The sequence below is a fragment of the Psychrobacillus soli genome (assembly GCF_006861775.1).
In the GTDB taxonomy this organism is placed as follows: Bacteria; Bacillota; Bacilli; order Bacillales_A; family Planococcaceae; genus Psychrobacillus; species Psychrobacillus soli.
The window spans coordinates 57,672-140,146 of sequence record NZ_VDGG01000003.1 but is presented as its reverse complement, the minus strand read 5'-3'; the positions used below and the strand labels follow the sequence as shown (position 1 = coordinate 140,146).

The window sequence follows — 82,475 nt, the reverse complement described above, 5'->3', positions numbered from 1 at the left end:
AAGTAAGCCATTTCCGTTGATTTTCGCTGTAGGCGACGACTCCTGCCGGATGAGTGGGCAAATGAGACATCCCTACGACGCCTAAGCGGCGGGGATGGCTCATCGCTCACCCGGCGGAAAGCGTTCGACTGCAGCGGAAATCATAGCGGTCACTAGTTGACGCATTACCACGCAGTATCTCTATACATATACAGTGTAGTATTTCGTTGTGGAAGTATGCTGTAAATGGTTAAGAGCAATTAATCAGTTATTGAAATTAACCATCTCTAAAATTACGAGTTTACTAGGAGTAAGATGGCGATGGACAAGAGATTCCATTCCAATAAATGGTTTAACGAGACTAGCTTTATCTAGTAAATGCTCCACTTTATTGGAGATAGCATTTTGTGCATGTCTTTATTTTTTCTTTATAAAAGGTCAGTACAAAGGAGATTTCCATTGTACTGACCTTTAGTTTTCTATAACACTCAATCAAAAATCTCAGTTAGTCTTTCTTCCAATTCTTCTTTTAAAGACTCATACCCAGGCTTGTTCAGTAGGGCAAAAATATTATTTTTATATGACTCTACTCCTGGTTGATCGAATGGATTCACTCCAGATAAATAAGCACTCATTGCGCATGCTTTTTCGAAGAAATATAATAAATAACCTAGGTGATATTCATCTAGCTTATCAATCTCTACTTGGATAACAGGGACTCCTCCATCGTAATGCGCTAAGATCGAACTGTTTTTCGCGATTGTATTAATATCATGAAATGTTTTATCTTCTAAGAAGTTTAATTGATCAAAATTATTCTCCATCAATTGAATGGTACAATCCTCTTGTTGATTGCGAACATGTAAAATCGTTTCAAAGATTTGACGTTTTCCTGCTTGAATATACTGACCAATTGAATGTAAATCGGTTGTATATGTAACAGAAACAGGGAAAATCCCTTTTTCATCTTTCCCTTCACTTTCACCAAATAATTGTTTCCACCACTCAAATACATTACGTAAAGAAGGTTCAAATGAAGCCATTATTTCGATAATATATCCTTTTTTCTCAAGTAAATATCTCGATAACGCATATTCATAAGCTTCGTTTTCTTTGTAATTGGAAAACATTAAATCATTTGTTGCTTGCTTAGCACCATCTAATAACGCTTGAATATCAATACCACCTGCCGCTAAAGGAAATAACCCAACTGGCGTTAATACTGAAAAACGTCCACCTACTTCGGCTGGAACTTCAAAGCTTCTGTATCCCTCTTCCTGGGCAAGCTTTCTTAACAAGCCATTCTTAGGATCAGTCGTTAAAATAATTCGATTTTTTATCTCATCTCCGTAGCGTTTTTCCATATAAGACTTAATAACTCGAAATGAAATTGCAGGTTCAAGCGTTGTTCCAGATTTCGAGATGACATTTACATACACTTCGCGGTCTTCTACATATTGAAGTAATTGATTAATATAGGCTCCACTCATATTCTGCCCTGCATAAATTACTTCTGTTTCACCTGATTTTTTCGAGAAATAAGGTGTTAATGCGTCTTGAACTGCTTTAGCACCTAAATAGGAACCACCAATTCCAATGACAATTAATACAGCTGACTTCGTTCGTATTTCATTTGCAACCGACAGCATTTGCTCTATCTCTTTTTGATCTTGTTTAATAGCAAGGTCTACCCAACCTAATGCATCACAGTCTTTACTTGTGGGCGAGTGCATTTCTTGATGTATCATACTAATTATATTTGTATATTTATTTTTTTCTTCTTCATTTATAAACTTTGATAATAAGGAAAAGTTTAGTGAGAAGGCTTGTTTTGTAACAGTCAATTAGATTTCCTCCTGCAAGCTTCGTATTCATATATCCTCCTATATTAGCATATTTCAGTGAGCTTTTCCTCTTAAAGGGATAGGAAGGTACTTTGGAGGTTTAACAGGTAAAACTTTCTACACACTAGTATTACCTTTTCTTTATATTTACTCATGCATTTGTGATAACAGACCAGAAGCAACCAGTTTCCTTGAGAAAGCAACCAAATCTAAAAAAGACACTAAACGTGATACTCTTGTCTAGTGTCTTTTCTTTTTAAAGTTTTTGTATAAATGCTTCTAGCCTATTTAACCCTTCCACAAGTACCGACATGGAATACGCGTAAGAAATTCGTATATATCCTTCTCCATAAGGTGTAAATGTACTTCCTGGTACAACTGCAACTCCACCTTCGTGTAATAACTTTGTCGCAAAGTCGAAAGAATTCATACTAAAACCTTTTATAGAAGGAAAAATATAAAATGCACCATTTGGTTTTTCTACGGACAATCCCATTTCAACTAAACGGTTGTATACGTAGTCACGTCGTTTCACATACTCAATATTCATTTCTTTTGGCGTATCTTTTGCATTGGTTAACGCTTCGATCGCTGCATATTGAGCAGGCAAGGAAGCGCATATGGAGTTATACGAATGCATCAACATGACTTGTTTCAAGATAACCGCTGGACCCATGACGAAACCTATTCGCCACCCAGTCATTGAATGAGATTTAGAAACACCATGAATATAAAAAAGCTTCTCTCGCAGTTCCTTATAGGAAGCTAACGAAATATGATCACCTGCAAACGTATTTTCACTGTAGATTTCATCCGTCATTATATATACATCTTTATCCTTCAGCATTTGGACTAGCTCATCCATTGTTTCTTTCTCAATAACTACACCTGTTGGGTTCGAAGGATTATTAAATAAAATTGCTTTTGTTTTTTCCGTAATCAACTTTTCTAGTTCCTTCGCGGATGGCTGAAGTCCGGTTTTCGTCGTATCTAAATAAACAACTTTTGCACCACATAATTCTATTACAGGTACATAGCCAGAATAGATTGGCGCCGGTAAAATAACTTCATCCCCTTCTTCTAGTATCGTTCGGAAAATCGAGTCAATTGCTTCACTAGCACCGTTTGTTATAACAATCTCATTTTGTGGATCATATGAAAACCCATATTTAGTAGAGAAGAAATTGTTCACTGCTTCTCTAAGCTCTAATAATCCAGCATTATGAGAATATCCTGTTAAATTTTGTTCAATTGCACGGATTCCTGCCTCTTTTACGGAAATAGGTGTCGGAAAGTCAGGCTGACCGATTGTTAAATTGATAGCATCCGGAAAGTTTACTAACTGATTAGCAAACTGACGGATACCTGGTACTTCAAGCGCTTTGGCACGCGGATTAATGCTTAGAGACATAACTTGTTATCCTTCTTTCTTAATTACTTAAAAAATCCTGGAAGCCATAAAGTCAAGCTTGGCACAAATGTAATAACGATTAAACAAATAATCATCGAAAATAAGAACGGTATAATAGCCATTACAATTTTTTCGAATTTTACATTCCCAACACTTGAGGCTACAAATAAGTTTACACCAAGAGGCGGTGTGATAAATCCAATCGCCAAGTTCGCTACTAAAATAACTCCAAAATGAATTGGGTCAATTCCAACTGCTACAACAATCGGCAATAAAATAGGTGTTAATATAACAAGAGCAGAAATCGTATCGATGAACATACCTACTATTAATAGTATAATATTAATAGCTATTAATATGACAATTGGATTCGTAGATAATTCTGTTAAAAACAAAGAAATATCATCTGGAACTCTTTCTAACGTCATGAAATAGGCAAACGAAACAGAAAGTCCAATAATAATCATCGTTGTAGCATTAATGACAACTGCTTCTCGGAAACACTCAAAAACTGTTTTCCAAGTTAGCTCCTTGTATACATATAGACCTACGATTAATGAATATACTACTGCAACTACAGCAGCCTCTGTAGGCGAGAAAACTCCTCCGTAAATACCACCTAAAATAATGACTGGAATTAGAAGAGCCCATTTTGCATCATATGTAGCTTTCAATACATCCTTGAATGAAAAAGTAGTGTTTGTTTCTGATTTATATCCACGCTTTTTCGCAATAAAATATGCAGTAAGCATCAGTCCTATCCCTATTAATATGCCTGGAAGGATACCTGCCAAGAACATACTTCCTACTGAAACACTTCCAATAACCCCATAAAGTACAAAAGGAATACTTGGCGGAATAATAACACCAATGGATCCTGCGGATGCAGATACCGCAGCAGCGAATCCTCCGTCATACTTCTTATTTTTCATCTCTGGAATCATAAATCCACCAATAGCCGCTACTGTTGCCGGTCCAGAACCAGAAATTGCCGCGAAAAACATCGAAGCAACTACTGTAACTAACGAAAGACCTCCAACTATCCATCCTACCATTGCCGCAGCCAAATCTAGTAATCGCTTCGATACGCCACCTTTACTCATTAACACCCCTGCTAGCATGAAAAAAGGTATGGCTAATAATGGAAAGGAATCCAAAGACGTAAATGCTTTTTGCGCAATAATACCTAACGGTAAAGTAGATCCAAAATAGATTGCAACAAGTGCAGAAACTCCGAGTGAGATAGCAATTGGAACACCAATTAGTAAACAAATGAACAACGTACCAAATAATAATGCTACCGTCATGCAATCATCTCCTCATCAGCAGGTTTTTCATAATTACCTTTCCATACTTCTATTAGCTGAACAATTAGTCGAATTGCCATCCCAGCTCCACCAAGTGGAATTGCCAAAAATGGAATCCAAATTGGAATTTGCATAGCTGGAGCTAGCTGTCCATGTTCCAAACTACTTAAAACGAGCTGTGTTCCAAATACTGCAAGAAATAATGCCATGATGAACCAAACGATAATGGATAGCGTTTCTAATATTTGACGGAACACACCGTGGAAGCGTGTTATAAACGCTTCCACTCGTATATGCTGTCTTAATTTCACTGCATAACTTGCCCCAATCCATACTTGAAAAATATGAATATACCTCGCCAACTCTTCCGTCCAACTAGGAGCAGAATCAAAAACTTTTCTTCCGACTACTTGACCAAAAATTAGTGCTACCATAACCGCAAGTGACAAAACGAGTAGTATTTCTTCAAACTTTGAAAATTTCTTTAACACACTACTTCCCCCATCCTTATTTCACTTGCTTATTGTTGATTTGCTTCTTTCGCCATATTCACTAAATCTTCCCCAATTTCTGGCACATATTTATCGTAAACTGTTTTAGTTGCTTCTCTAAATTCATTGCGCTGTTCATCTGTCAATTCGTTTATTTTCATACCGTTTTCTTCTAGATTTTTCAAGAATTCAACATCTTGTTCTTGCGCAATTTTTCGTTGTTCTGTGCGGTATTCTTCAGATGCTTTTACAACTAGTTCTTGTAAATCTGCTGGTAAGCTATTATAGAAATCATTATTCATTAGCAAAATAGTTGCCGCATATACGTGGCTAGTCATAGTTAAATAATCTTGAACTTCATAAAACTTGTTCGTATAGTAAAGCGAAATTGGAGATTCCATCGCATCGTATGTTTTTTGTTGAAGGGCTGTATATAGTTCACCGAATGCGAATGGAGATGCATTTGCACCAAACGCTTTAAACGTATCTGTGTGTACTGGATTTTCAAGTGTACGGTATTTCAATCCTTTTAAGTCTGCTGTTCCTTGAATTGGTCCGTTGTTGTTAGACATATGACGGAAACCATTTTCTGCAAACACTAGACCTTTCAAATCGTTATTCTCAAGCTCCGCTAATAGTTGTTGTCCAAGTTCTCCATCTAGTGCACGGTAAGCTGCTTCATTGTTATCAAATAGAAACGGCAAGTCGAATACCATAAATTTCTTGTTGAAAGAAGCTAATGGTGCAACAGCTGGAATCGTCATTTCTACGTTTCCAAGTTGAACTGCTTCAATTGCTTCTCGGTCAGACGGATATAGCTGTCCATTAGGATATAGTTCTACTTTTAAGCGACCATTTGATTCTTTTTCAAGTGTTTCTTTATATGTCTTTGCAGCTAAGTGAGACGATTGTTCCTCTGAAACTAAATAAGCAATACGAATTGTATATGCTTCTTGCTCTTCCCCTTTTGCACTAGATGTATTATCTGTTGGTCTTCCACATGCTGTAAGCGCTAACATTGTTACTAGTAATAATATCACTAATTTCTTCATTTCTTTTCCTCCCCAGGATAGTAATTTAAAAATCTTGTTTCGACGTTTTCTAGATGTATGATCATCAGTTGTTTGGCTAACTCCTTTTCCCGCTTTTGGAGCGCTTGGACAATTTTCACATGTTCCACATAAGCGTCTTTTGCACTTACAGGTAGTGTGTTGGATAGAAATAAAAAGGCCCTATTAACCCCGGTATTCATTTGGCTGATCAGCTCGGCTAATTTCACATTGTCTCCGATATTTGCAAGGTGCAAATGAAATGCACGATCGAAATCCATAAATGAATTGTAATCATTGGCCTCTATTGCTTCTAATTGTCCTTCCAAATTTTTATTTAATGCATACAGTACTTGCTCAGAAAGTTGATCTGCATTTTTCTCGATATTATGGATTTCTAATAGCTTCCTGATTTCCATATAATGCAAAGCATTGTCTTTCGTAAATGTTGCAACTGTAGCTGGTTTCGCTTTATGCATTTGAACAAGTCCCTCAGCTGCAAGTCGTTTTAAAGCTTCGCGAATGGGGGTCCTACTTATACCTAAATCGGAAGCCAACTTTTCTTCTGGTAACTCCTCTTGTTGTGCGAGTTTACCCGCAATGATTGCATCTTTAATATTGTTAAAAGCTTGATCTGCAAGCGATTCTTTTTGCATAATTTTTTTCAAATTGAATCACTCCCTTCTGTATACTGTATACAGGAATAATATAGTATGCTATTGTATTTGTAAATATAAAATTTCGAATCTTTGAAAAGAAAGGTGATTTGTAATGGAAATATTGGAAATGTTAACTCAACAATTTGGGCAACATAAAGTCAGTCAAAGTGAATCAGAGCTTTATCGACATAGCAGAGATGAATCCTCCCACCCTTATGTGGAACCAGATTTCGTCGTTTTCCCTGAAAATGTAGAAGATGTAGTAAAAGTCTTACAACTTGCCAATGAAAGCGGGATTGCGGTTACTCCATTTGGTGCCGGCTCTGGTTTAGAAGGTCAAGCAATTCCAGTTAATAAAGGGATTTCATTAAACTTCGATCGTATGAATAAAGTAATCGAATTTTCACCGGAAGATTTAATGATCACCGTTGGACCTGGAATGACTCGCCTTCAATTAAATGAATATGTGAATAAACATGGGTTATACTTTCCAATTGACCCAGGTGCAGATGCATCCATTGGTGGAATGGTCGCAACAAATGCGAGCGGGACAACAGCAGTGAGATATGGCTCGATGCGCGATCAGGTGCTCGATTTGGAAGTTGTACTTGCAAACGGTACCGTAATACATACAGGTTCAAAAGCGAAAAAATCCTCTTCCGGCTATCATTTGAATGGGATATTCACAGGATCAGAAGGAACACTTGGAGTCATAACGAAAATTACCGTGAAATTGCACGGCATTCCAGAGAAAGTTTTAGCTGCTAGATGTACATTTCAAACTCCTGGTGAATGTGCTGAAGCTGCGCAAGCTGTATTATCAAGCGGTATTCAAGTAATGCGCATGGAACTTGTGGATGCGGAAAGTATTCAACAAGTGAACGAATACGGGGATTATTCATTCCCAGAAGAGCACTCTCTATTTTTTGAGTTCGCTGGTGCACCGAATATTGTAGAGGAAGAAGCTACAGTTGTAGAAGAGTTAATGAAAGAGTTAGGCTGCAATAACTGGGAGCGCGCTAATTCCTCGAAAGAAAGAGCGGATTTATGGAAAGCAAGGCACGAAATGGCTTATGCCTATAAACATATAAAAGGTAAAGTATCAACAGGCTCTGATTCATGCGTTCCTATTTCAAAACTAGCTGAAATGGTTGTTTTCGGACGTGAATTATTAGAAGAAAGCGGGCTTATTGGTGGTGTTTTCGGTCACGTAGGCGATGGTAATTTCCATACACTCGTCATGTATGATCCGAATGATCCAGTAGAAGTAGAAAAAGCGGAACATACGAATGAACAAATTGCGCTAAAAGCTATTGAGCTAGGCGGCACATGTACAGGAGAACACGGTGTTGGTTTAGGTAAGATGAAATACCAAGTTGCTGAGCATGGAGAAGCTGTCGAATTAATGAAATCTGTGAAATCTTTGTTTGATCCGAAGGGGATATTGAATCCTGGGAAACTGTTTTATTGAGGATTTGGATTTTGCGCAACGTTTCTGCTACCCGCAATGTTCTAGGGCATTCGCGCAACGTTTGGAACGTTACTCGCAACATTTAGGAGCATACGCACAACGTTCGGACCCATTTGCGCAACGTTTCTGCTACTCGCAACGTTCGAGGGCTTTCGCGCAACGTTTGGAACGTTACTCGCAACATTTAGGAGCATACGCACATCTTTTGTACCCATTTGCGCAACGTTAAAGGCTGTCCAACATTTTTTGTTGAACAGCCTTTTTATTTTACTTTGTTATTGTTTTAATTCGTTGCTTTCGTGGCTAAATTGCCATTCGATTCCGAATTTGTCTTTCAGCGCTCCGTAGGATTTGCTCCAAAATGTTTCTTGCAACTCCATAGTTACTGTTCCGCCTTCTTTAAGTGCTTCAAAAGCTGCATGAATTTCTTCTTCATTTTTGCTAACGAACGCTAGGCTAATATTATTCCCTAAGATAAAAGGAGATCCTGGGAATGTATCAGAAAACATCACATTACTCCCGTTAATGTTTAGTCGAGTGTGCATAACTAAGCTTTTCGCTTCTTCTGGCAAAGTATAATTTGGATCTTGCGGTGCCTCACCGAAAGTCATAATTTGTGGTTTTTCCGTTTTAAAAACTTCTGCGTAAAACTCCGCAGCCTCACGACAATTCCCATTAAAATTAAGATAAATATCTACAGCCATTTGACACACTCCTCTTATTATCGAATTATTCATTCAATGATGAATGACAATATTATTGTACCATTCGATTATAAAAAATTATATTCATAACAGAAATATTAACCTGATCTTTATAATACTTGTGAATTTTTAATTTTAATAGCTATTTCTTGACCACCATTAGATAGCAATGCTTTTTGCAAGAACTTTTCAATTACATGTGAATCTAAAAATCTGAGTTGATTTCTTTTAATGCTCCTCCTTACCTGCCAATTGGCCGCCGTACTTCTTAGTCAAAGACTACCCATTCCCTCATACCAATAACGCCTTTAAGAATACTCTTTATTTAATTGGGCTGAAATGATGTTCTTTTGAATTTCCGATGTTCCTTCGTAAATACGAGTAATTCTTGCATCGCGATAAAATCGTTCGATTGGATAATCGGAAATATAGCCAATGCCACCATGAATTTGCAATGCTTTATCGGCGACACGATTATATACTTCCGAGCCAAAAAGCTTTAACATTGCTGCTTCTTTAATAACTTTTTGTCCTTCATCAACCATCCATGCTACGCGATATGTAAATGATCTAAGCGCTTCGATTTCAACAGCAATCTCCGCTAACATATGTGCGACCGCCTGATGTTCGATAATTGGGACTTGAAATTGGACACGTTCTTTTGCATACAAAACGGATAAGTCTAATAACTTCTGACAGGAACCTAGATTTCTTGCCGCAAGACCCGCACGTCCATTCGTTAAGATTTTCAAAGCGTTCACATATCCCTGTCCTTCGCTACTTAGTACGTTTTCAACTGGTACTTCACAATTATCCATTATAATTTCTGCCGAATGAGAACCATGTAAGCCCATTTTCCTCTCAACTGCACCAACATAAAAGCCTGGAAAATCCTTTTCAACAATAAAAGAAGTAATACCCTTCGCACCTTTTGAAGGGTCAGTTACTGCCATTACGGTAAAAATGTCCGCTTCCGTTGCGTTAGTTATATAATGCTTCGTTCCATTCAAAATATATTGATCGCCTTTTTTAACAGCCGTAGTTTTCAAATTCGTCGCGTTTGACCCCGCATCTGGCTCAGTTAAAGCAAATGCGCCAATCTTATTGCCTGAGGCCATGTCTGGTAAATATCTTTGCTTTTGTTCTTCATTTCCCATTTCTACAATACCGACTGTTCCAATCCCAGTATGAGCACCGATCAATGTAGTAAAGCCATTATGTGTGGCACCAATTTCCTCATATAATGCACATTTTCCTACCATTCCAATGCCAAGACCACCATACTCTTCAGGTATACTTAATCCAAATAAGCCCATTTCTTTAGACATCTCTACAATATGTTCGGGAATTTTGTTTTCTTCTTCAATTTGCATAACGACTTTTTCTACTTCATTTTGAACAAAATCACGAACATGCCGTTTTAGCACGATCAAATCCTCATCCAATTCAAAATTCATTCATTAGCACCCCTTTAATGAAAAATGTGTATAGACTAGCAATTTTCAATGCTTAAATTGAGGTTTCCGTTTTTCAAAAAAAGCATTAACACCTTCTTTGAAATCATCAGATTCAAAACACATCCCTTGCGCAAAACCTTCTAATTCAAAAGTTTCATTAATTTCGGCTAAAATACTTCTATTTATTAGTTTTTTTGTTAACCCCATTGCAGTTGCTGGTCCTTCTGCCCATGAAGAGGCGATAGAATGTGCTTCGTTTAAAAGTAAATCATCTGGAACAATACGGTTTATGATCCCCATTTTATGTGCTTCAACAGAGGATAACTTTTCACCAGAAAACATTAGCTCTAATGCTCGATGTCGTCCTATCAATCTTGGTAGAAAATAAATAGATCCAAGATCGGGTATCAATCCTACTTTTACAAAACTTTGAATGAACAAGGTCGAATGAGTTGCCAAAATATAGTCACAAGCCAAAGCTAGACTAACACCTGCTCCAGCAGCTATCCCATTTACTGCGGCAATAACTGGTTTTTCTAAGTTTAGTATAGAATGAATCATTTCATGTCCTGCTTGCAATCTTCTTCTGCCTGAAACTGCACCAACCGTTTTTAATGCACTTAGATCTCCGCCAGCAGAAAAAGCCTTCCCTTCACCTGTTAGAATAATAACTTTCACTTCATCATTATCTCTTACACTAGTGAAAAAATTTGTTAACTCATTTCTCATCTCTAATCCGAGCGCATTTCTAACTTCTGGTCGTATTAATGTAACAGTGCAAATACTTTTATCCATTTTCACATCAATATTTTCATAGCTAGAATATAATATGGTTACTCCCTCCTTCCCATTTGGATCTTCTTATTAATTTCTATTTTTCTCTAGCTCACTTTTAATAAGTTGTCTTTTCAAAAGCTTCCCTCCATTGTTTCTAGGCAACTCATCTATTACTTCAAACTCTTTAGGGATTTTGTAAGGCGTTAGCTTTGAATAGCAGTATCCTTTTATTTCATTTATATCAATCGTTACCCCTTTTTTAGACACGAGAAATGCTTTCAACAAATCATCTAATCCACTCTGCGGAATACTTACTACTGCAACTTCTTGAATATCTGGATGTTCGTATAAGACACTCTCTATTTCTCTTGGAAAAATGTTAAAACCTCCAATTATAATCATGTCTTTTTTTCTTCCTACGAAATAGAAATACCCTTCTTCATCCATCATTGCTAAATCTCCCGTGTACAGCCAGCCATTCTGCAAAGTTATTCTCGTTTTCTCCTCGTCATTCCAGTAACCTTTCATAATTTGCGGGCCTTTTATGAGTAACTCACCGACACAATTCGGTCCCAGTTCCATATCATTCTCGTCAATAATCATACAATCTGTCCCTGGTAACGGAATACCAAAGCTACCTATTTTCCTTTTAGCAAATGGCGGATTTCGATGAGTTATGGGGGATGCCTCCGATAAACCAAAACCTTCAGCAATCTTCGTTCCTGTCAATTCTTCAAAACGCAAAATTACTTCAATAGGGAGTGGAGACGAACCACTAGAGCAATGATTTAAGCACTTTAAATTGTATTTTTCTATACCTGAATAATTGATGAATGCATTATACATTTCGGCTACACCTGGAAAATAGGTCGGTCGATACTTCTCAATAGCATCTAAGATAGGCTGAACTTGAAACTTTGGAAATAATAGAATAGTAGCTCCGAGGTAAATACCCAAATTCATCGTACTCGTCATTGCATATATATGGCAAAGCTGAGTAGCTGACAGAATAATTTCTTCTCCAGGTGTCATCTTCTCTCTGTACATTTCAGCACTTTGAACTACATTGGAAGTAAGATTATAATGGGTGAGCATAACTCCTTTTATTTCTCCAATTGTTCCTCCTGTATATTGAATGACAGCGACGTCTTCATGTGGATTAATATCTTCGGGCTTACTTATTTCCTTTCCATTTTCAATAAGGTACTGCAGTGAAGTATATTCAACAAGGTCTTCTTCAATAGAAAAGCATTGTTTAAACGAATATACTTCTTTTATAGCTTCAATCGTTGGCCAAGAACTCTTGTCAAACACTATAAATTGCACCTGTGAATGGACTACAATCTTCATCATTTCCCGGAATGTATGCATTGGATTTAATTGGACAACAATAACACCTAGTGCTTGTGCAGCATAATAACTTACAATATAAAGTGGGTGGTTGTGCATCATCAGTCCGATTCGATCGCCTTTTTTTAAACCTATTTCTTTCCATGCTCCAGCTAGCTTATCAACCTTCTTCTTTAACGTTTTGTAATCGATCGACTCGCCTTCAAAAATTATTGCAGTATGGTCGGAGAATCGATTAACAGCATTTTTAAAAGGCGTATAGATAGAGCTTTCTGGCAGAAGTATTGATGATGCTCTCTCCCCATACCATCGCACCCACGGTCTTATTAAAGATGTTCCCATCAATTTCATCTCCATTTTCCATTCATTATTTCGTCTTCGGATCTAGTGCATCACGCAAACCATCTCCAAACATATTAAACCCTACTACAGTCAGCATAATAGCAAATCCTGGGAACAACAAAGTCCATGGAGCTACCGTAAGAAACTGTCTAGAATCAGATAACATCTTCCCCCATTCCGGCTCACCTGGTTGTGCTCCTAACCCGAGAAATCCTAAAGCAGCAGCTTCTAAAATAGCGGTTGCTATTCCTAATGTTCCTTGGACAATAATAGGAGTCATACAATTTGGGAGAATATGTTGAAACAAAATACGGCTATTAGACATTCCAATCGATTTCGAGGACATGATATACTCTTCTTCTTTCACACTAAGCACACGTGACCTTATTAATCGTCCATACGTTGGAACGTTTATTATCGCTATGGCTATTAAAGCATTAAAAAGACTTGGTCCTAGTACCGCTACTATTGCGATTGCCAATAAGATACTTGGAAAAGCTAGCATTATATCAAACATGCGTGAAATAATCGTATCTACCCACTTACCATAAAATCCAGCTATCAACCCCAAATAACATCCAACTATTATGGAACCAATTACAGAGAAAAAACCAATCCAAAGAGAAATTCTAGCACCATATAAAATTCGACTAAATATATCTCTTCCTTGGTCGTCTGTTCCAAACCAATGCTCTGAATTTGGAGAAATTAGTATTTTGTCTGTATTAAACCCATCATACGGATGGGATGTAAGAAATTGAGCGAATACGCCTAGCAATATAAAGAACAAAACAATCGTTAACCCAATCATCGCAGAACGTTGTTTCTTTAATCTCTTCCAAGCATCGATCCATAGTGATTTTTTCGGCGCCACTACCTTTACTGGTTCCGCTACTATTTGTAATGAATTCTTCATCTTCCCTCCTCCTTACTTATAATTAATACGGGGGTCTAAACGCGCGTAAAGTAGGTCAACAACTAAATTGACACATACAAAAATGGTAGAAATAATTAGTATTCCTGATTGTATAACTGGATAATCTCTATAACCAATAGCATCATAGATGTATCGACCAATGCCGGGCCAACCAAAAATAGTTTCAGTCAAAACTGCACCACCGAGTAAAAGGCCCACTTGTAAACCGATTACAGTTAGTACAGGAGCGAATGCATTTTTTAATGCATGTTTATAAAGTACCCATATCTCTGACAATCCTTTAGCCCGTGCAGTTCGAACGTATTCAGATTCTAATACTTCTAACATACTCGATCTCGTTATTCTTGCAATAATAGCCATAGGTATAGTTCCTAGTGCTAAACCCGGTAAAATCAAATGCTTAAAAGCATCCCATAATCCTGCCCAATTTCCTTGAATAATTGTGTCAACCATATATAAACCAGTAATTGCTTCTATCGGCTCCCTTGCGTTAAAACGTCCGATTGATGGTAACCAACTCAATTTTTCCGAGAAAATCCATTGTTCCATCAAACCTAACCAAAAAACAGGCATCGAAACACCAACTAACGCAATGAACATAGCTATATTGTCAAACCAAGATGCCCTTTTCCAAGCAGCTAATATCCCCGCATTAACACCTATAACTGTAGCAATAATCATGCTCGCAAACATCAATTCGATGGTGGCTGCTAAGTATGGAGTAATTTCTTCCTGAATAGGCTTTTTAGTTCTTAATGAGTTTCCCAAATCCCCAGTTACTATGCTTTTTACATATGCAAAGTACTGTGAAATAAGCGGCTTGTCTAAACCCATCTCAGTCCTAAGTTCTTTCACTGCTTCCGGGGTTGCGTGATCTCCCAAGATAACGGTTGCTGGATCTCCTGGAATTGCATGTATGATTGAAAAAACAACAATAGACATGCCTATTAATACTGGAACTAATTGCAGTATTCGGCGTGCAAAATAAGATTTCATATACTATCTACGCCTCCTTATCTTAGTTAGCTATTTATAAAGATGACATGCAACATAATGTCCATCTCCCATATCTCGCATTTGTGGACGTACCAATTCACACTCAGGCATTTTAGCAAAACACCTTGTATGAAATTTACAGCCACTAGGTGGACTAACTGGGCTTGGCATATCCCCTTCAAGAACAATTCTTTCTCTCCGGTTTGTAGATTTAATGCTCGGCGCAGCAGACAACAAAGCTTGAGTGTATGGGTGCAACGGTTTGTCATATAATCCAATTTTAGTACCTAACTCGACAATTTCACCTAAATACATAACAGCAATTCTGTCACTAATATGTTTCACAACACTCAAATCATGAGATATAAATAAATATGTTAAGCCAAAACTCTGCTGTAATTTCCGCAATAAATTTAAAATTTGTGACTGTATAGATACGTCTAAAGCAGATACAGCCTCATCCGCAATGATAAGTTTAGGATTGAGAGCTAGCGCTCGTGCGATACCGACTCGTTGGCGCTGTCCCCCCGAAAATTCATGTGGGTATCGATTTGCATGATATGCATTTAATCCGACTACATCCAAAAGTTCATATACTCTATCTAACCGATCTTTAGGACTTAAATCACTATTAATAAGGAGAGGTTCTTCTATCAATTTACCAACAGTTTTCCTAGGATTCAGAGAAGCATATGGATCCTGAAAGATTAACTGCATATTTCGATAAACATCTCTCATTTCCCTAGTAGATATTTTCGTAATATCTTTCCCTTCAAAAATAACTTCTCCAGCCGTGGGTTCTATTAATCGCAAGAGTGATTTACCAGTAGTTGATTTACCACATCCTGATTCTCCAACCAATCCTAATGTTTCATTCTCATGAATCACAAAGCTTATACCATCAACAGCCTTTACAAATCTTTTTTCTTTGTTGAAAAGGATATTATTTTTCATTGGGAAATGTATTTTTAAATCCTTCACTTCTATTAAAGGTTTAGACATTTTTTCGCTTCCCTTCCAAAAAACAACGAGATTTTCGTCCCATTCCTATATCAATTAATTCAGGTTCTTCCTGTTTACAACGCTCCATGACAAATTTACATCTAGGCGCAAATTTACATCCCGTTGGCATCTGAGATGGAATTGGAACATTCCCTTGTATAGTTTCTAACCATTCAACAGATTCATCAAGAGAAGGAAGCGATTCTATCAAACCAGAAGTATATGGATGAGAAGGAGATTCGAAAATTGATCGAACATCCCCTTCTTCCACAATTCTCCCAGCATACATGACGATTACACGCTCACAAATTTCAGAAACAACTCCAAGATCATGTGTAATGATTATAATAGAAGTATTACTTGTCTTTTTCAGTTGCTGTATTAAGTCTAGAATTTGCGCTTGAATAGTCACATCAAGCGCAGTTGTTGGTTCATCAGCAATTAATAACTTTGGATTACAAGCAAGAGCCATCGCGATCATTACCCGTTGTCTCATTCCACCTGATAGTCTGTGAGGATATTCATGAACGATTTCTTGAGCACGAGGAATTCCAACTTGTTGTAGTAATTCCACACTTCTTTTTTCAGCTTGTTTACGATTTAACTTCAAATGCAAACGAACAGCTTCTCCAATCTGGTTGCCAATCGTATAGCTTGGATTTAAACTGGTCATTGGTTCTTGGAAAATCATAGCAATATCGTTACCGCGAATTTTTCTAACCTCTTTTTCTTTCAATTTAGACATTTCGATATCTTGAAACTTGACACTGCCTTCCACGATTTTTCCAACTCGAGATGGTAGTAATCGCATAATAGATAATGCTGTTACACTTTTCCCTGATCCAGATTCACCTACAATACCTACTGTTTCACCTTCATTTACTTGGAAGGAGACACCATCAACCGAACGCACTATGCCAGAGTCAGTAAAGAAATGGGTTTGAAGATTATCAACGGTCAGTATTGGCTTCATCTCACCCCTCCTATCAATCATTTTATCGTTCACATTATTTACTCTTCGAAGTATATTTCAGCTAGGCTTTCATATCCAATCGCATGGGGGATATATCCTTTCACATAATTTCTCGCTGCCATTGGACTTTCTACGTAAGCGATCGGGATAGTCGGTGCTTCATTATGAGCAATCTCCTGAACTTCCTTATAAAGAGCTGTTCGTACATCCCTATCTATAGAATTTTTTGCTTCGATTAACAGTTCATCAATTCTTGTATTAGAGAATTTTGACAAATTGGATGATGATTTTGAATATAGCATCGTATTTAAGAAGTTGTCAGGATCCCCATTTTCACTAATTCTACCGATAACTGCAATTGAGTAGTCACCCTCCATTAATTTCGGAAGGTAAGTAGCCCATTCATAAGTAACGATTTTCACCTTAACATTTATCTTTTCTAAATCAGATTTCATTGCTTCAGCTACCTTCTCTGGCTGCGGAAAATATAACCTCGGAGTAGTCATTACATAAAATTCCGTTTCGAAACCATTCGGATAGCCTGCTTCTACTAATAATTGCTTAGCTTTTTCCAAATCAAACTCATAATCTTTTACCTCATCGTTATAACCCCAAACTGCAGGTGGTGTCATATTTTTTGCTGGTGAGGCAACTGGACCAAAAAATGCATCTATTAGTCCCTGTTTATTCACAGCATGGTTAAGAGCTTGTCGAACTTTCACATTATCAAAGGGTGGTCTTGTTGTATTAATGGTGATATAACCTACATTTGCAGCTGGCCGTTTCAAAATTTGTAAATTCATATCCTTTTCAATTGCAGGGAGATCTGATTGGTTTATACCTTCCATTAAGTCAATTTCTCCATTTTTTAGAGCTGTCAATCTCGCTGAATTATCTGGAATGATTTTGAAAATTATTTTATCCATTTTTGGAAGATCTGTGATCCAGTAATTTTCATTTTTTAATAGAGTAAGAGAATCATTTTGTATCCACGAGTCAAATACAAAAGGTCCAGTTCCAACAGGATGCTCCTGAATTTTATCGTTAAATGTTTTAAGCGCATCAGGACTAATGATTCCAAAAGGAGTAATCCCGAGATTCGGTAAAAACGTTGCATCTGATTTGACTAATTTAAACTCAACCGTATGTGCATCTACTGCTTTAACTTCCTCTATTACACCTTTGAACGTTCTACTAAATATTGAAAAATCTCCTTGATGTTGAGGGTGATTTTCATCCATCATTCTTTCGAAATTATAAACAACTGCATCAGCATTAAATTCTGTACCGTCATGGAACTTTACATTTTCTTGAAGTTTAAAAGTCCAAATTAAACCATCATCGCTTGTCGTCCACTCTTTTGCTAATTTAGGTGTAACTTCAGTACTTTCTTTCTCATAATCAATTAATGTTTCATAAATATTTTTTGAAATTCTTGAGGATTCTGCTTCGACGATATTATGTGCATCTAACGTTACAGTGTCAGTACCTCTTCCGTAAATTAAAGTACTATTTTTACTGCTTTCTGTAGTATTCACTGTTTTATTTCCACTGTCTGACTCCTTATCACTACAGCCTGCAACCAAAAATATGCATAGGATTGATAGTGTACGGAATATTTTGAAATTTACCTTCATAATTTTCCCCCTTAATTACAATTTAGATTGTTTTTTGCAATAAATTATTAAGGTTGGGTCTTTTATCTTTCCAAGGCTGTGCTTCTTCTAATTGTGCTGCTAGTTGAAATAATGTAGTTTCATCAGCAAATCGTCCGGCAAATTGCATCCCAATTGGTAAACCTTTAACGCTCCATCCCAATGGCAAGCTAATTGCCGGCTGCCCCGTTGTGTTAAAAAGGTTCGTAAATGGAGCATAGGCCATCATTTTTTCAGTCCATTGCTCTGCATTTAGGCTAGAATCGTTGGCATCTAGCTTTCCAATTGGCCAAGGTAATTGAGCAATGGATGGAGTTAGTATCACATCATGTTCAATGTAAAATTCCCCCACGGTTCTAGAAACCAAATTATTTATCTCAAAAGCTTCCATTAATTCAACTGCTTTTAATTGTTGCCCATATTGATACAAAGCCCAATTGGAAGCTTCTAAATTCACTGCGGAAGGTGTTCGCTTTAGTGATTCTGCCAATCTGTCAATACTTCGGGTAATGTTTGCTGCCCAAATGCGTAATGTCGCGAGCAGTTGTTGCTCAGCATTAATCTTAGGAGAAGCTTCAACAAGTTCATGCCCCAAATCTTCACATAGTTGAATCGTTTTATAAAGCGCAGTAGTACATTCTTTGTCGACTGGTGCATTGTTTAAAGGGCTACTCATCCAAGCAATTCGAAGTTTTCTTGGTTTATTACCTAATTCACTGACATATGGTCGTTTTGGAGATTCCGTCCAATGACTTGCTCCAATATCTGGACCACCAATCGAGTCAAGCAATGCGGCGGAATCTCGTACGCTTTTTGTAATCGCAAATTCATTACTCAAGCCGTTTAATATTTCACTTCGATTCGGCCCATGAGGGATACGGCCGCGTGTCGGTTTCAAGCCAACAAGTCCGTTGACAGCTGCTGGTTGACGGATTGAACCTGCACCATCATTTGCGTGAGCAATTGGCACAATTCCGACTGCCACTGCTGCTGCAGCTCCCCCACTAGATCCGCCAGCACTTAAATTTGTATCCCAAGGATTACGAGTTGGCCCATGAAAAACTGATTCAGTTGTAAAGTTAAAGGCAAATTCCGGCGTAGCAGAAGTCCCAACAGTCACCAAACCAGCCTTTCGAAAACGCTTCATAAGATTTGTATCAGAATTAATTGTAACTCCTTGGCCAAAGCTACTTCCTAGATTGACTGTAACTCCTGCAGCTTGAGCACTTGATTCTTTGATAAGAAAAGGAATTCCTTTAAACGGTCCATCCGGAAGACCCTTTTGAATTTCTTCATCTGCCATCTCAGAGAGAACTTCAACTACCGCATTGATTGCTGGATTTATTTTTTTTATTCCTTCCAGAGAAGCCTTTTTCAATTCTTGAGGGGTGACCTCTTTATTTCTTACCAATGAAGCAAGACCCATCGCATCGTAATTTGAATACTCAACAAAGTTCATAAAATATTCCCCCTATTCAGCTTCTACATACAGTCAACACTATAAATAACACCTGTTTGCTTTAATCGATTGATTTCCTCTTCATCTAGACCAAGATAAGTTTGAAGAATTTCCTCATTATGTTCCCCTAACTGGGGTTCTATAGGGGTGTCTCCATTTTTTAATCCTATTTTTTTATCAAAGAACTTTATTGGCATATTCGGTAGTTTAATATTTCCTAACTTAGGATGTACAACATCCACCACCATGTTACGTTCTTTTAAATGTGTATCGTTGATTAAATCTTTTACATTTTTTACTTCTCCAGCTGGAATATGTCTAATACTTAAGAAATCCAGTATCTCAGTGGAAGTTTGTTTAATCGCCCATTGTGCAAAAATCTCATTCAAATAATCCAAATTTTCCGCTCGTTTTTCTAGCGCTTTCAAGTCATTCCCTCTATACTCATGAGCTATATCATTTCTTCCAATTCCTTCATACACTTTTAAAAATCTATCTTCCCCGGATGCACAAACAATAACCCATTTATTGTCGCTCGTTTGAAATGCATCCCATGGTGCCCCAAACGGATCTTTATTGCCCCTTAAGGACATCACTTCACCTGTCATGCTAGTTCTAATTACTGATTCTTCCAGGACTGAAAAAACACTATCCATCATACTAACTTCTATTCGTTGACCTTTTCCAGTATTATTTCGTTCGATGATGGCACTTAAAATACCAACCGTCAAATACACACCTGAAAGGGCATCGGCTACAGCCGGGCCTGTTTTTAGCGGTTGCCCCCCTTCTACACCATTCATACTCATAAGCCCACCCATTGCTTGAGCAATTCCATCTATGCATGGAAGATGTGAGTACGGTCCATCACTGCCAAAACCATTCAATGATGCGTAGATAATTTCTGGATTGACACGTTTTACTTCTTCATATCCCAGCCCTATTTTCTCCATTGTTCCAGCTACAAAGTTTTCTACGATTACATCAAATTCTTTTGCCAACTCTAAAAATAAACGTTTTCCATCTTCGCTCTTTAAATCTAATGAGATGGACTTTTTTCCTCTATTCAACATAAAAAAGTAAGCGCTTGTATCCTCTTTAAAGGGTGGTAAAAATCTTGATCTATCTCCAGTATGCGGTCTCTCAACTTTTACTACTTCTGCACCTAGGTCTTGTAACATCAGCGTTGCAAATGGAGCGGAAAAAACCCAGCTTAAATCCAGTACTTTTATTCCTTCTAAAGGTTTTTTTGACACTTGACCTTCCCCTTTATTAATTTTCTATGGTAACTTCATACATATTTTCTGCACCCGTGGCATGAGGGTAATAATTTTTGACTGATGTAGAACTAACAACTGGTTCTTTTACTTGAACTAATGGAACATTTGGTGCATCATCATGAATAATTTGTTGAGCCTTTTTATAAATTTCAGTTCGCTCCTGTTGGTCTATAGTGGATTTTGCCTCGATCAGTAGATCATTCACTTCACCATTCATATACATTTGATTGTTTTGTGCTGATCCAATCACTGCATTGTTTTTACTTAATGTAGAATATAGAAAGTTATCTGGGTCCCCGTTGTCTCCAACCCATCCAATTAATCCCATAGAATGTCTTGCATTTCTAACCTGTTCAATGAAAGCAGCCCATTCGAATGAAATAATTTCTACTTTAATACCAATTTTCTCAAGATCTGTTTTTATTGCTTCTGCCATTTTAGCTGGTTGTTGCATATAGATTCGTGAATTAGAAGTAATAGAGAATTCCAATTCAAATCCATCTGGATATCCGGCTTCAGCTAAAAGGCTTTTTGCTTTTTCCAAATCATACTCATACTCTTCAATATCGTCGTTGTATCCCCAGTTGTCTGAAGGTAGCATGTTTTTTACAGGTTCTGCAAGACCGTAGAAGAATGCGTCCGCAATTCCTTTTTTGTTAATAGCATGACTTATTGCTTGTCGAACTTTTACGTTATCAAAAGGTGCTTTCGTATTGTTTAGTGTAAGATATCCAACATTCAATGGTGGTCGAAGTGCTACTTGTAAATTTTCATCTGATTCAACGGAGCTTAAGTCAGATGGATTCAAACTAACCATTATATCAATTTCTTTATTTTTCAGAGCGGTAAGTCTTGCTGAGTTATCGGGAATAACTTTATAAATAAGCTTATCTAACTTCGGAAATTCAGATAACCAATACTCTTTATTTTTTACTAGAGTTACTGAATCATTTGGATTCCACGATTCAAACACGAAAGGACCAGTACCAACTGGATTTTCATTAATCTTTTCGCCATATTTCTTTATAGCATCAGGACTAATAATGCCAAATGCATGCATTCCTAAATTCGCTAAAAAAGTCGCTTGTGGTTCCACTAGCTTGAACTCTACGGTGTTTTCATCTACTGCATTTATTTCTTCGATCATGCTTCCTTCACCTTTGAAGCCATTAAACATACCACGGTATACAGAAAAATCTCCATATCGATCTGGATGTTCTTTATCCATCATGCGTTCAAAGTTATAGACAACTGCGTCTGCATTGAAATTAGTACCATCATGGAACTTAATGCCTTCTTGCAGATTAAATGTCCATGTCTTACCGTCTTCAGAAACACTCCAATCTGTTGCTAATTTTGGAATAACTTCTGTTGAATCTTTCTCATACTCTACTAATGTTTCATAAATGTTTTTTGTTACTCGCCATGTTTCAATCTCATTCGCATTTTGAGGATCCATCGTAAAGCTGTCAGCACCTCTACCGAATATTAAGACAGATTCTTTACTACTTTTCTCATTTTCTTGAGAATTAGAATCTACTGTATCGCTACATCCTGCTACAACTAGTAATAGGGAAATTAGTAATGCGAACATTAAAGTAAATTTTCCTTTTTTCAACTTGTTATCCTCCTCAATTTTGCGTGCTAATTAGTCTAAATGGTGATTGACATGGGTTAACTGCTCGGTAAATTTATTAATGTTAGGAAATGACTTTTACTTCTGCAGTTCTAAGAAAATTCTCAATTTCCGCTTTTGTTTTTCCGCTATTACTTATAAACTCAGCGATTACACGCCCATCTTGATAAGCCACAAAACTCGGAATTCCCATGACATTTGCTTTTTCGCATATTTCCTTTTGAGAATCTGGATTCACTTTATAAAAATCGAACTTCGCTTCATAGTCTTCTATAATCCCATCAAAGAAAGTATCGATAAAACGACAATCCGAACACCAATCAGCTGAAAAAAACAAAACGACAGGCTTCTTTCCATTAACTAAATCTGTATATTGTTGTAATCCATTAATATTTTCCATTAATATCACCCTTATCCTATTTTTTTGACGAACTATTTTTGCTTATTTTCCAAACCAAGCTTGAAAACTTTATTTGCATTTTTCCAATAAAATTTTTCTCTTATAGATTCTTTTAAAGGCCATTCTTCCACCTCAGTGATAAACTCATTAATGGGAAGACCAATCGTCAACCAATCAGAACCAAATAATATCTTGTTTTGTATTAAACTATTTGAGTAATACATGAACATATCCCACCCACTATTCGGTTCCGCTACATAACGAGGTCTAAAAGCGGATGTATCCACATACAAGTTTTCATATTTTAATAACATCGCAATCATATCCGGAATCCATGGCCAACCACCATGTCCTGCTATGATCTTTAAGTTTTTAAAATCCATTAGAGGTGCTTCTAAGTTGGACGGATGATCAAGAAAAACGGATGTTTCTTTATAGTAGTTAATAGATGAGTGAATCCAAATTGGAATTTCGAGTTCATCACATAACGCATACAACGGATAATATTTTCGATCATCCGCTTTTAATCCATGTTCATAGGGCGGTATTACAACTGCTTTATACCCCTGTTCCGTTAAAGCTTTTCTTACTACTTTTAGGCTTTCTGTTCCCTTATGTGGGTTAAAACCCGCAAAACCTATAAATCTATTAGGATATTCTTGTAGAATTTGCGCTACATAATCATGATCAGCAGGAGCTTCCGATCCATCTCTTCCATAGTCCATATTGTGGATTGCATGATATACAATATTGGAATCATCCAGCATTTTTAAAAACTTATCCATCGAAAAATCTGCTTCTAACTTCGTATATACATCTTTCATTACATTATCTATTGGCTCTGTTTTAATGCGGTTGAAAAACTCATCATTCGTCCAACCTGCTAAACGAGCCCATCTCGGACCAAATAATTTTTTATAATTTTCATTTTTAGGATTGATTTCATCCGAACCTTGAAATTGAAATTCGGGTAACGTATTTGAACAATCAATAATCAATGTTGTGTTCCTCCCTTAATGTCAATATTATTGTTAATAATTTTTTTCAAAGATAGGTGTTTTCGTTAATGCTTTTCCTAAAGATCCAGTAGGACACCAGATAATATTCGGCGTGACTCTTACTTGTGTATGAAGCTCGTTTTTAATTCTCGCTTCAAGCTCAGGTAATTTATGTGTATCGAAGTCAGCACCATATTCAATTTTCACTTGTAAAGGTGGTACAACTCTTGGAGGCGGTGTATCAAGTACAATTCTCAATTCACCCGACACTTCAGGTATGAAGTTAGAAACGACTTTCTTAATAGCTGATGGATAAACATTAGCACCCTTAATGATGAGCATGTCGTCTGAGCGTCCAATGAATTTTATTCTTTTCCCTTTAAAACCACACCCCGGACATTCGCTTGTAAATACTTGGACAATATCTCCAGAAGAGTAACGAATCCTTGGTAATGCTTTTAAATTTAACTCAGTAATAATAAGTTCTCCAATTACTCCGTTGTAAATCTCTATTGGTTTTTTCGTTTCTGGATCTATTAAATCATTAGGGAAGAGACTTAAATCTGGCGCCACACAGTGGATACCATGATACTCATCCGAATCACATGAAAAGCCTAGTTCGCCTAAGTAATCGTACACCCGACAACCATAAGCATCTTCTATCTTCTTTTTTACTTCTGGAATTCCGATACCTATTTCACCTACTGTGAAAATAGCTTGCAATCCTAAATCCCCGACGTTCATGCCTATTAACTCGGGAGCTTTATCAATTAAATGCTCTGTCAAGGAGGAAGTCATCATTGCTGCAGTAGGTTTTGTCATTTGCGCATATTTAAGAATCATTTGGCTACCTGCTCGTACATCAACATCAATTGGAAGAACGCCGTGTGAACGTACGCCAAATAGAATAGATGATGTTGCATAAATTCCTAAAGCATGACTGAACAGGAGGCGTTCTCCGGCATTTATGCCACCGTAATCCAGCATGTGCGCAATATATCGATTAAGAAAGTTTAAATCTTCTTCTGTGAACGTGTACGTGAATGTTGGATTACCTGATGTGCCACTTGTCGTTCCTGTAAAGGCAATATCATCGGGTGAGGTACATAAATGTAAACCAAATGGATGATCGTATTTATCAATCGATTGTTGTTGTATTTCTCTTTCGATTGTTTTATTTAAGAAAACCGGCAGTTTATAATAATCCTCCAATGTGCGGATTTCATCTGGATGAATCCCGATTTCTTTGAACTTAGCTCTGTAAAATTCTGAATTTCGATAAACGTATTTTAATTGTTTTTTCAAGAGTTTCTCTTGGTAATCTGTTATTTCTTCTTGTGTCATATTGTTGAAAATCGGATTTGTATACGTTACTTTCTTTGTTTTGAGCTTCTTCATTACGTCTAGCACATGCGCCACTCTCCTATTTAGGAATTTTTATGTTCATCAAGACTAGGGAACTTTCACTCAAATTTAAGACTCATTTTCAATAATTGTAGCGATACCTTGCCCTCCTCCAATGCAAGCTGTAAGAAGTGCAAACTTACCATTTGAACGCTTCAATTCGTAAATAGCTTTAGTCGCAAGAATTGCTCCGGTTGCACCAAGTGGATGACCATGAGCTATCGCACCCCCATTGACATTTACTTTTTTCGAATCCATCATAAGCTCTTTATCACAGGCTAATACTTGAGCTGCAAACGCTTCGTTAATTTCAATAATATCTATATCAGAGAGTGATAAACCTGCTTTTTCTAGCACTTTTTTTGTTGCGGGAACTGGTCCGATTCCCATATAATTTGGATCTACTCCCGATACTGCCTGAGCTTTAACTTTTGCCAAAGGTGTAATACCCAATTCTTTCGCTTTCTGTCTAGACATAATAACGACGGCTGATGCTGCATCATTCAACCCGGAACTATTGCCAGCCGTAACTGAACCGCCTTCAAGAAATGCGGCTGTTAGTTTAGCTAACCCTTCTTTTGTTGTTTCTGGACGAGGATGTTCGTCTGCTTTAAACTGAATCGGCTCACCCCTTCGAACTGGTATACTCACAGGGACAATCTGCTCTTCAAATCGACCTTCCTGCACAGCTATTGCCATCTTCTGTTGGCTTTGTAAAGCAAACTCATCTTGCTCTTTGCGTGTAATTCTATATTTACCGGCTAAATTTTCGGCGGTGATTCCCATTGGAGGATCACCAATTTCTTTTGTTGATAATTGTGATTTCCTAAATCTTGGTGGGGTTGGGCTATATGCTCTATCAGGTCGATCCATCAAATATGGAGCCTGACTCATACTTTCTATACCGCCTGCAATAAAAATCTCACCATCGCCTGCCCATATTGCTTGCGCTGCTAGATTAATAGCGTTCATTCCCGAGCCACACTGGCGATCAACCGTTAAGCCAGATAGATGAGTTCCCAGTCCAGTTTCTAGAGCAGATAATCTAGCAATGTTCCCGCCACCACTTAAAACGTTCCCCATTATGACATCATCAACTACTTCGGATTCTATATTTGCGCGCTTTAATGCTTCTTGAATCACTGTTGCTCCGAGTACATGGGCAGGAATTGTTGCGAGTGTCCCCCCCTGTCTTCCAATTGCCGTTCGTACAGCCGATACAATTACAGCATCTCTTTGCATTTCCAATCTATCACCTCTATCTTTCATATTTGATCAATTTTTAGAATGGATATTAAAAAGTATGCTTCCATTCATTACTGCCTTTTGATGTTGATTCGAAGCTTCAACATTAAAGGTCAACTTTTTACTTTCTGTTTCTACTAAGTTAGCTTTCAATGAAATAATATCTTCGAGAAATACCATTCCTTTAAATCGAATAGAATACTCCTGGATAAAACCCTCTTCAAGAAATGGTGTGAAGAGCTTTGCTAAATTGCCCATGGTCCACATTCCATGTGCAATGATTCCAGGTAGGCTAGCGTTTTTTGCTTCCTCATCTATCGTATGAATCGGATTAAAGTCACCGGAAGCACCTGCATATTTTATTAGATCTAGTCTGCTTACTGGATTTAGTATTATTTCATCCAAAGACTCTCCTATTTGTAAATCTGTGATGAGTTTCAAACTAGCATCCCCTTTCTAACAGCATCATTTAAAATAACTACACGATTCTCTGAAAATAGTAGATTTCCATTTTCATCTTCACCAATTCTATTTATAACTAAAAAACTCATATCTCCATTTCTGCCTGTTTTTTCGTAGTAATCTTTTATTTCCATATGGCAATATACTTCTTCCCCTATAAATAGCGGACGTTCGTAGTGATAATTTTGCTCGCCATGAATAATCCCTTTAGATGGTAATTTCATTTCTGGAATAAAACCATAATTAAATGTAACTGGAAAGGTCGGAGGTGCGATATTTCTTTTATATATGGAGTTTTTCCCGACCTCTTCATCCAGATAAATAGGAGCTGGATCACCTATGGCCTCTGCAAATTTCCTAACGGCTCCTTTTTCAATTGTATTTTTCACTTTATCAGAACGTTTCCCAATCAAATTTTTCAGCATATTTTGTTATACCGTCCTTCTTTTCTAATTTTTTGGTCCGCCAGCAATATACAACACCTGTCCGCTAACAAAAGAAGATTGCTCATCTGCAAAAAATAAAACAGCATTTGCAATATCTTTTGGTTTTCCACTTCTACCGACTGGTATTGTATTAACTCTTGACTTCACTAATTCCTCGAACGGGACTCCAATTCTTTCTGCAGTAGTTTTCGTCATTTCTGTTTCGATGAAACCTGGGGCAACCGCATTTGCTGTTATTCCAAATTTTCCAAGCTCTATTGCTAAAGTTTTCGTCAATCCTTGCAATCCTGCTTTGGCTGTAGAGTAATTCGCTTGCCCCCTATTCCCTAAAGCTGATGTTGAAGAGATATTGATAATTCGTCCGTATTGTTCTTTTGTCATGTATTGTTGCGCAGCACGTGATGCCAAGAAAGCTCCTTTTAAATGTACGTCCATCACGGTTATCCAATCCTCATCCGTCATTTTGAATAACAGATTATCCCGCAGAACTCCTGCATTGTTTATCAAAATATCCAGTGAACCGAATGATTCATATACTTCGTTCATCGAAGACTCTATTTCCTCTCGCTCAGTTACGCTAGCTACTTTTGTATAAACGGAATATCCATCACCCTTTAACTCTTCTTCTGCTTTATTCAACGCTTCCTGATCTACATCAATAATTGCAACGTTTGCTCCTTCTCTCGCAAACTGTTCCGCAATTTCTCTGCCTATTCCACGACTTCCACCTGTAATGAATGCAGTTCTTCCTTTAAATCGATTTCCCAATTTTTGTTCCTCCTCTATCAATAAACATCTTCAATAAGTTAACTATTTATTATGCAACTTTCATGCCAACAATAAATTAGATGCAAGTAGCATGCATTCCCACCTATTCATTGATCTTTCAATGAAGTGAAAGTTGAATTATTTTCTAAAACGATTCATTTGTGTATCATTGATTTGCTTTTGAATCATCATTAGCAGATTAATAGATAACAAGCGTTTTTGGATGCGGTATCATATTATTGCTTAGCATTATCCTTCTAACATCTTTCGTGCAATAATAAGTCGTTGAATTTCATTTGTACCTTCATAAATTTTGGTGATCCGTGCATCTCGATAAAATCTTTCTATTGGATAGTCAGCTACATACCCCATGCCACCGTGAATTTGAACAGCTTTATCTGCCACTCTATTAAACACATCGGAAGCGAATAATTTTGCCATGGACGCTTCTTTGATCACTACTTTTCCTTCATCAATAAGATGTGCTGCATTCCATGTAAGCATGCGGGCCGCTTCTGTTTCTGTTGCCATGTCTGCAATCATCCACTGAATGGCTTGATTGTCAGCTATCGGCTTACCAAATTGCTTTCTTTCTTTTGCATATGAGACAGAAAGTTCGATTAACTTATCGCATGAACCAACTGCACGTGCAGCAAGTCCTACTCGACCTTCACCAAGAATTTTTAACGCGGATATATAGCCCATTCCAACTTCCCCAATGATATTTTCATCAGGCACTTCACAATCTTCGAAAATGAGCTGAGCTGTATAGGAGCCCCTAAGCCCCATCTTTTTATCTATTTTTCCAATTGTAAAACCGGGATAACCTTTTTCAACTAAGAAAGCTGTAATACCGCCTTTTGCACCTTTTTCTTTATCCGTTAGAGCAAAAACAGTGAAGACATCTGCAACAGGTGCGTTTGTTATAAAATGCTTCGTACCATTTATAAGCCATTTATCCCCATGTTTTACTGCTCTAGTTTCTAAATTAGTTGCATCAGACCCTGCTCCAGGTTCGGAAAGTGCAAAAGCTGCAATTGTTTCCCCTGATGCCATCTTCGGCAAATATTTTTGTTTTAATTTTTCATTTGCCAATTTTACAAGTCCTGTACTTCCTATCCCTGTATGCGCACTTATTAAACTTACAAAACCATTATGAGTTCTACCAAGTTGTTCAAGGATAGCAGCCTTACCAATTGCATTTAACCCGATGCCACCGTACTCTTCAGGAATACTAATTCCAAACAATCCAAGTTCTTTTGCAAGGTCGACTAAGTGTTCAGGTATTTTATCTTCCTCTTCTATTTGTTGTGCGTATGGTTCCACTTCTTTCTCAACATAGTTTCGAACCATTTGTTTCATTTGTTCAATGTCCGTTGACAATTTAAATAGCATCTTCATTTCCTCCTTTAAAATGGACCTTTCTGTTCCCTATAAAGATAGTTGCAACTTACGTGCCAAACTGTCACATGCTACTACTTTGACTTAGTTATAAGTAAACTATTTTTCCCACAAAATCGATTTACAATTGAATCAAGTAACTCTTAATCGTTCTTGCATTAGCGATTCATTAATGATTTATTGAATCAATTATGATTATTTTCTTTTATAAAATATTAGGTCAAAAAAATAAATCATCTCAAAAGCAAAAAAATACAGGAATGAATTAATACACGCACATGCAATATCAAATCAAAAGACGACTACCAATTCAAAATTGAATTGGTAGTCGTCTTTTTTATAGGTTAGTTTTTATTTGGTATCATTCGAACGTTTTAATGCGATCTTATACTTATTTAATTTTCTCACTATTGTAGGTTGACTTGTCTCTAGCGCTTTCGCTAACTCATATGTTGTTGTATACTTTTCTACTGCTCGTCTTAGCACATTTTCTTCGGCCATTTCTACGGCTTTTTTTAATGTCAATGCTTCATCGATTTCAATAGAATTAGGCTTTAACTCAGATTTATATTCATATGGAAGATGTTCCAACTTAAGCTCGTCCACATTATTTAGCAACACGATCTGCTCTAGCAAATTGGACAGTTCTCTTATATTCCCTGGCCAGTGATGGTGGTAGAAAAAAGATGTCAGTTCCGCATTCATTTCTTTGTTCATTTTATACTTTTCATTGATATCATTTAAAAAAATTTTAATAAGCGAATGTATCTCCTCTTTCCGATCACGTAAAGGTGGGATTATAATTGGAACTACATTTAAACGATAATATAAATCTTCACGAAATTTGCCTTCTTGGACCATTAATTTTAAATTCCTATTTGTTGCCGCTATCAATCGTACATCAATTTTTTTAGTAGAAGTACCACCGACTCTTTGAATCTCTCTTTCCTGAATCACCCTCAGTAGCTTTACTTGGAGATCTAAAGACATTTCCCCAATTTCATCTAAAAACAAAACACCACTATCCGCAAGTTCAAACATTCCTGGCTTTCCATTTTTACTAGCACCTGTAAATGCTCCCCCAGCATAACCAAATAACTCTGATTCAAGAAGATTCGCTGGAATAGCACCGCAGTTTACTTTAACAAATTTACCACTTCTGCTCCGTTCGCTTTCCGTATAAATATACTTTGCTAGTACGTCTTTACCTACTCCCGTTTCACCTAATATCAGAACCGTAGCTGACACATTAGCGATACGTTTAGCCGTGTCGTAAATAAGTCGCATTTGCTCGCTTTCCACTACTGTTTTTCCATCTATGAAATGTTCGCTACCTTTTAATCTTTCAATTTCCTGTTGGTAGCTTTTATTTAATTCATTAGCTCTACTAAGCGCTGTTTGTAAACTATTTAGATCAGATAAGTTACGAATATTTGTAACTACACTCTCTACTTCTCCTTGGTCATTAAATACAGGGCTTCCGGTAAGAAGTGTTTCATTGCCAGAATAATTAAGTTGTATAAGAGATACAGTTCTCTTTTTCTCGATAACTTTGTGTGTAACGGAATCCTTAAGAATTCCCCGCTTGATTAAATCATCTACTTTTTTATTGATATAGTATTCTTTTGGTATTCCTGTAATTCTTTCAATAGCTGCATTCGTCCTCAATGTGCCGCCATCTTTATCCGTAATATAAATTCCATCATAAGAATTTTCGATGGCCGCATCAAGAAGCCTATTCAAACGCCTAAGCTCCTCTAGTTCACGCATACTATTTTCAAGTTCTTGCGAATGAATGCCGACATAGAAAATTCTCTCTTCCTTCAGTTGTGCTTTTAAAAATATATATTCCCGATTGTTCAAACGAGCTTGAACTATGTTTCCCCCTTGCTTTTCATACCACTTATCAAAAGCTTTATCGACAGATTCATTTGTAACATTCATTCCCAGATCAGCTAAAAGGCGTTCATTCACTCTAATTACTTTATTGTTTAAAGTAGTTTCTAGTATGAGAAATGGTAATATCTCTATCTGAGTCAAAAAAAGCTCTCCTTTCAAACAATAGCACAAATAATCATATGCTAATGTTAACACTACACGCTTATAATAGTAAGAATATATTGAATTTTAAATTAATTATAGTCGTATAATACTATTAAAATTTCAATTGATATGTAGTGCAGCAATTTTTCGAAGCTTTCAGTAACGTATTTTCCACCTGGTTCTTTTATAAAAAAATAGTAGTACAAGCCATTACGTTGGTTTGCACTACTATTATTAATATGTTTTTAAGAACTATTTTACAGTCTCACCAACAGTTATTGCCAAAAGCTCTTTTAATTTTCCAAGCCATAGCTAGCAGATTATTTGGATCCATACTTTGGAAGAAGGGCTGCAAAAATCCTTCTGTCAATTCTTCAGCTGAATTCACACCGAACAGTTTCCATTTTTCCAGTTGATAAAATTCCGTACTAAAAATAGCGAAAATCAAAGGAAATTGCATGATTTCTTAGTATCGACTCGCTGAAACAACATTTTGTACAGGCTTTTCTAATGTTAGAATCCAATAAATGGATTAGAGCAATCAATCTGCTATTGAAAGCAACTAATTCTATTCTGAAAGCAACCGAAATCTTTGTGAGAGCAACCAAAATGCCGATGAAAGCAACCAATTCTTAAAATAGCAAGTTTACTTGATGGGAAACTTGGATGATTTCTACATATTATAGGAACAATATGTCTTAAAGCCCGCGAACTCGTGAGCTAGGACTAGACCGGTTATCCTATCAACCATATTTTGTTAATACTAGACCGTGATCAGTTAGTATTTTCCATGGATTTTCGCTGCAGGCGGAAGTGAAGGCTCATCGCTTACCCGGCGGAAAGCGTCCGACTGCAGCGAAAATCACAGCGGTCACTAGAAAAAAATTATCCACATGTCTAGAAATTAAAGGTTTCCTAAGCATTAAAAAGGAGCGAGAAATAAATAATCTCGCTCCCCATCTAGTTCCAATTATTAATATACTTTATCACCATTGAAAATAGAATTTTTCACGATAACATAATCTACGTTACGAATGGATTCAAGTTTATTACCGCCTGCATAGGAAATAGAAGATTGAAGATCTTGCTCCATTTCAGTAAGCGTGTCTTGTAAAGCACCTTTGTGCTCGACAAACATTTTCTTACCTTCTACATTTTTCTTTTCGCCCTTTTGAAATTCAGAAGCAGAACCGAAATATTCTTTAAAACGTTTGCCGTCTTTTTCAATCGTATTTCCAGGAGATTCTTCATGACCAGCAAATAACGAACCGATCATAACCATTGATGCACCAAAACGCACAGATTTAGCGATGTCACCATGTGTACGGATTCCTCCGTCCGCAATAATCGGCTTACTCGCTGCTTTTGCACACCAACGTAGCGCAGCTAGTTGCCAACCACCTGTTCCAAATCCAGTTTTAATCTTCGTAATACATACTTTACCTGGCCCAATCCCTACCTTTGTAGCGTCCGCTCCAGCATTTTCTAATTCTCTTACCGCTTCTGGAGTCCCCACATTTCCTGCAATAACAAAACTTTGAGGTATATGCTTTTTAATATGTTGAACCATTGCGATAACTGCATTCGAATGACCATGTGCAATATCGATTGTAATGAACTCTGGTGTAAGTTGTTCAGCTGCTAATTGTTCAATAAATGCATATTCTTCCTCTTTAACTCCAACGCTAATGGATGCGATTAATCCACGCGATTGCATATCTTTTGTAAATGCTATACGTTTTTCTGGTTCAAAACGATGCATTATATAGAAGTAACCATTTTCAGCTAAGTAATTTGCAATTTTTTCATCTATAATTGTCTGCATATTAGCAGGTACTACAGGTAGCTTAAAAGTATGCCCACCTAAAGTTACAGTTGTATCACATTCTGATCGGCTATTTACAATACATTTTGCCGGAATTAATTGAATATCTTCATAATCAAATACGTTTTCCATATTACCCACTCCAAACACGAATATTAAATTAAAGAAAAACAAAATTGTTCGTCCATTGGGTAATTTACAGCATTTCAATGCATATGTCAATCAATAAACGGCTAAAAATCATATCTAGTACCAAGTTGGCTCCTCTAGACCGGTAATAGTAAAGAAATTTTAAACCCCTTATCTATTTATTGATCTTTATGACATGCGCTTCAATTAATTTAATTCTGTCTGCTAATTCCAATACCGCCTGCATCAGTTGAACCTGTTCTGTTTTTGTTATCGTTGTGTGACGTTCCATCTGTTCAACTGATTTCTCAACCCTTTGTATGCTGTGACTCATTACTTTAACAAATTGTTCGGTCGACAGTTTTTTCATCTCCTTTCCCTTCATTTTCATTGTAATTAACTATTAAGTTATTTCAATTGACAGAATTTATCATAAATTGAGAGAAAAGCATTTTGAGAGAAAATATATATTCAAAATTGTATTATAAGCGCTTTCATATGCTCAAAATAAAATTTTGGTGTTTTCGGATAACCTTTTTTTACTAGGTGCTTTTAGTATGTGCAGATAGTCGACATTTATGCTCGGATAGTGACTTGATTTGATCGTTACATTCAAATTTGTTTAATTAACAGGAACCATTCCATCAAACATTTTCCCGGACCATTAATATACTAGTAGTAAAGCTTTTAAGGAGGAGAGTGTTATGTATTCAAATCCAATTGATTCAGAAGAAATGGCAATGCGAAAAAATTTAGATGTCATCGCTTCCCTGAATATGATTGGTGAAGGAGGTCCAGTCTACAACTTGGAGGAAGAAAAAAACGAAAAACAAGATTCCACGGAAACTAACTATCATTCTTAATATTTTTAACCCTATTCCCCACTACAAGTGGGGATTTTCTAATATTCAGAAATTAATATATTGCATTCTGCTGAATATCGTGATAAATTTATAAATGTCGAAATGAATTGAATACTTCATATTTTTAATAAAATGATGAATTTCCTTCATAAAGGAGTTTGAGCTTTGGTAATACTAGATTTAATAAGTCAACATTTTACAAAGATGTCGAAAAGTCAAAAGAAAGTTGCGAACTACGTATTAGAGCATCCAAATGATATTGCACTATATTCGGCGGCAGAGTTTGGCTCCAAAATTGGGATAAGTGAATCCACTGTCATTCGTTTTTCGAATTTACTTGGTTTTTCTGGCTATACGGAACTGCAGAAATTAGTTCGAGAGCAATTTTTTAAAGAAAGTAGTTTAACGAGCTATCAGCAGTCTAAAATGGATATTCCAAAAGACATTAGTTTTCATAAGCAAGTGATGGAACAAGATCGGGAATCCATTTTAGCTACGATGAATCAAATAGACGATGTGGCCTATCAAGCAGCTATCCAACGTTTATCTAATGCCAAATCCGTCTATGTACTTGGTCTTCGTTCTTCTTATCCGGCTGCTAATTGGCTTTCCTTTTCTTTAGGGTTAGTAAAAGAAAATGTCCATTTTATACGACCGGAGACGGAAGATGTTATCCGTACTATTACACAAATGGATGAGCATTCTGTTGTCATTATCATTTCATTCCATCGTTATTTGAAAGAAACGATTCAAATAGCCGGGCTTATACGTAACCAAAATTCATATATTATAGGAATAAGTGACTCAATCTTAGCGCCTATTCATGCGTATAGTGATATATTATTCCCCATTTATGCGGCAAACAAATCTACTTTAGATGCTGTCTCTCCTCTCTTTTCGTTTATGAATGCAATTGTTGCTGGATTAATCGTAGAACAAAAAGAGAACTTCATGAAAAGGCAAGCATTATATGAAACGATTTCGGGTCATTTTCTATTTGAGGAAGGAAAGAATCCATTATGAAACAAGCATTATTAAATTTAAAACCTACCGTGGAGTCTCTATTTCAACATCTTCATGCAAACCCTGAAATTAGCTGGAAAGAATTTTTTACGACTGCGTATTTGAAAGATTTTCTTGTTCGAGAAGGATTTCATGTTACTACTTTTGACGATTCAACCGGTTTAATAGTTACTGTTGGAAGTGGGAAACCTTGTGTTGGGCTGCGGACAGATATGGATGCCCTTTGGCAAGAAGTGGACGGTGAGTTTAAAGCCAATCATTCTTGTGGACATGATGCACATATGACGATGGCAGTAGGTACACTTCTGTTATTGAAACAATTAGGTGTTCCGAAAAAAGGTACATTAAAAATAATATTTCAGCCGGCAGAGGAAAAAGGAACAGGCGCTCTTTCCTATATTGATAAAGGGCTAGTCGATGATATTGACTATTTATACGGAGTACATCTTCGCCCAATTCAAGAACTTCGAAATGGATTTGCTGCTCCAGCCATTTTACACGGTGCTGCAAAACTAATTAGTGGGAAGATACATGGAGTGGAAGCGCATGGTGCTAGGCCACATCTTGGCGTCAATGCAATTGAGGTCGGTGCGCAAATTGTGCAAGCAATACAAGCGATTTATCTAGATCCGATGATGTCGTATTCTGCAAAGCTAACGAAGTTTCAAGCTGGCGGTGAATCTGCCAATATTATTCCTGGAAACGCTGAATTTAGTATCGATGTTCGAGCACAATCAAATTGCGCGATGAATGAATTAATAGCTAAAGTCGAGCACGCGATTAGTTCGGTTGCTACACTAAATAATAGTACAATCGATTTTCAAATTGAAACGGAAATTGTGGCAGCCGAAGTGGATGATTCAGCTGTAGAATTGATGAAAAGAGCAATTATCGATACGATTGGCCAAAATTATTATATCCCTCCTATCGTTACACCGGGCGGAGAAGATTTTCATTTTTATACATTAAAAAGACCTCACATCAAAGCGACAATGCTTGGCTTGGGATGCGATTTAACTCCTGGATTACATCATCCAAACATGACGTTTAACCATGAAAGCATTATAACAGGCATTGAAATTCTAGCCCGTACGATCATTGGTACTTTTCGAACAAAGGAGTAAACAATATGAACAAAATTACGATGCGCGTGTTAAAAACAGTCGAGGAAATGCAGCTCGTTCAACAATTAGAAGAGATCGTTTGGGGCATGGGCGCAATTCCTGTCCATCAAACACTTACTGCAGTTAAAAATGGTGGTTTAATCATCGGTGCATTTGACGAAGAAAAATTAGTCGGCTTTTCTTATGGCTTTGCTGGCTATCAAAATAACGAAGCGTATTTATGCTCTCATATGCTTGGTATTCATCCAGATTATCAGTTGCAAGGCATCGGCAAAAAATTAAAAGAAGAACAACTTATCGTGGCAAAAGAGATGGGTTACAAACTGATCACTTGGACATTCGATCCACTGGAAAGCCGCAATGCCTATTTGAATGTTTCCAAGCTTCACGGCATCTCATGTACGTATATTGAAAACTGCTATGGGGAAATGACTGGTGGGATCAATGCTGGTTTACCAACGGATCGTTTACAAATTGAATGGTGGATTGCAAGTGATCGTGTAGAGAAGAAATGGGAGCCTTGCAATGTGATCTTCGCTAATCCTTTTCAAACCGTATTGTCAGAACAAAATCAGCCTATCTTAGTAGAAGCAGATTCATTTGATCCAACTGGACAAGGATATGAAGTGCCTATTCCCCAGCAATTCCAAGAAATGAAAAAAGAAAGCCCGGAAACAGCTTTACAATGGCGTTTGCAAATACGTAAAATCATTCAAACGCTCTTTTCAAAAGGCTATGCACTTGTTGCAGTCCGAAAAACAGATGAACCGGTGAACTACTATCAATTTGTGCAAAGAACAACAATTCCATTACAAACAAAGGAGAACTAATATGCTAATCAAAGAAATTAATATCCGCAAAATGAAAATGACAATGAAAGCCCCTTTTTCAACAAGTTTCGGAACGTTCCAAGATAAAGAATTCCTTCTATTAGAAGTTACAGATGAACTCGGAAATACAGGTTGGGGCGAATCTACAGCATTTCACTCTCCTTGGTATAACGAAGAAACACTTGAAACCAATTTACATATGATCCGAGATTTTCTAATCCCGCTTGTATTAAATAAAGAAATTACGCATCCCGATGAAGTAAATGAAATCTTTGCTCCCCTTCGCAAAAATAATATGGCGAAAGCAACAGTGGAAGGTGCTATTTGGGACTTATATGCTAAACGCAATCAAATAACTTTGGCTGAAGCACTTGGTGGAACCGCTGAAAAAATTGAAGTTGGTATAAGTATCGGCATACAACAAAGCGCAGAAGATTTAATCGAATTAGTTCGTGGATATGTTGCAGAAGGTTATAAACGGATGAAGGTGAAAATAAAACCTGGCTTTGATGTAGATGTAATACAAGCCCTTCGAGAAGAATTTCCTCATGTTCCATTAATGGCAGATGCGAATTCTGCGTATACATTAGATGATCTCGAAGTTTTAAAACAATTAGATGAATTTAATTTAACCATGATTGAACAACCGTTAGCCTCGGATGACATTATCGATCATGCAAAATTACAAAAAGAATTAAAAACACCTATCTGTCTGGACGAGAGCATTCATTCATTGGAAGATGCTCGCAAAGCAATTGAACTTGGTAGCACAAAGATAATTAACATTAAAATCGGACGTGTTGGTGGCCTAACTGAATCGAAAAAAATTCATGACTACTGTATGGAAAATGATATTCCTGTATGGTGCGGTGGTATGTTAGAGTCAGGAATTGGACGTGCTCATAATGTAGCATTAACGACGCTTCCTAACTTCATCTTACCTGGCGATACAGCAGGTTCTTCTCGTTATTGGGAAGAAGACGTGATCACACCTGAAGTAGTAGCTGAAGATGGCTATATTACGGTCCCTACAAGTTACGGTATTGGATATGAGCCAAACATTCAAGTGATGGACCGGTATACGGTAGAAACGTTTAACTTTAAAGCATAACTAAATAAGCGCCCTTTACTTTTGCACAGACTGGGCGCTTCTTGTTTATAATTTTCGGAATAATTCAAATAATGAGGAGTTCAAATATATGAAAAAGAGTTTTCAAATTGGTTCGGCTTTTATAGGCATTATAGTAGGAGCAGGTTTTGCTTCCGGTCAAGAAATTTTACAGTTTTTCTCTAGTTTCGGTTATATCGGTATTGCAGGTTCAGTCCTTGCAGCAGCCCTTTTCGCTTTTCTCGGAATGAATTTAACCCAATTAGGTAGCCGGTTACAAACTACTTCTCATAAAGATGTTATCTACCATATTTGTGGCCGGTATTTAGGTGTTTTTGTGGATGTTATTATTACGTTTTTCTTGTTCGGTGTAACGGTAGTTATGTTCTCCGGAGCTGGAGCAATTTTTGAAGAGCAATTTGGATTACCTGCAATTGCAGGAAGCCTTTTAATGGCTGCCGTTACAATTGCCACTGTTACGTTAAACGTACAAAAAGTAATTGGTTTAATTAGTACCGTTACTCCGTTCTTATTAGTAATGGTTGTGGTGATTGCTGGGTATTCATTATTCCATTTTGATCCTTCTACTATTGATATGGATGCAGCCGTTTCCAAAGCATCTCCTGCTGCTTCTAACTGGATTATGGGTACTTTACTCTATGTATCTTATAATATCGCTGCTGGGGTTGCGATGATTACAGTAATTGGTGGTACTGTAAAAGATCAAAAAGTTGCGGGACGTGGCGGAATTATTGGTGGTCTTGGGTTAGGTTTATTAATTTTGCTTATTAATATTTCGATGTTAACACAAATGGATAAAATTGCCGATGTTGCGATGCCAATGATTACCTTATCCAATGCAATACACCCAATTGTCGGTTATATTATGGCAATTGTTCTTATTGGGATGATTTATAACACGGCGGTTGCGATGCTTTATGCGTTTTCTGCACGTGTCGTGAAACCAGAGAAACCTTCGTTTAAAGCATTTACCATTCTATTTGGTGCGATTGCATTTATTGCTAGTTTCTTAGGTTTTGTCAAACTTGTCGGAACGGTTTACCCAATCACAGGTTATTTAGGTTTCTTACTCATAGCTTCGATTATTGTTTCTTGGTTTATGTATAAACGAAAAGGTGCAAGAGTTTAATAGATAGAAGGAAAGTTAAGATAAAACCATCCTTTGATGTAGAGGTAATTCGCTCCCTTCGCGAAGCTTTTCCAACATTTCCACTCATGTCGGACGCAAACTAAGCGTATACTTTAATTGATATCAAAATATTTGCAACCTATTAGAAAAAAAGGAGCTCAATATATGAAAAAAAGCCTTCAAATTGGATCCGCTTTTATCGGGATTGTCGTTGGAGCAGGCTTTGTATCAGGTCAAGAAATCTTGTTATTTTTCACGAGTTATGGCTATCTAGGTATTGCAGGTTCAATACTTGCAGCTATACTATTCGCATTTCTTGGGATGAATTTAACGCAACTTGGTAGTCGGTTGCAAACGACTTCGCACGAGAAGGTTATTTATCATATTTGTGGTCCATATTTAGGTTTTGTTATCGATATGGTTATTACCTGTTTGTTATTTGGCATAACCATTATTATGTTTGCTGGAGCGGGTGTTGTTTTTGAAGAGCAGTTCGGATTATCTGCTTTGATTGGTAGTTTAATAATGGCAATTATTACGATTATCACTGTAACGTTAAATGTCCAAAAAGTAATTGGATTAATTGGTGCAATCACTCCATTTCTATTAGTAATTGTTTTGATCATAGCAGCCTATTCGGTGTTTCATTATGATTCAAGCGTAGATTTAAAAACTGTGAGTGTTGGAACAACTCCCCCAGTTTCTCATTGGGGAATTGGTGCATTATTGTACGTTTCCTATAATATTGCTGCTGGTGTAGCGATGATAACAGTAATAGCGGGTACTGTTAAAAATCAACAAGTGGCTGGTTGGGGCGGAATTATTGGTGGACTTGGACTAGGGCTGTTAATTTTACTCATTAATATTTCGATGCTAACACAATTAGATTCTATTAAAAATACTTCGATGCCAATGGTCACATTAGCAAATAATATACATCCTATTGTCGGTTTTTTTATGGCAGTTATTCTTATTGGAATGATTTACAACACAGCAGTTGCGATGTTGTATGCATTTTCCGCTCGTATTGTAAAAGCAGGGAAGACTTCGTTTAAAGCATTTACTGTTTTTTCTGGTGCTTTCGCATTTTTCGCTAGCTCCTTAGGATTTGTTTATCTAATCGGAACGATATATCCAGTGACAGGGTATTTAGGAATTTTGCTAATTGCGGCGATTGTCGTATCTTGGTTTACATATCGAAGAAAGGTTTATTGAAAAAAAGTGGTGGAGACATTTAAGATTGTCTCCACCACTTTTTTATAGTTAACTATTAGCTAAGAAATTAGATTTCGGTGCAGTTTGGTTATTCCGTTTAGCGAATGGGTGTTACTTTTTTTATTACTTTTTCACATCAACAATTCTACCTTCCGTTTCATTGTTCACAGTTTTCAATGATTGCAATTGTTCTTGAAGGTTTTCCCAATCAGAAAGACCAAGATCTGTTACGCGACCTTCTTTATAGGCTTTTTCAAATACATCGTATCCGTCTCCACCTTTTGCAGTGAAAGCATTTGTCGCAACGACATATTTTTCATCATCTTTAATAACTACATATGAACCGTCTGCAGCTTTATATTTAATAGAAACTACTCGTTGTCCAGATGGTTTAGAAGAATCAAATTCAACTTTTGCACCAGCAACGTGTAAGAAACCACCGTTTTCGCCAGGATATGATTTAATGCTAATTTCGAACGCAGCTTTTAGTTCTGCACCTGTAAGTTCCATCGTTGCTAATGTGTTACCGAAAGGAAGTACTGTAATTACATCTCCTACAGTGATTGGACCTGCTTTAATCTCTGCACGAATTCCGCCACCATTTTGAAGTGCCATCACTACTTTATTGTTGTAAGTTTTAGCTTTTGATAGCATTCCGTCTGTAATAATATTACCTAATGCTGTTTCATTTTTACGTACACTTGATTCTGAGTCATTATTTGCGCGGGGATTTTGTAGCTCCGCTTCTGCTACTACACCAATTTCTTTTTTGTTAATCTCTGCTATTTTTGTAGAATATTTTTTCAATAATTCTGCAGCAGCTGGATCATCTGCTTGATCTTTGATCGGTATTAGTCCACCGGTATGTCCGACTACTTTACCATCTTTGTCAAAGTTAACGTCTAACGTCCCTAAAAATTCACTATATTGAGAAGCCTGAACGATAATTGTTGGGTCTTTCTTTGCTCCATTTTTATCTTTATCTACAACTACAGGTTTTTCAAGTTTCGTATGGCTATGTCCACCTACAATCACGTCGATTCCGCTTACTGCAGCTGCTAATAATAGATCATTGTCATATTCTGCATTATCATCGTAACCGATATGTGTGACAGCAACCACTTTGTTTACACCCTGTTTTTCAAACTCATTTACCATCGTTTGAGCTGCTTTTATATAGTCGGAGAATGTAACATCTTTCGGACTAGAAATATCTGCAGTTTCCGCAGTTGTAAGTCCAAATAAGCCGATTTTTTGTCCGTCTACTTCTTTAATAATACCACTGTAAATTTGACCGTTCTTAGGATCAGTAGAGACGTTTACGTTAAACAATCCTTTTAGATTTACATCTTTTGAAAAATCTACATTCGAGCTAACAAATGGGAACTTAGACTTTTCGATGAATTCTTTTAACGCTTTATGTCCTTCTGCACTTGAACCAAGATCGAATTCGTGATTCCCAAATGTCATGACATCATAATCCATTAAATTCATTAGTTCTAAATCCGCTTGTCCTTTGAATTCATTGAAATATAGAGTTCCAGAGAATACATCTCCTGCATCGATTAATAATGCCAATGGTTTTTTAGCTCTTACTTCTTTAATGGCAGTTAAGCGTTTAGGTGCTTGATCTGTTCTCGCATGCGTATCATTGACATGCATTAAAGATAAAGAAAAATCTATATTTTCAACTGGCTTACTTAATTTCTCTAAGTATGCAACTAGTTCTGTTATTGCCGGAAGCGTTGATGCATTAGGTAGTTTTTCTAATAAAGGTAGTGCTGCTTGTACGATTGCCATTGCTTCTTCCTGTTTACCTGCTGCAAGAAGTCCTTCCACTTGCTTTGCTTTCATATATACAGTTACCGGAATAGCTAGTGCATCTCTTTTTTGGTTAGTGGGGTTTTTATATTGCTCTATCAATAGATCTCGAGCAGATTTACCTGTAAATCCATATAAAATAGCGGTTCTAGACTTTAATTGCACAGATAGTTTATGGTAAGCTTTTTCAATTGCTGCCCAATCTTTTGCAGCTTCTGCTTGTTCGATTTCTTTCATAATAGGATCTAAATATTTGTCCGCATAATTATGAGCATCGATGTAAGGAATAAGGCCCTTTGTTACTCTTTCTGCATACAATTTATCTAAATTCTTTAGTAAGGTTTCTTTGTTTTTCACATCTGACTTCGTGATTGCGTCTTTCGCTTTTTGATAGTTTGCTTTTGCTGTATTTAATGCCGCGTATAAATCTGCACTTGCAGCTAGTTTTCCTGATTGTGCAGGCGTTACATAGGAATACGATGCATTTTTGATGTCTTTTCTTGCATTGTCTACTACCTCTTGTAGTGAACTATTTGCAAATGAAACACTTGATGCAGAAAATAATGATGTTGCGATTATTGCAGCAACTGCTGACTTTTTAACCTTACTATTTTTCATGTCCTACCTCCTGATGAATAATGGAAAAACTAAAACTTTCAGTGATTTATACTAATTTTTACTCACTATTTCAAACTTAACTTAATCTTATAGAAACTGCAAGTTAATATTCTGATAATTCCATGTAAATAGAATATAAATTTTCGAAGTCGAAGTATGACAAATTCTCTCCCCGTAAATATATGCAATCCGAATTTTGTGGTATAATTGGTCATTATACGAAGATGGGAGCATCACTATGTTAAAAGATATTTTTATCGCATTGTCAGAAAATCAAACATTAAACGGGGCAGCAAAAAAATATGGTTTAAAAATGGGTGCACAGCATGTTGTTGCTGGAACAAATATTGAAGAAACGATGGAAAGCATAAAAAAACTGAATGCAATTGGGATCTCTTGTACAGTAGATAATTTAGGGGAATTCGTTTTCGAAAAAGAGGAAGCGTTAGCAGCAAAAGAACAAATTATCGCGGTAATTGAAGCAATTGAAGAGCACCAAGTAGATGCACATATTTCATTGAAGCCATCACAACTTGGATTAGATATAGATTATGATTTTGCGTTAGAAAATTTAAAAGAAATTACAGCAGTAGCAAATAAGTATGGTACATTCATCAATATTGATATGGAATCATATAAACATTTACAACCATCATTCGACATATTGGACGAGTTATCTAAAGAGTACGATAATGTAGGAACTGTAATTCAAGCATACTTCTACCGTGCTGTAGAAGATATTCAAAAATATAAAAACTTCCGCCTTCGTATTGTAAAAGGTGCTTATAAAGAACCTGCGGAATATGCGTACCAAACAAAAGAAGAAATCGACCAAAACTATGTAGAATTAATCGAATGGCATTTACTAAACGGGAAATTCACATCGATTGCTACGCATGACCACCATGTGATTAACCACATTAAACAATTTATCAAAGATAATAATATTTCGAATGACAAATACGAATTTCAAATGCTTTACGGATTCCGTACAGATATGCAACAACAGCTTGCAAAAGAAGGCTATAACTTCTGCACATATGTACCGTTTGGAAGTGACTGGTACGGCTACTTCATGCGTCGTCTAGCAGAACGCCCACAAAACATGAATCTTGTCGTAAAACAAGTTTTCAACAAAAAAACAAACACATTAATCGGTATCGGTGCAGCTGCTTTTGCACTTGGTCGATTAACAAAAAACAATAAACACAAAAGATAAATGACAAAAACTGTGTCGCCATTACTGGCAGCACAGTTTTTTTTGTTTGAACAGTTATGTTACAGGATTGTTACTGGTGCCTGGCACCAGTAACAATCCTGTAACATAAAAGTATATAAAAACACCTCATTCTACGGGGAAAGGTAGAATGAGGTGTTTAGGGTCCTTGTTATCGCTCAAGGAATATATTAAAATCGCCGTAATTTTTATGCCTTCGCTACTCGCTCGTTTTATCGCTTTGTTGCTAACTAAAAACTTCCCCTATTATGCTGAGTTGGTTGAACTCGCTTCCTTCAAACTCGTTCATCAACTTTAATTACTATTCATTTGTTAGTTTCATATTAACGAAACTAAATGAGAATACTCCTAGAGTTTTATTAGAATTTGATGAGAGATTTTATTCCCATGTGACAGAAAGAATTTTCCCAGAAATTGCATGCACTTGGATCGTTGCTTTCGTTTTCTTTTCTTTCGCGCTTTCTTTACTGTCACCTTCAGGGATTGTCGCTTTCATCACGATTAAATAGTAGCCACCCTCATTCGTTTTCACAAAGGAACTACTTTCAACTGTACCTTTTTGTTGCTGTTGCGCCTTTTTAATCGCTTGTTCTTCCGAGATCAATACAGTGGTAACAGTTTCCGGTTTTGTTTCTACTTCCGTTTTTGGGGATTCTGATTGTGCTGCATTTGTTTGAGGAACTTGCACTTGTGCTTGCGTTTCCTCCGACTTTTGTTCTTCTCCCCTAGTAGCTTCCGTCGATTTTGCTGGCACTGGTTTCATCGGTTCTACTTTTTCTTCCGTTCTAGCAGTCTCTTCTTTTGCTATTTCGACTTTTGTTTCCTCTTGTTTACTCGTCTCTGTTTTTAATGTATCTTTGCTCACTTCTTTATTGGGTTTTTCTTCTTCTGCCTTTTCTTCTATTTTAGAAGTAGCAGAGATAATGGACTTTGTCGTCTTATTTTCAGATGGTTTCGACGTTTCTGCTACATCTGCGTCCTTATTCGTAGCTGTCTTTTTTTCACTAATACTAATTTTGGGTTGAGTTTTCACTTGTCCTGTTACTACTTCTTTTTCCGTGTCTTCTTGCTTTTCCGACGTTTTTTCTAGATCAGATTGTCCTACCATTTGAGAAGACTTCTCTGGGATCAATTCAATTGGCCCTTCCGCAACTTCACTCTCTGTTTGAATGATGTATTTATCCGATTGTTTAAGCGAATTTACTTCACCAGTGACCGCGTTCATTTCTACTGAATATACATTACCATTTTTAGTAATGAGTGCTTCGTAAACTGCTTCATTTTTCTTCACACTAGCTACTTCTGCGTCATATGTCTGCTCAAGTTGGGAGCGGACCTCATTTTCCGATATCGACTGATGATCCGTTCTGGTAATTGTTAATAAAAACACAATCGCACCACCGGCTACAATCACCGAAATAATCGATAGAAATCTTTTTAGTTTGAAAAATTTCATTCACGCTTTCCCTCCTCAAATATATCTTAATGTACTAACATTAAAAATCGATGAGAATTTGAGTATTCGGGATAAAAATATGAATGGTAGTGCCAAACCCAACTGTGCTTTCAATTTTCAATTCTGCTGAAAGACGTAGTGCTATATCTTTAGCAATAGCCATTCCAAGCCCTGTGCCACCAGTTTTTCTATTGCGAGCTTCATCTACTCGATAGAAACGGTCAAAAATATGCGCTAAATCTTTTTTCGGAATGCCGTTACCATAATCTAATATAGAAATAGTTACGCCCTTTTCCTCTTCCAAAATAGTCGTTTTTATTTCTTTTTCGCTATATTTCCTTGCGTTATCTAATATGATGAAAAGTAATTGTCTCAGTTGTTCTATATCTGTATTCGCATAAATGGGTCCGTCGCCATTTAATAAAAATTTACGATTATATGCTGTACGCATCGATTGCAACGTAGTTTCTACCAAGTGAAATACGTCTATTTTTTCGAAGTGTCGCAAATGTTGTTCATTACTCTTAGCTAACAATAACATTTGAGCAATCATTTCTTTCATTCTGGCCGTTTCATTCACAATCGCTTGCACCGATTCTTCTGCGATTGCGGTATTGCTAAAGCCATGTCTTGATAGTAACTTTGCGTAGCTTTCAATGACAGTTAGTGGTGTTTTTAATTCGTGAGAGGCATCAGATACAAATTGTTCTTGTTTTTTGAAGTTTTGCTCTAGCTGCTCCATCATTTCGTTAAACGCAATGCCCATTTGTGCCATTTCATCTTTCCCGTTTGGTGGAACGACAATTTTTTTATAGGTTCCTGATAATCTACTTTGTGACATTGTATTTATTAGTTTTTTAATCGGTCTCGTAATTATTCTACCTAACGTTATACTAGAAGCAGTCATGAGTAGCATGCCAACTAACATAACGCTTAGTAAAATGAGACGAAGAAAATCTAAATTCTTTTCAACATCTACTAAAATTTTCATCGTCTGAACTTCCGTCACTTCACCATTTACCCAAATGACTGGTTTACTAATCGTTAAGATTGGGGTCCCTCGAAAAGCTCCGATTGAATATCGTTCCCCTTCTTTAAACTCCGGATAGTAGTTATTGACTCCATCAATCGTTTGCACGAATAGTTTCAATTCCTCATCGCTATCGATGACACGAATAGCCCCATTTGAAGGAATATATGTACGCAAAATAGTTGCGGCGTCTGCTTCCTTACTTATTTTACTTAACGCAGCAATCAGCTCATCCACATCATTATTAAGCTGTTTGTATTCCGTATCAAAAGCCATTTTCTCAAATAAAATGTAAATTCCAACATTCATCATACTTAAAATAACGAGTGTAAGAACGGTCGAAAAAAGATGTATCTTTGTTTTAAGCTTCATCGTTTTTCTTCTCCTTCAGTACGTATCCGACACCTCGTACTGTTTGAATAAGAGAAGACTTCTGATTTTCTTCTAGTTTTTTACGTACATATCGTATATAAACGTCGACTACATTCGTATCTCCATAATAATCAAACCCCCACACCGCATCTAATAGTTGTTCTCTCGTCAACACTTGGTTTGGATGTTTCATCAAATAAAGTAATAGATCATATTCTCGCGGTGTCAAATTGACCGATTCCCCATCGTTTGTTATTTCGCGAGTTTGTTCATTTAATAGGAGTGAATGGAATGTATGTACATTTTTATCTTTTTCCGTAAGAATTGATGAAGTCTTCGAAAAACGTATAGCAGTGCGTACACGTGCAAGAAGCTCCTCAATTTCGAAAGGCTTCGTCACATAATCGTTGGCACCTAAATCTAAGCCCGTCACCTTATCCTCCAAATTACTTTTAGCAGTTAATAATATGACAGGAGTATCGGCCTCCGTTGCTCGAATCCGTCGGAGTACATCTAAGCCATTCAAGCCTGGCAACATCAAATCGAGCAAAACCAAATCCCATGATTTCTCCCTATATTTGATCAATCCATCCGTACCTGTATATGCGATTTCGACAGCATACCCTTCAAATTCCAACTCCAGCTGCAGAACACGCGCGATATTCTCTTCATCTTCAATAATCAGTACATGCTCTTTCATCGAAATTCCCCACTTTCTTTCCCACTATTTTATCACACAACAAGAAAAATAAACCGCTACTATCCGCTTTGTTACAAGATTGTTACTGGTGCCAGGCACCAGTAACAATCTTGTAACATTAGGTGGAAAATAGATTATTTGAAAATTTAATTTTGGTGGTGTTTTTTGGAGGAAAATTGAATTTGGAGTCGTTTTTTCAATTCAAAATGAAATAGTCGCGAAAGAAAGTGAATTATGACAATTGTAGATTTATTTATTTTGTTGTATGGTGTAGTCAAAACGTTGGGGGTGTTGGATTAATGGGTAGAATGAGAAGAGTTTGGCAACCGGAGATTTTTTATCATGTAACGATGCGTGGAAATAATCGACAAAACATTTTTTTGGATGAAGGTGACTTTGCTTTATTTTTTCGTGCGCTGCATTATACCCACGAAAAGTATCCATTTACAATCATTGCTTATTGTATTATGAATAATCACTATCACTTACTCATTCGCTCACCAAAAGTACCACTTTCTAATGTCATGGCTATTATTAACAAACGCTATTCCGAGTCTTTTAAACGGAAATATAATTATTCTGGACAACTTTATGAAACACGTTTTTTTGCCAATATGGTTGTCGATCCAATAAGCTTATTAAATGTGAGTAGTTATATTCATCAAAATCCTTTAGAAACGACTAAGGCGCTTATAGATAAAATGGAGAATTATCCTTATAGTTCTTACCAATATTATGCCAATCAAACAAAAACTAAGCCTAGTTTTATAAATACGCAATTATTGCCTTCTTTTTTAGAACAATATCCAGAAATAGTCGCTGAGAATTATTGCACTTATTGCGAGAATTTTCGAATGGAAGAAGAAAATCCTCTCTTAGTTTGACTTAAGAGAGGACTTAATCAATTACACCTCGGATTAATTACGTCCGGATTTTGAATTGCGCTTAGGCCAGCTTGATGCAGGTCAGTTAGCCGTTGTCGCATGGACGCGGCGATTTTAGCCTGAGTTCCTCTCACCAGCAGTTTTTGATTGCTGAGTCAAGTTAAAAATATCAAGCAATTGTTTCGTCACTGCTAATAAGCATTAGATTGGAACTTGCTACTTTGCATCGATCTACAAAAGCATTGAAAATGGGACGAATAGTGGAAACTGGACCTTCCATCATTTCTGGATGCCACTGAACAGCTACGACAAAACGTTCACCAGTTTCTAGCTCCATTCCTTCAATAATGCCATCTGGAGCCAACATCGTTGCTTTAAAACCTTGTCCCAAATTTTTCACTGCTTGATGATGGAAACTATTTACACCAAGCTCATCCGTTTGATAAATTTCGTAAAGGAGCGAATCTTTTTCTATCGCTACTGGATGGAATGCATGATGTCGCTGTGCTTTAGGGACAGAGTGATTAATGCCTTCTGGTTTTTGGGATGGAAGATCTTGATATAGTGTCCCACCCGTCGCAACAGTAAGTAACTGCATACCCCGACATATACCAAGTACCGGTACATTCATATCGAATAAAACCTTTTGAGCAAGTTTCAATTCATGGGAATCACGCTTTGGTTCTATTAATCCTAAACCAAATTTAGGATACTCCCCGTAATAATTCGGATCCATATCCGATCCACCAGAAAATAAAATACCATCTAATTTGTGCAATAGAGGCGTCAGTGTTTCGATATCTTCCGTAATTGGTAAAATAACCGGTACACCACCTGCGCGCTCAATCGCAACAATATAATCATCTGCAAGCATTTGCCATTCTTGATTTTTTGCACCTATACCTGCTGCTATACCTGCTGTGTCGTCTGATAAATAGTTCGCACAAATGCCAATAAGTGGTTTCACATTACATCCCCCGTTTGATCTAATCTTAGCAAAAAATCGCCGCTCTTCCATTTGGAGGAGCGACAATTTGTTATTTATTACTTTATTTCGACAATCCAACCAAATGGATCTTCAACAGTACCTTTTTGAATTCCAGTTAAAGCATTATATAATTTTTTGGAAAGTTCTCCAGTTTCCCCATTGTTCACATAAAACAGTTCGCCTTTCCAGCGTAGTTCGCCGATTGGAGAAATAACCGCTGCCGTTCCAGTTCCAAATGCTTCATCTAACTTACCATTTAAGTATGCTTCACGAATTTCTTCCATTGATACTTTACGCTCTGTAACCGGCACACCCCAATGTTTTAACAAAGCAATAATCGATTTGCGTGTAATACCATCTAAAATGCTGCCATTTAAAGCTGGCGTTACTACTTCTCCATCAATTTTGAAAAATACATTCATACTTCCGACTTCTTCGATATATTTTCGTTCAATACCATCTAACCAAAGAACTTGGGAATATCCTTCACGGTCTGCAACTTCTTGCGCTTTTAAGCTTGACGCATAGTTTCCAGCCGTTTTCGCTGTTCCAGTGCCCCCAGCAACAGCACGAACATATTCATTTTCTACAAGAATTTTTACTGGATGAATTCCTTCTTTATAGTAAGAACCAACCGGTGACATAATAATGATAAAACTATATGTTTTAGAAGCGGAAACACCTAAATGTGCCTCTGTTGCAATCATAAAAGGACGAATATAAAGAGAAGTACCTTGCTCAGAAGGAATCCACTCTTTGTCTAGCTCAATTAATTGCTTTAATGCTTCAAGTGCAAGATCTTCATCAATATGTGGCATGCTAAGGCGATCGCACGAATTATTCATACGTCTCATATTTTCTTCTGGGCGGAATAAACGAATACTTCCATCCTCAGATAAGTATGCTTTCATCCCTTCAAAAACTGTTTGTCCATAATGCAAAATACTAGCAGATGGATCTAATGTAATCGGTTGATAAGGGACAATTCGGTGATCATGCCATCCTTGCCCTTCTGTATAATCCGCTATAAACATATGATCCGTAAATTTTGTGCCGAAAACTAGTTGTTCTGAAGGTGTCTTTTCATTTTTGTTTTCATTTTGAGTAATTTGAATTTTTAGGCTATTCACAATGTACTTCCCCTATCAATTAATTATTAGTAGATTGTAGCTACAATTTGCGTACAATATATTATATGCAATTATACTACTTTTAAGAAAATTATAAATACCTTTTCGAAAATATTTTTATAGGCTATGATATAACCATTTATACTTGCATTGAAATCCCCACTTTTTAGTAACAATTAATTACTTCTAACCGATATACAAAGTATATAGAAAATACTAAATAGATAGGAGGAATCATTTTGTTTAAATTTACTACATACATACTTACGCTTACGATTTTACTCGTTAGCTGTTTTTCGCCGTCATTTAAAGTACAAGCATCCACATTGGTAAGTGGGATGTTTGTCAATGTCACGTATGAAGAAGTCATTTTGGATAAAAAAACAACAGAAAAACAGCTATCCAAAATCACGTTAATAAATGATAAAGGGAAAACAACTACATTGAACATCGATCCATACGCTTCCCTTTTTATTAATTCCACTCCAACTTCAATCGGAGCATTTAAAGAAGGTATGTGGATAGAAGCTACAGTTGAGTTACGCAATGTAAAAGAACTGAACGGCTTTGCCGATATAGCGCAAGGGAATGACTCGAAATCTATTGAGAAAAGTCTAACTGGCACAGTCAATACTATCGATAGAAATGGCAAATTTATTTCCATTAATTCTAAAGATAGAAATTCAGTCAACTATTATTTGGATGCACAAACACAAGTTTTTAAAGATAATAAATTAGTCGATTTAAGCGTTTTATATGAAGGGGACCGGGTAAAATTAACCCTTTCTGATAACAATTCCACTACACTTTCTACAGTCGAAATAATCCCAGAAGGTATCAAAGTGGAGCAACTATATAAAGGGACTATCCAACAAATAGATACGAAAAAGAAAAAACTCGTCGTAAATGATGAAAGAGTGTTTCGCAACTGGGATTGGCGAAATGGTTCCGGAACCATTAGCTCTAAGCCCTTTACTGCAAAGACGCCCATCTATGTTGCCAATAAAAAAATAGACCCTAGCCAAATCCGAAACTATATAAATAATGAAGTGTATTATGTAACGATTGAGCAACTGGGTCAAGAAGTTATTCAAAAAATGATTATTAAACAATCAAATGAGAGAAATCTACGTGAGAGTCTATACTCGGTAGACACTTCTGCACAAAAAATTAGATTATCGAGTGCTGGAAATATTGCTTATCATAACGGTACAATCATTATTCGCAACGGGCGTTTAGTGGATGCAAGTGCACTCTCACAAAGCGGTGATGCTTATGTGATAACGAACGGCGTTACAACCCATCAATATGCAAATGTGATTCACGTTACAAACGATGGCTTCCAAAGTGCGAATCTATCGAATCATGATGTTTATTTCGGTCAAATAAATACTGTTGGGTCATACCAAGTTACTTTAACGAATGCAAATAGACTTTCTAATAATTATTGGTACGGTGTAGGCTATAGTAATTTAAGTTTCAGTAATGATACCGTTGTAGTAGAAGATAATAATAATTGGACGTCAGATTTTACGAATAGTACTGGTAAATATGCTTATTTCTATGTAAAAGATAATCATATTGTCGCTGCAAGAATTGTAGGGTCCAATATCCCAGCATCCTTTGTTTCGGTAGGACGATATAATGGTTCTTGGTATTGGAACTCGATTCGCATGCAAAATGTCAGCCAGTGGCAAGCAGGTAGTTGGATAGAGACTTCTCCGATTAATAATATGGATACAACCCGAGCAACATTCATTAAAGAAGGAAAAGTGATTTCCGAAAGTGATTTAACACAAAACGATCGACTATTTATTATCCATGATACGTACGCACAAGCTCGTATTATTTTAGTCGATTAATTTATTGAAATGAGGTAAGGAAAATTCAAATGTCTAGTAAAAATATGCAAAAATTATTTATTTTAATGTTAAGTGTTTTATTAGCATTTACATTATTAATCCCAATGGCAAGTGCGAAGGTTCCAGATTTCAACGGTGGTGTTTTGGATGAATATGAGTACGAAGAAGTTTTTTTCTTAGCAGGCTATCCTATTCATTTCACTGGAAAAGCAACTGTGACCGAGAAAGAAAACAAAAATCAGCTAACAGAGACATATAAATTTACGCTAGCAAGTAATGCGGGCGATAAATTAACACGTAATGTTGTATATGTATCGGACTTAAAAAATCATGAAACAAAAGGCCAAACAACGTCCAATACTAGCGTAAAAAGCTATACAGAAAAAGTAATTTTAGCAAATAAAACAACTTATACATTAGACGATTATCAATTTTCTCAAGGATCTGTTGTCGATAATAGACCAGCTACGGACTATTATTCGGGAAATGTGATTGCTAGAAAAATTTATATTAGAAGTGCAAAAGTGGGTAGGAATACCGAAAAAGATAAAATTACTGTTTATATGGACGGACGCAATGTTGGATACAAAAATTTCTGGGGCTCTACTGACACGCAGTTTATTGATTATGAAATTGAAACTCCGGAAGGAACTGCCTTTGTAACTAGTAAAGTTTCGGATAGTAAATCGAGAGTATTAGAATATGAACAACATACCCCTTCTCTTTCAAGCTTTGTAGGAGGGCATTCCGTCATTAGTTCTTCTAATATCGTTTCTGAATATGAGTATAATATCCCTTATTATGCTGGAACAGGCACTATTTATTTAAACAAAGAGAAAACACCGAAGATTGAACGATTGATCGTCCCAAAATTCCGTGACATTGCTAACCATTGGTCCAAGCCAAACATTGAAAAACTATATTCTCTTGGCATATTAGATGAATCTAGTAATTTCTTTTCACCTAATGCAGCAATGAAAAAAGATTTATTCACAGTTGGTGTTGCAAAAGCGGTAGATTTACGTGTATTAGAAGAAAAACCAACGAATAAAAAATCTACGAAAAAAGCATTATTTGAAGACTTAGATATAAAAGACCCTAACTATGTCTATATCGAAAGCGCATTAAATAAAGGCATCGTCAGCCCAGTAAATAAAGAAAAATTTGGTGCAAATGATTCCATCACACGTGCACAGGCTGTTACCATTATCGTTCGTTCCCTTGGGCTAGAAGGACGCGCTCCTACTCCAGGATACACAACAAAATTCATCGACGATAACAAAATACCAAAAGAAGCAAAAGATAGCATTTACGTAGCAAGTGAATTAGGACTAATCGATCCAGATAAAAAAAATCGCATCAATCCTAATGAAGTACTAACAAGAGGAAAAGCTTCACAACTTCTCGTTCGTTACTTAAATTTCTTAGAGTCAGACTTAAAACAAAACTACCGAGACGATATGTTGTATTTCAACTAAAAAAAACCTCCACCAAAAGCTTTTTTACTTTTGGTGGAGATTTTTCGTTTTATGACAGAATTGTTACTGGTGCCTGGCACCAGTAACAATTCTGTCACATTTAGACAAAGATTAGCCAGATGATCATTGTGACGATGATTGTTGTCACACCCTGTAGTAAGGTAGCCATTGTTTGTGCTTTATATGCATCTGTTACTTTCATGCCGCTGAACTGTGTAACTACCCAAAAGAAACTATCGTTCACATGGCTTACTGTCATCGCTCCTGCTCCGACTGCCATTACAACTAAAGCAAGTGGTAGCGCACCTTCAATACCTAGTGTTGGAAGCATTGGTGCGATTAGTGACGATGTAATAACGAGAGCAGCTGTAGAAGAACCTTGTGCTGTTTTCAATGCTGCTGCGATTAAGAATGGTACAAGTAGGAACCAAGCACCGTTTGCAAGTGCCCCTAAATCCATTTGTTGCAATTGATCAGCAACTCCCGAGTTTTTGATTACTGTACCAAATGCTCCCCCTGCACCTGTTATTAATAAAATAGGTGCTGCTTCTTTTAATGCCTCGCCGATCCACCCAGACAAAGTCGTTTCATTGATCTCTGGTAATAATAAGAATGCTGCAAAGACCCCAAATAATAATGCTACAGTTGGTGCTCCTAAAAATTGCAAGAACTGCGTAAGTCCAGATTCACTGCCTGTTAATGCGGCTACTGAACCAATCCCTATTAACACAATCGGCAACACAATTGGTAGAAATGCTTTAAACGTAGACGGCATTTTTCCAAAAGATTTGATTACTTCTTCATAATCAAGTGCTTCCTCGTGATCCGCTTCCACGTCAATTTTCGTGCCGACTTTCACTGCCCAAATATACCCTACAATCACAGCAGGTATCGCTACAAACATACCAACTAAAATGATTGTACCTAAATAGTCTGTAGCCCCGATATTACCCGCTGCGGCAATTGGACCTGGTGTAGGCGGAACTAATGTATGCGTTGCGTATAATCCAGTTGACAATGCAACCGCCATCGAAGCGACTTTCACTTTTGCCCGTTTTGCCAATGATTTTTTTAAGCTCGATAAAATAATAAATCCTGAATCACAAAATACTGGAATCGATACGATATAACCGATAATCGACATCGCCAGCTGTGGCCGCTTCTCTCCTAAAATACGAAGCACTACTTCTGCCATACGATAAGCTGCACCCGATTTTTCTAAAATAACTCCGATAATTGTACCAGCAACGATAACAATCCCGATACTCGTCATTAAACCGCCGAAACCGGCGTTCACATTTTCAACTACCGTAAGTAAAGGCATGCCAGATGCGATACCTACAAAAAACGCACTGATCAAAAGCGCTAAAAACGGATGCAATTTGAACACCGCTGTCAAGAATACAACTAAAAGAACCCCCACTAAAATCACAAAAAATAACATTTGTTACACTCCTTTTTCTATAATGGATTGCATCATTTCTTTCGCTCTACAGCGTAAGTAATATCCCGCTTTCTCCATAGACTCCCCGTGAGAAATTGTACTGTCCACAACACTTGCAAGCTTATAAAAATAAGGAGATAATTGCGGTATACTTGCTTCTTCTATAAATCCTGAAAGTAAAATGACTGGAACCTCCATTTCTTTTCCAATATTCGCAATACCCATTGGCGCTTTACCAGAAAGTGTTTGAACATCTGATTTCCCTTCCCCTGTAATGATGAAATCAGCATCCTTAATTTGCGCTTTAAAATCGATTGCTTCCATGACTACTTCAATTCCTGGTTTTAATGTCACAGGGAAAAATGCAAGAAATGCACCACCTAATCCACCGGCTGCACCTGCACTAGGCTTTCGGTGGAGTGCAATGCCAGTTACATTCTCGATTTTATTAGCTAGATGAAACAAGTTTTGATCAAGCTCGTCTACTAATTCAGTAGTAACTCCTTTTTGTGGTCCAAAAATAGCAGTCGCTCCATTCGGACCAATAAGTGGATTGTCAACATCACAAGCAATAATAAAATGTGATTCTCTAATTCTTTTATCAAAGCTCATAACATCTACTGTATGTAACTCAGCTAACGCTCCTGCACCTTCAGGTAATTCATCCCCGTTTTCATCTAGAAATTTCATTCCTAACGCCCGTAACATTCCCGTTCCACCATCATTCGTTGCACTTCCCCCGATACCGACGACAAACTTTTTATACCCATTATCGAGTGCATGTAATATTAACTCTCCGGTACCAAATGTCGAAGCCATGAGTGGATTCTTTTCTTCATCCTTCAGTAATATTAAACCGGATGCTTTTGCCATCTCGATCACACATGTTTCCCCGTCTCCTAGTACGCCGTATTCAACTCGGATGGGTCTTCCAAGTGGATCAAGCACATCGACTTGAACCGTATGTCCATTTGTCGCCATTATAAGCGGTTCCAATGTACCTTCCCCACCATCTGCTACAGGGAGTAATACAGTTTCAATTATTGGATTTCCTTCCTTTATACCCGCGGCTATTTCACGTGCCGCTTCCATTGCGGTTAATGAACCTTTAAAAGAATCAGGACTGACAACGATTTTCATTAAATCACCTCTATTTAGTTAAGCGCTTACAAATAAGTATATTGCTAGTTTGTAATTTTTACATTATACTTAATGTACAAATTCTCTGTATTATAACAGATTGATTTTTATACTTGACGGAGGTTTTATGATTACAAAACAGCTCGCCAATCAGATCGTTGAACAGACGATGCTTAGGCTACACCGAAATATTAACGTCATTCAAACGAATGGAATGATTTTAGCTTCTGGGGATCGCTTACGCGTAGATAGTATTCATGAAGGGGCCGTTATCGTTGCGGAAACGAGAAAGACGTTATTAATTACAGATGAAAATAATCATTTATTTCCAAAAACGAAACCTGGTATTAATTTACCGATATTTTTTCAACAAGAATTAGTTGGAGTTATTGGAATTACGGGTAATCCCAAAGAGATTGAAGAAATAGCGACACTCGTTCAGCTGACAACGGAAATGATGGTATATCAAGCGTTGATCGCCTCCGAACGCGAGTGGAAAAGAAAAATGCAAGAGATGGTTTTTGAAGAATTAATGAGTGGACAACCTTTACAAAAAGTCATTTTCGAACGAATAAATAAAATAGGGTTCCAAAACAAAGCCCCCTTTCATACTATAATGATTGAACTCAATCCAGAATCTAAATCCTATCAAACGATACTTCAAGGAATCGAACAGTATTTCCACCATAATTCAATATTAGTCGGTCATTATCAATTAAATGAACACTTTATCCTTACTTCCGGATTAGACGAAAAAGTATTTCAGCAAAAAGTAAAACAACTCGCTAGCATACTTCATAAGTACAATGCCTTACCAATTTCGGTAGGTCAAGTCGTTCATTCGCTCGATCAAGTCCATTATTCTTATCAAACGGCAAGAATCGCGCTTGAATATGGACATCGCGCGCAATCTATTATTTATTTTGAAGAAGTGGAACTATATTCACTATTAAAAAAGCGAGACTCACAAGAAGTGCAGCATTTTACCAATCGGATATTAGGGACATTAGATGAAAAGCTACATCTCACTTTACATGCATATTTTATGTGTAATCAACAGCTAGCAGTGTGTGCGGAAACGTTAGAAATTCATCGGCATACTCTTACTTACCGTCTAAATAAGATTCATAATTTAACTGGATATAATCCTACTTTGTTTCAAGACGCCATTGTTTTACAGTTTGCATTGTGGATGAAGGATGGGAATTTTCATAATAAATAAAACCGTTTCAGCATATCGCCGAAACGGTTTGTTTGTATGATTATTTTTTAGCTACAGATACATCGGCAACCTTTTTAGCACCAACGTATTTTTTACCCCAGTAATATGGGTCATTTAATTTATCAACTCGAACACCTTTAGATGTCGAAGCATGAATGAATTTTCCACTACCTATGTACATTCCAACGTGAGAAACGCCTTTACCTGATGTATTGAAGAACACTAAGTCTCCCACAGCTAAGTTTGCTTTTTTCACCGATGTTCCTGTGCTGTACATTCCTGCTGCTGTTCTCGGTAAGTTCACACCATTGTTTTTGTAAATATATCCGATAAAACCTGAACAATCAAATCCTGTCTTCGTTGTTCCACCATAACGATATTTAATTCCTATTAAATTTTTCGCACTTGATACTATTTCATTGGATGCTACAGCGCTTGCTGCTTCTGTATTTCCTGCAAATGTTCCCACGGCTAAAACTACAGTTAAACTAAAGATTGTGATGATTTTTTTAAACATAGAAGTCAAAACTTATGTTCCTCCAAAAGATGTGTATTGAAAAATTCTACTAAACTAGTATTTGTAGTTTTCTCTATACCCATACTAACACGTTCAAAACTAAAATGAGTTTACAGTTGTGTAACAAAACTATTACAAAGAACGTCTAATAGAGTTGGTGCCTGGCACCTGTAATTTTTGTAATAGTCATTTATTCATTGTAAAACATTCACTTGGCATGTATCTTTTATACCTGTTCCTATGGTATAAATAGTATAAAGAAATGATTAGGAATTACCTAGGAACAGGGGAGAGTTTTATTATGAAAAACACACTAACAGTGCATCTTGGATCGATTATTGTTGGAATAATCGTTGCGATGCTGTTAATCACTTCGGTCGCTACTTATAAAACTGCATATGATGAGTTATATAAAGCAGCGGGCATTGAAGCTTACGGCTGTGCCAATATTACAACTGGTTTGATCAATCCTTCCGATATGATCAAAATAATCGATGGTGACGCAACTGCAGTGAATGCCGTTAGTAAGCAGCTTAACTGGACAACTGCACATAAAGATATTTTTGAAACACAGTACATAGTTGATTTAGACGGAAAACTATTAGCAATGGATGATCATTTGAAAGCAGATGGTTACAAAGCTGGCGATCAGTTTTATATAGATAAAGAAGCAACGGATATGCTACTTGAAATGGGACATCCAACATATTCGCAAACATATGAATTCGGTGGAATGAAGCGTCTTTCTGGATATGCACCAATTTATGAAAATCACGACCCTACTGGCAAAATTATCGCAATTAGCGTCATTGATTTCGACGCTTCTATCGTAGCAGATCGAACTTGGGATGTAGTAAGTAAAGGAATACTTACTAGTTTGATCCCACTTATACTTGCTTCGATCATTACGCTATTATTGATTAGAAGAAAAACGAAACCACTTTCGGTACTAATTGCTCATGCGGGAGAAATTGCAAAAGGTAATCTCTCTGTTAAAGATACGAACTTTACAAGCAAAGATGAAATTGGAGAATTAAGCAAAACGCTTAATAGACTTGCTGGAAACTTCCGTGAGATTATTGGTACTGTTCAAACGACTTCTGACCAACTAACACGAAATGCAGAAGAAACAGCAGCTTCGTTAAATGAAATGAAAGATGCCGTACATCAAGTAGCGACGAATATGAGTGAAACGGCTGCATCTGTGTCAGACGGTACATTAACAGCCGAACAATCGGCAACGATTCTACAATCGCTTGCTGAAGATCTTCAAGATTCCAAAATAACTGCCGATGCGAGCGTCGAGAATTCTAAAACTACTATGGCTACAGCAGAAGAAGGCTTAACTCGTGCAAGTGAAATTAGTCGCGATATGGACAAAATCAGACAGGCTTCTATTGAAACGGGTGAAACTATTCAACGTCTAAATGATGCCACGACGAAAATTCAACACATTACCGGCTCCATTGCAGCAATTGCGGCACAAACCAATTTACTCGCATTAAACGCATCAATTGAAGCAGCTCGTGCAGGTGAACATGGAAAAGGCTTTGCCGTTGTTGCAGAAGAAGTTCGAAAACTGGCCGAACAATCAAATAGTGAAGTAAAACAAGTAGAAAAGATTGTTCAAGATATTACAGCAAGCATTCAATCCGTTGTAATTTCTACAGAAGAAAGCACAAAATTAGTGGAAACAGGTTCTACTACGGTGTTGCAAACCTCTCAATCATTAAGCGACATTTCAAACGAAGTTGCTAAAATAGTGGAAGAAATTTCTACCATCTCTAGTAAAGCAACAAACGAAGCGGAAAACTCTAAACAAGTGGTGAAACTCATCCAACAACTAACAGAATCTATTCGCGAAATTGAAGAAGTAACAACATCCATTTCAGCAGCAACTGAACAAACAACCGCCTCTATTGATGAAGTGGCAAACCGCTCAAACGAAACAAGCCATATGGCACAAGAACTACAACAAATTGTTGGCAAATTCAAATTATAAAACAAAGCTCGCTTCCCTCAAAGGAAAGCGAGCTTTGTTTTTGGTGCCAGGCACCTGTAACACTTTTGTAATATTCATGTTGTTTTAATGAATACCATGCGCAACCATTGCATCCGCTACTTTTAAAAAGCCTGCAATATTCGCACCAACAACAAAGTTACCAGGATATCCATAATCTTCAGCCGCATCAAAACAGCTTCTGTAAATATTTTTCATGACTACTTTTAACTTTTCATCGACTTCTTCTACAGTCCAAGACAAACGCATGCTATTTTGCGACATTTCCATTGCAGAAACCGCCACACCGCCTGCATTAGCTGCTTTCCCCGGTGCAAATAGAACACCATTCGCTTGGAAAGCATGAACCGCTTCTTCTGTACAAGGCATATTTGCGCCTTCTCCCACCGCTTTAACACCATTAGCAGTAAGCAATGCTGCGTCTGTTTCTTCTAATTCATTTTGCGTTGCGCAAGGTAAAGCGATATCGCAAGCAACCGACCATATATTGTTGCAGCCTTCATAATATACTGCATGTTTATGAAACTTTGTATATTCTTGAATTCTTTTATTGTCAAATTCTTTTAATTTCTTAACTGTTTCTACATTTATGCCTTCTGGATCATATATATATCCACTGGAATCACTGCATGCTAATACAGTAGCACCTAGCTCGATTGCCTTCTCCATCGCATAAGTTGCGACATTTCCAGAACCGGAAACAATCACTTTTTTACCAGCAAAACTATCGCCTTTTCCTTTTAGCATTTCTTCCACAAAATAAACACAGCCATAACCAGTCGCTTCTTTTCGACCTAAGCTACCACCATGATTTGGATCTTTGCCGGTGAAAACACCCGCTTCAAAACCACCTTTTAAGCGATTATATTGTCCAAACATAAAGCCAATTTCTCGTTTCCCAACGCCAATATCTCCGGCAGGCACATCCATGTCCGCTCCAATATATTTGCTTAGCTCTGTTATAAAGCTTTGCGTAAAACGCATAATTTCACGCTCCGACTTGCCTTTAGGATCAAAATCAGAGCCACCTTTACCGCCACCAATTGGCATACCAGTCAATGCATTTTTGAATGTTTGTTCGAATGCCAAAAACTTCATAATACTGCTATTTACCGTCGGATGGAAGCGAATCCCACCTTTATACGGCCCAATACTATTATTAAACTGCACACGGAAACCACGGTTCACTTGTACCTTACCCGTATCATCTTCCCACGCAACCCGAAACGAAATTACTCGGTCCGGCTCAGTAATACGCTCCAAAATACCATTATGCATAAACTCAGGGTGCTTTAAAAATACCGGACGAAGCGAATCAAAAATCTCACGTGTTGCCTGTAAAAACTCCTTCTCTCCGGGATTACGTTTCTTCACTAACTCATACACTTCATGCACATAATCATTCGCTCTACTTTTCTGTTCTTGTTCTCTCAATAAATCCATATTTTTGCCCCTAACATTTTCATTCTTTTATCCATTATCTCGAATCTTCTAAAAACATTCAACATAAACATAAAACACAGTTAATAAATATACAAAAAATGTTACAATTATGCGTCTTTAATAGTAAAGTGATGCTTTTTTGGGATAATCAATCCTAAACTAGATAAAACAATGGAGAAAGCGACAAGTCCAAAAAGTGACTCCGAATTCATAATCCGGAGTCACTTTTATCTTTAATATAAACTTTTCACTAATGTTTCTAACATGACTGGCATTTCTACAAAAGCGCTATCTACATGCAATCGCTCTGTTCGTTGGTGCGCATCTTTACCGAAAGGACCTACATTTAAAACTGGCCCTTTTAATTGCGCCATCTCTTCAAATGGAATACTGTATGTATCTCCCCATACCGGTGTATTACTTTCAAAAGCAGTCCAACCGTTGCCATCATCCTCATAATTCACATAGCTCAAATCGCAAATCCCGTTGAAGTAGTGGATTTGGTCAATTTTATTATCAAATGATTGCGCCGATTTTTTCATTAGCTCTACTATCTCTTTTACGAGCGGATCATCGGAAGTATTGACAGCTGGATAATACGGTGGTGCAAATAATAGGACTGTCGCTGGTGCAAGTTCCTGGCATTGAATCATCAGATTATCCACTATACGGAGTGATTTTTCACGGTCATCCCATGCATCATTTTCGAGCGCTTCATTTTTCAGTCGTTCTACTTCCGCATTACCTAATTTTTTATTTGCATATGCTAAAAGCTGTTCATAGCGAAGCACTTTCACTTCTCCAACGCCACTCACTTGTTCACGCGCACAAATCCCTTTGTAGCTTTCGTTCAAAGCGCCCATCGCTTCTGTAGCTACTTGTTCGAACAAATCCATTACTTCTGCAGCTGTTCGTTTCAACAAGAACACATTGTAAAGTGCCACTGCGCGATACGGTGTTTGTGTAGAATAAGACATTTTCAAATCTTTTTGTTGTAGTGAAACCGGAAGTGGCGTACTTTCCCCAAGATCCGTCTCACGGAATAAAGGATTCCACTCCATACGCTGTGTTAAATAAGATGCGATATAGTTCGCCGTCATTCCTTTCATCGGCTCTCCAACATGCGTCTCTTTTCCATAAAATAAAGCAGCAGGCATAATTTTACCGATTGTTCCAGAATAGATATACTCCGCAATATCAAGCGGTTTTTGCGAGAAGGATGGTTCACTATTCAAAAATAGCTTATAGGTTAATCCAAACTCCTCCCGAAGACGAACTAACTGAGGTACAGCAGCACGCATTCCAGCAGAATTCACTTCTTCATCCGGAACAGTAGTCAAAACAAGATTGATCGGCCATTCTTCTGTAGAAGCTTTTTCAAGCAATTGCATATGAAGCGCAAGCCCCATTTTCATGTCCATCGTACCTCGACCAAACAAATACTTCCCTGTTTCCAAATCGATACGTGCCGATTCCGGCAAATCATCCGGATTTTCCATTAGCTTTTTCGTGAGCTCCTCTGGAAAATAAGCAAGTGGTTCTAGCACACCGTATTCTTCCGTTTGAACCGTATCAAAATGGCTGATTAAAACAACCGTTTCAACGGCTTCTGGGTGTTTGTATAATGCTGTTACCGCATGTCTTCCAAGCCCTGCATCATGCAATCCCAGATGACTTGGATGTGCTTGAAAATAAGCTAAATCTCTTAACTTATCGATCACTTTCGGAGCAAAAGTAGTTTCCCCTTCTGTCAACGTAATACTATCCCAACTAACAAGTTCACATAATAACGCTCGAAGTTTCTCCGGCGTATCCCATAATAATTGACTCATCTTAAATTTCTCCTTTATTACTGGTGCCAGGCACCCGTAACATATTTGTAATATTCAAGAAACACTTTCGTTAGTTTTCTTGAACGACCTTATTATTTGCTAAAGCTGCTTTTTGATATTTCTTCTCTAATCTCAATTTATAGAATAGCATACAAGCGATGAAAAATCCTACACCATAATAAAGCCCAACTCGCTGTGTTGGATCAAACGCTAAAAATACTAATATTAATAAACAAAATGCGATACAGAATATCGGAACAAATGGATAGAATCGGACTTTATACCCTAAATCCGCAAGACTTCCACCATCTTTTATATAACGTCGGCGGAACATAAGCTGAGATGCGGCAATTCCCATCCATGAAATAGTAACAGAAATTCCTGCTATCGACATTAACAATACAAATACTGTGTCTGCTTCCATTACACTTGTGAGTAATGACAATAGCGAGAAAACCATCGTGAATAGCAATGCTGTTAGTGGTACTTTTCGTTTAGAAAGACGACCAAATACTTTCGGTGCCATTCCTTCATTTGCCATCGACCACAGTAAACGAGTAGACGCATATAAACAAGAATTTCCTACGGACAAGATAGCAGTTAAAATGACAAAGTTCATAATACTACCTGCATATGGGATTCCAGCTAAGTTCATTAACGTGACAAACGGACTTTCAAGCAATCCAAGTTCAGATGCCGGGAAAATTGCCGACAATACAACAATAGAAGCAATATAAAACACGACAATTCTAATTAAAATCGTACGAATCGCTTTTGGAATGTTCTTTTGTGGATTTTCCGTTTCTCCTGCAGCAATCCCAACTAACTCAGATCCCTGGTACGAGAAGATAACGTTCATCATCGTCACAAAAACAATGGCAATTCCAGCAGGGAACAATCCCGAAGGTGCTAAATTAGTAGCAAGTGGTGCTACCCGCTCTTCCAATGGAATAATCCCGAAAATTGCTGCCGCTCCAATAATAACGAACAAAACGACCGCAACAACTTTAATACCAGCAAACCAAAACTCCGCTTCTGCAAATGCTTTTGTTGTGAGTGCATTCAACGCAAACAATAGAACCATGAAAATTGCACACCAAATCCAAATTGGTACATCAGGGAACCAGTGCTGCATCAGTATTCCGGCAGCAGTAAATTCCACCCCGGCCGTTGCAGCAGAACCGACAAAGTACATCCATCCAAGTGAAAAACCAGCTGACGGACTTATAAAACGCGTCGCATATGTCTGGAATGAACCCGTTACTGGCATATAAACAGCAAGCTCCCCTAGACAAACCATTACCATATATAAGATTAACCCACCAAATAAATAACCAAGTATAGCCCCCCCAGGCCCTGCTTGATTAATCGTATAACCTGCATTTAAAAATAAACCTGTCCCAATTACTCCCCCGAGTGAAAGCATAAACAAGTGTCTGCTTTTCATCGAACGATTTAATAAATTATCTTGCGATGTTTCCCCAATATTAGACATACTTTTACTCCCCTTTTGCAATGCATTTACATAAATCCCGTAAAAATTACACTTAAAACCATTTCAGAATTATTACGGGTGCCAGGCACCTGTAATAATTCTGAAATATGTTTGTCTTTATTTACCTTTGTTTAAAATCTTAAAGATAAACAGCTTAAACCGCCGTCTTGTTTTTGAACCTCAGACATATCAAGCTCTATTGTTTCATAACCAGCTTCATTGATTTTACGTTTTGTTTCTGCATACCCTTGTGGAATGATCACATAATCATTTACACGAATACAGTTTGCAGAGTATTCATCCTCATCCCCGATAACAATTTTTTCATACGAATCAAATGCTGGATGATCTATAAATTCACCTGCAACGACCATTTTGTTATTGCCTAAATAAGCAATACCCGTTTTCAAATGGAAGAACTTTTGAAGCGGGATGATTGTCGCTTCGAATCCTTCGCCTTCTAAAATTTCTTTTAACTGGCGAGCTCCTTCTTCATTTGTACGGTCAGAAATTCCGATATAAAAACGATTATCCGCTTGAAGAATATCTCCACCATCTAGTGTTCCAGGTGCTTTAATATAGTGAAACTTCGTATAGAAGTCTTTTAATACACTTTCCATTTCAATAATTTCTCCATTACGAGAGTCAGCTCCAGGATTCGTAACAACCGCAAAATCTGCTGTCAGTACGGCAGCATCTTCCACAAAAGTGGAATCCGGAAATTCCTCACTTGCGGAAAGAAGTGTTACTTCTACTCCACATTTTTGCAAAGCTTCGATATATGCTTCATGTTGAACTAGTAATTTTTCATATTCTGGTTTTCCAAGATCCGATGTAGTTAATCCTTCTACATAACTTTTACCTGGTGTTTTGACGATTACACGTTGAAATTTACTCATTTTTATATCCCCTTTAGTTTCTAATTACTGGACTTGTCAGACATGTTGGCCCACCAGTACCTAATACACTGATTTCTTGGCCTTTGTATTCATAAACTGTTGCCCCTGCTTCTAACAGTTGTTGTTTCGTAGATTCATTGCCTTCCACTATTACACAAACTCGTGGTGAAAGCGCTAACACATTACAACCAAGATTGTCGTATTCTACTTTTGGAACTTCCACTAGTTGAATACCGCGCTCGATTAATAATTGACGGAAAAACACTGGCATTAACGGAGAATGTACTACTGCCAAATCCTCATCAACCATGCTAATGAAAGACATAAGATGTAAGCATTCAGCTTCCCCTTGATCATGTGGAAGCTGTACAACGATGAACTCATCTACAAATGATGCTGTCATTTCTTTTAACTGGCGAATTGCTTCGTCATTTGTACGGTATCCTCGACCTACTACTAGCGTTTTATCATTTAACCAGACGATATCTCCACCGTCTGACACCGCATCCCCTGTTAACTCTCCAATAATAGGAATCTCATTTTCTAGTAGAAACTCTTTATAAACAGCAGCTTCCGGCTGTCTTAATTTTTTTCCTGATTTTAAAATGATAGCTCCCTCTGGTGTGAATTTCACAGGATCATGTGCATAGATTGAATCCAATCCTACTGTCTCCGCTTTTGGAAGATAATCAATTTGAGGTACGTATTTCTCTAAAATCTCGATGAAACCTTTATACTCACGAACCGCTTCTTCAAAATTTGGTTCTTGAAGATAGTTAAAAGTCTTCCACTCATCCGATAGATGTTGTTGACTAATAAAAGCAGCATCGGGATGCTTTACAATTACTCGTTCTAATTTTTTATACATAGATGAATTATACGTCATAATTTTCCCCCTTTTTTCCATCTAGCGGAAATCATTCCCGCATAACGGAAAGTTTATATTTAAAATATATGTGTTCTATGCTACCATGTCAATATATTTCGAATACTTTCTACATTAATTAAATTAGAACAGAATAGGTGGGGTTTTAATGCAATCAATCTCTCGCGCAATGAGTGTAGCAAAAACTTTAGCAGCCCATGCAAATGAAAAAGGAGTAACTATCTCTGACCTTGCCAAAGAATGTGAACTCCCTCTCAGCACAATGCATAGACTATTACAAGCTATGATTAAACAAGGGATGGTGGAACAAGACGAGCATTTTAAAACATATAAACTCGGTATGGTTTGGTTAGAATATGGATTGCAAGTCTATGACAAAATAGACTATGTGAGTAAAATTCGACCCGAGCTAGAAAGGTTGTCTAAAGAAGTAGAAGAGAGTGTCTATTTGAGCAAACCGCTCGGTACAGAATCGATGGTAGTGGAAAGAATCGACAGTGAAAATAATCCTATTCGAATTTACGACCAACTAGGCTTGCGTATTCCAATGCATATTGGTGCTGCAAACAAATCCATGTTAGCAGCAATGCCGAAGTCGAAGTCCGAAAGTATTTTGTCACAACTGGTACCAGGCGAACAAATTCCTCCAATCCTTCAAACAATAGAACAAATAAAAAAGCAAGGTTATGCAACAAGCCACTCGGAAAGAACAGAAGGAACTTCCTCCGTTGCGGTCAGCATAAAAGACAGCTTCGGGCAAATCTTTGGCGCCATCAGTATAGGAGTCGTCAGCTTCAACCTAACGGAAGAACGCCTCGAATTCCTTACAAGTAAAGTAATAGAAACCGGAACAAATATCGCTAACAAACTAAACTCGCATAATTAAAAAAGAGGATAATTGTCCATTCGACAATTACCCTCATTCTACCTATGTATTACAGTTATGTTACTGGTGCCAGGCACAAGTAACATAACTGTAATAATACTATTTCAAGTTAGACCATTCATTTTGGAGCCATGTTTTAAAGTCATCGCCTTTTTCACCTTCATATGCATCGTATACGTCAATTCGCATTCTTTTCAATTTTGTAGCGAATTCTTCAAATGTATGATCAGCAGGTAAACTTTTCTTCACTCGAACGAATACTTTGTTAGCTCCTTTAATCACTTCAAACTTTTTACGAGTTGGTGGTTGAACATCTTCCCCAAACTCAAGAAGTATGCGATAAGCCGCTTCTTGAATTTTATATACTGGATCATTAGCTAATCTAGAATTCAGAATATCGATCACTTGACTAGTATTATACTTTCCTAGTTCTTCCACTGCATCATAACGTGCTTTCCAATTGGACGTACGATTAGCTGCTTTTTTCAGTTCCTCGTAATTCTCCGGTAGTTCATTTTTCACTATATTTTTACCCAATTAATCCAAACTCCTTTTTTAGTTCAACTATTCATTGCTTTGCCATCCCATCATTATATACTACTTTCGGTGGATCTCCTATTTTTATCCGATCACTTGCTCTTGTAATTCACAGTCTTTATCTTGGTATTATTGTAAAAAAATGATATACTACTTATAAAAAAGGAAGGTGGAATATTGGGAAAATTACATGAACTAAAAAAGTACAAATTTCTCCTAATTTTCAAAGGAGGAAATCACTTAATAATCGAGACGAATACAGACATTCGGACAGCAAAAAGAGAAGAAATAAATGGCGCTATATTTATACGTATTGAAAACCAATATACGATTAACCTAGCCCAAATAGAAAGCATAAAAGTTAAAATACTAAAGCAAACCTCATAGATAATCATACATACAAAACGCATCCTATTCGATCAGATCGAACGGGATGCGTTTTTTTTCATCACAAGTTGCCCCTTTTTACAATACGCCTAAACTCATTTCGGCGTACGTTCGCTCAGATCTTGTTTTCTTGAACTGAACGAATACTGGTGTTTTTTGTGTCATAGTATGCTCTTTTAGGTAGGCTAACAACTCCCAATACTTTACTTGCGATTGTACTTCATAGTTTTCTGTAATCCGCGTCATAAGCAAGTTATCGACATTAAAATAACTACTGAAATTTACTTCTACTTCCTTAGGAAAAGAAAACTGACTTTCTGCAATTGGAAGGAAGATCTGAGCGGTCATCACTTCTGCAGTTGGATCACTAATAATCGAGAAAAATATCGCTCCTGTTGGATGATACCCATGTTCGGTTAAGATTTCATCAAAATCATTTAATGCAATATCAATTTCCTCAGGCAGAAAATTATACAATTTCGATGCTACATTGCGATAAGCAATTTGATGGTTTTCTACAATCATTCCTCATCACCCTGCCCAATTACTGGTACATACAAATCGATTATATAATCGCCGTACACTTCCAATAACACACAATAATACGTATCCGCTAGTTTTATGCCTCTAGCATTTGCATACGATTTTATTTTTTCATAAGCAGCATAAAAATCCATTTCTTGATCTGCCTGTCGTAGTACCAATGCCCGCTCTAACACCAACACATCTTGAAAGGAAAAATCCCCTTCATCCGAAAGAACTACCGGACTACTGATAGGTAAATAATATGTAAATCGACCTGACTTTTCATCTGTCGGACTTTGCTCAAACGAAAAGCATAACGGCCCATTTCGATAGACGTCCTTGTTTAGCGTATAATCCTCTAGCATATAAATACTTTCCTGCCAATCCGCTTTTTTCTGCTCCACTTCATACATCAACACATTCTCAAAAACTAATGAACACATTTCAATTCCCATCCTCATTCACCCTTCCAAATAACCTACTTATTCAAATAACCACGTTCGTTAAAATTAAAGCTTTTATATCGAAATTTACAATACAATATCACAAGCTGCTCAGGTAAAATAAAAAGCATGACAAAAAACAAAGAAATTCCAATTACAATAAAAAGCATTCCATTTAAATCAGCTAGTGCCGAGTTCCTAGCCACATATTGGATGATAAAAACAATACCTATACCGGCAATAATTGCCGCTGGAATATACGAAGTTGTCTCAAATTTGCTTCTTATTTCATCTTTTTTTGAATCTTTACGGTAATGTCCATTACGCAAGAGAAAATAAAAACGTATAAAAGTGACAATAAAGATTAATAAACCTAAACTATTCATTAAAAACAAATAATTTAAAAAAGTCTATTTAGAGAGCAAAATAACTGGATATATATGCAAAAATAAATTCCTAACTTTTCCTTTAATATAATAAATAACATTACTAGTTGCGAACGTCAAAGTTACATAATTTACAAAAAAAATTACTTAGTTCCATAAACTCAAGGACTTATGTCACATCATTTTAATAATGAAAACTATTTGACACTTTTTTCATATCGTTTTCTGAAATATTCAACTAAAAAGCAAAAATCCATAATCCTCAAATAAAACTAGTACTTTTTAATCATTTTATATCAGAATTATCAAAAAATATTTCGATGTAAAAATACTCAAAACTATGATTTTATTATTACAGGACCGTTACTGGTGCCTGGCACCAGTAACAGTCCTGTAATAATCCCTTCATTTCATAACACAAAAAAAGCCAGGAGAAAAGTCGATTCACTTTTCTCCTGGCTTTTTATTAATACTCGTAAAATCCTCTTCCACTTTTTCTTCCTAAATGCCCAGCACGGACTTTTTTGCGCAATAACGGCGGTACTCGATATTTCGAGTCGCCTGTTTCTTCCAATAATGTTTCTGCAACGAACAGCATCGTATCTAGTCCGATTAAATCAGCGAGTGACAGTGGTCCGATTGGATGATTTGCACCGAGCATCATCCCTTTATCGATATCCTCTGCGGAAGCGATCCCTTCACCGAGCACAAAAATCGCTTCATTTATCAATGGAACTAAAATTCGGTTCACAACAAATAACGGTGCATCCACAATGGATATACTCTCTTTACCAATTGATTTTACTAAACTAGTGACAACTTCAAATGTTTCATCCGAAGTATCCGATCCACGGACAATTTCGACTAGCTTCATCACAGGAACTGGATTAAAGAAATGCATTCCGATTACTTTTGCTGGTCGTTCAGCTGCAGTAGCTAATTCAGTTATGCTTAGTCCAGATGTATTAGATGCAATAATTGCTTTTTCATTCAACAATGCCCCTAACTCTGCAAATACTTTTTTCTTTACTTCCATATTTTCAATGATAGCCTCAATCACAACATCCAAATCTTTTAATAGTGGTAGCTCTGTTGTGAACGTAATTCTCTCAAACACTTTATCTATGGCGCTTAAATCCTTGCCTTGCTTGTTGTACACTCTTTCTATATTTGTATGCATTGTTTGCTCTGCTCGGACTAGTGCTTCCTCATTTGCATCGCATAATACAACGTTGTGACCTGCATCTGCCATCACTTGCGCGATCCCATTTCCCATCGTACCAGAGCCTAAAACCCCTATGTTCATCTGCTCAACTCCTCTTGAACGTTTACACCCTTTTTCGCTTCTTCATATTCCTTCACAAGCCGGTCAACAATAACTGCTGTACTTTCAACCGCTTTAATCGTTGTTACGCCGTGACCTGCTGACCATATATCTCGCCAAGCCTTTACATCAACCATATGAGATAAATCTACCGTATCACGTGGCTTAAGACTTGCAGGATCAATATTATTTTTTACTAAACTAGGAATTAAATAATTCGCATTTACCCCGCTAAATGAGTCCGTATACAAAATATCCGCAATCGTTGAATCGACAAGCATCTCTTTATAGGCAGGGAATGCTACACTTTCCTCCGCTGGTATAAATTTTGTTCCCATATAAGCAAAATCTGCACCCATAAGTTGAGCTGCTAATATATCTTTCCCGCTTGAAATTCCACCTGCCAACACAATGTAGCCTTTCCAAAACTCTCGAACAGCATCTAAAAATGCAAATGGATTTAATGTTCCCGCGTGTCCCCCTGCGCCTGCACATACTAATATAAGCCCATCAACACCAGCTTCTACAGCTTTCTTCGCATGCTTTACCGTGATGACATCCGAAAACACTAACCCACCATACGCATGTACTACTTCTGTAACTGCTCCAGGATGCCCTAAAGAAACAATAACTATCGGTGGCTCATATTTGCGTATTAATTCCAGATCGATTTCATGTCGCTTATTCGTTTTATGCGCAATGAAATTCACCGCCCATGGTTCAGTTGGTAGAGCCGCCTTTAATTCCGCTAGCATCTCTTCACATTTCTCCGGCGTCCGTGCATTGAGTAGTGGAATCGACCCAACAACCCCATTACGACAGGATGCAATAACTGATTCTATGCTAGATACTAAAAACATTGGTGCTACGATAACTGGAAGTTTTAACTTAGAGAACATATTCAGCTTTCCTCCTTATACTCGCTCAATTACAACTGCAATCCCTTGCCCACCACCGATACATAAACTTGCTACACCGTATTTCAACCCTCTATTTTTCAACTCATATGCTAAGGAAAGAAGGATCCGCGTTCCACTTGCCCCAACAGGATGGCCTAGAGCAATTGCACCGCCATTGACATTTGTCTTGTCTCGATCTAGTCCTAATTCTTTTTCAACGGATAAATATTGAGCAGCAAATGCTTCATTCACTTCGATCAAATCCATATCCTCTAAACGAAGTTCTGCTTTTTCCAACGCTTGTCTAATAGCTGGCACTGGACCAATTCCCATAATCGAAGGATCCACTCCAGCGACACTCCAAGAAACGATTTTAGCAATCGGCTTTAGTCCATTTTCATTTACTGCTTTTTCACTAGCCACAATGACAGAAGCTGCACCATCATTTATTCCGCTTGCGTTACCAGGCGTCACTGTTCCATCTTTTTTAAATGAAGGTCTCAACGACGCTAATTTTTCCGCTGTAACATCAGATTTTATATGTTCATCTTGTGATACAATTACCGTTCCTTTTCGAGTCGGAACTTCTACAGCGACAATCTCTTTTGCAAAAACACCATTTTCCCGAGCTGTCCCTGCTCGCTTTTGACTTAGTAGTGCGAATGCATCTTGTTCCTCGCGCGTTATTTCATATTGGTCTGCCAGTTTTTCTGCCGTCATTCCCATACCACTGCCGACATATTCATCCGTAAGCGTGGAAAGCACCATATCTTCATACGCAACGGAGCCCATTTTCGAAGCATTAAACCGTGCGTTGAAATTGGAGTAAGGAGCCATCGACATATTTTCTGCTCCACCAGCTAAAACAATTTCTGCTTCGTTCAATAAAATCAATTGCGCCGCAGAAACGACCGACTGTGATCCAGAACCACATAAACGATTCACATTATATGCAGGAACTTCCACAGGCACACCTGCTTTCAAGCCAATATGCCGTGATAAAAAGGAAGCATTTGTACTGGAGTGAATAACATTTCCATAAATAACATGATCGACTTGAGTAGCATCCACTTTCGAGCGTTTTAACGCCTCAATTGCTGTCGCAGCACCTAAATCATCTGCTTTCACTTGTGCAAAAGAACCTCCAAAACTAGTAAAAGCTGTTCTTGCCCCATCTACAATATAAACTGAACTCATTTCTTTTCCCCCTTATTCTTTTCGAAGAGCTGTTTTCAACACTTTTCCACTTGCATTTCTAGGTAGAGTATCGATGAATACAACTTCTTCCGGTAATTTATATTTTGCCAATCGTTTCGAACAAAAAGAAATAATAGCTTCTTCTGCAAGTGTCCGCCCTTCTTTTAACACAACAAAAGCTTTTGGAACTTCTCCGTAAACAGTATGTGGAATTCCAACTACTGCTGCTTCTAAAAGTTCGGGAATTTGGTATAGCACTTCTTCTACTTCCACCGGATATACATTTTCCCCTGCCCGGATAATCATGTCTTTTTTTCGATCCACGATATAAAGCAGGCCGTCTTCATCAAAACGTCCTAAGTCACCGGTATAGAGCCAGCCGTTTTGAATCGCCCTTCTTGTTGCCTCTTCATTTTTCAAATAACCTTTCATCACTTGCGGACCTTTTGTAACGATTTCTCCTACTTGACCAACAGGTAGGGGCTCCCCAAATTCATCTACTACCTGTACTTGCGTTTGCGGGAGCGGTTCTCCTACTGATCCAACTTTTTCTAATGCGTGATGATCTTTTAGCGTCGTAGCGGCCGGAGAATTTTCTGTTTGACCGTATAAGTTTTGAACTTTCACATCTGGATATAATGCTTTAACCTTTCGAATTAATTCATATGGCATTGGAGCTGCTCCGTAAGTAAATAGTCGAAGTTGAGGTAATTGTAAGTTTTCCATTTTTGGTGTATTCAATAAAATACTGTACATCGCAGGAACGCCAAAGAATATCGTAATATCCTCTTGTTCCATCGTATTTAAAGCTCGCTCAGGAGAAAATCCTTCTTCAATAACAATCGTTCCACCAGCATAAATGACAGGAATACTAAAAACATGACTCGCTGCACAGTGAAATAGTGGAGCGACTATTTGCATGCGATCTTGGGAGTTTAGTTCCATTGCTTCCCCCCATATTTGTGCTGCTGCTCTCACATTGCTTGCTGTTAACAGAACGCCTTTTGGTTTACCAGTTGTACCGGAAGTATAAAAAACGACGCTCGTCCGTTCCTCGCTCTCGATCACTTCTTCGAAAGTAATAGCCGCATCTGCTAATATCTCGATTAACCCTTCCCTTTCTCCTACTACAAGTGTATCTTGAAATTTTGCAAATGTTTCAGGGATTTCATTCAAAATCGGCTCCATATCCGTTCCATAAATAAGCGCTTTTGCTTCTGAATGCGTGAATATGTAGTCCACTTCAGGAGCAGCAAGCTTTGTATTTACAGGCATTACGCTAAATCCACCAAGCTGACATGCATAATAACAAACTAGAAAAAAGTCTGAGTTATTCAAGTAAACTGCAATAATATCTTCTTGTTTGTAGCCTTTTGCTTGAAAATAACCAGCTAATCTCTTAGCTTGTTCATAGAATACGGAGTACGTTATTTTTCTACCATTAAACTGTGTAATGAAATGGTCAGGTTGCTCTTTTGCATGGAGTGCCAATTTTTCCGTAACGAACATATATCAGATCCCCTTTTGTTTTATATGGTGTCATTTACTTCACAACTTTTAACAAATAATCTGCATAAATCGTTTGTAAGTCCTCTATTGTCTTGTCCCCATCTGGTTTGTACCATTGCTGAATCCAGTTCATGGAACCAAGTAAAATCATTCGTGCCATTTTCGGTTCTTTTATTGTGAAATCCCCTTCTGCAATCCCATTTTGGATAACTTGGTCAAACCACGCTGCATATTCATTTCGCTTACGTAAAATCGGATGGAGATAATCCTTTGAAAAAGTTTGGACAGGCTTTAGAATCATATTGAACGTCTCTTTTTCTTCGATCATGTAGCGGATATGATTGGCAATCATCTTGCGTAGTTTCTGTTCATTAGATATATTTTCATTAAAATAATCCTGTAACTCACTAATTGCCTGCCCCAACACCATTTCGTGACATTGAAAAAGGAGATCTTCTTTATTTTTAAAGTAGTAATAGAGAGAACCTTTCGTCATAAGAAGCTCTGCAGCAATTTCCTCCATCGTTGCACCTTGATAACCTTTTTCGTTTACTATTTTGACAGCCGATAAGATGATTTCTTGTTTTTTCTTTTGTAACTTTATTTCTGAGAGCTTCACGATGATTCCTCCTTTCCTTTATAAATCTAGCTTCTTCGCAATAATTGTTTTCATAATTTCGGTTGTTCCTGCGTAAATACTCGCTACTGGAATATCTCGGTATCTTCTCGCAATCTCGTATTCTTCCATATATCCGTAGCCTCCGTGCAGCTGCAAGCACTCTGCCGCCACTCGCTTAGCCATTTCACTAATCCACCATTTTGCCATAGACACTTCTTTTACAATGTCATCGTTCGCGATATGGCGAGCGGTCAACTGATTGATATACGTGCGACCGATATCTATTTCAGTTGCCATTTCTGCTATTTTAAATTGGGTATTTTGAAATTTACTAATCGATTGACCAAATGCTTTCCTACTTTTTACATAGTCAATAGTAATACGAAGCATTTCTTCGGCTTCGATTTGGCATTGAATCGCGACGACTAGACGCTCTTGCTGCAAGTTTTGCATGAGATAATAAAATCCTTTGCCTTCTTCCCCGAGCAAGTTTGCTACGGGAACTTTCACATCTTCTAATATCAATTCCCCGGTATCGCCACTATGCATGCCGATTTTATCGAGTTTCTTTCCATACTTAAAACCTTCCATCCCTTTCTCCACAACGAGCAAACTAATCCCTCTATGTGCGGGTACAGCATCTGGATCCGTTTTACACACAATAACCGCAATATCTGCTGTTAGACCATTTGTTATAAATGTCTTCTCACCATTTAATATATAGGTGTCTCCGTCTTTTCGAGCAGTCGTCTTCACTCCCGCTAAATCGGATCCAACACCAGGCTCCGTCATCCCAATTGCGGTAATTAAGTCACCACTTACACAGCCAGGAAGCCATTTTTGCTTCTGGACTTCCGTACCAAGGGTCGATATGTAAGGGCTTACAATATCAGAGTGAAGGCACATTCCACTTGCTAACCCCTGTCCTACTCGTTCTAACTCCTCAATCAAAATCATCGAATACGAAAAATCAAGCCCAAGTCCCCCATAAGCTTCCTCTACCCACGGGCATAAAAATCCATTCTCCCCCATTTTCAACCAAAAATCCCTAGGAATAGCTCGATTCGCTTCCCATTCATCATAAAAAGGGTACGCCTCTTTATCTAGCATTTTTCGCAAAGACTTTCGAAATAACTCCTGTTCATCTGTTATAAAAGAAGCCCTCACCAAAATAATTCAACCTCCCTCACAATAATATTCTGAAAATTTAATTTTTAAATACATTATACTTCTTCCATTATAAAAGTAAATGATTTTTTGAACATTGTTTAAATTTTGAATGAAAACGATCATTTTTTACTGTATGTTTGTAATGCCTAAAATATCTGTCCCTTCGAAGTTTTATTGGTGTGCTTTACTTTCTTTATTAAAAAAACGACTTCCCTTTACGAGAAATCGCTTTTATCTTCCATAAACGGTTTTTAGCATATGGTTTTATTATCGTTGAAAATTGGGTAAATAAAGCCGCTTGTTGTTCACCGACTTGTTTACTCCATTTGATTAATTCCGTTTCTGCAGCTTCCTCCGTTTCCTCAAAAGATCCCGCTATAAGTACTAAAAACTCTATATTCTGTTGAATCGATTGTTCCAACATCTCTTCTGCAACTGGAATTTCAACATTTTTTAGTGCTTTTTCTCTTGAGAGGAGAATGTACATGAGAACAAAAAAACACATCACACTTGCAACAATACTACTATCATCAACGATGCTTGTGGAAATAATGATGAGCCAGAGGAAAACGTACCTGATGGAACAGCATTTGAGGAGGAACAAAATGAGAAAGTCGATGAATCTCTAACAGCAGAAAGCCCAGAGAACGAATTCTGCTTCCGTTTTTTAAATTTACACATAAGTACACCAGACAAAAAAGAAGCGATAATTGCGGAATACTATGGAAACTCGTTAAAACCTGAAGCAATGTATAAAAGTATGCATGCTGCTGCAGATGTACAAGGAGATGCTGCATATACACTCCTACAACCAATTTTTATGGAATTGTATTTAATGAAAGAGATGAGTGATGAGGAAGTAATCGAAAAAGTAACCTCAGATTTCGGTGTAAATGCATACAACAACTTCAACTTAGAAGTCGAATACGCAGATGGGGAAAACAGAACCTACACAGCTAACACGACAAAATAAGAAAAACCAAGTCGTAATTTTTACCGACATGGTTTTCTTATACTATGCTATGTCCGGTATCATTTCAATCTTCCAATTTCGCACATACAATTCCAAATATTGTCCCTAAAATAGCACCTGCTACTACTTCTACCGGCTGATGCCCCAGTAACTCATTTAACTCTTCTTCTCGCTGTACATACTCAAAACTTGGAAAGTTACCAGACAATGTGGCGATATTGTCTTCTAAATCATTCACCAGCTGTGCGATTTCTCCCGTATGTCTTCTGATTCCTTGCGCATCGTACATAACAATAGCGCCAAACACAACTGCCAGTGCTGTTTCTGTATGACGAGTTCCTTTGTTAGCAGCTACGTATGATGCAAGTGCGGCTACCCCTGCTGAATGCGAGCTCGGCATTCCACCTGTTGTAAACGCTTGTTTAAGATCCCATTTTCCCGTTATTTTTTTATGCGTAAGTATTTTCAAGCCTTGCGCTAGTCCAATTGCCGATAAAGCAGTGATAATTCCACGATTCATCTTTGTCATTTGAATCCTCCAACTTGTATATATCCTCTTTTTACATTACCCATTTTACTAAAAATTAATCGTGGTAACATATTTCCCTTTGAAATTACGTATAATCAAACAATATTTTCCACATAATAGCATTAGGTGAAAAAGAATACTTATTAGAATCGAAAGGAATTCAACATCCGTGAATGAAAAAATACAGCTTCCTTTTCTTAGAAAACAGCTCTCATTAGCATTTCTACTCCTGTTACTAGCCATTTTTGATTCTATCTCCACTGACTTCGGCATTCGAAACGGTCATATTTCCGAGGCTAATCCATTAATGCGTTTTATATACGAAAGTAATATCCCTACTTTCTACTTAATAAAAATTATTCTCCCGCTTCTATTTATGTATATCATCACTAAACTTCAACCGAAAAAATACATGCAATTTCTAATCATTGTCGCACTACTACTCTACACACTAGTCCTCATGCAACACCTATATTGGATCACTCTAATAAATATAATCGGCATTTAAATCGTTGTATGATTGTTTACTGGTGCCTCGGATTGTTACTGGTGCCTGGCACCAGTAACAATCCTGTAACATTATCACGACAAAAACTCCAGCAACTTGGGAGCTGCTGGAGTTTTTTCACTTATTTTTCTTACTTTGTTCTTCTCGTTCCCATCTCTTTAAAGAAGGAAATGGATCGTATGCCCATTCAACTCGACCATTGTATTTGTACATGCCATAATGCAAGTGTGGTGGAAATTTTCCGGATGTACCTTCTTTTCCATAACCCGAACTACCTACATACCCAATTATTGTTCCAGGCTCGAGTATATCTCCTTCTTTTAAATCTTTCGTATATCCGGATAAGTGGGCATAATAATGATATGTGTTATTCACGTCCCTAATACCGATGCGCCAACCACCGTAGTCATTCCAGCCCATCACTTCCACTTTACCAAAAGTAGTGGACTTCACTGGGACGCTATAAGATGCAAACAAGTCGGTACCTTCATGCATTCGTCTGCCACCCCAGCCTCTTGAGTCACCCCACGTACTGCGATAACTATAATTGTGATTGATCGCAAGTGGAAAGGCGCGTGCATCTAAATTTAACGTTTCAAATTCCTTGTAAATTTCTGCGTTCGTCATAATTTGTTTTACGGTTTCGTCGCGTTGATAATATTTCTTTAACGCCTTTTCAAAACCTTTTTCCATAACCCCAAACTGCATTAAATATTCGGTTAAAGTAAACATCACATCATCATCATTTTTCCGGTCAGCGATGCCGTCTTGATTGCCATCTAATCCTCGGCCATTAAAAAAAGCAATCGAATTTAAGTTGGTATCATCTAGTAAAGGATTCAGTACACCTGTCCAATAATCGTCGGAAAATTGAATAGCTACGGCACCCTCTCGCTTTGGAATATCGTTCCTAACCTCTTGGATATTGCGTTCAAACTGATCAATTGCAGCCAAATAATACCAAGGTAAAACATCGCTCGAATATTTTATATAGTATTCCATTCGCTTTTCTAAAATTTGCTCCCTCGATGGTTCTTCAGCTGCAGAAACAGTCGTGGAAAGAAGAAAGACAAAAACACATGTAGAAAACGTCAGTTTAATCCAGCTAATCAAACAAAATACCTCCTTTTTCTATACAGTGTAGCTTGCCCTTCTGGCCTCATTTCATGAAAAAATAAAACATGTATTTCTCACAAATAATCGGTTACATTAAACTAATAAAAGCTATCTCTATTGTTAATGTACCTTTGAAAACAAGACTAAAGCCGCTCATAACAAAAACGACTACTCGTAAGCAGTCGTTTTCTATATTTATTCAATAAATTCAATTTGAACAAGCATTTATAAAACAACTAAAAATTGCCGCGGAAACGAAATCATCTTTCAACAATAAGCTCTCCGGATGCCATTGTATCCCCATAACAAACGAATGATTTTCACTTTCAAAAGCTTCTATAATACCGTCACTCGCTATTCCACTCACGATAAATCCATTTGGAATATTGCGGACCGCTTGGTGATGAAAACTATTCACTTTAAACTTTTCCACCCCAATAATACTACTCAAAATGGATAAATTTGTTACCTGCACAAAATGTGATGCATGCCAATTTGGCGCTTGTTGATCGTGTTGCAAAAGTTGCTCCGTTGATTGAGTATAAATATCCTGATACATGTCTCCACCTGCAGCAATACTTAAAATTTGTGCACCACGACAAATTCCTAAAATCGGCTTATTCTTTTCCAACATTTTTTGAACAAGTTGTATTTCAAACGCATCTCGCTCTGGAACAATACTTCCCAAACGCTGATGCGGTTCCTCCCCAAACAAAGTCGGATCAATATCTCCTCCGCCAGTCAAAAGAAGCCCATCTATCATCTCTACAATCAAATCGATCCCATCCTCCTGCAAATTAGGCAGCACAATGGGAACCCCACCAAACCTAGCAACCGCATGAATATTATCGGTAGATACCGAAAGAACCTTTTCCTTCAAATCTGACGAAACACCAATAACTGGCTTCAAACAAATCCCTCCAACCCCTTTCCTCCATCATACTCCAAAACCCTCGTTCAAGTACAAGCATTACATCCACACTCCAAATTATTATTGTTACAGAATTGTTACTGGTGCCTGGCACCAGTAACAATTCTGTAACACAAAAAAGCCAAATACTAGATGGATTTTTGCACCCATATTCTTGGCTTTTCATCTTTACTTATTCTGCTTCATTACGCTTTTCGTCTAATACACGGTTTAATGTAAAAATGCTATTCCACTGACGTTCCTTTACGACAAGTAACCGCAACAGGAGCAGGGAGTTTGGACCCTATAGGCATTTTAACAGTCACCCCGCCACTTATAGAAGCGGGGGACTTCTGCTAAGTCAATTAAACGAGTGAACCACCTGTTTTACTGTATTTAATAATACCTTCCGCACTTTTATAAGCCAGCGCCCCAACTGTTCCGGTCGGATTATATCCACCATTATGCGGAAAATTCCCTGCACCAACGACAAACAAATTCTCCGCATCCCAATGTTGTAAGTAAGTATTCACAACGCTATTATCAGGGCTTGCCCCCATAATCGTACCACCCGTATTATGCGTCGTCTGATAACCGACAATGTCATAATCGGTAATAGGATTTTTACCTTCGACCGTTTTTGCGCCCATTTCCTTCATAATATTTGCCGATATCTCCGTTAAATATTTATGCAATGCTTTATCTTGGTCTGTAAAATTATACGTCATTTGAAGAAGCGGTAAACCGTATGCATCTTTATATTTACTATCCAGTGAAAGGAAATTTTCTTTATGTGGCATTGAGGCACCTTGCCCACCAATCCCCAAGGTACGAGTATAGTTGTAAATAGAATTCTTCTTAAATTCTGCC

75 protein-coding genes (1 of these 75 only partly in view) are annotated in these 82,475 nt (G+C 37.3%); 18 read left to right on the top strand and 57 right to left on the bottom strand.

Features of this window, described 5'->3' with window-relative positions:
• Positions 1–467 precede the first annotated feature (467 nt).
• The 6 genes from FG383_RS02545 to FG383_RS02520 form a co-directional block, all read right to left on the bottom strand.
• Positions 468–1,823: a glucose-6-phosphate isomerase gene (locus FG383_RS02545; RefSeq protein ID WP_142605272.1), complete on the bottom strand. Its 1,356-nt coding sequence runs from the start codon at positions 1,821–1,823 to the stop codon at positions 468–470.
• A 256-nt stretch (positions 1,824–2,079) separates the two neighbouring features.
• Positions 2,080–3,234 carry an aminotransferase class I/II-fold pyridoxal phosphate-dependent enzyme gene (locus tag FG383_RS02540; protein WP_142605271.1) on the bottom strand — a complete coding sequence of 385 codons (1,155 nt, stop codon included), beginning with the start codon at positions 3,232–3,234 and terminating at the stop codon, positions 2,080–2,082.
• A 23-nt stretch (positions 3,235–3,257) separates the two neighbouring features.
• A complete protein-coding gene (locus tag FG383_RS02535; protein ID WP_142605270.1) occupies positions 3,258–4,541 on the bottom strand; it encodes a TRAP transporter large permease in 1,284 nt (427 codons plus the stop codon).
• The gene (locus FG383_RS02530) at positions 4,538–5,032 is read right to left on the bottom strand and encodes a TRAP transporter small permease (protein WP_142605269.1); all 495 of its coding nucleotides are present in this window, start codon (positions 5,030–5,032) and stop codon (positions 4,538–4,540) included. The genes FG383_RS02535 and FG383_RS02530 overlap by 4 nt, the downstream gene beginning before the upstream one ends.
• A 29-nt stretch (positions 5,033–5,061) precedes the next feature.
• Positions 5,062–6,084 (bottom strand): DctP family TRAP transporter solute-binding subunit, encoded by a 1,023-nt coding sequence (locus tag FG383_RS02525; protein ID WP_142605268.1) that lies wholly within the window; start codon positions 6,082–6,084, stop codon positions 5,062–5,064.
• Entirely contained in the window at positions 6,081–6,749 is a 669-nt protein-coding gene (locus FG383_RS02520) for a GntR family transcriptional regulator (RefSeq protein ID WP_142605267.1), read from the bottom strand. The genes FG383_RS02525 and FG383_RS02520 overlap by 4 nt, the downstream gene beginning before the upstream one ends.
• Positions 6,750–6,852: 103 nt before the next feature.
• Between FG383_RS02520 and FG383_RS02515 the strand changes: the two genes are divergently transcribed.
• Positions 6,853–8,211 (top strand): FAD-binding oxidoreductase, encoded by a 1,359-nt coding sequence (locus tag FG383_RS02515; RefSeq protein ID WP_142605266.1) that lies wholly within the window; start codon positions 6,853–6,855, stop codon positions 8,209–8,211.
• A 275-nt stretch (positions 8,212–8,486) separates the two neighbouring features.
• Here FG383_RS02515 and FG383_RS02510 read toward each other — a convergent pair whose 3' ends face one another.
• The 23 genes from FG383_RS02510 to FG383_RS02400 all read right to left on the bottom strand — a co-directional run bounded on the left by FG383_RS02510 (position 8,487) and on the right by FG383_RS02400 (position 34,270).
• Positions 8,487–8,915 (bottom strand): VOC family protein, encoded by a 429-nt coding sequence (locus FG383_RS02510; RefSeq protein WP_142605265.1) that lies wholly within the window; start codon positions 8,913–8,915, stop codon positions 8,487–8,489.
• A gap of 308 nt (positions 8,916–9,223) precedes the next feature.
• Positions 9,224–10,372, bottom strand: a complete 1,149-nt coding sequence (locus FG383_RS02505) for an acyl-CoA dehydrogenase family protein (protein ID WP_142605264.1) — start codon at positions 10,370–10,372, stop codon at positions 9,224–9,226.
• Positions 10,373–10,417: 45 nt separating this feature from the next.
• The gene (locus tag FG383_RS02500) at positions 10,418–11,167 is read right to left on the bottom strand and encodes an enoyl-CoA hydratase/isomerase family protein (protein WP_142605284.1); all 750 of its coding nucleotides are present in this window, start codon (positions 11,165–11,167) and stop codon (positions 10,418–10,420) included.
• Between the two features lie 69 nt (positions 11,168–11,236).
• The gene (locus tag FG383_RS02495) at positions 11,237–12,841 is read right to left on the bottom strand and encodes a long-chain-fatty-acid--CoA ligase (RefSeq protein ID WP_142605263.1); all 1,605 of its coding nucleotides are present in this window, start codon (positions 12,839–12,841) and stop codon (positions 11,237–11,239) included.
• Positions 12,842–12,866: 25 nt separating this feature from the next.
• Positions 12,867–13,757, bottom strand: a complete 891-nt coding sequence (locus FG383_RS02490) for an ABC transporter permease (RefSeq protein ID WP_142605262.1) — start codon at positions 13,755–13,757, stop codon at positions 12,867–12,869.
• A 12-nt stretch (positions 13,758–13,769) separates the two neighbouring features.
• Positions 13,770–14,774 (bottom strand): ABC transporter permease, encoded by a 1,005-nt coding sequence (locus tag FG383_RS02485; protein WP_142605261.1) that lies wholly within the window; start codon positions 14,772–14,774, stop codon positions 13,770–13,772.
• 30 nt (positions 14,775–14,804) lie between these two features.
• Positions 14,805–15,776 (bottom strand): ABC transporter ATP-binding protein, encoded by a 972-nt coding sequence (locus FG383_RS02480; RefSeq protein WP_142605260.1) that lies wholly within the window; start codon positions 15,774–15,776, stop codon positions 14,805–14,807.
• Positions 15,769–16,749 (bottom strand): ABC transporter ATP-binding protein, encoded by a 981-nt coding sequence (locus tag FG383_RS02475; protein ID WP_142605259.1) that lies wholly within the window; start codon positions 16,747–16,749, stop codon positions 15,769–15,771. The genes FG383_RS02480 and FG383_RS02475 overlap by 8 nt, the downstream gene beginning before the upstream one ends.
• 38 nt (positions 16,750–16,787) lie before the next feature.
• The gene (locus tag FG383_RS02470; protein ID WP_142605258.1) at positions 16,788–18,386 is read right to left on the bottom strand and encodes an ABC transporter substrate-binding protein; all 1,599 of its coding nucleotides are present in this window, start codon (positions 18,384–18,386) and stop codon (positions 16,788–16,790) included.
• Between the two features lie 22 nt (positions 18,387–18,408).
• Positions 18,409–19,863 (bottom strand): amidase, encoded by a 1,455-nt coding sequence (locus tag FG383_RS02465; RefSeq protein WP_142605257.1) that lies wholly within the window; start codon positions 19,861–19,863, stop codon positions 18,409–18,411.
• Positions 19,864–19,886: 23 nt separating this feature from the next.
• The gene (locus tag FG383_RS02460) at positions 19,887–21,119 is read right to left on the bottom strand and encodes a CaiB/BaiF CoA transferase family protein (RefSeq protein ID WP_185907826.1); all 1,233 of its coding nucleotides are present in this window, start codon (positions 21,117–21,119) and stop codon (positions 19,887–19,889) included.
• Positions 21,120–21,135: 16 nt separating this feature from the next.
• A complete protein-coding gene (locus FG383_RS02455) occupies positions 21,136–22,761 on the bottom strand; it encodes an ABC transporter substrate-binding protein (protein ID WP_246096815.1) in 1,626 nt (541 codons plus the stop codon).
• An 82-nt stretch (positions 22,762–22,843) separates the two neighbouring features.
• Positions 22,844–23,179 carry a thioredoxin family protein gene (locus FG383_RS02450; RefSeq protein WP_142605255.1) on the bottom strand — a complete coding sequence of 112 codons (336 nt, stop codon included), beginning with the start codon at positions 23,177–23,179 and terminating at the stop codon, positions 22,844–22,846.
• A gap of 32 nt (positions 23,180–23,211) precedes the next feature.
• Positions 23,212–24,177, bottom strand: a complete 966-nt coding sequence (locus FG383_RS02445) for an amidohydrolase family protein (RefSeq protein WP_142605254.1) — start codon at positions 24,175–24,177, stop codon at positions 23,212–23,214.
• Positions 24,178–24,210: 33 nt separating this feature from the next.
• Entirely contained in the window at positions 24,211–25,587 is a 1,377-nt protein-coding gene (locus tag FG383_RS02440) for a phenylacetate--CoA ligase family protein (protein ID WP_246096813.1), read from the bottom strand.
• A gap of 63 nt (positions 25,588–25,650) precedes the next feature.
• Positions 25,651–26,823 carry a thiolase family protein gene (locus tag FG383_RS02435; RefSeq protein ID WP_142605281.1) on the bottom strand — a complete coding sequence of 391 codons (1,173 nt, stop codon included), beginning with the start codon at positions 26,821–26,823 and terminating at the stop codon, positions 25,651–25,653.
• Positions 26,824–26,856: 33 nt separating this feature from the next.
• A complete protein-coding gene (locus FG383_RS02430; RefSeq protein WP_142605253.1) occupies positions 26,857–27,267 on the bottom strand; it encodes a MaoC/PaaZ C-terminal domain-containing protein in 411 nt (136 codons plus the stop codon).
• Positions 27,264–27,713: a MaoC family dehydratase N-terminal domain-containing protein gene (locus FG383_RS02425; protein ID WP_142605252.1), complete on the bottom strand. Its 450-nt coding sequence runs from the start codon at positions 27,711–27,713 to the stop codon at positions 27,264–27,266. Before FG383_RS02425 ends, FG383_RS02430 begins: the two co-directional genes overlap by 4 nt.
• A 24-nt stretch (positions 27,714–27,737) precedes the next feature.
• Entirely contained in the window at positions 27,738–28,502 is a 765-nt protein-coding gene (locus FG383_RS02420; protein WP_142605251.1) for an SDR family NAD(P)-dependent oxidoreductase, read from the bottom strand.
• Positions 28,503–28,751: 249 nt separating this feature from the next.
• Positions 28,752–29,897 (bottom strand): acyl-CoA dehydrogenase family protein, encoded by a 1,146-nt coding sequence (locus FG383_RS02415; protein ID WP_142605250.1) that lies wholly within the window; start codon positions 29,895–29,897, stop codon positions 28,752–28,754.
• A 357-nt stretch (positions 29,898–30,254) separates the two neighbouring features.
• A complete protein-coding gene (locus tag FG383_RS02410) occupies positions 30,255–31,943 on the bottom strand; it encodes a sigma-54 interaction domain-containing protein (RefSeq protein WP_246096811.1) in 1,689 nt (562 codons plus the stop codon).
• Positions 31,944–32,919: 976 nt separating this feature from the next.
• The gene (gene guaC, locus FG383_RS02405) at positions 32,920–33,903 is read right to left on the bottom strand and encodes a GMP reductase (protein WP_142605248.1); all 984 of its coding nucleotides are present in this window, start codon (positions 33,901–33,903) and stop codon (positions 32,920–32,922) included.
• 172 nt (positions 33,904–34,075) lie between these two features.
• Positions 34,076–34,270: a hypothetical protein gene (locus FG383_RS02400; protein ID WP_142605247.1), complete on the bottom strand. Its 195-nt coding sequence runs from the start codon at positions 34,268–34,270 to the stop codon at positions 34,076–34,078.
• A gap of 334 nt (positions 34,271–34,604) precedes the next feature.
• Between FG383_RS02400 and FG383_RS20805 the strand changes: the two genes are divergently transcribed.
• The 7 genes from FG383_RS20805 to FG383_RS02370 all read left to right on the top strand — a co-directional run bounded on the left by FG383_RS20805 (position 34,605) and on the right by FG383_RS02370 (position 41,213).
• The gene (locus tag FG383_RS20805) at positions 34,605–34,763 is read left to right on the top strand and encodes a hypothetical protein (RefSeq protein WP_185907825.1); all 159 of its coding nucleotides are present in this window, start codon (positions 34,605–34,607) and stop codon (positions 34,761–34,763) included.
• Between the two features lie 165 nt (positions 34,764–34,928).
• Entirely contained in the window at positions 34,929–35,786 is an 858-nt protein-coding gene (locus FG383_RS02395; RefSeq protein WP_142605246.1) for a MurR/RpiR family transcriptional regulator, read from the top strand.
• Positions 35,783–36,910: a M20 peptidase aminoacylase family protein gene (locus FG383_RS02390; protein ID WP_142605245.1), complete on the top strand. Its 1,128-nt coding sequence runs from the start codon at positions 35,783–35,785 to the stop codon at positions 36,908–36,910. Before FG383_RS02395 ends, FG383_RS02390 begins: the two co-directional genes overlap by 4 nt.
• A gap of 5 nt (positions 36,911–36,915) precedes the next feature.
• Entirely contained in the window at positions 36,916–37,740 is an 825-nt protein-coding gene (locus FG383_RS02385; protein ID WP_142605244.1) for a GNAT family N-acetyltransferase, read from the top strand.
• A gap of 1 nt (position 37,741) precedes the next feature.
• A complete protein-coding gene (gene menC / locus FG383_RS02380) occupies positions 37,742–38,851 on the top strand; it encodes an o-succinylbenzoate synthase (RefSeq protein WP_142605243.1) in 1,110 nt (369 codons plus the stop codon).
• Between the two features lie 88 nt (positions 38,852–38,939).
• Complete coding sequence (locus FG383_RS02375) at positions 38,940–39,998, top strand: YkvI family membrane protein (RefSeq protein ID WP_142605242.1); 1,059 nt, start codon at positions 38,940–38,942, stop codon at positions 39,996–39,998.
• Positions 39,999–40,163: 165 nt separating this feature from the next.
• The gene (locus FG383_RS02370; RefSeq protein ID WP_142605241.1) at positions 40,164–41,213 is read left to right on the top strand and encodes a YkvI family membrane protein; all 1,050 of its coding nucleotides are present in this window, start codon (positions 40,164–40,166) and stop codon (positions 41,211–41,213) included.
• A 123-nt stretch (positions 41,214–41,336) separates the two neighbouring features.
• Here FG383_RS02370 and FG383_RS02365 read toward each other — a convergent pair whose 3' ends face one another.
• Entirely contained in the window at positions 41,337–43,652 is a 2,316-nt protein-coding gene (locus FG383_RS02365) for a 5'-nucleotidase C-terminal domain-containing protein (RefSeq protein WP_185907824.1), read from the bottom strand.
• A gap of 238 nt (positions 43,653–43,890) precedes the next feature.
• On the opposite strand from FG383_RS02365, the gene FG383_RS02360 reads away from it, so the two are divergent.
• Complete coding sequence (locus FG383_RS02360) at positions 43,891–44,871, top strand: proline dehydrogenase family protein (RefSeq protein WP_142605240.1); 981 nt, start codon at positions 43,891–43,893, stop codon at positions 44,869–44,871.
• Positions 44,872–45,268: 397 nt separating this feature from the next.
• Here FG383_RS02360 and FG383_RS02355 read toward each other — a convergent pair whose 3' ends face one another.
• From FG383_RS02355 to FG383_RS02345, 3 genes are read right to left on the bottom strand one after another with little or no spacing between them, the layout of a single operon-like run.
• Positions 45,269–46,345: a PepSY domain-containing protein gene (locus tag FG383_RS02355; RefSeq protein WP_142605239.1), complete on the bottom strand. Its 1,077-nt coding sequence runs from the start codon at positions 46,343–46,345 to the stop codon at positions 45,269–45,271.
• 40 nt (positions 46,346–46,385) lie between these two features.
• Entirely contained in the window at positions 46,386–47,747 is a 1,362-nt protein-coding gene (locus FG383_RS02350; RefSeq protein WP_142605238.1) for a sensor histidine kinase, read from the bottom strand.
• Entirely contained in the window at positions 47,737–48,447 is a 711-nt protein-coding gene (locus tag FG383_RS02345) for a response regulator transcription factor (RefSeq protein ID WP_142605237.1), read from the bottom strand. Before FG383_RS02345 ends, FG383_RS02350 begins: the two co-directional genes overlap by 11 nt.
• 299 nt (positions 48,448–48,746) lie before the next feature.
• Here FG383_RS02345 and FG383_RS02340 point away from each other — a divergent pair, with 299 nt between their 5' ends.
• Positions 48,747–49,331, top strand: coding sequence for an REP-associated tyrosine transposase (locus tag FG383_RS02340; protein WP_142605236.1), 585 nt, complete (start codon positions 48,747–48,749; stop codon positions 49,329–49,331).
• Positions 49,332–49,500: 169 nt separating this feature from the next.
• Here the strand turns inward: FG383_RS02340 and FG383_RS02335 are convergent, their stop codons facing one another.
• Both FG383_RS02335 and FG383_RS02330 read right to left on the bottom strand, forming a co-directional pair.
• Complete coding sequence (locus FG383_RS02335) at positions 49,501–50,298, bottom strand: gamma-glutamyl-gamma-aminobutyrate hydrolase family protein (protein ID WP_185907823.1); 798 nt, start codon at positions 50,296–50,298, stop codon at positions 49,501–49,503.
• 77 nt (positions 50,299–50,375) lie between these two features.
• Complete coding sequence (locus tag FG383_RS02330) at positions 50,376–51,434, bottom strand: branched-chain amino acid aminotransferase (protein ID WP_425467614.1); 1,059 nt, start codon at positions 51,432–51,434, stop codon at positions 50,376–50,378.
• Positions 51,435–51,688: 254 nt separating this feature from the next.
• Between FG383_RS02330 and FG383_RS02325 the strand changes: the two genes are divergently transcribed.
• Both FG383_RS02325 and FG383_RS02320 read left to right on the top strand, forming a co-directional pair.
• Positions 51,689–53,311 (top strand): hypothetical protein, encoded by a 1,623-nt coding sequence (locus FG383_RS02325; RefSeq protein WP_142605233.1) that lies wholly within the window; start codon positions 51,689–51,691, stop codon positions 53,309–53,311.
• Positions 53,312–53,340: 29 nt separating this feature from the next.
• Positions 53,341–54,789 carry an S-layer homology domain-containing protein gene (locus FG383_RS02320; protein WP_142605232.1) on the top strand — a complete coding sequence of 483 codons (1,449 nt, stop codon included), beginning with the start codon at positions 53,341–53,343 and terminating at the stop codon, positions 54,787–54,789.
• A 100-nt stretch (positions 54,790–54,889) separates the two neighbouring features.
• Here FG383_RS02320 and FG383_RS02315 read toward each other — a convergent pair whose 3' ends face one another.
• Positions 54,890–56,233 carry a GntP family permease gene (locus FG383_RS02315; protein ID WP_142605231.1) on the bottom strand — a complete coding sequence of 448 codons (1,344 nt, stop codon included), beginning with the start codon at positions 56,231–56,233 and terminating at the stop codon, positions 54,890–54,892.
• Positions 56,234–56,236: 3 nt separating this feature from the next.
• The gene (locus tag FG383_RS02310) at positions 56,237–57,373 is read right to left on the bottom strand and encodes a glycerate kinase (protein WP_142605230.1); all 1,137 of its coding nucleotides are present in this window, start codon (positions 57,371–57,373) and stop codon (positions 56,237–56,239) included.
• A gap of 127 nt (positions 57,374–57,500) precedes the next feature.
• Between FG383_RS02310 and FG383_RS02305 the strand changes: the two genes are divergently transcribed.
• Positions 57,501–58,595, top strand: coding sequence for a CdaR family transcriptional regulator (locus FG383_RS02305; RefSeq protein WP_142605229.1), 1,095 nt, complete (start codon positions 57,501–57,503; stop codon positions 58,593–58,595).
• A 40-nt stretch (positions 58,596–58,635) separates the two neighbouring features.
• On the opposite strand, the gene FG383_RS02300 is transcribed toward FG383_RS02305, so the two are convergent.
• Positions 58,636–59,112 (bottom strand): C40 family peptidase, encoded by a 477-nt coding sequence (locus FG383_RS02300; RefSeq protein ID WP_142605279.1) that lies wholly within the window; start codon positions 59,110–59,112, stop codon positions 58,636–58,638.
• A gap of 301 nt (positions 59,113–59,413) precedes the next feature.
• Here FG383_RS02300 and FG383_RS02295 point away from each other — a divergent pair, with 301 nt between their 5' ends.
• Positions 59,414–61,114: a methyl-accepting chemotaxis protein gene (locus FG383_RS02295; protein WP_142605228.1), complete on the top strand. Its 1,701-nt coding sequence runs from the start codon at positions 59,414–59,416 to the stop codon at positions 61,112–61,114.
• Positions 61,115–61,198: 84 nt separating this feature from the next.
• Here FG383_RS02295 and gdhA read toward each other — a convergent pair whose 3' ends face one another.
• From gdhA to FG383_RS02270, 5 genes are all read right to left on the bottom strand, one after another.
• Entirely contained in the window at positions 61,199–62,575 is a 1,377-nt protein-coding gene (gene gdhA, locus FG383_RS02290) for an NADP-specific glutamate dehydrogenase (protein WP_142605227.1), read from the bottom strand.
• A gap of 233 nt (positions 62,576–62,808) precedes the next feature.
• Positions 62,809–64,407 carry a M20/M25/M40 family metallo-hydrolase gene (locus FG383_RS02285; RefSeq protein ID WP_142605226.1) on the bottom strand — a complete coding sequence of 533 codons (1,599 nt, stop codon included), beginning with the start codon at positions 64,405–64,407 and terminating at the stop codon, positions 62,809–62,811.
• Positions 64,408–64,477: 70 nt separating this feature from the next.
• Positions 64,478–65,902 (bottom strand): amino acid permease, encoded by a 1,425-nt coding sequence (locus tag FG383_RS02280; RefSeq protein WP_142605225.1) that lies wholly within the window; start codon positions 65,900–65,902, stop codon positions 64,478–64,480.
• 131 nt (positions 65,903–66,033) lie between these two features.
• Positions 66,034–66,801 (bottom strand): dimethylarginine dimethylaminohydrolase family protein, encoded by a 768-nt coding sequence (locus FG383_RS02275; protein ID WP_142605224.1) that lies wholly within the window; start codon positions 66,799–66,801, stop codon positions 66,034–66,036.
• Positions 66,802–66,814: 13 nt separating this feature from the next.
• Entirely contained in the window at positions 66,815–67,687 is an 873-nt protein-coding gene (locus tag FG383_RS02270; protein ID WP_142605223.1) for a dimethylarginine dimethylaminohydrolase family protein, read from the bottom strand.
• Between the two features lie 148 nt (positions 67,688–67,835).
• Here FG383_RS02270 and FG383_RS02265 point away from each other — a divergent pair, with 148 nt between their 5' ends.
• Entirely contained in the window at positions 67,836–68,573 is a 738-nt protein-coding gene (locus FG383_RS02265; protein ID WP_142605222.1) for an IclR family transcriptional regulator, read from the top strand.
• Positions 68,574–68,672: 99 nt separating this feature from the next.
• Here FG383_RS02265 and FG383_RS02260 read toward each other — a convergent pair whose 3' ends face one another.
• The gene (locus FG383_RS02260; protein ID WP_142605221.1) at positions 68,673–69,110 is read right to left on the bottom strand and encodes a HEAT repeat domain-containing protein; all 438 of its coding nucleotides are present in this window, start codon (positions 69,108–69,110) and stop codon (positions 68,673–68,675) included.
• A gap of 177 nt (positions 69,111–69,287) precedes the next feature.
• Between FG383_RS02260 and FG383_RS02255 the strand changes: the two genes are divergently transcribed.
• Positions 69,288–69,497, top strand: coding sequence for a hypothetical protein (locus tag FG383_RS02255; RefSeq protein WP_142605220.1), 210 nt, complete (start codon positions 69,288–69,290; stop codon positions 69,495–69,497).
• Positions 69,498–69,575: 78 nt separating this feature from the next.
• On the opposite strand, the gene FG383_RS02250 is transcribed toward FG383_RS02255, so the two are convergent.
• From FG383_RS02250 to FG383_RS02210, 9 genes are all read right to left on the bottom strand, one after another.
• Complete coding sequence (locus FG383_RS02250; protein ID WP_142605219.1) at positions 69,576–70,022, bottom strand: DUF5085 family protein; 447 nt, start codon at positions 70,020–70,022, stop codon at positions 69,576–69,578.
• Positions 70,019–70,477: a DUF5085 family protein gene (locus tag FG383_RS02245; protein ID WP_142605218.1), complete on the bottom strand. Its 459-nt coding sequence runs from the start codon at positions 70,475–70,477 to the stop codon at positions 70,019–70,021. Before FG383_RS02245 ends, FG383_RS02250 begins: the two co-directional genes overlap by 4 nt.
• 840 nt (positions 70,478–71,317) lie before the next feature.
• Complete coding sequence (locus FG383_RS02240) at positions 71,318–72,157, bottom strand: 3-hydroxyacyl-CoA dehydrogenase NAD-binding domain-containing protein (protein WP_142605217.1); 840 nt, start codon at positions 72,155–72,157, stop codon at positions 71,318–71,320.
• Positions 72,154–73,074, bottom strand: a complete 921-nt coding sequence (locus FG383_RS02235) for an NAD(P)H-dependent flavin oxidoreductase (RefSeq protein WP_142605216.1) — start codon at positions 73,072–73,074, stop codon at positions 72,154–72,156. The genes FG383_RS02240 and FG383_RS02235 overlap by 4 nt, the downstream gene beginning before the upstream one ends.
• Before the next feature lie 15 nt (positions 73,075–73,089).
• Positions 73,090–74,271, bottom strand: coding sequence for an acetyl-CoA C-acetyltransferase (locus FG383_RS02230; RefSeq protein ID WP_142605215.1), 1,182 nt, complete (start codon positions 74,269–74,271; stop codon positions 73,090–73,092).
• A gap of 12 nt (positions 74,272–74,283) precedes the next feature.
• Positions 74,284–75,780, bottom strand: a complete 1,497-nt coding sequence (locus tag FG383_RS02225) for a class I adenylate-forming enzyme family protein (RefSeq protein ID WP_142605214.1) — start codon at positions 75,778–75,780, stop codon at positions 74,284–74,286.
• 34 nt (positions 75,781–75,814) lie between these two features.
• Positions 75,815–76,399, bottom strand: a complete 585-nt coding sequence (locus FG383_RS02220) for a TetR/AcrR family transcriptional regulator (RefSeq protein WP_142605213.1) — start codon at positions 76,397–76,399, stop codon at positions 75,815–75,817.
• Between the two features lie 18 nt (positions 76,400–76,417).
• The gene (locus FG383_RS02215) at positions 76,418–77,566 is read right to left on the bottom strand and encodes an acyl-CoA dehydrogenase family protein (RefSeq protein WP_142605278.1); all 1,149 of its coding nucleotides are present in this window, start codon (positions 77,564–77,566) and stop codon (positions 76,418–76,420) included.
• Between the two features lie 199 nt (positions 77,567–77,765).
• On the bottom strand, positions 77,766–78,056 hold the full coding sequence (locus tag FG383_RS02210; protein ID WP_142605212.1) for a hypothetical protein: 291 nt from the start codon (positions 78,054–78,056) through the stop codon (positions 77,766–77,768).
• A 39-nt stretch (positions 78,057–78,095) separates the two neighbouring features.
• On the opposite strand from FG383_RS02210, the gene FG383_RS21215 reads away from it, so the two are divergent.
• Positions 78,096–78,542 carry a YusW family protein gene (locus FG383_RS21215; protein ID WP_142605211.1) on the top strand — a complete coding sequence of 149 codons (447 nt, stop codon included), beginning with the start codon at positions 78,096–78,098 and terminating at the stop codon, positions 78,540–78,542.
• Positions 78,543–78,606: 64 nt separating this feature from the next.
• Here FG383_RS21215 and FG383_RS02200 read toward each other — a convergent pair whose 3' ends face one another.
• Complete coding sequence (locus FG383_RS02200) at positions 78,607–79,071, bottom strand: divergent PAP2 family protein (protein WP_142605210.1); 465 nt, start codon at positions 79,069–79,071, stop codon at positions 78,607–78,609.
• 169 nt (positions 79,072–79,240) lie between these two features.
• Between FG383_RS02200 and FG383_RS21585 the strand changes: the two genes are divergently transcribed.
• Complete coding sequence (locus FG383_RS21585) at positions 79,241–79,579, top strand: DUF5658 family protein (protein WP_221887499.1); 339 nt, start codon at positions 79,241–79,243, stop codon at positions 79,577–79,579.
• A gap of 117 nt (positions 79,580–79,696) precedes the next feature.
• Here FG383_RS21585 and FG383_RS02195 read toward each other — a convergent pair whose 3' ends face one another.
• The 3 genes from FG383_RS02195 to FG383_RS02185 all read right to left on the bottom strand — a co-directional run.
• Positions 79,697–80,692, bottom strand: coding sequence for a M23 family metallopeptidase (locus tag FG383_RS02195; RefSeq protein ID WP_425467613.1), 996 nt, complete (start codon positions 80,690–80,692; stop codon positions 79,697–79,699).
• Positions 80,693–80,903: 211 nt separating this feature from the next.
• Positions 80,904–81,605, bottom strand: coding sequence for a gamma-glutamyl-gamma-aminobutyrate hydrolase family protein (locus tag FG383_RS02190; RefSeq protein ID WP_142605209.1), 702 nt, complete (start codon positions 81,603–81,605; stop codon positions 80,904–80,906).
• Between the two features lie 365 nt (positions 81,606–81,970).
• Positions 81,971–82,475, bottom strand: the end of a protein-coding gene (locus FG383_RS02185; RefSeq protein WP_142605208.1) for a GMC family oxidoreductase. Its footprint extends 1,208 nt past the window's final position; 505 of the gene's 1,713 nt are visible here — the last part of the coding sequence; its start codon lies off the right edge, out of view; it ends in the stop codon at positions 81,971–81,973.

Coding starts and splice junctions, on each gene's coding strand:
- FG383_RS02540 (WP_142605271.1), bottom strand. CDS start 3,234: ATGTCTCTAAGCATTAATCCGCGTGCCAAAGCGCTTGAAGTACCAGGT.
- FG383_RS02535 (WP_142605270.1), bottom strand. CDS start 4,541: ATGACGGTAGCATTATTATTTGGTACGTTGTTCATTTGTTTACTAATT.
- FG383_RS02525 (WP_142605268.1), bottom strand. CDS start 6,084: ATGAAGAAATTAGTGATATTATTACTAGTAACAATGTTAGCGCTTACA.
- FG383_RS02515 (WP_142605266.1), top strand. CDS start 6,853: ATGGAAATATTGGAAATGTTAACTCAACAATTTGGGCAACATAAAGTC.
- FG383_RS02510 (WP_142605265.1), bottom strand. CDS start 8,915: ATGGCTGTAGATATTTATCTTAATTTTAATGGGAATTGTCGTGAGGCT.
- FG383_RS02505 (WP_142605264.1), bottom strand. CDS start 10,372: ATGAATTTTGAATTGGATGAGGATTTGATCGTGCTAAAACGGCATGTT.
- FG383_RS02500 (WP_142605284.1), bottom strand. CDS start 11,167: ATGGATAAAAGTATTTGCACTGTTACATTAATACGACCAGAAGTTAGA.
- FG383_RS02495 (WP_142605263.1), bottom strand. CDS start 12,841: ATGGGAACATCTTTAATAAGACCGTGGGTGCGATGGTATGGGGAGAGA.
- FG383_RS02490 (WP_142605262.1), bottom strand. CDS start 13,757: ATGAAGAATTCATTACAAATAGTAGCGGAACCAGTAAAGGTAGTGGCG.
- FG383_RS02485 (WP_142605261.1), bottom strand. CDS start 14,774: ATGAAATCTTATTTTGCACGCCGAATACTGCAATTAGTTCCAGTATTA.
- FG383_RS02480 (WP_142605260.1), bottom strand. CDS start 15,776: ATGTCTAAACCTTTAATAGAAGTGAAGGATTTAAAAATACATTTCCCA.
- FG383_RS02475 (WP_142605259.1), bottom strand. CDS start 16,749: ATGAAGCCAATACTGACCGTTGATAATCTTCAAACCCATTTCTTTACT.
- FG383_RS02470 (WP_142605258.1), bottom strand. CDS start 18,386: ATGAAGGTAAATTTCAAAATATTCCGTACACTATCAATCCTATGCATA.
- FG383_RS02465 (WP_142605257.1), bottom strand. CDS start 19,863: ATGAACTTTGTTGAGTATTCAAATTACGATGCGATGGGTCTTGCTTCA.
- FG383_RS02450 (WP_142605255.1), bottom strand. CDS start 23,179: ATGGAAAATATTAATGGATTACAACAATATACAGATTTAGTTAATGGA.
- FG383_RS02435 (WP_142605281.1), bottom strand. CDS start 26,823: ATGCAAAGAGATGCTGTAATTGTATCGGCTGTACGAACGGCAATTGGA.
- FG383_RS02425 (WP_142605252.1), bottom strand. CDS start 27,713: ATGCTGAAAAATTTGATTGGGAAACGTTCTGATAAAGTGAAAAATACA.
- FG383_RS02415 (WP_142605250.1), bottom strand. CDS start 29,897: ATGCTATTTAAATTGTCAACGGACATTGAACAAATGAAACAAATGGTT.
- guaC (WP_142605248.1), bottom strand. CDS start 33,903: ATGGAAAACGTATTTGATTATGAAGATATTCAATTAATTCCGGCAAAA.
- FG383_RS02400 (WP_142605247.1), bottom strand. CDS start 34,270: ATGAAAAAACTGTCGACCGAACAATTTGTTAAAGTAATGAGTCACAGC.
- FG383_RS20805 (WP_185907825.1), top strand. CDS start 34,605: ATGTATTCAAATCCAATTGATTCAGAAGAAATGGCAATGCGAAAAAAT.
- FG383_RS02390 (WP_142605245.1), top strand. CDS start 35,783: ATGAAACAAGCATTATTAAATTTAAAACCTACCGTGGAGTCTCTATTT.
- FG383_RS02385 (WP_142605244.1), top strand. CDS start 36,916: ATGAACAAAATTACGATGCGCGTGTTAAAAACAGTCGAGGAAATGCAG.
- menC (WP_142605243.1), top strand. CDS start 37,742: ATGCTAATCAAAGAAATTAATATCCGCAAAATGAAAATGACAATGAAA.
- FG383_RS02375 (WP_142605242.1), top strand. CDS start 38,940: ATGAAAAAGAGTTTTCAAATTGGTTCGGCTTTTATAGGCATTATAGTA.
- FG383_RS02370 (WP_142605241.1), top strand. CDS start 40,164: ATGAAAAAAAGCCTTCAAATTGGATCCGCTTTTATCGGGATTGTCGTT.
- FG383_RS02365 (WP_185907824.1), bottom strand. CDS start 43,652: ATGAAAAATAGTAAGGTTAAAAAGTCAGCAGTTGCTGCAATAATCGCA.
- FG383_RS02360 (WP_142605240.1), top strand. CDS start 43,891: ATGTTAAAAGATATTTTTATCGCATTGTCAGAAAATCAAACATTAAAC.
- FG383_RS02355 (WP_142605239.1), bottom strand. CDS start 46,345: ATGAAATTTTTCAAACTAAAAAGATTTCTATCGATTATTTCGGTGATT.
- FG383_RS02350 (WP_142605238.1), bottom strand. CDS start 47,747: ATGAAGCTTAAAACAAAGATACATCTTTTTTCGACCGTTCTTACACTC.
- FG383_RS02345 (WP_142605237.1), bottom strand. CDS start 48,447: ATGAAAGAGCATGTACTGATTATTGAAGATGAAGAGAATATCGCGCGT.
- FG383_RS02340 (WP_142605236.1), top strand. CDS start 48,747: ATGGGTAGAATGAGAAGAGTTTGGCAACCGGAGATTTTTTATCATGTA.
- FG383_RS02320 (WP_142605232.1), top strand. CDS start 53,341: ATGTCTAGTAAAAATATGCAAAAATTATTTATTTTAATGTTAAGTGTT.
- FG383_RS02315 (WP_142605231.1), bottom strand. CDS start 56,233: ATGTTATTTTTTGTGATTTTAGTGGGGGTTCTTTTAGTTGTATTCTTG.
- FG383_RS02310 (WP_142605230.1), bottom strand. CDS start 57,373: ATGAAAATCGTTGTCAGTCCTGATTCTTTTAAAGGTTCATTAACCGCA.
- FG383_RS02305 (WP_142605229.1), top strand. CDS start 57,501: ATGATTACAAAACAGCTCGCCAATCAGATCGTTGAACAGACGATGCTT.
- FG383_RS02300 (WP_142605279.1), bottom strand. CDS start 59,112: ATGTTTAAAAAAATCATCACAATCTTTAGTTTAACTGTAGTTTTAGCC.
- FG383_RS02295 (WP_142605228.1), top strand. CDS start 59,414: ATGAAAAACACACTAACAGTGCATCTTGGATCGATTATTGTTGGAATA.
- gdhA (WP_142605227.1), bottom strand. CDS start 62,575: ATGGATTTATTGAGAGAACAAGAACAGAAAAGTAGAGCGAATGATTAT.
- FG383_RS02285 (WP_142605226.1), bottom strand. CDS start 64,407: ATGAGTCAATTATTATGGGATACGCCGGAGAAACTTCGAGCGTTATTA.
- FG383_RS02280 (WP_142605225.1), bottom strand. CDS start 65,902: ATGTCTAATATTGGGGAAACATCGCAAGATAATTTATTAAATCGTTCG.
- FG383_RS02275 (WP_142605224.1), bottom strand. CDS start 66,801: ATGAGTAAATTTCAACGTGTAATCGTCAAAACACCAGGTAAAAGTTAT.
- FG383_RS02270 (WP_142605223.1), bottom strand. CDS start 67,687: ATGACGTATAATTCATCTATGTATAAAAAATTAGAACGAGTAATTGTA.
- FG383_RS02265 (WP_142605222.1), top strand. CDS start 67,836: ATGCAATCAATCTCTCGCGCAATGAGTGTAGCAAAAACTTTAGCAGCC.
- FG383_RS02250 (WP_142605219.1), bottom strand. CDS start 70,022: ATGATTGTAGAAAACCATCAAATTGCTTATCGCAATGTAGCATCGAAA.
- FG383_RS02245 (WP_142605218.1), bottom strand. CDS start 70,477: ATGGGAATTGAAATGTGTTCATTAGTTTTTGAGAATGTGTTGATGTAT.
- FG383_RS02240 (WP_142605217.1), bottom strand. CDS start 72,157: ATGAACATAGGGGTTTTAGGCTCTGGTACGATGGGAAATGGGATCGCG.
- FG383_RS02235 (WP_142605216.1), bottom strand. CDS start 73,074: ATGTTCTCTAAGTTAAAACTTCCAGTTATCGTAGCACCAATGTTTTTA.
- FG383_RS02230 (WP_142605215.1), bottom strand. CDS start 74,271: ATGAGTTCAGTTTATATTGTAGATGGGGCAAGAACAGCTTTTACTAGT.
- FG383_RS02225 (WP_142605214.1), bottom strand. CDS start 75,780: ATGTTCGTTACGGAAAAATTGGCACTCCATGCAAAAGAGCAACCTGAC.
- FG383_RS02210 (WP_142605212.1), bottom strand. CDS start 78,056: ATGTACATTCTCCTCTCAAGAGAAAAAGCACTAAAAAATGTTGAAATT.
- FG383_RS02200 (WP_142605210.1), bottom strand. CDS start 79,071: ATGACAAAGATGAATCGTGGAATTATCACTGCTTTATCGGCAATTGGA.